Origin of the sequence: Micromonospora reichwaldensis (assembly GCF_031845925.1) — a bacterium.
GTDB classification, from domain to species: Bacteria; Actinomycetota; Actinomycetes; order Mycobacteriales; family Micromonosporaceae; genus Micromonospora; species Micromonospora reichwaldensis.
In genome coordinates, this window is record NZ_JAVRFL010000022.1 from 1 (window position 1) to 111,722 (window position 111,722).

General features: G+C 74.4%; 107 protein-coding genes, 2 tRNA genes and 1 pseudogene. 61 read left to right on the forward strand and 49 right to left on the reverse strand.

Translation table 11 applies throughout. From position 1 onward, the window contains the following. A partial coding sequence (locus tag RM555_RS18855) for a hypothetical protein (RefSeq protein WP_311413094.1) occupies nt 1-186 on the forward strand: 186 nt, incomplete at its 5' end. A 2-nt stretch (nt 187-188) separates the two neighbouring features. Then, a complete protein-coding gene (locus tag RM555_RS18860; protein WP_132231061.1) occupies nt 189-377 on the forward strand; it encodes a hypothetical protein in 189 nt (62 codons plus the stop codon). 46 nt (nt 378-423) lie between these two features. On the opposite strand, the gene RM555_RS18865 is transcribed toward RM555_RS18860, so the two are convergent. The 4 genes from RM555_RS18865 to RM555_RS18880 are packed head-to-tail and all read right to left on the reverse strand — an operon-like array spanning nt 424 to nt 3,589. Continuing rightward, entirely contained in the window at nt 424-873 is a 450-nt protein-coding gene (locus tag RM555_RS18865; RefSeq protein ID WP_311413000.1) for an RrF2 family transcriptional regulator, read from the reverse strand. A gap of 1 nt (nt 874) precedes the next feature. Further along, entirely contained in the window at nt 875-1,759 is an 885-nt protein-coding gene (locus RM555_RS18870; RefSeq protein WP_311413001.1) for an ABC transporter permease, read from the reverse strand. Continuing rightward, the gene (locus tag RM555_RS18875) at nt 1,749-2,528 is read right to left on the reverse strand and encodes an ABC transporter ATP-binding protein (RefSeq protein WP_311413002.1); all 780 of its coding nucleotides are present in this window, start codon (nt 2,526-2,528) and stop codon (nt 1,749-1,751) included. Before RM555_RS18875 ends, RM555_RS18870 begins: the two co-directional genes overlap by 11 nt. After that, nucleotides 2,525-3,589 carry an ABC transporter substrate-binding protein gene (locus RM555_RS18880; RefSeq protein ID WP_311413003.1) on the reverse strand — a complete coding sequence of 355 codons (1,065 nt, stop codon included), beginning with the start codon at nt 3,587-3,589 and terminating at the stop codon, nt 2,525-2,527. The genes RM555_RS18875 and RM555_RS18880 overlap by 4 nt, the downstream gene beginning before the upstream one ends. Nucleotides 3,590-3,852: 263 nt before the next feature. On the opposite strand from RM555_RS18880, the gene RM555_RS18885 reads away from it, so the two are divergent. The 3 genes from RM555_RS18885 to nudC are packed head-to-tail and all read left to right on the forward strand — an operon-like array spanning nt 3,853 to nt 7,438. Beyond that, entirely contained in the window at nt 3,853-5,163 is a 1,311-nt protein-coding gene (locus RM555_RS18885) for a M16 family metallopeptidase (RefSeq protein ID WP_311413004.1), read from the forward strand. Beyond that, on the forward strand, nt 5,160-6,503 hold the full coding sequence (locus RM555_RS18890) for a M16 family metallopeptidase (protein ID WP_311413005.1): 1,344 nt from the start codon (nt 5,160-5,162) through the stop codon (nt 6,501-6,503). Before RM555_RS18885 ends, RM555_RS18890 begins: the two co-directional genes overlap by 4 nt. Beyond that, nucleotides 6,500-7,438, forward strand: coding sequence for an NAD(+) diphosphatase (nudC, locus tag RM555_RS18895; protein WP_311413006.1), 939 nt, complete (start codon nt 6,500-6,502; stop codon nt 7,436-7,438). The genes RM555_RS18890 and nudC overlap by 4 nt, the downstream gene beginning before the upstream one ends. A 170-nt stretch (nt 7,439-7,608) precedes the next feature. Here the strand turns inward: nudC and RM555_RS18900 are convergent, their stop codons facing one another. The 3 genes from RM555_RS18900 to RM555_RS18910 all read right to left on the reverse strand — a co-directional run bounded on the left by RM555_RS18900 (nt 7,609) and on the right by RM555_RS18910 (nt 9,388). Continuing rightward, nucleotides 7,609-7,884, reverse strand: a complete 276-nt coding sequence (locus RM555_RS18900; RefSeq protein WP_311413007.1) for a hypothetical protein — start codon at nt 7,882-7,884, stop codon at nt 7,609-7,611. Nucleotides 7,885-8,098: 214 nt separating this feature from the next. Then, nucleotides 8,099-8,335, reverse strand: coding sequence for a DUF397 domain-containing protein (locus tag RM555_RS18905; RefSeq protein WP_132231069.1), 237 nt, complete (start codon nt 8,333-8,335; stop codon nt 8,099-8,101). Nucleotides 8,336-8,407: 72 nt separating this feature from the next. After that, nucleotides 8,408-9,388 (reverse strand): helix-turn-helix domain-containing protein, encoded by a 981-nt coding sequence (locus tag RM555_RS18910; RefSeq protein WP_311413008.1) that lies wholly within the window; start codon nt 9,386-9,388, stop codon nt 8,408-8,410. A gap of 226 nt (nt 9,389-9,614) precedes the next feature. On the opposite strand from RM555_RS18910, the gene RM555_RS18915 reads away from it, so the two are divergent. After that, complete coding sequence (locus RM555_RS18915) at nt 9,615-10,910, forward strand: MFS transporter (RefSeq protein WP_311413009.1); 1,296 nt, start codon at nt 9,615-9,617, stop codon at nt 10,908-10,910. A 136-nt stretch (nt 10,911-11,046) separates the two neighbouring features. Here the strand turns inward: RM555_RS18915 and RM555_RS18920 are convergent, their stop codons facing one another. Next, the gene (locus RM555_RS18920; RefSeq protein WP_311413010.1) at nt 11,047-11,289 is read right to left on the reverse strand and encodes a mycoredoxin; all 243 of its coding nucleotides are present in this window, start codon (nt 11,287-11,289) and stop codon (nt 11,047-11,049) included. Nucleotides 11,290-11,381: 92 nt separating this feature from the next. On the opposite strand from RM555_RS18920, the gene RM555_RS18925 reads away from it, so the two are divergent. The 3 genes from RM555_RS18925 (at nt 11,382) to RM555_RS18935 (ending at nt 14,423) form a co-directional block, all read left to right on the forward strand. Then, entirely contained in the window at nt 11,382-13,544 is a 2,163-nt protein-coding gene (locus tag RM555_RS18925) for an ATP-dependent DNA helicase UvrD2 (protein WP_311413011.1), read from the forward strand. A gap of 127 nt (nt 13,545-13,671) precedes the next feature. Next, nucleotides 13,672-13,929, forward strand: a complete 258-nt coding sequence (locus RM555_RS18930) for a hypothetical protein (protein ID WP_311413012.1) — start codon at nt 13,672-13,674, stop codon at nt 13,927-13,929. 128 nt (nt 13,930-14,057) lie between these two features. Beyond that, nucleotides 14,058-14,423: a WhiB family transcriptional regulator gene (locus RM555_RS18935; protein WP_088998544.1), complete on the forward strand. Its 366-nt coding sequence runs from the start codon at nt 14,058-14,060 to the stop codon at nt 14,421-14,423. A gap of 382 nt (nt 14,424-14,805) precedes the next feature. Here the strand turns inward: RM555_RS18935 and RM555_RS18940 are convergent, their stop codons facing one another. From RM555_RS18940 to RM555_RS18950, 3 genes are all read right to left on the reverse strand, one after another. After that, entirely contained in the window at nt 14,806-16,173 is a 1,368-nt protein-coding gene (locus tag RM555_RS18940; protein ID WP_311413013.1) for an ABC1 kinase family protein, read from the reverse strand. 78 nt (nt 16,174-16,251) lie between these two features. Continuing rightward, the gene (locus RM555_RS18945) at nt 16,252-17,304 is read right to left on the reverse strand and encodes a TOMM precursor leader peptide-binding protein (protein ID WP_311413014.1); all 1,053 of its coding nucleotides are present in this window, start codon (nt 17,302-17,304) and stop codon (nt 16,252-16,254) included. A 219-nt stretch (nt 17,305-17,523) separates the two neighbouring features. After that, nucleotides 17,524-17,691, reverse strand: a complete 168-nt coding sequence (locus RM555_RS18950) for a DUF5679 domain-containing protein (protein ID WP_012014940.1) — start codon at nt 17,689-17,691, stop codon at nt 17,524-17,526. Between the two features lie 546 nt (nt 17,692-18,237). Here RM555_RS18950 and RM555_RS18955 point away from each other — a divergent pair. Both RM555_RS18955 and RM555_RS18960 read left to right on the forward strand, forming a co-directional pair. Beyond that, nucleotides 18,238-18,768 carry a M48 metallopeptidase family protein gene (locus RM555_RS18955; protein ID WP_132231076.1) on the forward strand — a complete coding sequence of 177 codons (531 nt, stop codon included), beginning with the start codon at nt 18,238-18,240 and terminating at the stop codon, nt 18,766-18,768. A 309-nt stretch (nt 18,769-19,077) separates the two neighbouring features. Beyond that, nucleotides 19,078-19,692, forward strand: a complete 615-nt coding sequence (locus RM555_RS18960; protein ID WP_311413015.1) for a hypothetical protein — start codon at nt 19,078-19,080, stop codon at nt 19,690-19,692. Between the two features lie 229 nt (nt 19,693-19,921). Here the strand turns inward: RM555_RS18960 and RM555_RS18965 are convergent, their stop codons facing one another. Continuing rightward, on the reverse strand, nt 19,922-21,229 hold the full coding sequence (locus RM555_RS18965) for a zinc-dependent metalloprotease (RefSeq protein WP_165947701.1): 1,308 nt from the start codon (nt 21,227-21,229) through the stop codon (nt 19,922-19,924). Nucleotides 21,230-21,342: 113 nt separating this feature from the next. Here RM555_RS18965 and RM555_RS18970 point away from each other — a divergent pair, with 113 nt between their 5' ends. The 7 genes from RM555_RS18970 (at nt 21,343) to RM555_RS19000 (ending at nt 28,763) form a co-directional block, all read left to right on the forward strand. Then, entirely contained in the window at nt 21,343-22,356 is a 1,014-nt protein-coding gene (locus tag RM555_RS18970; protein WP_311413016.1) for a YlbL family protein, read from the forward strand. Between the two features lie 178 nt (nt 22,357-22,534). Beyond that, nucleotides 22,535-25,582 carry a UPF0182 family membrane protein gene (locus RM555_RS18975; protein ID WP_311413017.1) on the forward strand — a complete coding sequence of 1,016 codons (3,048 nt, stop codon included), beginning with the start codon at nt 22,535-22,537 and terminating at the stop codon, nt 25,580-25,582. A 164-nt stretch (nt 25,583-25,746) separates the two neighbouring features. Beyond that, nucleotides 25,747-26,256, forward strand: coding sequence for an RNA polymerase sigma factor (locus RM555_RS18980; RefSeq protein ID WP_311413018.1), 510 nt, complete (start codon nt 25,747-25,749; stop codon nt 26,254-26,256). Beyond that, on the forward strand, nt 26,246-27,211 hold the full coding sequence (locus tag RM555_RS18985) for a hypothetical protein (protein WP_311413019.1): 966 nt from the start codon (nt 26,246-26,248) through the stop codon (nt 27,209-27,211). The genes RM555_RS18980 and RM555_RS18985 overlap by 11 nt, the downstream gene beginning before the upstream one ends. 82 nt (nt 27,212-27,293) lie before the next feature. Continuing rightward, a tRNA-Met gene (locus RM555_RS18990) sits at nt 27,294-27,370 on the forward strand. Nucleotides 27,371-28,144: 774 nt separating this feature from the next. Continuing rightward, a tRNA-Met gene (locus RM555_RS18995) sits at nt 28,145-28,221 on the forward strand. A gap of 293 nt (nt 28,222-28,514) precedes the next feature. Continuing rightward, nucleotides 28,515-28,763 carry a hypothetical protein gene (locus tag RM555_RS19000; RefSeq protein ID WP_311413020.1) on the forward strand — a complete coding sequence of 83 codons (249 nt, stop codon included), beginning with the start codon at nt 28,515-28,517 and terminating at the stop codon, nt 28,761-28,763. 113 nt (nt 28,764-28,876) lie between these two features. Here the strand turns inward: RM555_RS19000 and RM555_RS19005 are convergent, their stop codons facing one another. Next, the gene (locus RM555_RS19005; protein WP_311413021.1) at nt 28,877-30,208 is read right to left on the reverse strand and encodes an ABC transporter substrate-binding protein; all 1,332 of its coding nucleotides are present in this window, start codon (nt 30,206-30,208) and stop codon (nt 28,877-28,879) included. Nucleotides 30,209-30,374: 166 nt separating this feature from the next. Here RM555_RS19005 and RM555_RS19010 point away from each other — a divergent pair, with 166 nt between their 5' ends. Further along, nucleotides 30,375-31,208 carry a phosphoribosylaminoimidazolesuccinocarboxamide synthase gene (locus RM555_RS19010; RefSeq protein ID WP_311413022.1) on the forward strand — a complete coding sequence of 278 codons (834 nt, stop codon included), beginning with the start codon at nt 30,375-30,377 and terminating at the stop codon, nt 31,206-31,208. 64 nt (nt 31,209-31,272) lie between these two features. On the opposite strand, the gene glpK is transcribed toward RM555_RS19010, so the two are convergent. Beyond that, nucleotides 31,273-32,757: a glycerol kinase GlpK gene (gene glpK / locus RM555_RS19015; RefSeq protein ID WP_311413023.1), complete on the reverse strand. Its 1,485-nt coding sequence runs from the start codon at nt 32,755-32,757 to the stop codon at nt 31,273-31,275. Between the two features lie 93 nt (nt 32,758-32,850). Between glpK and RM555_RS19020 the strand changes: the two genes are divergently transcribed. Then, a complete protein-coding gene (locus RM555_RS19020) occupies nt 32,851-33,789 on the forward strand; it encodes a ribose-phosphate diphosphokinase (protein ID WP_311413024.1) in 939 nt (312 codons plus the stop codon). Nucleotides 33,790-33,817: 28 nt separating this feature from the next. On the opposite strand, the gene RM555_RS19025 is transcribed toward RM555_RS19020, so the two are convergent. After that, nucleotides 33,818-34,285 carry an ATP-binding protein gene (locus RM555_RS19025; protein WP_311413025.1) on the reverse strand — a complete coding sequence of 156 codons (468 nt, stop codon included), beginning with the start codon at nt 34,283-34,285 and terminating at the stop codon, nt 33,818-33,820. A 120-nt stretch (nt 34,286-34,405) separates the two neighbouring features. Here RM555_RS19025 and macS point away from each other — a divergent pair, with 120 nt between their 5' ends. Both macS and RM555_RS19035 read left to right on the forward strand, forming a co-directional pair. Then, on the forward strand, nt 34,406-35,536 hold the full coding sequence (macS, locus tag RM555_RS19030) for a MacS family sensor histidine kinase (RefSeq protein WP_311413026.1): 1,131 nt from the start codon (nt 34,406-34,408) through the stop codon (nt 35,534-35,536). Nucleotides 35,537-35,550: 14 nt separating this feature from the next. Beyond that, nucleotides 35,551-36,213, forward strand: coding sequence for a response regulator transcription factor (locus tag RM555_RS19035; RefSeq protein ID WP_311413086.1), 663 nt, complete (start codon nt 35,551-35,553; stop codon nt 36,211-36,213). 51 nt (nt 36,214-36,264) lie between these two features. Here the strand turns inward: RM555_RS19035 and RM555_RS19040 are convergent, their stop codons facing one another. From RM555_RS19040 to RM555_RS19050, 3 genes are all read right to left on the reverse strand, one after another. Beyond that, nucleotides 36,265-36,837, reverse strand: coding sequence for a DUF5709 domain-containing protein (locus RM555_RS19040; protein ID WP_132231088.1), 573 nt, complete (start codon nt 36,835-36,837; stop codon nt 36,265-36,267). Nucleotides 36,838-36,943: 106 nt separating this feature from the next. Next, nucleotides 36,944-37,759 carry an ATP-binding protein gene (locus tag RM555_RS19045; protein ID WP_311413027.1) on the reverse strand — a complete coding sequence of 272 codons (816 nt, stop codon included), beginning with the start codon at nt 37,757-37,759 and terminating at the stop codon, nt 36,944-36,946. Continuing rightward, nucleotides 37,759-38,757, reverse strand: a complete 999-nt coding sequence (locus tag RM555_RS19050) for an SDR family oxidoreductase (protein WP_311413028.1) — start codon at nt 38,755-38,757, stop codon at nt 37,759-37,761. Before RM555_RS19050 ends, RM555_RS19045 begins: the two co-directional genes overlap by 1 nt. Before the next feature lie 216 nt (nt 38,758-38,973). Here RM555_RS19050 and RM555_RS19055 point away from each other — a divergent pair, with 216 nt between their 5' ends. Beyond that, a complete protein-coding gene (locus RM555_RS19055) occupies nt 38,974-40,176 on the forward strand; it encodes a glycosyltransferase (protein WP_311413029.1) in 1,203 nt (400 codons plus the stop codon). Here the strand turns inward: RM555_RS19055 and RM555_RS19060 are convergent. The 4 genes and pseudogenes from RM555_RS19060 to aroA all read right to left on the reverse strand — a co-directional run bounded on the left by RM555_RS19060 (nt 40,131) and on the right by aroA (nt 44,412). Next, nucleotides 40,131-41,095 (reverse strand): annotated as a pseudogene (locus RM555_RS19060) (hypothetical protein). The gene RM555_RS19055 and the pseudogene RM555_RS19060 overlap by 46 nt on opposite strands. Nucleotides 41,096-41,154: 59 nt before the next feature. After that, complete coding sequence (gene hisN / locus RM555_RS19065) at nt 41,155-41,973, reverse strand: histidinol-phosphatase (RefSeq protein WP_311413030.1); 819 nt, start codon at nt 41,971-41,973, stop codon at nt 41,155-41,157. A 24-nt stretch (nt 41,974-41,997) separates the two neighbouring features. Next, nucleotides 41,998-42,945 carry a ribosome small subunit-dependent GTPase A gene (gene rsgA / locus RM555_RS19070; protein WP_311413088.1) on the reverse strand — a complete coding sequence of 316 codons (948 nt, stop codon included), beginning with the start codon at nt 42,943-42,945 and terminating at the stop codon, nt 41,998-42,000. Nucleotides 42,946-43,110: 165 nt separating this feature from the next. Next, nucleotides 43,111-44,412, reverse strand: a complete 1,302-nt coding sequence (aroA, locus tag RM555_RS19075) for a 3-phosphoshikimate 1-carboxyvinyltransferase (protein WP_311413031.1) — start codon at nt 44,410-44,412, stop codon at nt 43,111-43,113. 102 nt (nt 44,413-44,514) lie between these two features. On the opposite strand from aroA, the gene RM555_RS19080 reads away from it, so the two are divergent. From RM555_RS19080 to rsrA, 5 genes are all read left to right on the forward strand, one after another. Continuing rightward, nucleotides 44,515-45,225: an SOS response-associated peptidase gene (locus RM555_RS19080; protein WP_311413032.1), complete on the forward strand. Its 711-nt coding sequence runs from the start codon at nt 44,515-44,517 to the stop codon at nt 45,223-45,225. A 194-nt stretch (nt 45,226-45,419) separates the two neighbouring features. Beyond that, the gene (locus tag RM555_RS19085) at nt 45,420-45,812 is read left to right on the forward strand and encodes a WhiB family transcriptional regulator (protein WP_121399693.1); all 393 of its coding nucleotides are present in this window, start codon (nt 45,420-45,422) and stop codon (nt 45,810-45,812) included. Between the two features lie 83 nt (nt 45,813-45,895). After that, nucleotides 45,896-46,510 carry an alpha/beta hydrolase family protein gene (locus tag RM555_RS19090; RefSeq protein ID WP_311413033.1) on the forward strand — a complete coding sequence of 205 codons (615 nt, stop codon included), beginning with the start codon at nt 45,896-45,898 and terminating at the stop codon, nt 46,508-46,510. Nucleotides 46,511-46,823: 313 nt separating this feature from the next. Further along, nucleotides 46,824-47,663, forward strand: coding sequence for a sigma-70 family RNA polymerase sigma factor (locus tag RM555_RS19095; RefSeq protein ID WP_311413034.1), 840 nt, complete (start codon nt 46,824-46,826; stop codon nt 47,661-47,663). Between the two features lies 1 nt (nt 47,664). Next, a complete protein-coding gene (gene rsrA / locus RM555_RS19100) occupies nt 47,665-47,952 on the forward strand; it encodes a mycothiol system anti-sigma-R factor (protein WP_311413035.1) in 288 nt (95 codons plus the stop codon). A gap of 136 nt (nt 47,953-48,088) precedes the next feature. On the opposite strand, the gene RM555_RS31050 is transcribed toward rsrA, so the two are convergent. Further along, the gene (locus tag RM555_RS31050; RefSeq protein WP_369700219.1) at nt 48,089-48,163 is read right to left on the reverse strand and encodes a 50S ribosomal protein bL37; all 75 of its coding nucleotides are present in this window, start codon (nt 48,161-48,163) and stop codon (nt 48,089-48,091) included. A 277-nt stretch (nt 48,164-48,440) separates the two neighbouring features. On the opposite strand from RM555_RS31050, the gene RM555_RS19110 reads away from it, so the two are divergent. Together RM555_RS19110 and RM555_RS19115 are read left to right on the forward strand one after the other, a co-directional pair. Further along, the gene (locus RM555_RS19110) at nt 48,441-48,656 is read left to right on the forward strand and encodes a biotin/lipoyl-binding carrier protein (RefSeq protein WP_088973021.1); all 216 of its coding nucleotides are present in this window, start codon (nt 48,441-48,443) and stop codon (nt 48,654-48,656) included. Continuing rightward, complete coding sequence (locus RM555_RS19115) at nt 48,653-49,162, forward strand: GNAT family N-acetyltransferase (RefSeq protein ID WP_311413036.1); 510 nt, start codon at nt 48,653-48,655, stop codon at nt 49,160-49,162. Before RM555_RS19110 ends, RM555_RS19115 begins: the two co-directional genes overlap by 4 nt. An 18-nt stretch (nt 49,163-49,180) precedes the next feature. Here RM555_RS19115 and RM555_RS19120 read toward each other — a convergent pair whose 3' ends face one another. After that, entirely contained in the window at nt 49,181-50,932 is a 1,752-nt protein-coding gene (locus RM555_RS19120; protein ID WP_396888810.1) for a tetratricopeptide repeat protein, read from the reverse strand. A gap of 245 nt (nt 50,933-51,177) precedes the next feature. Between RM555_RS19120 and RM555_RS19125 the strand changes: the two genes are divergently transcribed. Together RM555_RS19125 and RM555_RS19130 are read left to right on the forward strand one after the other, a co-directional pair. Beyond that, nucleotides 51,178-52,209 carry an SIS domain-containing protein gene (locus RM555_RS19125; protein WP_132231368.1) on the forward strand — a complete coding sequence of 344 codons (1,032 nt, stop codon included), beginning with the start codon at nt 51,178-51,180 and terminating at the stop codon, nt 52,207-52,209. Between the two features lie 25 nt (nt 52,210-52,234). Next, nucleotides 52,235-53,851, forward strand: a complete 1,617-nt coding sequence (locus RM555_RS19130; RefSeq protein WP_311413038.1) for a histidine kinase N-terminal domain-containing protein — start codon at nt 52,235-52,237, stop codon at nt 53,849-53,851. 44 nt (nt 53,852-53,895) lie between these two features. On the opposite strand, the gene RM555_RS19135 is transcribed toward RM555_RS19130, so the two are convergent. Then, nucleotides 53,896-55,293 (reverse strand): glycosyltransferase family 39 protein, encoded by a 1,398-nt coding sequence (locus tag RM555_RS19135; protein ID WP_396888811.1) that lies wholly within the window; start codon nt 55,291-55,293, stop codon nt 53,896-53,898. A 165-nt stretch (nt 55,294-55,458) separates the two neighbouring features. After that, on the reverse strand, nt 55,459-55,926 hold the full coding sequence (locus tag RM555_RS19140; RefSeq protein WP_311413039.1) for a hypothetical protein: 468 nt from the start codon (nt 55,924-55,926) through the stop codon (nt 55,459-55,461). A gap of 345 nt (nt 55,927-56,271) precedes the next feature. Here RM555_RS19140 and RM555_RS19145 point away from each other — a divergent pair, with 345 nt between their 5' ends. Genes RM555_RS19145 through RM555_RS19160 form a run of 4 tightly spaced genes read left to right on the forward strand, consistent with a single transcriptional unit; the run spans nt 56,272 to nt 59,727 of the window. After that, entirely contained in the window at nt 56,272-57,987 is a 1,716-nt protein-coding gene (locus RM555_RS19145; protein ID WP_311413040.1) for a nitrite/sulfite reductase, read from the forward strand. Then, nucleotides 57,984-58,142, forward strand: a complete 159-nt coding sequence (locus tag RM555_RS19150) for an IS1 family transposase (RefSeq protein WP_121399684.1) — start codon at nt 57,984-57,986, stop codon at nt 58,140-58,142. Before RM555_RS19145 ends, RM555_RS19150 begins: the two co-directional genes overlap by 4 nt. Then, nucleotides 58,139-58,924: a phosphoadenylyl-sulfate reductase gene (locus tag RM555_RS19155; RefSeq protein WP_311413041.1), complete on the forward strand. Its 786-nt coding sequence runs from the start codon at nt 58,139-58,141 to the stop codon at nt 58,922-58,924. Before RM555_RS19150 ends, RM555_RS19155 begins: the two co-directional genes overlap by 4 nt. Then, on the forward strand, nt 58,906-59,727 hold the full coding sequence (locus tag RM555_RS19160; RefSeq protein ID WP_396888808.1) for a sirohydrochlorin chelatase: 822 nt from the start codon (nt 58,906-58,908) through the stop codon (nt 59,725-59,727). The genes RM555_RS19155 and RM555_RS19160 overlap by 19 nt, the downstream gene beginning before the upstream one ends. 88 nt (nt 59,728-59,815) lie before the next feature. Here the strand turns inward: RM555_RS19160 and RM555_RS19165 are convergent, their stop codons facing one another. Together RM555_RS19165 and RM555_RS19170 are read right to left on the reverse strand one after the other, a co-directional pair. Beyond that, nucleotides 59,816-60,073: a WhiB family transcriptional regulator gene (locus RM555_RS19165; protein ID WP_007072794.1), complete on the reverse strand. Its 258-nt coding sequence runs from the start codon at nt 60,071-60,073 to the stop codon at nt 59,816-59,818. Between the two features lie 451 nt (nt 60,074-60,524). After that, nucleotides 60,525-61,478, reverse strand: coding sequence for a diacylglycerol/lipid kinase family protein (locus tag RM555_RS19170; RefSeq protein ID WP_311413042.1), 954 nt, complete (start codon nt 61,476-61,478; stop codon nt 60,525-60,527). A gap of 43 nt (nt 61,479-61,521) precedes the next feature. Between RM555_RS19170 and RM555_RS19175 the strand changes: the two genes are divergently transcribed. Beyond that, nucleotides 61,522-61,911 carry a hypothetical protein gene (locus tag RM555_RS19175; protein ID WP_311413043.1) on the forward strand — a complete coding sequence of 130 codons (390 nt, stop codon included), beginning with the start codon at nt 61,522-61,524 and terminating at the stop codon, nt 61,909-61,911. A gap of 31 nt (nt 61,912-61,942) precedes the next feature. On the opposite strand, the gene RM555_RS19180 is transcribed toward RM555_RS19175, so the two are convergent. After that, nucleotides 61,943-62,350: an ATP-binding protein gene (locus tag RM555_RS19180; protein ID WP_132231108.1), complete on the reverse strand. Its 408-nt coding sequence runs from the start codon at nt 62,348-62,350 to the stop codon at nt 61,943-61,945. Nucleotides 62,351-62,553: 203 nt separating this feature from the next. Continuing rightward, nucleotides 62,554-62,958, reverse strand: a complete 405-nt coding sequence (gene sodN / locus RM555_RS19185) for a superoxide dismutase, Ni (protein WP_088998581.1) — start codon at nt 62,956-62,958, stop codon at nt 62,554-62,556. A gap of 86 nt (nt 62,959-63,044) precedes the next feature. Here sodN and RM555_RS19190 point away from each other — a divergent pair, with 86 nt between their 5' ends. From RM555_RS19190 to RM555_RS19200, 3 genes are all read left to right on the forward strand, one after another. Then, nucleotides 63,045-63,395 (forward strand): S24 family peptidase, encoded by a 351-nt coding sequence (locus tag RM555_RS19190; RefSeq protein ID WP_311413044.1) that lies wholly within the window; start codon nt 63,045-63,047, stop codon nt 63,393-63,395. 140 nt (nt 63,396-63,535) lie between these two features. Then, on the forward strand, nt 63,536-64,711 hold the full coding sequence (locus RM555_RS19195; RefSeq protein WP_311413045.1) for an NAD(P)-dependent malic enzyme: 1,176 nt from the start codon (nt 63,536-63,538) through the stop codon (nt 64,709-64,711). Nucleotides 64,712-64,806: 95 nt separating this feature from the next. Next, nucleotides 64,807-65,769, forward strand: coding sequence for a zinc-binding dehydrogenase (locus tag RM555_RS19200; RefSeq protein WP_311413046.1), 963 nt, complete (start codon nt 64,807-64,809; stop codon nt 65,767-65,769). A gap of 47 nt (nt 65,770-65,816) precedes the next feature. Here the strand turns inward: RM555_RS19200 and RM555_RS19205 are convergent, their stop codons facing one another. Both RM555_RS19205 and RM555_RS19210 read right to left on the reverse strand, forming a co-directional pair. Beyond that, nucleotides 65,817-66,812 carry an alpha/beta hydrolase family protein gene (locus tag RM555_RS19205; RefSeq protein WP_311413047.1) on the reverse strand — a complete coding sequence of 332 codons (996 nt, stop codon included), beginning with the start codon at nt 66,810-66,812 and terminating at the stop codon, nt 65,817-65,819. Between the two features lie 222 nt (nt 66,813-67,034). Then, nucleotides 67,035-67,895 carry an alpha/beta hydrolase family protein gene (locus RM555_RS19210; RefSeq protein WP_449560148.1) on the reverse strand — a complete coding sequence of 287 codons (861 nt, stop codon included), beginning with the start codon at nt 67,893-67,895 and terminating at the stop codon, nt 67,035-67,037. A 188-nt stretch (nt 67,896-68,083) separates the two neighbouring features. On the opposite strand from RM555_RS19210, the gene RM555_RS19215 reads away from it, so the two are divergent. Next, nucleotides 68,084-68,254 carry a hypothetical protein gene (locus RM555_RS19215; protein WP_165947702.1) on the forward strand — a complete coding sequence of 57 codons (171 nt, stop codon included), beginning with the start codon at nt 68,084-68,086 and terminating at the stop codon, nt 68,252-68,254. A 194-nt stretch (nt 68,255-68,448) separates the two neighbouring features. Then, nucleotides 68,449-68,967 (forward strand): hypothetical protein, encoded by a 519-nt coding sequence (locus RM555_RS19220; protein ID WP_311413049.1) that lies wholly within the window; start codon nt 68,449-68,451, stop codon nt 68,965-68,967. Nucleotides 68,968-68,992: 25 nt separating this feature from the next. Here the strand turns inward: RM555_RS19220 and RM555_RS19225 are convergent, their stop codons facing one another. Both RM555_RS19225 and pta read right to left on the reverse strand, forming a co-directional pair. After that, nucleotides 68,993-70,144 (reverse strand): acetate/propionate family kinase, encoded by a 1,152-nt coding sequence (locus tag RM555_RS19225; protein WP_311413050.1) that lies wholly within the window; start codon nt 70,142-70,144, stop codon nt 68,993-68,995. Beyond that, complete coding sequence (gene pta, locus RM555_RS19230) at nt 70,141-72,213, reverse strand: phosphate acetyltransferase (protein ID WP_311413051.1); 2,073 nt, start codon at nt 72,211-72,213, stop codon at nt 70,141-70,143. Before pta ends, RM555_RS19225 begins: the two co-directional genes overlap by 4 nt. A 124-nt stretch (nt 72,214-72,337) precedes the next feature. On the opposite strand from pta, the gene RM555_RS19235 reads away from it, so the two are divergent. Further along, entirely contained in the window at nt 72,338-73,111 is a 774-nt protein-coding gene (locus tag RM555_RS19235) for a hypothetical protein (RefSeq protein ID WP_311413052.1), read from the forward strand. Further along, nucleotides 73,104-75,299, forward strand: coding sequence for a bifunctional polysaccharide deacetylase/glycosyltransferase family 2 protein (locus RM555_RS19240; protein ID WP_311413053.1), 2,196 nt, complete (start codon nt 73,104-73,106; stop codon nt 75,297-75,299). The genes RM555_RS19235 and RM555_RS19240 overlap by 8 nt, the downstream gene beginning before the upstream one ends. 22 nt (nt 75,300-75,321) lie before the next feature. Here RM555_RS19240 and RM555_RS19245 read toward each other — a convergent pair whose 3' ends face one another. The 7 genes from RM555_RS19245 to RM555_RS19275 form a co-directional block, all read right to left on the reverse strand. Then, complete coding sequence (locus RM555_RS19245; protein ID WP_311413091.1) at nt 75,322-76,146, reverse strand: glycoside hydrolase family 6 protein; 825 nt, start codon at nt 76,144-76,146, stop codon at nt 75,322-75,324. A 255-nt stretch (nt 76,147-76,401) separates the two neighbouring features. Further along, a complete protein-coding gene (locus tag RM555_RS19250) occupies nt 76,402-76,581 on the reverse strand; it encodes a DUF6104 family protein (RefSeq protein ID WP_151456601.1) in 180 nt (59 codons plus the stop codon). Nucleotides 76,582-76,715: 134 nt separating this feature from the next. Then, complete coding sequence (locus RM555_RS19255) at nt 76,716-80,465, reverse strand: multifunctional oxoglutarate decarboxylase/oxoglutarate dehydrogenase thiamine pyrophosphate-binding subunit/dihydrolipoyllysine-residue succinyltransferase subunit (protein ID WP_311413054.1); 3,750 nt, start codon at nt 80,463-80,465, stop codon at nt 76,716-76,718. A 279-nt stretch (nt 80,466-80,744) separates the two neighbouring features. Continuing rightward, on the reverse strand, nt 80,745-81,557 hold the full coding sequence (locus RM555_RS19260) for an ABC transporter permease (RefSeq protein ID WP_311413055.1): 813 nt from the start codon (nt 81,555-81,557) through the stop codon (nt 80,745-80,747). Beyond that, on the reverse strand, nt 81,554-82,489 hold the full coding sequence (locus tag RM555_RS19265) for an ABC transporter ATP-binding protein (protein ID WP_151456604.1): 936 nt from the start codon (nt 82,487-82,489) through the stop codon (nt 81,554-81,556). Before RM555_RS19265 ends, RM555_RS19260 begins: the two co-directional genes overlap by 4 nt. 131 nt (nt 82,490-82,620) lie before the next feature. Beyond that, nucleotides 82,621-83,280: a hypothetical protein gene (locus RM555_RS19270; RefSeq protein WP_311413056.1), complete on the reverse strand. Its 660-nt coding sequence runs from the start codon at nt 83,278-83,280 to the stop codon at nt 82,621-82,623. A 91-nt stretch (nt 83,281-83,371) separates the two neighbouring features. Continuing rightward, nucleotides 83,372-83,863, reverse strand: coding sequence for an SRPBCC family protein (locus RM555_RS19275; RefSeq protein WP_311413057.1), 492 nt, complete (start codon nt 83,861-83,863; stop codon nt 83,372-83,374). Nucleotides 83,864-83,914: 51 nt separating this feature from the next. On the opposite strand from RM555_RS19275, the gene RM555_RS19280 reads away from it, so the two are divergent. Beyond that, nucleotides 83,915-84,514: a TetR/AcrR family transcriptional regulator gene (locus tag RM555_RS19280; RefSeq protein WP_311413058.1), complete on the forward strand. Its 600-nt coding sequence runs from the start codon at nt 83,915-83,917 to the stop codon at nt 84,512-84,514. A gap of 110 nt (nt 84,515-84,624) precedes the next feature. Then, nucleotides 84,625-85,131: a hypothetical protein gene (locus RM555_RS19285; protein WP_311413059.1), complete on the forward strand. Its 507-nt coding sequence runs from the start codon at nt 84,625-84,627 to the stop codon at nt 85,129-85,131. Nucleotides 85,132-85,415: 284 nt separating this feature from the next. On the opposite strand, the gene RM555_RS19295 is transcribed toward RM555_RS19285, so the two are convergent. Further along, the gene (locus RM555_RS19295) at nt 85,416-85,616 is read right to left on the reverse strand and encodes a DUF397 domain-containing protein (protein WP_396888809.1); all 201 of its coding nucleotides are present in this window, start codon (nt 85,614-85,616) and stop codon (nt 85,416-85,418) included. Nucleotides 85,617-85,735: 119 nt separating this feature from the next. Here RM555_RS19295 and RM555_RS19305 point away from each other — a divergent pair, with 119 nt between their 5' ends. The 8 genes from RM555_RS19305 (at nt 85,736) to RM555_RS19340 (ending at nt 93,749) form a co-directional block, all read left to right on the forward strand. Continuing rightward, nucleotides 85,736-85,861 carry a hypothetical protein gene (locus RM555_RS19305; protein WP_311413095.1) on the forward strand — a complete coding sequence of 42 codons (126 nt, stop codon included), beginning with the start codon at nt 85,736-85,738 and terminating at the stop codon, nt 85,859-85,861. A gap of 96 nt (nt 85,862-85,957) precedes the next feature. Beyond that, the gene (locus RM555_RS19310) at nt 85,958-86,788 is read left to right on the forward strand and encodes a DUF4097 family beta strand repeat-containing protein (protein WP_311413060.1); all 831 of its coding nucleotides are present in this window, start codon (nt 85,958-85,960) and stop codon (nt 86,786-86,788) included. Further along, nucleotides 86,785-87,483 carry a PadR family transcriptional regulator gene (locus RM555_RS19315; RefSeq protein ID WP_311413061.1) on the forward strand — a complete coding sequence of 233 codons (699 nt, stop codon included), beginning with the start codon at nt 86,785-86,787 and terminating at the stop codon, nt 87,481-87,483. Before RM555_RS19310 ends, RM555_RS19315 begins: the two co-directional genes overlap by 4 nt. A 72-nt stretch (nt 87,484-87,555) precedes the next feature. Beyond that, the gene (locus RM555_RS19320) at nt 87,556-88,257 is read left to right on the forward strand and encodes a response regulator transcription factor (protein WP_089003225.1); all 702 of its coding nucleotides are present in this window, start codon (nt 87,556-87,558) and stop codon (nt 88,255-88,257) included. Further along, nucleotides 88,254-89,813, forward strand: a complete 1,560-nt coding sequence (locus RM555_RS19325; RefSeq protein ID WP_311413062.1) for a HAMP domain-containing sensor histidine kinase — start codon at nt 88,254-88,256, stop codon at nt 89,811-89,813. Before RM555_RS19320 ends, RM555_RS19325 begins: the two co-directional genes overlap by 4 nt. Before the next feature lie 62 nt (nt 89,814-89,875). Then, the gene (locus tag RM555_RS19330) at nt 89,876-91,654 is read left to right on the forward strand and encodes a trypsin-like peptidase domain-containing protein (protein ID WP_311413063.1); all 1,779 of its coding nucleotides are present in this window, start codon (nt 89,876-89,878) and stop codon (nt 91,652-91,654) included. Between the two features lie 175 nt (nt 91,655-91,829). Next, nucleotides 91,830-92,501, forward strand: a complete 672-nt coding sequence (locus tag RM555_RS19335) for a BON domain-containing protein (RefSeq protein WP_311413064.1) — start codon at nt 91,830-91,832, stop codon at nt 92,499-92,501. Between the two features lie 186 nt (nt 92,502-92,687). Next, nucleotides 92,688-93,749: a glycosyltransferase family 4 protein gene (locus RM555_RS19340; protein WP_311413065.1), complete on the forward strand. Its 1,062-nt coding sequence runs from the start codon at nt 92,688-92,690 to the stop codon at nt 93,747-93,749. 10 nt (nt 93,750-93,759) lie between these two features. Here RM555_RS19340 and RM555_RS19345 read toward each other — a convergent pair whose 3' ends face one another. Next, entirely contained in the window at nt 93,760-95,415 is a 1,656-nt protein-coding gene (locus RM555_RS19345; protein ID WP_311413066.1) for a serine/threonine-protein kinase, read from the reverse strand. Between the two features lie 181 nt (nt 95,416-95,596). On the opposite strand from RM555_RS19345, the gene RM555_RS19350 reads away from it, so the two are divergent. The 5 genes from RM555_RS19350 (at nt 95,597) to RM555_RS19370 (ending at nt 102,766) form a co-directional block, all read left to right on the forward strand. Next, the gene (locus tag RM555_RS19350) at nt 95,597-96,430 is read left to right on the forward strand and encodes a patatin-like phospholipase family protein (RefSeq protein ID WP_132231132.1); all 834 of its coding nucleotides are present in this window, start codon (nt 95,597-95,599) and stop codon (nt 96,428-96,430) included. Further along, nucleotides 96,430-97,446 carry a 1-acyl-sn-glycerol-3-phosphate acyltransferase gene (locus tag RM555_RS19355; protein WP_311413067.1) on the forward strand — a complete coding sequence of 339 codons (1,017 nt, stop codon included), beginning with the start codon at nt 96,430-96,432 and terminating at the stop codon, nt 97,444-97,446. Before RM555_RS19350 ends, RM555_RS19355 begins: the two co-directional genes overlap by 1 nt. Before the next feature lie 9 nt (nt 97,447-97,455). Further along, the gene (gene cutA / locus RM555_RS19360) at nt 97,456-97,776 is read left to right on the forward strand and encodes a divalent-cation tolerance protein CutA (protein ID WP_311413068.1); all 321 of its coding nucleotides are present in this window, start codon (nt 97,456-97,458) and stop codon (nt 97,774-97,776) included. Between the two features lie 47 nt (nt 97,777-97,823). Next, the gene (locus RM555_RS19365) at nt 97,824-101,564 is read left to right on the forward strand and encodes an SCO7613 C-terminal domain-containing membrane protein (RefSeq protein ID WP_311413069.1); all 3,741 of its coding nucleotides are present in this window, start codon (nt 97,824-97,826) and stop codon (nt 101,562-101,564) included. 152 nt (nt 101,565-101,716) lie between these two features. After that, nucleotides 101,717-102,766 carry a fatty acid desaturase family protein gene (locus tag RM555_RS19370; protein ID WP_311413070.1) on the forward strand — a complete coding sequence of 350 codons (1,050 nt, stop codon included), beginning with the start codon at nt 101,717-101,719 and terminating at the stop codon, nt 102,764-102,766. Between the two features lie 58 nt (nt 102,767-102,824). On the opposite strand, the gene RM555_RS19375 is transcribed toward RM555_RS19370, so the two are convergent. Continuing rightward, entirely contained in the window at nt 102,825-103,598 is a 774-nt protein-coding gene (locus RM555_RS19375; protein ID WP_311413071.1) for a hypothetical protein, read from the reverse strand. 199 nt (nt 103,599-103,797) lie between these two features. Here RM555_RS19375 and RM555_RS19380 point away from each other — a divergent pair, with 199 nt between their 5' ends. Continuing rightward, nucleotides 103,798-104,091: a 4a-hydroxytetrahydrobiopterin dehydratase gene (locus RM555_RS19380; RefSeq protein WP_121399652.1), complete on the forward strand. Its 294-nt coding sequence runs from the start codon at nt 103,798-103,800 to the stop codon at nt 104,089-104,091. Further along, the gene (locus RM555_RS19385) at nt 104,088-105,239 is read left to right on the forward strand and encodes an FHA domain-containing protein (RefSeq protein WP_311413072.1); all 1,152 of its coding nucleotides are present in this window, start codon (nt 104,088-104,090) and stop codon (nt 105,237-105,239) included. Before RM555_RS19380 ends, RM555_RS19385 begins: the two co-directional genes overlap by 4 nt. A 65-nt stretch (nt 105,240-105,304) precedes the next feature. On the opposite strand, the gene rocD is transcribed toward RM555_RS19385, so the two are convergent. The 5 genes from rocD to RM555_RS19410 form a co-directional block, all read right to left on the reverse strand. Continuing rightward, on the reverse strand, nt 105,305-106,519 hold the full coding sequence (rocD, locus tag RM555_RS19390) for an ornithine--oxo-acid transaminase (RefSeq protein ID WP_311413073.1): 1,215 nt from the start codon (nt 106,517-106,519) through the stop codon (nt 105,305-105,307). Next, on the reverse strand, nt 106,516-107,331 hold the full coding sequence (ddaH, locus tag RM555_RS19395) for a dimethylargininase (RefSeq protein ID WP_207913845.1): 816 nt from the start codon (nt 107,329-107,331) through the stop codon (nt 106,516-106,518). The genes rocD and ddaH overlap by 4 nt, the downstream gene beginning before the upstream one ends. A 341-nt stretch (nt 107,332-107,672) precedes the next feature. Beyond that, on the reverse strand, nt 107,673-108,512 hold the full coding sequence (locus RM555_RS19400; protein WP_311413074.1) for a UbiA family prenyltransferase: 840 nt from the start codon (nt 108,510-108,512) through the stop codon (nt 107,673-107,675). Nucleotides 108,513-108,702: 190 nt separating this feature from the next. Further along, nucleotides 108,703-109,266, reverse strand: coding sequence for a hypothetical protein (locus RM555_RS19405; protein WP_311413075.1), 564 nt, complete (start codon nt 109,264-109,266; stop codon nt 108,703-108,705). Between the two features lie 319 nt (nt 109,267-109,585). Then, nucleotides 109,586-111,505 carry a lectin gene (locus RM555_RS19410; RefSeq protein ID WP_311413076.1) on the reverse strand — a complete coding sequence of 640 codons (1,920 nt, stop codon included), beginning with the start codon at nt 111,503-111,505 and terminating at the stop codon, nt 109,586-109,588. Between the last annotated feature and the right edge of the window lie 217 nt (nt 111,506-111,722).

A 111,722-nucleotide genomic window follows, 5' to 3' on the forward strand; every position in this document is an offset into this window, starting at 1 on the left:
ATGTTGCCGTTCGCGTCGACCGAGCCCTCCTCCTGGAGCACCTTCTTCGGGTACGTCGAGAGGATCATGTTGGCGTCGGTGCGGAAGGTGTCCGTGCCGAAGCCGTCACGGAACCAGCCGCCGGGGGTGGTGAAAGCTGAGAGCGGGGGAAGATCCGGGCGGGACCGCCCGGCATGGGAGGGGTGACCATGGCGGGCGACGCCGGCTCGGGCGCGGCGCGGGAACTGTTGCTGGTGCTCGCGGTGGCGCTGGCCGGGCTGCTGCTCGCCGTGGTCGCGGTGTTCACGCCGTGGCACGCCACCCCGGACGGGGCCGCGCCGGCCGCTCCGGTCGAGCTTCGCAGCCCGACGGAGCGGCCGGTGCCCACCGTCGGCTGACCGTCGCTCAACCCGCCTGCCTGTCGCCGGAGGGGCCGGTGCGCGGTCAGCGGGTGCGGCTCTCCCCGGCGCCGGCCGCGGAGCGTTCCGCACCCAGCAGGTCGGCGAGGGTGGTCCGGTCGACCACCAGGGCGATCGCGCCGTGCACGGCCAGCCAGACGTCCCGCAGTCCGGTCGCCACACCCGCGTAGCCGGCCCGTTCGGCCGGCAGCCCGCGGACGGTCGTCAGGGACCCGCCGATCGCGCGGAGCACGTCGCCGACGCTGATCTCCACCGCCGGGCGGGCCAGGGCGTACCCGCCCTCGGTGCCCCGGTGGCTCACCAGCAGACCGGCCCGGCGCAGGTCGACCAGGATGCCCTGGAGAAAGCTCAGCGGGATGTCCTGGCTCTCGGCCAGCGTCCCCGCCTTGACCAGTTCGCCGCCGCCGACCGGAGCCGCTGCGGCGACGGCGAGCATGGCCCGGAGCGCGTAGTCACTGCGCGCGGAGACGTACACGTCACTGACCCGCCTGGTCCAACACGCCCCACCGACGCCGGATCGCCTTGTCCGCCGCCCCGAACGCGGCGTCCACCGCCAGGCCCAGCACCAGGATCACGATCATCGTGGAGATCAGCCAGGGCGAGTCGGAGAGTTCCCGCGAGTAGGTCAGCTGCGCGCCCAGGGAGGTCTGCGAGATGCCGACCACGATCAGCTCGCCGGCCATCAGGCTGCGCCAGGAGAACGCCCAGCCCTGCTTGAGACCGGCCACGATGGCCGGCAGCGCGGCGGGCGCGATGACGTACCGGTACAGGTTCAGCCCGCGTGCGCCGAGGTTGCGGCCGGCGCGCAGCAGCAGCGGCGGCACGTAGTCCACCCCGGCGATCACGCCGTTGGCGATGGACGGCGCGGCGCCGAGCACCACCACGAAGAAGATTGCCTTCTCGCTCAGCTCGAACAGCAGGATCGCCAGCGGGAACCAGGCGATCGACGGCATCGTCTGCAACGCGGTGATCATCGAGCCGATCGCGGCCCGCAGGATCCGCGACCGGGCCACCGCGAGGCCGAGCAGCAGGCCGACGGCGACCGAGAAGACGTAGCCGAGGGCCGCCCGGCGCAGGGTGGTGACCAGCCCCTCCCAGAGCTGGACGCCGCTGACCTGCCGGAGTAGCTCCTGACCCACGGCCACCGGGCCGGGCAACGAGTATTCGGGCTTCCAGCCGGTCCAGACCACGACCTGCCAGGCGCCGACGGCGAGCACGAGGGCGGCCAGCTTCGGCCAGGTCGCCGCCCAGAGCCGGCTGGCCCTCGTGCGGCTCTTCTCCCGACCGGCCAGTTCCAGGGCGTCCAGCCCGGAGATCTCCGCGTCGGTACGCGGGACGGCGGCGAGGGTGTCACCGGCCATGGCGGCCCACCTCCGTACGCAGACGGCCGGTGACCTCGGCGGCGATCGCGGCGACCTCGGGGGAGTCGATGCGGCGTGGCCGGGGCACGTCGACCGGGGTGGAACAGATGATCCGGCCGGGCCGGCTGGAGAGCAGGATGATCCGGTCGGCGAGCCGGGCCGCCTCGCGGACGTTGTGTGTCACGAAGAGCACGGTGAGCCGCCGCTCGGTCCAGATCCGTTCCAGCTCGTCGTGCAGGATGTCCCGGGTCATCGCGTCCAGCGCGCCGAACGGCTCGTCCATCAGCAGCACCGGCGTGTCCAGGGCGAGGGTGCGGGCCAGCGCCACCCGCTGGCGCATGCCTCCGGACAGCTCGTGCGGGCGCTTGCCGCCGAAGTCGGCCAGGTGGACCGTGCCGAGCAGTTCGGCGACCCGGTCCCGCCGCGCCGCCCGGGGCAGCCCGCGCAGTTTCAGCGGCACCTCGACGTTGCCCTCGACGGTGAGCCAGGGGAAGAGGGCGGGCTCCTGGAACATCAGTCCCGGGTCGACGCCCTCGTCGAGGGTGATCCGCCCGCCGCTGGGCCGGTCGAGGCCGGCGACCAGGTTGAGCAGGGTGCTCTTGCCGCAGCCGGAGGCCCCGACCAGGCAGACGAACTCGCCGGGCGCGACGTCGAGGGAGACCCCGTCCAGGGCTACGACGGCGTTCGCCCCGCGCCCGTACACCTTGGTGACGCCGTGCAGCGCGACCGAGCCGGTCGCGCTGCGTGGCGTCGTCGTGGTCGACGTCATGGTTGGACGACCTCGGGCTTGCCCTGGCCCTTGAGCACCTCGTTGAGGTGGGTCAGGTCGTAGAGGCCGTCGAGGCTGACCGGCTGGGTCAGGCCGACCGCGACGGCGTGGTCGAGCCCGGTCTTCAGCGACGTGGCGATCGGGTCGTTGGTGAACTCCAGCGTCGGCCAGGCCTGCTTGATCAGCTTGAGGTCGAGCGGCTTGCCGCTGATCTTTCCGATGTGGTCGGAGATGGCCTGGTGCGTCTCGTCGGGCTTGGTGTTGACGAACTCGTTGGCCGCCACCTGGCCCTCGACCAGCTTCTTGACCACGTCCGGGTGGGCCTTGAGGAACTTGGTGCTGACGATCAGGTTGGTGATGACGAACTTCCGGTCCGGCCAGAGGTCCCGCTCGTCGACGAGCACCTTGCCGCCCGCGTTGACCAGCCGGGACACGAACGGCTCGGGCACCCAGGCGCCGTCGACGGCCCCGCTGTTGAACGTCTCCACCGTCTGGGCGTTCTCCTGCGGAATGATCTTGACGTCGCCGCCGCCCTCCTTGGTCGTCGTGAGGCCCTTCTCCTTGAGCCAGTAGCGGATGGCCACGTCCTGGGTGTTGCCCAGCTGCGGGGTCGCGATCTTCTTGCCCCGGAGCTGCTCCACCGAGGTGATCTCGGGCTTGACCACGAGCGCGACGCCGCCGGAGGCCGCGCCGGAGATGACCCGGACCGCCTCGCCCTTCGACTTCGAGAAGGCGTTCACCGTCGGGTTCGGGCCGATGTACGTGGCGTCGAGCGCGCCGGAGAAGATCGCCTCGATGGCGGCGGGGCCGGCGTTGAAGGTCTTCGTCTCCAGCTTGACGTCGCCGCCGAGCTTCTCGGCGAAGATGCCCTTCTCCACGCCGACCACCGCCGGCGCGTGGGTGATGTTGGGGAAGTAGCCGAGCCGCAGCGTCGTCGGGCCGGAGCCGCCGCCCGCGCCCTCGCTGTCGTCGCCGCAGGCGGCGGCGGTGCCCAGGGTCGCCACGCCGACGACGGCGAGGGTGGCCAGGGAGACCCACCGACGCATGGGGAGCCGTCTCATCGTCCATCCAATCCGCAGTATTCCTACTTAGTTGGTAGGAAGACTGGGGCAGGCGGTGAACTGGCGTCAAGGGCCAACCACATGCCGGGATCGACGTCCCAGAAAAAGCGGCAATCTCTACTGGTTGGGTGTGCTTTGCGGCCGGTGTTCCCGGCGCCGCCGCCGGCCGGCCGGTCGGCTACGCGCGACGCCCCGGGCGCCGGTCGGGGCGGCAGGCGAGAGGTCGCCGGTGGCGGGGGTGCCGACGCGCTAGGGTCGATCCCGTGGCGGCGCGGAGATCGAGAATTCCAGCGACGAAGTACCCGGTAGAGCGGTTCACGCTCGACAACGGCCTGCGGGTGGTCCTGACCCCCGACCGCAGCGCCCCGGTGATCGGGGTGGCGGTCGTCTACGACGTCGGCATCCGCTCCGAACCCGAGGGGCGCACCGGCTTCGCCCACCTCTTCGAGCACCTCATGTTCCAGGGCTCCGAGAACCTGGAGAAGCTGGCACACTTCCGGCACGTGCAGGGGGCGGGCGGCACCTTCAACGGCTCCACCCACCTGGACTACACCGACTACTTCGAGACCCTGCCGAGCAACGCCCTGGAGCGGGCGCTGTTCCTGGAGGCCGACCGGATGCGCGGCCCCCGGCTGACCGAGGAGAACCTGCGCAACCAGGTCGACGTGGTCAAGGAGGAGATCCGGGTCAACGTCCTCAACCGCCCGTACGGCGGCTTCCCCTGGTTGACCCTGCCACCGGTCATGTTCGACACCTTCCCGAACGCCCACGACGGCTACGGCTCCTTCGTCGACCTGGAGTCGGCCACCGTCCCCGACGCCGCCGACTTCTTCCGCCGCTACTACGCGAGCGGCAACGCGGTGCTGGCGGTCAGCGGCGACATCGACGTCGCCGAGGCGACCACGCTGATCGAGCGGCACTTCGGCGACGTGCCGGCCCGGCCCGCGCCGGAGCGGCCCGACTTCGCCGAGCCCGACCTGACCGGGGAGCGGCGCACCTCGTACACCGACGAGTTGGCCCCGCTGCCGGCGGTGGCCGGCGCCTGGCGGGTGCCCGACCCGATCACCGACTTCGCCGCCTACCTGCCCTACGTCGTGCTGGCCGAGGTGCTCACCGACGGCGACGCGTCCCGGCTGGTCGAGCGGCTGGTCCAGCGGGACCGGACGGTGACCAGCCTCGGCGGCTACGTCGGCTTCATGGGCGACCCGTTCGACGTGCGGGACCCGACGGCGCTGCTGCTCCAGGCGCACCTGCCGCCCGGTGGGGACGTGGACAAGGTGCTGCGCACCGTCGACGAGGAGCTGGACCGGCTGGCCACCGACGGCGTGGCCGAGGGGGAACTGGCCCGCACCCAGGCCCGGATGGCGACCCACCTGCTGCGCGACACCGACGCGGTGCTCGGCCGGGCGTTGCAGATGGCCGTGCTGGAGCAGCAGCGCGGCGAACCGGGGCTGCTCAACGACCTGCCCCGGCTCGTCGGCGAGGTCACCGACGAGCAGGTCCGCGCCGCCGCGGCCACCCTGCGGCCCGAGCGCCGCGCGTCCATCGAGGTCATCCCCGGAGGTAACAGGTGACGGCAACCGCACCGGCCGCGCCCCGGGCGCTGCCGCCGCTCGGCCCGAACCGCAGGCTCAAGCTGCCGAAGCAGGCCGAGCGCACGCTGGGCAACGGGCTGACCGTGATCGCCGTACGCCGGCCGGCGGTGCCGCTGGTGGAGGTGCGGCTGTGGATGCCGTTCGGCCGCACCCACCTCGCCCGGGGCGCCGTGCTCGCGCAGACCCTGCTCTCCGGCACGGGGACGATGTCCAGCGTGCAGATCGCGGCCGAGTTGCAGAAGGTCGGCGGCGGGCTCTCCGCCGGGATCGACCCGGACCGGCTGATGCTCTCCGGCGCCGGGCTGGTCACCGGGCTGGACCGGATGCTGGAGATCCTCGCCGAGGTGCTGACCGACGCGGCCTACCCGAACGACGACGTCGCCACGGAGCGGGACCGGCTGGTGGACCGGATCCACGTGGCGCGGAGCCAGCCGGCGCACCTGGCCCGCACCGCCCTGCTCCGGCGGGTCTACGGCACCCACCCGTACGCGGTGCAGACGCCCGAACCGGAGGCGGTCCGGGCGGTCCGGCCGGGAGTGCTGCGGACCCTGCACGCCCAGCGGGTGCACCCCGCCGACGCCGTGCTGGTGCTGGTCGGTGACGTGCAGCCGGACCGGGCGCTCGACGCCGCCGAGAAGGCACTGTCCGGGTGGACCGGCGCCGGGCACACCGCCGACCTGCCGCCCGCCCCGCCGCTGGAGCCCGGGCCGCTGCTGCTGGTCGACCGCCCGGGGGCGGTGCAGTCCTCGCTGCGGATCGCGCTGCCGGCGGTGCCCCGCACCCATCCGGACCACGCCGCGCTGCAACTGGCCAACCTGATCTTCGGTGGCTACTTCTCCTCCCGCTGGGTGGAGAACATCCGCGAGGACAAGGGCTACACGTACGGGGGGCACTCCCTCATCGAGCACTCGGTGGCCGGGTCGGTGCTGGTCGCCGCCGTCGACGTGGCCACCGAGGTCACCGGGCCGGCGCTGCTGGAGACGACGTACGAACTCGGCCGGCTGGCCTCCCTCCCGCCCCGCGAGGACGAGCTGGAGCAGGCCCGCCAGTACGCCCTCGGCACCCTCCAGCTCGGGATGTCCACCCAGGCCGGGCTCGCCTCGCTGACCAGCGCGTACGCCGGCAGCGGGCTGCGCCTGGAGTTCCTGGCCGAGCACGCCGCCCGGCTGGCGAAGGCGACCGTGGCCGACGTGGCCGAGGCGGCGGCCCGCTACCTCGCCCCGGCGCAGGCGGTCACCGTGGTGCTGGGCGACGCCGAACGGATCGGGCCGCAGGTGGCGGCGCTGGCCCCGGTCACCACCGAGCCGGCACGACCGTGAGCGGTGAGCCCGCGCCGCCGCTGGCCCGTTCCACCCTGGACCGGGCGGCCCACCGGCGCACCGACCCCGGGTGGCTGGCGCAGGCGTGGAGCCGGGCCCGGGTGCTGGTGCTCGACTCCGCCGACGGCGGCCGGGCGCTGGTGCGTACCGACACGTCGCCGCCGAAGCTGGTGCTTGTCGACCCGGCCGGGCTGCCCGAGCCGACGTCGCCGATGTTCCTCGGCGTCGAGCCGGACGGGGTGCCGGTCTTCGCCGTGGACGCCCCGCTACCGACGGTGTCCGGGGCCCGGGCGGCGCACCTGCGCGAGGTCGGGCACCTGCTCGGCGACCGCGACGCCGGGCTGTTCACCACCGCGCTGGCGCTGGTCAACTGGCACCTGCGGCACCGCTACTCGTCGGCCACCGGGCACCCGACCGAGGTGGACGAGGCCGGCTGGTCCCGGGTCGACCCGGCCGGGGAGCGGATCTGGCCGCGTACCGATCCCGCGATGATCGTGCTGGTGCACGACGGCGTCCCGGGCCTCGACGGGCGGTGCCTGCTCGGCAACAACGCCACCTGGCCGCACACCGCCGGCGAGCGCCGGTTCTCCTGCCTCGCCGGCTACGTCGAGCCGGGGGAGTCGGCCGAGGCCGCGGTGCTGCGCGAGGTCCGCGAGGAGGTCGGCGTCCCGGTCGACGACATCGCGTACGCGGGCAGCCAGGCGTGGCCGTTTCCCGGCTCCCTGATGCTCGGCTTCCTCGCCACCGCGGATCCGGATCATCCCGTGCAGGTGGATCCGACGGAGATCGCGTTCGCCCGGTGGTTCTCCCGCAGGGAGATCGGCGCGGCCCTGGCGGGACGGCCGGTGGAGGTCGGCGGGGCCCGCCTGGTGCTGCCGCCGCCGTCGTCGATCGCGCTCTTCCTGATCCACCGCTGGCTCGACGGGCACTGCTGAGCCGGTCTCCGCCGCGCGCGAGCGCGCCGGTGGCCGGGTCGTGCGGTCCCGGCCCGTGGCCGTCGTTGCCGCGACGGTCACGGACCGGGAACACGGGCCGCCGTGGTCGGCTGGGGCAAAGGAGCGCGGCGGGGGAGCCGGTCCGACCACGACGGACGTCTGGGTGCGGGTCAGCTGCCTCGGTCGTCGGGTGCGGCCCGCCGCCTGCGGCCCGGCTCGTCGAGCGGGAGCACCTTGACCCGCTGCTTCCCGGAGCGGACCGCGCCGACCGTGGCGAGGGCCCGGGCCAGCAGCAGCGCGGCGTCGCGCTCCTCGGCGTGCACGATCTGGCGGCGCGGCTCGGGCGTGGTGGTCTCGTCGCGGAGTCGGTCACCGCACGCCCAGGCGGCGGCGATGTCCACGTCGGCGGCGGCGCGGATGTCGGTGCGAACGATCAGGAACCGCATGCGGGTCTCCGGATGAATCGCGAGGGTGGGGAACGGGTGGAAGTTCCACGTCACTCTGCCGTCATGTTACGCCGCGCGGTCGTCTCATCAAGTGAAACGCGACGATTGGTCCGGAGGCTCATCCGATCAGCGGATGCCTGGTCGGCGGGGTGGTGCGGCGCAGACGCGACGGGGCCGCCGGCACGCTGCCGGCGGCCCCGCGACGGTCGACGGATCAGTTCAGATCGAACTGTCCGTTCTTCGCGCCGGCGATGAAGCCCAGCCAGCCGGCCCGGTTGAACAGCAGCACCGGACCGCCCTGGTCCTTGCTGTCCCGCAGGGCCACCGCGACCGGTCCGGTCCTCAGTGGTGCGACCTCGACGCAGTTCGAGGTCTGGCTGCGCGTGCTCTTACGCCACGGGGCGTCCGCGAGCTGGGCGAGTACGGACGGCGTGTTGCGGATCTCGTTCATCGTGCCACTCCTGAGGTGAACTGCTCCGATGGAACGAGTGGCGCCGCACGACCCGACGGTGGGCCCCCGTGCTCACCGATCCGTCAGGCGCCCGGAATGCCGGCGGCGTTGGGTCGGCGCCGTTGCCGGCCCGTACGCCACCGTGGACGCGGTCGCCGTGCCGGGCAGCCGCCCCGTCGCCTCGATCAGCCAGGAGAGGGTGTCCGATTCGGAGAGCGCCGCCGTGCATAGCCACTCGAACACCACTTTATAGCGATTTAGGGCGTTTACCTCGGTCGACATGACGTCGGTGAACCCCCCTTCGATGGCCAGCGTCTCCGGATCGAGCGGATCCGCGAACCGGTAGACCGAGAACGCGGTCGGCGGGAGGTACCAGTCGCCGATCTGGGTGTCGCGCGGCAGGACGTGCAGCGTGACGTTCGGCAGCATCGCCAGTTCGCAGAGCTGCACCAGCTGCGCGCGCAGCACCTCCGGCGGCCCGGTCCGGCCGCCGAGCGCCGCCTCCTCCAGCACCGCCGTGTAGCGGGGCGCGTCGGTCGCGCGGGTGAGCAGCGACTGCCGGGCCAGCCGGGCCCGCACCTCGGTGTCGATGTCCTCGCCGGCCTCCGGGTCGCCGGCCTCCTCGTCGACCTGCCGGGCCGAGGCGATCCGCACCGACGCGTAGTCCGGCGTCTGGAGCAGGCCCGGCACCAGGACCGGGTTGTATTCCGAGATCTCCGCGCAGCCCGCCTCCAGCTCGGCGAAGCTGCGCTGCTGCTGGGTCATCACCGGGTAGTTGCGCAGCCAGCCGCGGATGTCGCCGGCCTCCTCGGTGATGCCGAGGAGTTCCCGGCGCAGCGCCTCGTCGGCGCCGTAGAGATCCAGCAGTACCCGGACGTCGTCCGGGTCCGGGCGGCTGCGGCCGTTCTCCAGCCGGGACAACTTGGACGCGGACGCCCAGCCGATCCGCTCGATGACCTGGTCTCCCGTGAGACCCGCGGCCTCGCGCAGCCGGCGCAGCTCGGTGCCCAACCTGCGGCGGCGCAGGATCGGGCTGGGTGAGGCAGGAGGCACGACGTCCTCTTTTCCCGTGGACCGCCGCAGACGCGACGGTAACTGTATGAAATTCGCCCCCCACGGTCAGTATGGACGGCGCGCCTCCCGCCGGAGGTCCCGGTGGGGGCGTGTCTCGCAGAAAAGAGGACTGTGGAAGGACGCGGCGTCCGGTACGACGCCGTCGGCCCGACCGCGCCACCCCAGACCGCGCCACGTCGCGCACCACCCCCGCCGGAGGGACCCCATGCGCACCGTCCTGCGCCGCCCGGATTTCCGCCTGCTCTTCGGCGGCCTGCTCGCCAGCATGGCCGCCGAGTCGATCCTGTTGCTGGCCCTCGCCATCTGGGTGAAGGACCTGACCGGGTCGGACGGGCTGGCCGGCGCCACCATCTTCGCGGTCATCGCCCCGATGACCCTGGCCCCGCTGGTGGGGTGGATCGTCGACCGCTACCCCCGGCGCCCGTTCTTCGTGGCGGCGAACCTGGTGACGGCCGTGCTGCTCACCCCGCTCCTCGTGGTGCGGGACCGGACCGACGTGTGGATCATCTACGTGGTGGCCGCCCTCTACGGCCTGTCGTACATCACCCTCAGCGCGGTGCTCAGCGGCCTGATCCGCCAGCTCGTGCCGGTGGAACTGCTGGCCGACGCCAACGGTGTGCTCCAGACCGTGCGCCAGGGGCTGCGGCTGATCGGTCCCCTGGCCGGCGCCGGGCTCTACGCCGCCGTCGGCGGCTGGATGCTGGCCGTGATCGGGATGGTCGGTTTCCTGTCGGCGGCCGTCGTGGTGGGCCTGATCCGCACGACGGAGACGCCGCCCACCCAGCCCGGGCTGCGCTGGCCGGCCGAGGTGAGCGCCGGGCTGCGACACCTGGCCGGGGAGCCGGCGCTGCGCCGGGCGCTGCTCGGCTACGGGCTGGGATCGCTGGCGATGGGCTTCAGCGAGTCGTTGATCTTCGCGTACGTCGATCAGGGGCTGCGCCGGGACGCCGCGTTCGTCGGCGTGCTGGTCACCGTGCAGGGCATCGGCGGGCTGGTCGGCGGGCTGCTCTCCCCGGCCGTGGTGCGCCGCGCCGGCGAGGTGGGCACGCTCGCCGCCGGGGTGGCGTTCTTCGGGCCGGCCTCGCTGGCGCTGGTGTACCCGAACCTCTGGCTCGGCTTCGTCGCGGTCCTGCTGGCCGGGGTGTCGCTGCCGCTGACGATGGTCGGGCTGCACACGCTGATCCAGCGGCGTACGCCACAGGGGCTGCTCGGCCGGGTCGCCGCGGCCTCGGAGGCCGTGGTCAGCGGCCCGCAGGCGCTCTCGATCGGCGCGGGGGCGCTGCTCGTCGGGGTGCTGGACTACCGCGTCCTGTTCGCCCTGATCGGGGTGGTCACCCTGCTCGCCGGCGGCTACCTCTGGCACGGCCGCACGCTCAGCCCACCGCTACCCGTCCGGATCCCCGCCCCCCGCCGGCCCGCCGAGGGGTCCACCGCCGGCGGCCCGGCCACCGCCGCGAGCCAGGAGGTGGTCGGCACGACCCCACCGGGCCCGGCGCGCTGAGGGCCCGGCCCGCCGGAGGCGCAGGCGCTGCGCCGGGCCGGACGCCTCACCCTGGCGCGGAGAACGGGGAGGCGGGCAGGACGCGACGAGCGGCCGGCCCGGGTGGGCGGCCGCTCGTCGGTGGTGCTGCGTCCGGTCAGGCGTCGATCGTGGCCAGGTGCTGCTTGACCTGGGTGATCGAGGGGTTGGTCAGGGCGCTGCCGTCGGCGAAACGCAGCGTCGGGACGGTCTGGTTGCCGCCGTTGACGCTCATCACGAACTCCGCGGCCTTCGCGTCCTGCTCGATGTCGACCACCTCGTAGCCGATGCCCTCCCGGTCGAGCTGCGACTTCAGCCGGTGGCAGTAGCCGCACCAGGGGGTCGAGTACATCGTCAGCATGGTCAGATCCTCCAACGGTCCGCGTGGCGGCTTGCCGATCAAGCCCAGGCTAACCGCTGCAACGTCGGGCGGAGCTGAGACAATTCCTCGCTGTGGTGGTTCACTCAGCATCCGAACGCGTGCTCGCCGGGCTCGACCCCGAGCAGCGCTCGGCGGTGACCGCCCCCGCCGGCCCGGTCTGCATCCTGGCCGGCGCCGGCACCGGCAAGACCCGCGCGGTCACCTCCCGGATCGCCCACCGGGCGCTCTCCGGGGAGATCTCCGCCCGGCACGTGCTCGCGGTGACCTTCACGGCCCGCGCCGCCGCCGAGATGCGCGCCCGGCTCACCGCGCTCGGGGTGGGTGGCGTCCAGGCCCGCACCTTCCACGCGGCGGCGCTGCGCCAGGTGCGCTACTTCGCGCCCCGGCTGCTCCAGGGGCGGGCCATGCCCGAGCTGCTGGACAGCAAGGTCCGGCTGGTCACCCTCGCCGCGGCCAAGGCTGGCCTGCGCACCGACCGGGCGGCCGCCCGGGACCTCGCCGGCGAGATCGAGTGGGCGAAGTCGTCGCTGGTGGAACCGGGGGAGTACGTCGTCGCGGCGGCGAAGGCGATGCGGGACACCCCGCACGAGCCGGGCCGCGTCGCCGAGGTCTTCGCGGCGTACGAGCGGCTCAAGCGGTCCAACGGGGTGATCGACTTCGAGGACATGCTGCGCGCCGCGGTCTGGGGCATCGAGGAGCACCGGGACGTCGCCGAGCAGGTCCGCGCCCAGTACCGGCACTTCGTCGTCGACGAGTACCAGGACGTCAACCCCCTCCAGCAGCGGCTGCTCCAGGCCTGGCTGGGCGGGCGGGACGACCTGACCGTGGTCGGCGACGCCAGCCAGACGATCTACTCGTTCACCGGTGCCACCTCGTCCTACCTGGTCGACTTCCCGCGCCGGTACCGGGGCGCGACGGTGGTCCGGCTGGTCCGCGACTACCGCTCCACCCCGCAGGTCGTCGGGCTGGCCAACGCGGTGATCTCCCAGGCGCGGGGCGCCGAGGCCCGGCTGCGCCTGGAACTGGTCGGCCAGCGCCCGCCCGGCCCCGAACCGGAGCTGCGGATCTTCACCGACGAGCCGGCCGAGGCCAACGCGGTGGCCGCCCGCTGCCGCGCCCTGGTCGACGCCGGCACCCCGGCGAAGGAGATCGCCGTGCTGTTCCGGACCAACGCGCAGTCCGAGGCGTACGAGAAGGCGCTGACCGAGGCGCAGGTGCCGTACGTGGTGCAGGGGGCCGAGCGGTTCTTCGAGCGCGCCGAGGTGCGGCAGGCGATGGTCGCCCTGCGGGCCGCCACCCGGTCGATCCCCGGGGAGACCCCGCTGCCCGCCGCCGTGGTGGAGGCGCTCACCGCGGTCGGCTGGGCCCCCGACGCCGCCCCGGCCGGTGGCGCCGCCCGCGAGCGGTGGGAAGCGCTCGCCGCGCTGGTGCAACTCGCCGAGGAGTACGCGGCCACCCCGCAGGTGCTGCCGATCGGGCCCGCCGCCTCGGTCGAGCGCCCCGTCACCCTGGCCGACTTCAACGACGAGTTGGCCCGCCGCGCCGCCGCCCAGCACGTGCCGACGGTCGACGGGGTGACCCTGGCCTCGCTGCACTCCGCCAAGGGCCTGGAGTGGGACGCGGTCTTCCTGGTCGGCCTCTCCGAGGGCACCCTGCCCACCACGTACGCCAAGACCGTCGAACAGGTCGAGGAGGAGCGCCGGCTGCTCTACGTCGGCGTCACCCGGGCGAGGGAGTGGCTCTGGCTGTCGTACGCCTCGGCCCGCTCTCCGGGCGGGCGGGCCCGGCGGCCCTCGCGGTTCCTGCCGCAGCTCGACCGCTCCGGCGGAGCGGAGCGGGCCGGGGCCGCACCGGCGGCGCGCCGGCCGGAGCGCCGCCGGACCCAGATCGTCTCCTGCCGGATCTGCGGCGCCACCCTGCTCGCGGGGCCGGACCGCAAGCTCGGCCGCTGCCCCACCTGCCCCTCGGACATCGACGAGGAGCTGCACGAACGGCTGCACGAGTGGCGCCAGCGGGTGGCCGGTGGGCAGCGGGTACCGGCCTATGTGGTCTTCACCGACGCCACTCTGGTCGCGCTCGCGGAGCGGCGCCCCGGCCGGGCGGAGGAACTGATCGCCATCGCCGGCATCGGGCCCCGGAAACTCGGCCTCTACGGGGAGGCGGTGCTGGCGCTGGTGGCGGGCGCGGCGGTCGACGACGTCTGCCCGGAGAAAACTTTCGAAATCTCGCCGTAAATTCGTTTGCCCTCGCCCCGTGGCGAGGAATAGCCTCATGACACACCTCGCGAGCGGCGCCATTCGGGCTGCTCACGAGGGGTAGAGACCGTATCGGCACGAGTGAACGTCAGAGGAGGTGGTCCCGATGGACATCGTCTACATCAACGAGCGTCCGGCGGCGCTGCCCGCTGTCGTCGCTCCGCTGTCGGCTGTCCGGGTGGCCCTCGCCGCTGCGCGACCGTCGGTTTCCCAGGTGCACCGTGTCGAGGCTCAGGCCGAGCTGATTCTCGCCACCGCGCCAAACGGAAACCAGGGGACCAGTGGCTTCACGGGCAAGGGCGTCGATGCTGTCAAGCGTCACATGGACGTCCGCGGAGTTCCACCTCGAGGTAGACCGGTCTGATCTTCAGACACCGGCTCACCTCGAGGCCGCGGAACCCGCTACCGGGATCCGCGGCCTCAGTTTTTTGCCCGCCAAGTACGTCGGAAATGCGATCCACGAGATCGAAGTGAGAGAGAGGTGACCGGGCGATGAGTCTGGCGTTGGCCCCACTCGACGTGAGCGTCGAGGTGGAGGCGAACCTGCCCTGCCGGAAGTTCGACCCCGACCTGTGGTTCTCCGACTCGCCCGCCGAGCTCGAGCTGGCCAAGTCGCTCTGCGGGGACTGCCCGCTGCGCGTCGAGTGCCTGGCCGGGGCGGTGGAGCGGGCCGAGCCCTGGGGCGTCTGGGGCGGCGAGATCTTCGAGCGTGGCGCGGTCGTCCCGCGCAAGCGGCCCCGTGGCCGTCCGCGCAAGGAGGACCTCGCCCGCGACGCGGCGCTCCGGGTCGAGGCCGAGGCACGACTGGCGGCCAGTGGGCTGTCCGAGTCGCGCACCACGGTCCGGCTGGCGGCCTGACATGCACCCGATCCAACCCACCCACGCCGGTGTCACGCCGGCGACGAGAGAGCTGACCACCATGCTGAACGTTCTTGACGGAGTCGCCGAGATGCAACTACTTCACGAAGCGTTGTCCCGGGCTCGAATGCGCCGGCCTCAGGCCGGTCGTACCACCACGAGCACTGAGGCAACCCTTTCCGCCCGTACCGTCGCCATGAACAGCCGCAACCGAGCGGCGCGCGACCTGGGCGTTCTCTAGTACCCCACCGATAGTCGAGGGGCGGTGGCCGGATTCCGGCCACCGCCCCTCGACGCGTTCCGCGCCCGGTGCCCTCTGTCGCGCCGCGCGCCGTGGCGTCTGCTTTGCGCCGTGCGCCGCGTCCGGTTGCGCGGCCGTCGCTCAGCCGCCCGCCGAGGGCTGGCCGGCCGACGGGGCGAAGCCGGGCAGCCAGCGCTCCAGGATGCCCCGGTAGGGCGCCTTCGCCTCCAGTTGGCAGAGCACGCCGATCGAGCCGAGCGTCACCCGGTGGATGAGCAGGTACGACGGCGGCAGGTTGAGCTGCCGGCTCAACTGGTACGCGGGGGAGCGGGGGCTGGCCAGCCGGGTCGCCTCCGTGCGCAGCCAGGCCCGGGTGAACCGGAACTCGTCGGCGGCGATGGGCTCCAGCATCGGACGGAGGAAGTCGAGCACCGCCTCGGCGTCGATCTCCTCGGTGGAACCGATGAAGCCCTCCGAGCGCAGGCCCGCCACCACCTCGTCGGCGTCGCCCCGCAGCGCCAGCGCGGCGATGCGGCCGATCGGCTCGGGCGTGCCCTCCGGCATCCGGGCCACCGCGCCGAAGTCGATCACGCCGAGCCGGCCGTCCGCCAGCAGCCGGAAGTTGCCCGGGTGCGGATCGGCGTGCAACAGCCCGGCCCGCTGCGGCGCGGAGAGGTGCAGGATGGCCATCAGCCGGCCGGCCTCGTCGCGCTGCTCCTCCGTGCCCTCGCGGATGATCTCCGCCAGCGGGGTGCCCTCGACCCACTCGGTGACCAGGACCCGGGGCGACGCCGAGACCACCGCCGGGATGTGGATCTCCGGGTCGTCCGCGTACGCGGCGGCGAAGGCGCGCTGCGACTCGGCCTCCAGCTCGTAGTCGAGTTCCTCGGTGATCCGTTCCCGCAGTTCCGCCAGGAGCGGCTTGACGTCCAGCCCGGGCTGGATCGCCCGGAACATCCCACCGAGGCGGGAGAGCTGCTTGAGGTCGGCGAGCAGGGCGTCGCCGGCGCCCGGATACTGGATCTTGACAGCCACGTCGCGGGTCTGCGGCGCGCCGGACGGCCCGTAGCCCGGCTCCCGCCACACCGCCCGGTGCACCTGGCCGATGCTGGCCGCGGCGGCGGGGGTGTCGTCGAACTCCACGAACCGGTCCCGCCAGTCCGGGCCGAGCTGCTCGGCGAGCACCTTGTGCACGCTGGCCGCCGGCAGTGGCGGCGCCGCCTCCTGGAGCTTGGTCAGCGCCTGCCGGTAGGGGGCGGCGATCTCCTCGGGCAGGGCGGCCTCGAAGACCGACAGCGCCTGCCCGAACTTCATCGCACCGCCCTTGAGCTGCCCCAACACGCTGAAGAGCTGCTCGGCGGTGCGCTGCTGGATCTCCGCGGAGATCACGTCGGAGGCGAGCCCCGTGACGCGCTTACCCATGCCGAGGACGGTCCGACCGGCGAAGCCGAGCGGCAGAGCGGCGAGCTTGGCGGTCCGGGACACGGCCCGGCGCGGGATGTCGGTCACCCGGCCATTGTTACCGACTCCGGGGGCCCGCGGCTGCTCTGCCGCCGGGCTGGGTGCCCGTCCCCGCCTCCGAGGGCGTCACCGGCGCCGTCGCGAACATCCGCAGGAGGGGTGCGGCGGCCACATCCGGCGGCGGAACCGCCCCGCCCCGGTGATCTCCACCGCGCAGCCCAGGGTCTCCGGGGTGCCCCCGTCGAGCTGCGCCAGCGCCTCGGCCGCCGCGTACGCCCCGGCCGCCAGGAGGGTCGCGGTGGCACACGCCTGCTCGCCCGCGCCCGTGGCGAGCTGGGCGGCCAGCGCCGGCCAGTCCGGGTCCCGGTCGGCCCGGTGCAGGTCGAGGCAGTTCAGGCAGGGACCGGCGGGCGGGCGGACGAGCGGGCCGACCACGGGCACGCCCTCCCGGAGGCCGAGCAGCAGGTGCGGCTGGCGGCGCTGGGCGTGACCGGCCGCGAGCAGGGCGGCCGGTCGGTCCGTACCGAGCTGGACGACCAGGTCGACGCGGCCCCGCCGGAGCGGGCCCGTGCCCGTGCCGGGGGCGGCCCGCTCGACGGCGTCGCGTACCGCCCGGGCGAGCGGACGGCCGAGCGCGGCGGCCGGGATGCCCGTGCCGACCAGGTCCGCCGGCCGCACCGGGCCGCTGAGGTCCGGGTGCACGTGCCCGACCCCTGCCTGCGCCAGCGCGAGGGCGACGGGGGCGCCGAGGCGGCCGGTGCCGCTGACCACCACGCGGGCGGCCAGCCGCCGGCGCAGCACCTGGGCGGGCGTGCCGGGCAGCCGCGCGGCGGCCAGGGCGAGCGCCCCGGCCTCGGCGGTGAGCCGGGCCCGGGACGGGCCGGCGAGGTCCTTCGGCAGCAGGGTGTGCGCGGGTACGACCAGGCCCGCGGCCCGCAGTGCGTCGAGCAGGGTGCGGGCCTCGTCGGGGGCCACCTCGGCGGCGACGGCGTGCGCCAGGACCAGCCGTTCGCTACGGGTGCCGTCGAGCAGGTCGAGCAGGCGGGCGGCCCGGGGGTCGGCGATCTCCAGCAGTACGGCGCGGCCCGGCTCGACGCCGAGTTGGAGGGTGTGGCGGTCCCGCCAGAGTCTGGTGAGGCCCGGCAGCAGGACGGGACGGGGCAGCGTGGCACGGCGCATGACACCGATCGTGACCGTTTCCGTGCTCACCGTCGATCGTTGTCCACAGGTGCGCGGTGCCCTGTCCAGGGCTGTCCACAGGAAATCCCGGGATATCCACAACCCGCCGGTAACCATGTCGGCGAGCCGACAGTGCGCGACCGGGTGCGCCGGCGGACGAGGTGCGGTCATGCCGGAGGGGGCGGCCGACGGCCGCCCCCTCCGGTGCATCCGTACGGGTCAGACCTTCGCCTTGCCCAGGATGCGGTTCACTGTTGTGCCGCAGACCGGACACTTGCCCTTGGCCATGTTCATTCCGGTCTTCGAGACCTCGACGCGGCCCTCGAAGTCCCGCTTCTCCTTGCACTTGACGCAGTAACCGTTGTAGGTCTGGGCCTGGTCGGCCACGGTGCCCTCCTCGTCTCGTCCGCCGGCCGATACCGTCCCGGCGGGGGTTCCCGGCGGCGGGCCACTCGGGCACCGGCGCTGGGTCGTTCTCCCACGGCCACGCTCGTGACCGCTGGTCCGCGGACCCTACCCAGGTGTGGGCGGTTCCATGTCAGCTGTGCTTCGTCACTGTGAGCAAGTCGACGTCGAGAGTGTGCATGGCGAATTACGTCGGATAAGTCAGTTTGGCGGGGACACGCCGACCGAACCCGGCCGAATGCCCCTGCGGGCACCCCGAGCTGCGCCCGCCACGGAGATCACCTAACGTGGGGGGTGCGCCCCGCCGCACCGGCGGAGGCCAGCGGCGCGACGCCTCCGCACCCGCGGACGGCCGCCACGAAGGGTGACGGCGACGATTCGTCGTGGCCCGGCAAAAGATTTTTTGGGACTCCTGCCGACCAATCACCATTTTCCGGGCGGGTGTCGGGGTGTTGACCCTTGCGGACCCCTGGTCAGTACGCATTAGCTTTCCTTCGTGACAGGAATCCGAGGCTGCGCGGCCCGCTGATGGCAGGGGCGCGGAAGCCGGTCGTCGAAGTGCGGCGCAGCCAGCGTCGGCGACGCACGGTGTCCGCGTACCGCGACGGTGAACGGGTCGTCGTCCTCATCCCGGACCAGTTCTCCCGGGCCGAGGAGAGCGAGTGGGTCGACCGGATGCTCGCCCGGCTCGCCGCCCGGGAGGGGCGCCTCGCCCGGTCCGACGCCGAGCTGCTCGCCCGGGCCACCCGCCTGATCAAGCTCTACCTCGCCGAACACGGCGCGCAGGCCGTACCGACGAGCGTCCGCTGGGTCACCAACCAGAACGGCCGGTGGGGGTCCTGCACCCCGGACGACGGCACGATCCGCATCTCGCACCGCGTCCAGGGACTGCCCGACTGGGTGATCGACTACGTGCTCCTGCACGAGCTCGCGCACCTCATCGTGCCCAGTCACAACGCGCGGTTCTGGGCGCTCGTCGCGCGCTACCCGAAGTCCGAGCGGGCGCGCGGCTACCTGGAGGGCGTCGCGGCGGCCTCGGGCACCCCGCTGACCGACTGACCACCCTCGGCACCACCGCCACCCACCGCCGTCCCGACCCCGCGCGCCTGCTGCTCGCGCTGCCCGCGCCGGCCGCGCTGCCCGCGCCGGCTTCGTCCGCGCTGCCTGCGCCGGCTTCGCCTGCGCTGCCGGGCGGACGGAGCCGGCTAGATCTTGGTACGCGACGGCCCCTCCAGGGGCACATTCTTGCCAAGATCTCGACGCGACTCCGGCAGCCGGCTGCTCATGTCGCAGGTCGCCGAGCGGGTGGACGCCGCCTCCGCGCGCCCGTCGGTCGTGGCTCCTGGCGCATCCGGCTAGGGTCGTGGGGTGGCCCGACGTGTGGTGGTGGCGTTACTCGGACCGGTGACCTGGGCACCGCCCGGCACCGATCCGGTGGACTGGCGGGCCGCGCTCGCCGAGGACGTGGTCGACCTGCTCGCCACGCTCAACGAGGTGGAGACGGCCGTTGCCGTCACCCCGGCGGACCGGGAGCTGGCCGACGCGGTGGTCTGGCCGGACACGGCCGTGTACGAGGTCCCCGAGGCGACCCCGAACGCCGTCTTCGCCGCTCTCACCGACACCGGCTACGACCAGGTGGCCGTGATCGCCGGCGACGCGCCCGACGTGCCGGGCCTGACCATCGGCAAGCTGCTGCGCCCACTCACCACCCGGCCGGTCGCGGTCGCCCCGGTCGAGGGCGGTGGACCCGGGCTGCTCGGCGTGGCCACCAGGCTGCCCGTACCGGCGTGGCTGCCGGCGCTGGACCTGGACACCGCGCGACCCGCGGCCGTGCGCGCGGCGGCGCCGCGACCCGGCGACCTGGCGGTGACGCCGGCCTGGCGGCGCCTGCGTGGGCCGGGCGACCTGGCGTTCCTCGACCCGGCCGTGGAGGGCTGGGAGACCACCCGTGCCCTGCTCTCGGGCACCGCGCAGCCCCGCTGAGCCGACCGCGGGGCGGAAGCAACCCGCGCTGACCCGCTCCGGACCACGGCCGGTCCGGCCAACTGCGCGACGTGGCCCGACCGCGCGACGAGGGCCGACCGCGCGACGAGGGCCGACCGCGCGACGAGGGCCGACCGCGCGACGAGGGCCGACCGCGCGACGAGGGCCGACCGCGCGACGAGGGCCGTCCGGACCCCGGTGGGTCGGGCGGCCCTCGTCGTCGACGCGGTCAGGGGCGGCTGGCGTCGCCGCCCTCGGGGTCGTCGTCCGGGCGCCGCTGCTCCGGCTCGCCCGGGGCCTTCTCCTCCGGGCCGCCCGGCGCGCTGAAGTCGAAGCTCTCCAACTCACCGAGGTCCCACTCGGACATCGCGAAGGCCACCGGGTCGGCGAAGTCGTCGTCGGAGGGGAGCAGGTCGGGGTGGCCCCACAGGGCGTCCCGGCCGGCGATGCCCCGGTGCTCGGTCAGTGCCGCCCAGAGCGCCGCCGCCTCGCGCAGCCGGCGCGGACGCAGCTCCAGGCCGACCAGCGCCGCGAAGGTCTGCTCGGCCGGGCCACCGGCGGCCCGGCGGCGGCGGAACGCCTCGCCGAGGCTCACCACGTTGGGCAGCCGGCCGCTCGCCGCGCTGTCGACCACGTGGCACACCCAGCCCTCGACCAGGGCGAGGGCGGTCTCGAGCCGGGCCAGGGAGGCCTTCTGTGCCGGGCTGTCCTCCGGCGTGAAGATGCCCTCCAGCGCGATCGCCTGCATCGACTCCGGGTCGGTCGGGTCGACCCGGCCCATCGCCTCCTCGATCGCCTCCCGGTTGACCCGGATGCCGGCCGCGTACATCTCGACGGCGTTGAGCACGTGCCCGCGCAGCCACGGCACGTGCTGGAAGAGCCGCTGGTGGGCGGCCTCGCGCAGGGCGACGTAGAGGCGTACCTCGTCCTCGGGCAGCTCCAGGCCCTCGCCGTACGCCCGGATGTTGGCCGGGATTAGCGCGGCCGTGCCGGCCGGGCCGAGCGGCAGCCCGATGTCGCCGGCGGAGAGCACCTCCGCGGCGAGCGAGCCGAGCGCCTGGCCGAGCTGGCCGCCGAAGAGCGCGCCACCGAGGGTGGCGACCATCGACTGCATCGGGCCGAGCTGGGCGCGCGCCTCCGGCGGCACCAGGTCGCCCATCGCGCCGACCATCCGGCTGGCGACCGGGTCGCAGAGCTTGCGCCAGACGTCGAGCGTCTTGTAGATCCACTCGTTGCGGTTCCAGGCCAGCGAGGTCTGGATGCCCGAGGGTAGGGCGGAGGCCGGCTCCAGCCACAGGTCGGCGAGCCGCAACGCCTCCTCCACCGCGTTGCGCTCGAAGGGCGACACCGCCGGGTCGCCCGCGGCGGCGAGTTGGCTGGCGGCCACCTGCCGGGCCAGGTCCCAGTTGACCGGCCCGCTGCCCGACGCGGAGAGCAGGTGCTGCAACTGCGACATGAACTGCTGCATCTGCGCGGGATCGTTGGGGTCTGGTGGTTGCCCACCCGGGAGCGCGAAACCGAACGGAATATCAGGCACGACGTCTACGGTACGCGCGCCGCGCCCCAGGTAGCTGCCGCTGGCGTTGCGCTGAGGGCGAAGTCGCGATTCACCCACCGGAGGCCCCGATCCCGGTCGGTACGCTCTGCCGCATGAGACGTCGCGGCGTGACCGTCCTGCTCGGTGCTCTGCTCACCGCTCTGCTCAGCATCGGCGTGCTCGGCGCGCCCATCCCGTACGTGGTGCTCGGCCCGGGACCGACCGTCAACACGCTCGGCAAGGAGAACGGCAAGGAGGTCATCCAGGTCACCGGCCGGGAGACGTCCACCTCCGCCGGCCAGCTCCGGCTGACCACGGTCGGGGTGCAGCCCTCGGTCAAGCTGCGCTCGGCGATCCAGGGCTGGTTCTCCGACGACGAGGCGGTGGTGCCCCGCGAGCTGGTGTACCCGCCGGGGGAGAGCCGCAAGCAGGTCGAGGAGCGCAACGCGGAGGACTTCCGGGCCTCGCAGACCAGCGCGGAGACCGCGGCGCTGCGGGAGCTGGGCTTCCCGGTGCAGGTGGTGGTCAAGACCGTCGCCGCCGACGGTCCGGCGGCCGGCGTACTCAAGCCCGGCGACGTGCTGACCTCGGTGGACGGGGAGCCGGTCCCGCTGGCCACGCGCCTCACGGACCTCATCAGGGCGAAGCCGGCCGGGTCCGCGCTGAGGATCGGCTACACCCGCGACGGCGCCGCCGCGACGGCGGCGGTCACCAGCCGGGAGCAGGACGGGCGACCCCGCATCGGGGTGGAGATCGAGCAGCAGCAGCCGCATCCGTTCACCCTGAACATCGACCTGGAGGACATCGGCGGGCCGAGCGCCGGCCTGATGTTCGCCCTCGGCATCGTGGACAAGCTGACCCCGGAGGACCTGACCGGCGGGAAGGTCATCGCCGGCACCGGCACGATCGACGACGCCGGCCGGGTCGGGCCGATCGGCGGCATCGCCCAGAAGCTGGTGGGCGCTAAGGAGGCCGGCGCGGTGGCGTTCCTGGTGCCGGCGGCGAACTGCGCCGAGGCCGTACGTAACCCGCAGCCCGGGCTGCCCCTGCTGAAGGTTGGCTCGCTGGATGAGGCACTGACCGCGCTGGAGGCACTGCGCGCCGGTGGTCAGCCGACCCGCTGCTGACCACGGCGCCGGGCGGCCACCGCGTGCGAGGCGGGCCCGCACCGGCCGCCCCTCCACCGACGCTCCCGCCGCGCGGCGGGACGCCGTGTGACCTTGGACCGACACGTTCAGGAACACCCCGTACTCTGGGTGCCTGGTCGGAGCCGATCACATCGAGCGTGCGGAGCCAACAGTGGTCATGAAGAGCAGCAGCCCCCTGCCGAGGATGAGCCGACGCGGACGCGTCACGATCGGTGTCCTGGTCGGGGTGTTCGTGCTCTTCACCCTGCTCGGCTGGGGTGTCCAGGCGTGGACGGACTGGCTGTGGTTCGACGAGGTCCGCTACACCGGGGTCTTCACGGGGGTGCTGACGACCCGGCTGCTGCTCTTCTTCGCCGTCGGCCTGGGCATGGCGTTGTTCGTCGGCGGCAACCTCTGGCTGGCCCAGCGGCTGCGGCCCCGGATGCGCCCGCACTCGCCGGAGCAGGCCACCCTGGAGCGTTACCGGATGCTGCTGAGCCCCCGGCTCGGCCTGTGGATCACGCTGGTCGCCGCCGTGGTCGGCCTCTTCGCCGGGCTGTCGGCGCAGAGCCGGTGGAACCAGTGGCTGCTCTTCCGCAACGGCGGGGACTTCGGCGTGAAGGACCCGGAGTTCGGCATCGACATCGGCTTCTACGTCTTCCAGTTGCCGTTCCTGCGCTACCTGCTCGGCGTGGGCTTCACCGCGGTGGTGCTCTCCGTGATCGGCGCGCTCGCCGTGCACTACGTCTTCGGCGGCGTCCGGCTCCAGGGCGTCGGCGACCGGATGACCAACGCCGCCCGGGCCCACCTGAGCACGCTCGTCGCGGTCTTCGTCCTGCTCAAGGCGCTCGCGTACGTGCTGGACCGGCGCGCGATGCTGCTGGAGTACGGCAACGGCCCCGTCTACGGCGCCGGCTACGCCGACGTCAACGCGCTGCTGCCCGCCAAGGAGATCCTCGCCTACATCTCCATCGTCGTGGCGATCGCGATCATCGTCTTCTCCAACGCCTGGATGCGGAACCTGGTCTGGCCGGGCATCTCGCTGGCCCTGCTGGGCGTCTCCGCCGTCGCGATCGGCGGCGTCTACCCCTGGGCGGTGCAGACCTTCGAGGTCAAGCCCAGCGCGAAGGAGAAGGAGGCGCCGTACATCGAGCGGAGCATCAAGGCCACCCGCTCGGCGTTCGGCCTGGAGGCGGCCACCACCACGCCGTACGCGGCGAGCAATCTGAGGCCGCCGGCGACCCTCGCCACGGACACCTCCGTGGTGCCGAACATCCGGCTGCTCGACCCGCAACTGGTCTCGGAGACGTACACCCAGCGCCAGCAGGTCCGGCAGTTCTACGACTTCGGCGAGAAGCTGGACGTCGACCGCTACGGGGTCAACGGTAAGGTGCAGGACTACGTGGTGGGCCTGCGCGAGGTCAACTACCGGCAGTTGACCCCCCAGCAGAACACCTGGATCAACCGGCACACCGTCTACACCCACGGCTACGGGCTGGTGGCGGCGCCCGGCAACCGGGTGGTCTGCGGCGGCCAGCCCTTCTTCGTCTCCGGCTTCCTCGGCGACCCGCAGGAGCAGCAGAAGGAGCAGGGCCAGCAGACGGGCGAGCAGTGTGCCTCGCAGACCGAGCAGATCGCGGCCAAGCAGCCCCGCGTCTACTACGGCGAGCGGATGGACGCCAGCGACTACGCGATCGTCGGCCAGAGCGACCCGGCGCGGAAGGCGGAGTTCGACCGCCCGGTCGGCGAGGGCGGCGAGTCCTACACCTACACCGGTGAGGGCGGCGTCGAGATCGGCTCGTTCACCCGGCGGCTGCTCTACGCGATCAAGGAGCAGGAGTCGAACTTCCTGCTCTCCGACGCGGTCAACGACAACTCGAAGCTGCTCTACGTGCGTAACCCCCGCGACCGGGTGGAGAAGGTCGCCCCGTTCCTCACCCTCGACGGCGACCCGTACCCGGCGGTGGTGGACGGCCGGATCCAGTGGATCATCGACGGCTACACCACGGCGGCGACCTACCCGTACGCCGAGCGCGTCAACCTCCAGGAGCAGACGGCCGACGAGTTGACCGGGCGGGGCACCTTCCAGCTCGCCCGGGAGAACGTCAACTACATCCGCAACTCCGTGAAGGCCACCGTCGACGCGTACGACGGCACGGTGCGGCTCTACGAGTTCGACGAGACCGACCCGGTGCTCAAGGCGTGGAACAAGGCGTTCGGCGGTGACCTGGTGCTGCCGAAGTCGGAGATCCCGGCCGAGCTGGCCGAGCACTTCCGCTACCCGGCCGACCTGTTCAAGGTGCAGCGCAACCTGCTGACCCGGTTCCACGTGACCGATCCCGGCGCCTTCTACTCGGAGACGGACTTCTGGCAGGTGCCGAACGTGCCGGACGCCCCCGACACCGGCCAGAAGCAGCCGCCCTACTACCTTTACACGCAGTTCCCCGGCCAGGAGTCGGCGCGCTTCCAGCTCACCTCGGCGGTCACCCCGAACGGCCGGGAGAACCTCGCCGCGCTGATCTCCGGGTCGTACGTGGACGGGCAGCCGCGGCTGGAGGTGCTCGACCTGCCCGACCAGACCCGGGTCTCCGGCCCGGTGCAGGTGCACCAGTCGATGACCAACAACGCGAACATCCGGCAGCAGCTCAACCTGCTCCAGTCCCAGCAGGCCCAGGTGCAGTACGGCAACCTGCTCTCCCTGCCGTTCGGCGACGGCATGCTCTACATCGAGCCGGTCTACGTGAAGACCGCCGCGCAGAACGCGCCGCCGCTGTTGCAGCGGGTGCTGATGTCCTACGGCGACGGCGGCTCCTACGTGGTGCTGGCCAACAACGTGACCGACGGCATCAAGCAGCTCGTCGAGCAGGGCAAGCAGGCCGCCGCCCCGGGCACCCCGCCGCCCGCCGGCGGCACCCCGCCCCCGGCGGGGGGCACGCCGCCGGGTGGGACCGCACCCCCGCTGACCGGCGAGCTGGCTGAGGCGGCGAACCGCGTCCAGGCCGCCATCGCGGAGGTCCGGGCCGCGCAGACCTCGGGCGACTTCGAGCGGTACGGGCGCGCGTTGAAGGCGCTGGACGAGGCGCTCACCGCCTTCCAGCAGGCCCAGCAGACCGCCAGCACCCCGGCGTCCCCGGCGCCCGGCGCCAGCGCTCCGGCGTCCCCGACGCCCAGCGCACCGGCGTCCCCGGCACCGGGCGGCAGCGCCTCACCCACCCCGGGCGGCTGACCCGCACCGCCCGCACAGCGCCCCCGGCCGACGGACCGATCCGGTCCCGACGCCGGGGGCGCTGTCGCGTTCGCGACCACCGGCCCGGCAGCGCAACCCGCCGTTCCCCGACGCCGTCTCTCCTGCAAGAGGCGGGAACGACCGGGGGAGCGTGGGTCGGAGACATGAGAGACGCGACAAGCTTCGACGAGTTCTACCGGAGTACCGCCCGGCGGATGCTCCGCTACGGCTACGCCGTGGCCGGTGATCACACCGAGGCGCAGGACCTGGTGCAGGAGGCGTACGCCCGGGCCTGGCGGCAGTGGGCCGGACTGGCCGCCCACCCGGCGCCGGAGGCGTGGCTGCGGCTGGTGGTCGCCCGGCTGGCCAAGGACCGGTGGCGCCGGTTGCACCATTGGCGCGTGGCGCTGAGCCGCACCGGGCCACCCGAGCCCGCGCCGCCGCCGAACGAGGACGCCGTGCTGCTGGCGGGCGCCCTGCGCCGGCTGCCGGACGCCCAACGGCAGGCGCTCGCCCTGCACTACCTCCTCGACATGTCGGTGGAGGACATCGCCCGGGAGACGCAGGTGCCCGCAGGCACCGTCAAGTCGTGGTTGTCGCGGGGGCGGGCGCGGCTGGCCACGCTGCTGCCCGGCCTGCCCGCCGAGGGATTGGCGGCGAACGATGTCGCGTGAGCTGTCCGACCTCTACCGTGCGCTCGCCGAGGACGCCGACGGGCGTACCCTGGCCGTCCCCGAGAATCTGCGCAGGCGCGCCGACCGGCGGGCCCGGCTCCGGATCACCGGCGCCGCGCTCGGGACGGCGCTGCTGGTTGGTGGGCTGGCCGCCGGTGCCGCGCTGGTGTTCGCGGGCGAGCGTGGCCACCTGCCACCGACCGGCGCCGTCCCACCGCCAGCGACCGCGCCGGCGTCGCCGACGATGCCGGCCCCGCCGGCCGCTACGCCGCCGCCGACCGCCACGCCGCCGCCGAGCGCCTCGCGCACCGCGCCGCCGAGGGCGACGGGCACGCCGGCGGCCACGCCGGGACGCACCGACGCCGCGCCGCCCCGGGCGCCCGGCAACGTCCCGGACCGGGCGTTCTTCGTCCAGGCGGCCGCGAACCGGACGGGCATCGAACCGGCCTTCCGGGACACCGCCGCGCTGCCGACGCTCTGCGACGCCCGCTACCGCAGCGATGCCGAGATCGTGCAGCGCCGTACCCGCCACCTGGCCTACAAGCTGCCGCCGACCCCTCGGGGGTACGTCCCGGACGGCAGCTACGCGCACACCGTCACCCTCTACCGGCCGGGTCGGGCCGACGACTTCCTCCGCGAACTGCGGGCGGCGGTGCGGGACTGCCCCGCGCAAGCCGGAGTGGGCGGCGGCAACGCGTCGACCTCCCGACTGCGGCTGCTGGCCGACGACGGCTTCGGCGACGGGTCCGTGTTGTTCGAGATCCGGACGCCGGCCCGGGACGTCGACGGCAACCCCACGGGCGGCGCCGAGGTCCGGCTCGTCCGGGCGATCAGGGTCGGCGACGTGGTGACCGTGCTCTGGGAACAGGGCTGGGAGGGCACCTCCTCGACGCGGTCGCAGGTCGACGCCGACAGCCGGCGGGCGGTGGACGCGATCGAGAGCTGGCTGCGCTGAGGCGTACGCCCCCGGCCCTGGGCGGCCGTCCCCGGGTCGTTTTGCGGCGACGGGGGTCGGTGGGATACGGTATACGAACCGACGCGGGGTGGAGCAGCTCGGTAGCTCGCTGGGCTCATAACCCAGAGGTCGCAGGTTCAAATCCTGTCCCCGCTACCACATCGGAACGGCCCCGGACTTCAATCCGGGGCCGTTCCGCATTTCCCGGGCCACCACCCGCCGCCCGACGATCACCCGGTTCCGGTTCCGGTTCCGGTTCCGGCTCGGGTTCCGGTTCCGGTTCCTCGCCGCTCGCCGCCATCGCTCGCTGCCACCGCTTGCTGCTGCACGCCTGCCGCTGCAACGCCTGCCCCCCGCTTTCCGCCGCGCGTCTGCCCCCGCTGCCGCCGCCGCCTGCCGCCGCCTGCTGCCGCCGCCCGTTGGCGGGACCGGCAATCGTGGACGGGCCAGTGACGAGCGGAGTGACTGACGTCACGTGATCCGTCGGGCCGGCATTGGGCGGGGCGGCACCACGGCGGCGAAATCCGCGACCGGTCGCACAGGAACGCGAACGCCGCCACTGCCGACGGACGCGCGGCCGAACGACCGGCCGGCGGGCGTGCAGCGGCGTGATCAGGACGCCATGGACCTCAAAAAGCCCGGTTAACGTCCATGGCGTCCTGATCACCGGGCACTCGCGCGAGAGAAGGCAGCGCGCCCGCACAAAGGAGTTAGCCCGGAGACGGGCCGCCGGAGCTCGGAAGCGGACCGAGATGTGCCATTGCGGCCGCTGCGGTCGGCCGCTGCGGTCGGGCGCGGCGTGAGACGGGCAGGGGCGACGGGCGCCTCGCGCCGACCTGCGACGTCGGTTTGCGCTGGTCAGGGCGGGGTCCGCCGTAGGATCGGGGGTCCGCTGATCATCGCGCGCCGGGTGCGCTAGAGTTAACGAGCCGACGCGGGGTGGAGCAGCTCGGTAGCTCGCTGGGCTCATAACCCAGAGGTCGCAGGTTCAAATCCTGTCCCCGCTACCATGTCGGAGAAGCCCCGGAGATTCATCTCCGGGGCTTCTCCGCATCTTGCCTCGGCGTCGACCTGTCGCATCGGTCGACGACGGTCCGTCTTCGTCACTCCGGCGTGCAGCGCACCCGCCGACACGCGGGCCGGCCGGCGCGAGCGGCAGGCCGGGATACCCACGCCTCCGTGCTCCAGGTGCTCGCGGTGCTGAGCGCGGCCGACCAACGGCGGCGCCAGGCGTGCCTGGGCGTGGCGCGCGTTCCTCGTCGACCGACGTGCCGAGGTTGCGGTTGTCGGCGAAGATGTGGGCATGTCTTCTTTCGGTAAGTGGTGGGGCCGGTTGACCGCCGTTTTCGGTGTGGTCGTGTTGTCGGTGTTCGTGCCCGTCGCGGCCTGGGCGTCCACCGGCACGGGTGAGCTCGTGGTGGAGGCCGCGCGGCGGCGGCGCGGTGGTGGCTTCGGCTTCGTCGGCCTGCTCTGCTGCCTGGTCGTGGTGGCCGGCGTCGTCTTCCTCCTGATGCGCATGATGCGCAACCGCCGAGGCGGCCCGCCGCGCTGAGGCGGCCCGCCGGTGCGCCCGTGTTCCGCCGGCGCCGGTGCCCTGCCCTGCCTCGGTCGAGGCAGGACACCCGGCCCGGCATCCCCACCTGGGGCAGCTTCCCGGTGACCGGTCTATCCGGCCAGCGCCGCGTCCGCCTGCGCCATGAAGCGGGCCGTCGCCGCCCGGGGGCCGGTCCTGCCGCCGCGGATGCTCTCGGCGGCTTCCAGTAGCAGCGCCCGCACCCGGGGGTGACCCTGCGGTGGTGGGCTGGGCGCCGGTCCAAGCCGGGCGGCCAGTGCGGTGCCGAGGGCCGCCGCGCGCCGCTGCGCCGGCTCGGTGATGCTGCCCTCGACGTAGCTGCGTACGGCGAGGCTGGGGCTGAGCCCGCGCTCGTGACCGAGCACGCTCCCCGCCTCGCCGTTGCCGGTCAGGAAGTTGATCACGTCCGCGACCAGGTCGGGGTGCCGGGTGCCGCGGAAGGCCGTCCAGTACATCGACGCCCGGTGCCACTGCGCCTCCGGGGGACCCGGCATGGCGGCCAGGCCCAGCTCGGCGTCGGTGAGGCGCTGGAGTTCCGGCAGCTGGTGCGACCAGGCGAACGAGGCGGCCGTCGCGCCGGTGACCACGAGCTGCTGAATCGGTTCGCCGCCGTCGGCCTGCTCCACGAGGGCGGCGCTCGGGGTGGCCCGGCTGGAGCGGGCACGCCGCCACAGGTCGAACCATTCGATCAGGGCGTCGGCGTCGAAGCCGAGCTGTCGACCGCGGTAGAACTCGCCGCCCTGGCCGCGGAGCCAGAGCCAGAGCGCCCGGTAGTCGCCGGACGGGTCCATCGTGCCGGCCACCCGGCCCTCGCTCGCCCGGGTGACCCGTCGGGCCCAGGCGACGTACTCCGCCCAGGACATGCCCGTGTTCGGCTCGGGCAGCCGCAGCCGGCGCAGCAGCGTGCGGTCGTAGACCACGGCGGCGGCGGTCTGTGCCGCGGCGACGCCGACCGTACGGCCGTCGACCTGCCCGTACCGGACCAGGCCCGGGGGCAGGGTGCGTAGGTCCAGGCGGTGGTCGGCGACGTACCCGCTGAGGTCCAGGACGATCTCGCGGCGGGCGTACTCGGTGAGCATGCTGTCGTCGAGCTGGATCAGGTCGGGCACGTTGCCGCCCGCGGCCTGGGTGGCCAGCCGGTCGTAGTAGCCGCCGGCGCCCTGCCAGGTGATCCGGAAACCGACGCGGGGATTGCGGTCGGTGTAGAGCCGCAGCACCCGCTCGGTGAGTTCGGCCCGCTTCGCCCCGCCGTACCAGAAGACCGACAGCTCGACCGGCCCGGTCTCCACCGGGGCCGCCTGGCCCTCGGTGCACCCGGTGAGCCCGCCGGTCGCGAGCACCGGCGCACCCAGCATCGCGGCGAGCACCCGACGCCGGCCCGGATCCGCTTCGGCGCGGGGCAGCGGGGATCGGGCAACGGGCACGAAGAACTCCTGGCGGACCGGTGGGGCGGGCGGCCGGATCATTCACGCAGGCGCGCGCGAGGGTGTCAACGTACGTCCGGCCACACCACCACATCCCAGGCGTACGCATCGATGCCCGCAGCCACCGGCGGAGGCCGTGGCCGGCCCGCATGGTGTACTAGGGCGCGTGGAACTTCTGCACTCGGGCAAGGTGAGGGATGTCTACGCCGACGGCGAGGACCTGATCCTGGTCGCCTCCGACCGCATCTCGATCTACGACGTGGTGCTGCCGACGCCGATCCCCGACAAGGGCAAGCTGCTCACCGCGCTCTCGCTGTGGTGGTTCGAGCAGCTCGCCGACCTGGTGCCGAACCACGTCATCTCCGCCACCGACGTGCCGGCGGAGTTCGCCGGTCGGGCGATCCGCTGCCGGCGGCTGGAGATGGTCGCGGTGGAGTGCGTCGCCCGGGGCTACCTGACCGGCGGCGGCCTGAAGGAGTACCAGCGCACCGGCGCGGTCTCCGGCGTCGAGCTGCCGCGCGGGCTGGTCGAGGCGTCCATCCTGCCCGAGCCGATCTTCACCCCGTCGACCAAGGCGCCGGTGGGCGAGCACGACGAGCCGATCACCTTCGCCGAGGTGGTGGACAAGGTGGGGGCCGAGATCGCCGAGCGGCTGCGCCGGATCACGCTCGACGTCTACCGCCGGGGCGCCGAGCTGGCCGCCGACCGGGGCATCCTGGTCGCCGACACCAAGATCGAACTGGGCTGGGCGCCGGACGGCACGCTGACCGTCGGCGACGAGCTGCTCACCTCCGACTCGTCCCGGTTCTGGCCGGCGGAGTCGTACCAGCCGGGCCGGGCGCAGTTCTCCTACGACAAGCAGTACGTGCGGGACTGGGCGGTGGAGAGCGGCTGGGACAGGCAGGGCCCGGCGCCCGAGGTACCGGCCGAGGTGGTCGAGGCGACCCGGGCCCGCTATGTCGACGTCTACGAGAAGCTCACCGGCAACCGCTGGGACTGAGCCGGAGGGCCGCCGGTGCCCGATGAACCGGGCTGCCTCGACGAGGTTCCACGCGGCGCGGCGGTCAGTCCACCCAGTCGAGGGTGCGCTCCACCGCCTTGCGCCAGTTGCGCAGCTCCCGCTCCCGGTGCGCCGGTTCCATCGTCGACTCCCACTGCGCGTCGGAGCGCCACTGGCCGCGCAGCGTCGCCAGGTCCGGCCAGAAGCCGACCGCCAGGCCGGCCGCGTACGCCGCGCCGAGGCAGGTGGTCTCGGTGATCCGGGACCGGACCACCGGCACGTCGAGTACGTCGGCGAGGAACTGCATCAGCAGCCCGTTGGCGGTCATCCCGCCGTCGACCCGGAGCCGGCGCAGCGCCACGTCGGAGTCGGCGTTCATCGCGTCGACCACCTCGCGGGTCTGCCAGGCGGACGCCTCCAGCGCGGCCCGGGCCAGGTGGCCCTTGGTGATGTAGCCGGTCAGCCCGGCGATGACCCCCCGCGCGTCGCTGCGCCAGTGCGGGGCGAACAGCCCGGAGAAGGCCGGTACGACGTAGCAGCCGCCGTTGTCGTCGACGGTGCGGGCCAGCTCCTCCACCTCGGGCGCGGTGGAGATCAGTCCGAGGTTGTCGCGCAGCCACTGCACCAGCGAGCCGGTGACCGCGATCGCCCCCTCCAGCGCGTACGCGGCGGGCTGGCCCTGGATGCGGTAGGCGACCGTGGTGAGCAGGCCGTGGGTGGAGGGGACCGGGCTGGCGCCGGTGTTGAGCAGCAGGAAGCTGCCGGTGCCGTAGGTGCACTTGGCCTCGCCCGGCTGGAAGCAGGTCTGCCCGAACAGGGCGGCCTGCTGGTCGCCGAGCGCGCTGGCGACCGGCACCCCGGCCAGGACGCCGGTGGCCTCCCCGTAGACCTCGGCGGAGCTGCGGATCTCCGGCAGCATGGCGGCCGGCACCCCCATCGCGTCGAGCAGCTCCGGGTCCCAGTCGAGGGTGCTCAGGTCCATCAGCAGGGTGCGGCTGGCGTTGGTCACGTCGGTGACGTGCCGGCCGGTCAGCTTCCAGATCAGCCAGCTGTCCATCGTGCCGAAGAGCACCTCGCCGGCCTCGGCGCGCCCGCGCAGCCCGTCGACGTGATCCAGCAGCCACCGCAGCTTCGGCCCGGCGAAGTAGGTGGCCAGCGGCAGGCCGGTGCGGGAGCGGAACCGCTCCTCGCCGTACGCCTGGTCGAGCTCACGCAGCAGCGGCGTGGTGCGGGTGTCCTGCCAGACGACGGCGTTGGCCACCGGCCGCCCGGTGGCCCGGTCCCAGACGAGCGTGGTCTCCCGCTGGTTGGTGATGCCCACGGCGGCGAGCCCGGCGGCGTCGGTGCCGGCGGCGTGCAGCGCCTCCCGGACCACCCGCTGGACGTTGTCCCAGATCTCCTCGGCGTCGTGCTCCACCCATCCCGGCCGGGGGAAGATCTGCCGGTGCTCCCGCTGGGCGACGGAGACGATCTCCCCGGCCCGGTCGAAGACGATGCACCGCGAGGAGGTGGTGCCCTGGTCGATGGCGGCGACGTACTGGGGGGTCACGGCAGCACCGTACCCGGCCCGACCGATCTTCGCCGGCCGGCGACGGGCCCCGGCGGGGAACGGGTCCCGCTCACGTCCGTACGATGTGCGGACGTGCGTGACATCGCCGTCTTCAGTGGTACCGCCCATCCCGAACTCGCCGCCGAGATCTGCGCCCACCTCGACGTGCCGCTGCACCCGGTGCGGGTCTCCCGGTTCGCCAACGACTGCCTGGAAGTGCAGTTGCAGGCCAACTGCCGGGAGCGGGACGTCTTCCTGATCCAGCCGTTGGTGCCGCCCGTGCAGGAGAACCTGGTCGAGCTGCTGCTCATGATCGACGCGGCCCGGGGCGCCTCGGCCGGCCGGATCACCGTGGTGCTGCCGCACTACGCGTACGCGCGGTCCGACAAGAAGGACGCGCCGCGCATCTCGATCGGCGGGCGGCTCGTCGCCGACCTGCTCACCTCGGCGGGCGCGGACCGGGTGCTGGCGATGACCCTGCACTCGCCCCAGGTGCACGGCTTCTTCAGCGTGCCGGTCGACCACCTGCACGCGCTGCGCGAGCTGGCCGAGCACTTCACCCGCTACGACCTGAGCAACACGGTGGTGGTCTCGCCGGACCTCGGCAACGCCAAGGAGGCGGCGGCGTTCGCGCGGCGGCTCGGCACCCCGGTGGCCGCCGGGGCGAAGCAGCGGTTCAGCGACGACCGGGTCAAGATCAGCGCGGTGATCGGCGATGTGACCGACCGGGACGTGATCGTGCTGGACGACGAGATCGCCAAGGGCAGCACGGTGATCGAGCTGATGGAGCACCTGCGCGAGCTCCGGGTCCGCTCGATCCGGCTGGCCTGCACCCACGGCCTCTTCTCCAGCGGCGCGTTGCGGCGGCTGAGCGAGCAGGAGGGCGTGCTGGAGATCGTCTGCACCAACACGGTGCCGATCCCCGCCGACAAGCGGGTGCCGAAGCTGGAGATCCTGTCCGTGGCGCCGGCGCTGGCCGAGGCGATGCGCCGGATCCACAACGGCGAATCGGTGAGCGCCCTCTTCGCCTGACCCGCCCGGAACGCAGGCCCCGCCGGGGTCAGTCGCGGCGGTGGTGGCCGGTGTGCTGGGGGGCCGCGACGGCGGTGCTGATGCGGACCGTCGTGCCGCGCGCGCCGGTCTCCACGTCCATGCTGTCGCTCAGTTCCCGGGCCAGCCAGAGCCCCCATCCGCCGGCGGTGTCGGCGGCGGGGCGGCTCCGGTCGCCCAGCCGCTGCGTGCTGATTCCCTGCCCGTGGTCGGAGACCTCGCAGAACAGCTGGCCCGACTGCCGCCACAGCCGTAGCCAGCCCTGGCCGCCGCCGTGCCGGACCGCGTTGGTGATCAACTCGTTGACCGCCAGCACGAAGTCGTCCAGCCGCTGCCCGCCGAGCCCTGCCGCGTGCGCGCAGGAGGTGACCGAGTGGCGCAGCTCGGTCACCTGGGCCTGGTCGAAGGCCTCGGCGATGAGAAGGGAAGGTTCGATGGGCACAACCGTACGCTGTGCTCCGGGTTCCGCATTCGTCATGGCCCCGTCCCGACAGCGGATCGTGGATGTTTCGCGGCATTTCCACCGTACGTCAGGGTTGCTCCGGGCGCACCCGACGGCCCACGGGACCGTCCTGACGGCTGTGGCATCGTGACGGGCGTGTCGACGCCGCCCGGTGGTTTCGAGGTCCCGCTCTGGCGGGCCATCGCCGTGTTCCGGGTGGCCTCCCTGGCGTACGTCTGCGTGGTGGCGCTCCGGGACGCCGACCGGTACGCCCACCCGTTCGCGGCCGGCGGCCTGGTCCTGCTGATGGCGGCCTGGACCGGCGTGACCGCCGTCAGCTACGCCCACCCGGCCCGCCGAGGCTGGCCGCTGCTCCTGGCGGACCTGGGGGTCGTCGTCGGCATCATGCTGGCCACCCCGTGGGTGATCGGGCGGACGGCGCTCGCCGCCGGCGTGCCCAGCCTCACCGTGGCCTGGCTGGCCGGACCGGTGCTGGCCTGGGCGGTCTCCGGCGGTCGGCGCCGGGGCACGGTCGCCGCGCTGGCGCTCGGCGCGGTGGACCTCGCCACCCGCGAACGGATCGGCCAGTCGTCGCTCACCGGGACGATCCTGCTGCTGCTCGCCGGCGTGGTGGTCGGACACGTCGCCCGGCTGGCGGTGACCGCCGAGGAGCGGCTGCACCGGGCGGTGGAGCTGGAGGCCGCCACCCGGGAGCGGGAGCGGCTGGCCCGGGACATCCACGACGGCGTGCTCCAGGTGCTGGCGCTGGTGCAGCGGCGCGGCGCCCACCTGGACGGCGAGGCAGGGGAGCTGGCCCGGCTCGCCGGGGAACAGGAGGCCGCGCTGCGCGCCCTGATCGGCGGCGCCACGCCGGTCGCGCCCACCGCCCACGGCGGGCCGGTGGACCTGCGTGGGCTGCTCGGCCGGTACGCCTCGGCGACCGTCTCGCTGTCCGCGCCGGCCACCCCGGTGCCCCTGCCCGGGCGGGCCGCCCACGAACTGGCCGCCGCGACCGCCGCCGCCCTCGACAACGTGGCCCGGCACACCGACGGGCGGGCCTGGGTGCTCGTCGAGGACGAGGGGGCGACGGTGACCGTGTCGATCCGCGACGAGGGGCCGGGGTTTCCGGACGGCCGGCTGGAGGAGGCCGCCGCCGAGGGCCGGCTCGGCGTCGCCCGGTCGATCCGGGGCCGCCTCGCCGACCTCGGCGGCACGGTGCGGATCACCTCCGCGCCGGGCGCCGGCACCGAGCTGGAACTGACCGTTCCGAGGGAGGGACAACCGTGACAGGCGTACGGGTGATGGTGGTCGACGACCACCCGATGTGGCGGGAGGGGGTGGCCCGGGACCTCACCGAGGCCGGCCACGTCGTGGTCGCCACCAGCGGGGAGGGTCGGCAGGCGCTGCGGGTGGCCGCCGCCGCCCGGCCGGACGTGGTGATCCTCGACCTGCAACTGCCGGACGTCTCGGGGGTGGAGGTGGTTCGCGGGCTGCGCGCCGTGCTGCCGGAGGTGCGGGTGCTGATGCTCTCGGCCAGCGGCGAGCAGCAGAGCGTGCTCGACGCGGTGAAGGCGGGGGCCACCGGCTACCTGGTCAAGTCGGCCGCCCCGGCGGAGTTCCTGGAGGCGGTGCGCCGGACGGCGGCGGGGGAGCCGGTCTTCACGCCCGGCCTGGCCGGGCTGGTCCTCGGCGAGTACCGCCGGCTCGCGGCCGACCCGGACGGCGCCGGACAGGCCGCCGGCCGCGACGCCCGGGGCGCCGGCCCAGCGCCCCGGCTCACCGACCGGGAGACCGAGGTGCTGCGCCTGGTCGCCAAGGGGATGTCCTACAAGCAGATCGCCGAGCGGCTCGGGCTGGCCCACCGCACCGTGCAGAACCACGTGCAGAACACGCTCGGCAAGCTCCAACTGCACAACCGGGTCGAGCTGACCCGCTACGCGATCGAACGGGGCCTCGACGACTGAGGGCCGCCGGGGAACCGCCCCCGAAGGGTTCCCCGACGGCCCCCGGCCGGTTCAGACCGAGTGCGGCGGACGCGTCTCGTGGATGGCCAGCTCCTCGGCGCTCGCGCCGCCGCCGGCCGAACCGGCGTCGTACGCCACCGAGTCGGTCTCCTGGTCGGTGTGCGCCCCCTCGTCCGGTTCGACGAGCCGGCCGACCTGGCCGTCGCTGACACTGCCCAGCTTGCCGTGGTCGTAGAGCGACACCGGCGAGTCCGGGTCGGAGGTGGGGCCGGGATCGATGACGTCCGCGTCGAGCTGGGCCTGCGCCGCCGCCTCCTCGCTGTCGGCCTCGGCGGCGATGTCCGGGTCGACGGGGCCGGCGAGCGGGTCGTCGGCCGGGCGTTCGTGCTGCTCCCGGTCGAGCTTGTAGTCCAGCGACTCGCCGTCGAGCTGCTCCTCGGCGGTGTTCCCGTACCGGTCCACCGCGACCGGCGTCCGGTCGCCCGGCAGCTGGGCGGGCTCCGGACCGTCCGCCTCGCGCCCGGTCAGGACGTCGTCGTTGGCGGTCGAGTCGTCGTCGGCGGTGTCGGGCAGGCCCTCCGCCTCGGGGTCGGACACGGGGGTCGGGTACTCGTCGTCGCGCATGGCTGATCACTACCCACTGCCCTCCCGGCATAACCGGTGCCGCCCGTGGCCATCCGGGCGGAAGGGGCACGTCGGGGGACGGCGGGGCAGGAATCGGGGGCGGCGGTCAGCCGAGGTGGGCGGTGGTCTCGTCGTCGGCGTGCAGCACGCACCAGACGACCTTGCCGTCCGGCACCCGGCTGCTGCCCCAGCTGCGGGTGACGGTGTCGATCAGCAGCAGGCCGCGCCCGCCCGCGGTGTCCAGCGGCGCCTGCCCGGTGAACGCCGGCTGACGCGGCGAGTGGTCGCGTACCGCCAGGTGCAGCGCGCTGCCCCGGGGTGCCAGGCGGACCGTCATCGGAGTGTGCGCGTGGGCGACCACGTTGTTCACCATCTCGGTGACCGCGATGCCGGCCGGCTCGATCAGCTCGGGCAGGTCCCAGCGCCCGCAGCCCTCCGTCACGAGCTGCCGGGCCTGCCGGGCCGCCCCGACGGCGGGGGGAAGGTCGGTCTCGGCCACCGCGACCAGCGGCGCGGCGGCCAGCCCGGCCAGCGCCCCGGCCAGGGTCGGCCAGGCGGGCACCCCCTCGACGGCGCCGGTCGGATCGCAGAGCAGCAGATCGGCGGCGGGCCAGTCGCGTACCTCCCGGCACACCTCGGCGAAGACGTCCCGGGCGGCCGGGTCGGCCACCCGCAGGGCGGTGAGGTCGGCGAGGACCGGGCCGGGTCGGCAACAGAACTGGGCGAGCAGGCCGTCGCGCACCACGTCGACGCCGGACCGGTCGAGTGTCCCGGTCAGCCGGAGCACGCCGGACGCCTCGTCCGCCTCCACCCGGCAGCCCGCGTCGGTGGACACGATCGCCTCCGTCCCGCCCTGCGGGCCGGGCAGCGCACCGTGCACCGTCCGCCCGGACCGCGCACCCGACCGCTCGGCCCCCGGCATCAGCGTTTCGTTCCCGCGCGGCGCGTCATCGCGGCCACCGTCCCGACGGCCGTCCCCGCAGCGGCCAGCCCGAAGGCGGCGGTCATCCGCACCAGGTGCCGCCGCCGGCCGTGCCAGCCGCCCTCGCGCCGCGCCGCCGCGTCGGCGTGGAAGACGTTGCCGGTGCTCTCCGGCCGTGGGGCGGGCCCGAACTGGGTGCGGTGCGCGTACCAGCCGAGGACCCGCTCGGCGAACGCCGGGGCGAGCCGCCACTGGAGGCCGATCAGCCGGGCGGCGCCGCCGGCGTACGCCTCGCGCCTCGGGCGGCGCAGCAGCCGGACGATCGTCTCGGCCACCACCTCGGGCGGGTAGACCGGGGGCGGCGGCACCAGCTCCCGGCCGCTGTGGTTGGCGGCGTGCCGGAAGAACGGGGTGTCGATGGTGGCCGGCAGCACCGTGCAGATGGAGATGTTGCCCCGCCCGGTGACCCGCATCTCCTGGCGGACCGTGTCGGCCAGCCCGCGGATGCCGTGCTTCGTGGCGTTGTACGCCGACTGGTAGGGCATCGCCACCTCGGCCAGCACGGAGGCGTTGTTGACCAGCACCCCGCCACCCGCCGCGCTCAGGTGGGGCAGGGCGGCCCGGGTGCCGTACGCGGCGCCCAGCAGGTTGACCTCCAGCACCCGGCGGAACTCCGCCACGGGGATCTCGTCGAAGAGCCCGACCGCGCCGACCGCGGCGTTGTTGATCCAGCCGTCGATCCGGCCGAACTCGGCGACCGCGCGGGCGGCGAGCCGTTCGACGGCGGCCGGGTCGGTCACGTCGGTCGGCACCGCCAGCGCCCGCCCGCCCAGCTCCCGGCACCGCACGGCGACCTCCTCCAGCGCCGCTTCGCTGCGGGCGGCCAGCACCACGGCGGCGCCGCGCCGGGCGAGGGCGTACGCGGTGGCCGTACCGATGCCGCTGGAGGCGCCGGTGAGCACGACGGTGGCGTCGGCGAGGCTGCGGGTGAGAGGCATTCCTCGCCCGTACCCCCGTCGGCAGGGGTCATGCGGCCGGCGCCGGTCGGATCCTCGCGGCTCCGGGTCGGGGTGTCGCCCGTCCCGCAACAGTTGCCGTCGCGCAAGCACCCGCCGGGCTCTTCCCGATCTGCCAGGTTTCGGCTCCCGGGGGTTCGGTTAATGGGACCCTCTGACCGAGGACCACCGCTTGAGAAGATCGCATGGAGGTGACCCATGCGCGTCGGCCTCGTCTGCGCGCACGCCGGCCCGTCCAGGGGCACCGACGGCCTGACCGTCGGCACCCACCAGCACATCGCCCGGGTCGCCGCCGAACTCGCCGTGCGGGGCCACGACGTCCGGGTGTACGAACGCCGCGACGACCCGGCCCTGCCGGAGACGGCGACGGTCGACGGCTACCGGGTGGAGCGGGTGCCGATCGGCCCGGCCGCCCCGCTGCCCACCGCCGAACTGGTGCCGCACGTGTCCGCGTTCGGCGCCTGGCTGGCCGAGAGGTGGACGGGCGACTGGCGTCCCGAGGTGGTGCACGGGCACTACTGGGTCGGCGGGCTGGCCGCCGCGCACGCGGTACGCGAGACGGACGTCCCGGTGGTGCAGACGTTCCACTCCCTCGGCGTCGAGCAGCTGCGCCACCTCGGCCGGCAGTACGACGGGCCGGGGGAGCGGATCCCGTTGGAGCGGGCGCTGACCCGGGCGGTGGACATCGCGGTCGCCCAGTGCAACGACGAGGTCGACGAGCTGACCCGGATGGGGCTGCAACGCGCCTCCGTGGCGATGGTGCCGGCGGGCGTCGACACCGCGCAGTTCCACCCCGACGGCGAGGCCGCCCCCCGCGACCAGCGGGCCCGGATCCTCTCCGTCGGCGGGCTCTCGGCCGGGCACGGCCAGGAGGACCTGATCCGGGCCATGCGACTCGTCGGCGACGCCGAGCTGGTGATCGCCGGCGGCCCGCCCGTCGGGCAGCTCGCCAACCACGCCGAGGCCCGGCGGCTGCGCGAGCTGGCCGAGCGGAGCGGAGTGGCCGACCAGGTGAAGCTGGTGGGCGCGGTGCCGCACGAACAGATGGCCACCTGGTACCGCTCGGCGGACGTGGTCGCCTGCACCCCGCACTACTCGTCCGCCGGCCGGGTGTCGCTGGAGGCGATGGCCTGCGGGGTGCCGGTGGTCGGCTACTCCATGGGCGGGATCGCCGACGCCGTGGTCGACGAGGTCACCGGCCGGTTGGTGCCGCCGGGCGACGTCCGCGCGCTGGGCGTGACGCTGCGCCGGCTGCTCGCCGACAACGCCGGGCGGTTCGCGTACGGGCACGCCGCCGTCGACCGGGTGCGGTGCAGCTACACCTGGGAGCGGACGGCGGGCGCGCTGGAGCGCCTCTACGAGCGGGTGGTGAGCCGCCGCAAGCCGGTCGAGGCGGCCTGACCGGGGTCGGCGGTCCGAGGCGGCCTGACCCGGGTGGGTCGCCCCCGGGCCCGGTTCAGAGCGGGCGACCGGGCGCCCCGACGCCCACCATGCTCCGGTCCCGTTCCCCGGCGACCGCGTGGTGGTGCTGGGGCTCGGCGTACCGGGTGAGACCGATGACCGCCGCGAGGGTGACCAGGAACCCGACCGCGGCGAGCCACTCCCGCCCGGGCCAGATCTTGTCGTTGAGCAGGAGCAGGCCGACGATCGCGGCGGGCACCGCCCCCGCGGCGTCCATCGCCGCCACGGCGGCCGTGGTCGAGCCGCGTTGCATGGCCAGGCCGAGCAGCAGCTGGCCGACGACCGAGTGGACGATCAGCAGGTAGAGCAGCGGATCCTGGACGAACGCCTCCGGCGTCGGGGCGGAGGCGAGGGGCCGGGCGGCCACCGCGGCGGCGGAGAACGCCAGCCCGGCCAGCGCGCCGAGCGCCACCGAGCCGGGCGCCCCGTGCAGGCGTACGGCGAAGAAGCCGATCACGGCGATCACGCCGAGCGCCACCGCCAGGGCGATCAGGCCGGCGGTGCCGAGCGGCTTGGCCGGCGCGGGCTCGGCGGAGAGCACCAACGCGGTGATCCCGGCGAACAGCAGCACCAGCAGGGCCACCTCGGCGGCCGGCAGCCGCCACTTCAGCACCAGGACGCCGAGCAGGGCGGTGACCCCGAGCCCGGCGGCGACGCTGGACTGGACCAGGAACAGCGGCAGGTCCCGGCGGGCGAGCAGGGCCAGCACGAACCCGGCGACCTGGCAGCCGAGCCCGACCAGGTAGGTGCGGTGCACCGCCAGCCGCAGCAGCAGTCCCGGGTCGAAGGTGTGGTGGACGGTGGTGCGGGCGGCGGCCACCGACTGGAGCAGGTTGGCGACGCCGTACGCGACGATCATGGCCGCGAGGAAGCACCAACCGGAGGAAACCACTTGGCGAGGATAGAGGCTGCCGGGGGTCAGTGCTCGGTTGGCCGAGCCAGCCGGGCGAGGATGTCGGCGTGCAGCGCGCCGTTGCTGGCAACGGCGCTGCTCCCGGTGCCGGCGTCGCCGGCGGGGGCGGGCCGGCCGGCCAGGTCGGTGAACGTCCCGCCCGCCTCGGTGACGATCGGCACCAGCGCGGCGACGTCCCACAGCGACAGCTCCGGCTCCACCATCACGTCCAGCGCGCCCTCGGCCAGCAGCATGTAGCCGTAGAAGTCGCCGTACGCCCGGCTGCGCCAGGTGTCCCGCATCAGCTGGAGCATCGCGTCCAGCCGCCCGGCGGACTCCCACCCCGTCAGCGACGAGTAGCAGAAGCTCGCGTCCGCGAGGTCCCCTACCGCGGAGACCCGGATCGGCGTGCCACCGGCGGCGTCCGGCCCCGCGTACGCGCCCTCGCCCAGCGCGCCCCACCAGCGGCGGCCGAGCGCCGGCGCGGAGACCAGCCCGGCGACCGGGCGGTCCCCCTCCAGCAACGCGATCAGGGTGGCCCACACGGGCACGCCCCGGATGAAGTTCTTCGTGCCGTCGATCGGGTCGACCACCCAGCGGCGACCGTCCGGGCCCGTGGCGGGCTCCTCGCCGTACTCCTCGCCCAGCAGACCGTCGGCCGGCCGGTGCACGGCCAGCAGCGCCCGGATCTCCCGCTCCACCGCGGTGTCCGCGTCGGAGACCGGGGTCAGGTCGGGTTTCGCCTCGACCCGCAGGTCGAGCGCGCGGAACCGGGCCGTGGAGACGGCGTCGGCGGCGTCGGCGAGCAGGTGGGCGAGGGCGATGTCGTCGGCGTACCCGGGCATGCCTAGACGGTAGCGACGCCCGGGTCAGGACCCCGCGAGCGGGTCGCCCGGGTTCCGCTGGTCGGGCTCCGCCCGCGCGTCGCCCTCACCCGACCGGGAGGCCAGCAGCCGGCGGTACGAGGCCAGCCGCCGCGCGTCGGCCTTGCCGGCGGCGACCCAGGCGTCCAGCCCGCAGGCGGTCTCGTCCGGCGTGTGCGGGCAGTTGGCGGGGCAGTCGACCGTCCCCTCGACCAGGTCGGGGAAGCCGTGCAGCAGGCTGTCGGCGGAGACGTGCGCGAGCCCGAAGCTGCGTACCCCCGGGGTGTCGACGATCCAGCCGGCCGGGGCGTTCCCGCCGTGCGTCGGGTCCCGGGGCAGTCGCAGCGCCACCGCGCTCGTGGAGGTGTGCCGGCCCCGGCCGATCGCGCTGACGGTGCCGACCGCCCGGGCGGCGTCCGGCACGAGGCGGTTGACCAGCGTCGACTTGCCCACCCCGGAGTGCCCAACCATGACCGAGATCCGCCCGGCGAGCAGGTCGCGCAGCGCGTCGAGGTCGGATTCCGGGCGGATCAGCACGTACGGCAGTTCCAGCTCGGCGTAGTAGTCGAGCACCGCCTCGGGGCCGGCCAGGTCGGCCTTGGTGAGGCAGAGCAGCGGCTCGATGCCGGCGTCGTACGCGGCCACCAGGCACCGGTCGATGAAGCCGGTGCGCGGCGGCGGGTCGGCCAGCGCGCTCACGATGACCAACTGGTCGGCGTTGGCGACGACCACCCGTTCCAGCCGTCCCTCGGCGGTGGTCTCGTCGTCGTCGGCGGTGCGCCGCAGCACCGACGTCCGCTCGGCGATCCGGACGATCCGGGCCAGCGCCCCGGCCGCGCCGGAGGTGTCCCCGACCAGGCCGACGCGGTCGCCGACCACCACCGACTTGCGCCCCAGCTCCCGGGCCCGCATCGCGGTGACCAGGGGCGCGTCCGGCTCGGCGTCGGGCGGCACGCACGTGTAGCGGCCCCGGTCGACGGCGATCACGAAGCCGTCCACCGCGTCGGAGTGCCGGGGTCGGGTGCGGGTACGCGGGCGCGACGACCTGCCGGGCCGCACCCGGACGTCGTCCTCGTCGTACTCCCGCCGTCTGGTCGCCAGGACCCGCCCCCCTTCGTGTCAGCTCTTGCCGGTCACCAACGCCGACCATAGTGCCGGAAACTCGGGCATGGTCTTCGAGGTGCACCCCACGTCGCTCAACTCGATGCCGGGGACGGCCAGGCCGGCCACGGCGGCGGCGTGCGCCATCCGGTGGTCGTGGTAGGTCTCGAACACCCCGCCGTGCAGCGGCCGGGGCCGGATCTCGAGCCCGTCGGGGGACTCGGTGATGTCGGCGCCGAGCGCGGCGAACTCCCGCGCCAGCGCGGTCAGCCGGTCGGTCTCGTGGCCGCGGATGTGGCCGACGCCGGTGAACACCGACGGCGAGTCGGCGAGCATGGCCAGCGCGGTGAGCGCCGGGGTCAGCTCGCTGACGTCGGAGAGGTCGGCCTCGATGCCGTGCACCGCGCCGGTGCCCCGGACCGTCAGCCCGTCGGTGGAGAGGGTCACCTCGCCGCCCATCCGCTGGAGCAGCGAGCGGAGCTGCTCGACGGGCTGGGCGCTGCTGCGCGGCCAGCCCTGGAGGGTCACCTCCCCGCCGGTGACCAGGGCGGCGGCGAAGAACGGCACGGCGCCCGACAGGTCGGGCTCGATCTGCCAGCCGCGCCCCGTCAGCGGGCCCGGCTCGACCACCCACACGTCGGGGGTGCCGTCGTCGACCGCCGCGCCGGCGGCCCGGAGCATCTGCACCGTCATCCGCAGGTGCGGCGCGGAGGGCACCGGCGGGCCCACGTGCCGGACCACCACGCCCCGGTCGAAGCGCGGCGCGGCCAGCAGCAGGCCGGAGACGAGTTGGCTGGAAGCGGAGGCGTCGATCACCACCTCGCCGCCGGCCACCCGCCCGGTGCCGAGCACGGTCAGCGGCAGGCTGCCGGTGGCGGGGGCGTCCACGCGCGCGCCGAGGGAGCGCAGCGCCCCGATCAGCGGGCCGAGGGGCCGGGTGCGGGCCTGCGGGTCGCCGTCGAAGGTGATCCGCCCGTCGGCCAGGCCCGCCACGGGCGGGACGAAGCGCATCACGGTGCCGGCCAGGCCGACGTCGACGTGTGCGGGGCCGACCAGCGGGTGGGGGCGGACCAGCCAGCGCTCGTCGTCGCTGATCGACATGTGCGCGCCCATCGCGCGCAGCCCGGCGGCCATCAGCTCGGTGTCCCGTGCGCGCAGCGGCCCGGCCAGGGTCGACGGGCCGCCGGCCAGCGCGCTCAGCACCAGGGCGCGCGCGGTCATCGACTTGGACCCGGGCAGGCGCAGCGTCGCCGCGACCGGGTCGGAGGCGGTCGGAGCGGTCCACGGCTGCGGCGGCCGGGTCGCGATCAGGTTCCCCACGGTTACATTCTGCCGCGTCCGACGGCGGGTGGCGCCGGCCGGCACGCGTCCTCCCGGTCAGCGGGACAGCCGGGCGCCGCGCGGCGGGTTAGCGTGTGCGGCATGTGCGGGAGGTACGCGACGACCCGGAGCGCGGGCGACCTGAGCGCGCTGTTCGAGTCCCAGGACGAGACCGGCGGCGGGGTCGGCCCCGACCACAACGTCGCGCCCACCGACCCGGTGCCGCTGGTGCGGGTCAGCCCGGAGGGCCACCGCGCGTTGTCGGTCGGCCGCTGGGGCCTGGTCCCGTCCTGGTCGAGGTCGCCCGCGGGTGCCGCCCGCATGATCAACGCCCGCGCCGAGACGGTCGCCACCAGCCGGGCGTACGCCGGGGCCTTCGCCCGCCGCCGCTGCCTCGTCCCCGCCGACGGCTGGTACGAGTGGGTCCGCGCGGCCGACGGGCGCAAGCAGCCCTACTACATGACCCCGTCGAACGGCTCGGTGCTCGCCTTCGCCGGCATCTGGTCGGTCTGGGACGGCTCCGGCGGTCCACTGCTGACCTTCAGCGTGCTCACCACCGCCGCGCTGGGCGAGTTGGCCGAGGTGCACGACCGGATGCCGCTGCTGCTGCCCCGCGACCGATGGGGGGCGTGGCTGGCGTCGACCGACGAGCCGGCGGGCCTGCTCGCGCCGCCCCCGCCCGACTGGCTCGCGACGCTGGAGATCCGCCCGGTGGGCACGGCGGTGGGCGACGTGCGTAACGACGGGCCGCAGTTGACCGAGAGGGTGCCGCTCGCCCGGGCCGCCGCGCCGGAGGAAATGACGCTCTTCTGACAGTCCGACACATTGTCGGGCGTGATTTGCCAGAGTTGCGGGCGAAACGTCGCCCCGACGTTCACCCATATTCGCCGTGAAGTCTTGTCCCGGTGTCCGGAAGTGCGATACAACACAGCGCCGGTAGTGGGCGCGACTCGCACGGGGCGGACGACGCACACCGATCTTGCCGGTCCCACGGGGGAGGTGGGTGGATGACACGGGCACGTATGCCCCGGCCGCACGAGGTGGCCACCGCACGACGTGATCCGCGGCTGTTGCGGGCGTTGCGGGAGCGGCGACAGGACGAGGCGTGGCGCACCAGGGGAACCTGCCAGAACGTCGACCCGGAAACGTTCTTTCCGGCGCCGAACGAGCCAGCCGACGCGGCCGTCGCACTCTGCCGGAGCTGTGACGTGCAGGGATCCTGCCTGGCCTGGGCGCTTGACGTGGGTGACTGCCACGGCGTCTGGGGCGGCACCACCCCGCGCGAACGGCGGGCGATGCTGGTCGCCTGGCGCGACGAGGTGCAACCGGATCCGGACGCCGCCCGCGAGGCGGGTCCTCCGGTCCGGGACCGGCTGCTCACCCTGGTGCCGCTGAGCTGACCGTCGACTGAACCGGTCGCAGCCGGCCCGCCATCTCGGCGGGCCGGCTGCCCGTCGTGCCCCGGACACCGCAGAATGGGCCGATGCCCGAGGACGACGACGTACCCACCCCGCGCGGGCCCGCCCGGGTCGACACCGACCTGCCGGCGGGGGCGCCGAGCGCCCTGCTGGTGCTCGGGCACGGCGCGGGCGGCGACGTCGACGCCCCCGACCTGCGTGCGCTCCGGGACGCGGCGGTCGACGCCGGGCTGGTGGTGGCCCGGGTGACCCAGCCGTACCGCGTCGCCGGACGGCGTGCGCCGGCACCGGCGGGGCACCTCGACGAGGCGTGGACCGCCGTGCTCGCCGTGCTGCGGCAGCGGCATCCCGGCGTACCGCTGCTGGTGGGCGGCCGGTCCAGTGGCGCGCGGGTGGCGTGCCGCACCGCGCCCGCGGTGGGCGCCGCCGGGGTCGTCGCGCTCGCGTTCCCGCTGCACCCGCCCGGCCGCCCGGAGCGGTCGCGGGCGGCGGAGTTGGCGACCGGCCTGCCGACCCTCGTGGTCAACGGCGACCGTGACCCGTTCGGGGTGCCGGAGCCGGGGCCGGGGGTGCACGTGGTGACCCGCCCGGGGGAGCGGCACGACCTGCGGGGGGACCCGGCCGGCACGGCCGCCGTGGTGCGCGACTGGCTGCGCGGGCGGGGCTGGGCGCGGGGCTGACCGCCACCCCCGCCGTCCTCGCCGCCCACGCGACCGGGACCGGCGCCCGCCGTGACCGGGGTGCGGGCGCGCTCCGGCGGCGGACGCCCGGCGCTCCGGCGGGCCGTGTCCGCCTGCCGCGGCGGTTCGTTGCATCGGATGGCGCCGGACGCCCGGTTCGGGCGGGCGGCGCCGGTCCTCCCAGGCCCTTCCTGGTCCCAGCGTCGGCCTCCGCCGGCGCCGGGACCAGGAACGGGGGAGGCGAGCGGAATGCCCCGCCCCGTCGGGGGCGTTGCACCCCCCGGGACGACATTTCTGGCGAGGGGGGAGACCGGTGCCGACCGAGACGCGGGTCCGGGAACGGGACGAGCGGGGAGCGCGGCAGTGGCGACGGCTGCTGGGCGGCCCGGACTGGCCCGCGGTGGTGCCGCCGGTCGGCCCGGCCGCGGCGAGCACGCACACGGTGAGTACGAGCACACCCGCCGGAAGTGAATCTGCGGGCACGTCCGTACGCGTATCCTCGGCGGGACAGCATCCGACGCGAGGGGATGTGCGGTTGACCACCGAGAAGACGGACGAGCGCAGGGCCCGCTTCGAGCGGGACGCGATGCCCTTCGTCGATCAGCTCTACGCTGCCGGGCTGCGGATGACCCGCAACCCGGCGGATGCCGAGGACCTGGTCCAGGAGACCTACCTGAAGGCGTACGCCGCCTTCCACCAGTTCGAGCAGGGCACGAACCTGAAGGCCTGGCTCTACCGGATCCTGACCAACACCTACATCAACTCCTACCGCAAGCGGCAGCGCCAGCCCATCCAGGCGCCGACCGACGAGATCACCGACTGGCAGCTCGCCGAGGCCGAGTCGCACACCTCCAGCGGGCTGCGCTCGGCCGAGACCGAGGCGCTGGACCGGCTGCCGGACAGCGACGTCAAGGAGGCCCTCCAGCAGCTGCCGGAGGAGTTCCGCCTGGCCGTCTACCTCACCGACGTCGAGGGCTTCTCCTACAAGGAGGTCGCCGACATCATGGGCACGCCGATCGGCACGGTCATGTCGCGTCTGCACCGGGGCCGGCGTAATCTGCGCAAGCTGCTCGAACAGTACGCCGCCGAGCGGGGCTTCAGCGCCGCGGCGTCGAAGAAGGGCTCGACCGCTTCCGCCGGCCGGGAGGTCTGACATGAGCTGTGGAGATCCGCACGAGACGGATTGCCGCGAGGTCATCGCGGAGGTCTACCTCTACCTGGATCTGGAGTGCGCCGACGAGCGGCGCACGCTGATCCGGCACCACCTCGACGAGTGCGGCCCGTGCCTGCGCGAGTACGGCATCGAGCAGGAGGTGCGGGCGCTGGTGGCCCGCTGCTGCGGCAACGAGACCGCGCCCGACCAGCTGCGGGAGCGGCTGCGGCTGCGCCTCACCGAGCTGGTCGTCTTCGAGGGCACCGAGTCGAAGGAGCTTGCCGACTGAGGTCGGGCCGGGTGCGGCAGCCGACCGAGGTCGGTGCCCCCGGAGACAGCAACGCCGGTGGCCCGGGTCGTGACGACCCGGGCCACCGGCGTCTGCGCCGACTGGTCGACGCCGGGCCGTGGGGCCCGGCCGCCGGTCAGGAGTTGGGGCGCTTGCCGTGGTTCGCGCCGCTCTTCTTGCGGGCCTTCTTCTTGCGGGCCTTCTTCGCCATGGTGACCTCCTCGTGATGGTCGGATCCCGCCTGCGCACGATCTCGGCGCCGGTGCACGCACCGGTCCTCCCGGCGCCGGGTCCGACCCGCTGATGCTAGTGCGGCCGGCACCCGCCGTCGTCCGCCGGGGCCGCCGACGCCGCGCCACGCCGCACGACCCGCCGGGGGACCGCCCCTGAGTCGATCATCGACCCGGCCCGCGCCGCTCCACGCCCGCCGGAGGTCGCCCGCATGATTGGATACGTCGGCAGGCAACCGCGAGAGGGAGGGCCCGAAGATGGCCGAGGAGATCCGCGCCGAGATGGTGGCGAACGTCTGGAAGGTCGTCGCGTCGGCCGGGGACACCGTGTCCGAGGGGGACACCCTGGTGATCCTGGAGTCGATGAAGATGGAGATCCCGGTCGTCGCCGAGTCCGACGGCGTCGTCAAGCAGCTCGCGGTCAACGAGGGCGACGTCGTGCAGGACGGTGACCTGATCGCGGTGATCGATTGACCGGCCTCTCGGTACGCCGGGCCGGGCCGGCCGACTTCGCGGCGGTGGCCCGGCTGACGGTGGCCGCGTACGAGGCGGACGGCCAGCTGAAGAACGAGCACGGCTACGCCGCCGTACTCGCCGACGTGGCGTCCCGGGCCCGGGACGGCGAGGTGCTCGTCGCCGTCGACGACGCCACCGGCGAGCTGCTCGGCTCGGTGACCCTCGTCCTGCCCGGCACCCGCTACGCCGAGCTGTCCCGGGCGGGTGAGGCGGAGTTCCGGATGCTGGCGGTGGACCCGGCCGCGCAGGGGCGGGGCGTCGGCGCGGCGCTGGTCGAGGCCTGCGTGTCGCGGGCGACCGAGCTGGGCTGCTCCGCAGTCGTCATCTGCGTCCGCGAGGGCTTCGCCGCCTCCGCCCAGCGGCTCTACCGGCGTCGTGGCTTCGTGCGGGTGCCAGAGCTGGACTGGGCGCCCGTGGACGGGGTGCACCTGCTCGGCCTGCGGCTGGAGCTGTCCGGCGCGTGAGGCCCCGGCGACGACGGCTCACCGGCGCCTGAGGAGCCCCCAGAGGCGGCGCAGGCGGGAACGCGGCCGGGGGACCTGGCCGGTGACCGTCAGCGCGGTGGCCAGGGCCGCCGTCTCCGGGTCCAGGGCCGGGCTGGCCAGGGCCAGGTGCGCCAGCGACGGCGCGATCGGCGCCGGGCGGCTCCGGGCGACCGCTGCCACGTCGGCCAGCCGCTCGGTCACCACCCGGGCCACGTCGGCGCGCACGTCCGGGTCGACCCAGGCGGCGGTGACCAGGGCGAACAGGGCCGCCTCGGTGACCCAGTCCTCGACGCCCCAGACCAGGTCCAGCAGCACCCGGCGCCGGGTCGACTCCGCCCACGGCTCGTCGGTGCGGTGGTGCAGCAGGCCCAGGCACGCCCACACCTGGACGCAGCGCACCCAGAGCGAGGGGTCCTGCCCGAGTACCCGGCCCAGCGCGGTCGGCGGCGCCTCCGGCGGGTGCGCCAGCAGGCCGAGCAGGTCGTCCAGCTCCAGGGTGGCCAGGCCGACCGCCGCGTCGTACGCCGCCGGCGGGTGCGGCCACGCCGGGTGGGCGAGCTGCCGCAGCCGCGCCGCCGCCTCCGGCGAGGGCGCCGGCACGGCGGGCACGACCGTCGTCCCGTCGTGCTCCCAGAGCCGCCGGGCGGTCGCCCGCCGGGGCTCGCGCGGGTCCGGGTCGGGCACGCCGGCCACCTCGATCCGCAGCCCGGGCGCGGCCGTCGCGGCGGCACGCAGCGCGCTGGGCGGCGGGGGCTGCTCCAGCCGTACGGCGCCGAGGCCGACGCGCTCGTCGGTGACGGCCTGACGCAGCGCGTCCACCACCGGCCCGGTCGCCGGGGTGACCTGCCCGAGCCAGGGGCGGCTCCGGCAGCTCTCGGCCAGGTCGCCGTGCTCGTGCGTGTCGTCGGGATGGTCCCGGACGAAGTCGGCGAGCGCGACCAGGTGCGCCACGTCGCCGTCGCGCTGGTGCCGCAGCCGGTGCGCGGTGTGCACGGCGCACTCGAAGGAGGGGTCCCGGGCCAGCGCCCGGTCTATCCAGTCGAGCGCCTCGTCGAGCCGCCCGTTGTCGGCGAGCGTGCCGGCGATGTCGGCGTAGACGGTGAGGTCGTCGGGGTCGTGCGCGACGGCGCGGCCGAGTGCCGCCAGCGCCTCCCGGGTGCGCCCGGCGCTGCGGTACGCGTACCCGAGCCACACCTCGCCGATCTTCGACGGCTCCGCGCGTACGCCCCGGGCGGCCCAGCGGATCGCCAGGTCGACCTCGCCGACGCGCCTGGCCAGCGCGGACGCCGCGCCCAGCAGCAGGCCGTGCTCGGGGTGGACGGTGACCGCGTTGCGGGCCAGTGCCAGGTAGGGGGCCAGGGCGGCCCGGCCGGCCCGGGGCACCGGGTCGGGCGCGGCGGCGCAGACCTGCATGAGGATCCGGGCGGCCCGGTCCGGTTCGAGGCGTTCGGCGAGTTCCGGGGTGGTCACCCACGGCACCCCGGCCCAGTCCGTCCCCGGCGCGTGGCCGGTCGCCGCGACCAGCAGGTCCAGCCCCTCGGCGGGCCGGCCGGCGGCGGCGAGCAGGTGCGCGCGGGCCACGACGGTGCCGACGAACGCGTGGCCCTGGAGCGGGAAGAGGTCGACGCCGCCCGCGCCGTCGGTGGCGGCGAGCCGGGCGAGGGTCTCGTGCACCTCGGGCAGGGTCGGGGCCTGGGCCAGCGCGGCGGCGACGTGACCGGCCGCGTGTGCCAGGTCGTTGTCGTCCATGGCGAGGCGGGCCAGGGCAAGTTCCTCCGCCGCGGACAGCGACCGGTCGTCCTCGGGCACGTCGTCCTCTCGCTCGTCGGTCGGTGGGGCCGGGCAAGCCTAGGTGATGTTGCGCCGGGATGGTGATCATCTGCGCACTACTGCTCGTTCGATTGCTCAGGCCAGCGCAAACGTGCAAGACTGAGCAGGAAACGCGCGGCAACCGCGCAGTGGGAGGAGTTTCCGTGACGCGTGCAGGGGCCGGCATGGCGGCCGACATCGACGAGCAGCCGGCGGGCTACGAGCGGCTGCTCTCCGCCGAGCACGCCGGGGCGATCGCCCGGGTGGCGGCGGTCATCGCGGAACGCCGCCCGCGGCACGTGGTCTTCACCGCCCGGGGCACCTCCGACCACGCGGCCCTCTACGGGGCGTACCTGACCGAGATCCGGCTCGGCCTGCCCGCCGGCCTCGCCTCGCCCAGCGTCGTCACCCTCTACGGCGCGAAGCCGGACCTCTCCGACGCGCTGGTCGTCGGCGTCAGCCAGAGCGGCGGCTCGCCCGACCTCGCCGAGGTGCTGCGGACCGCCCGCGCCTCCGGCGCGCTGACCCTCGCGGTCACCAACGCGCCCGACTCCCGGCTGGCCGGCGTCGCCGAGCTGAGCGTCGACATCGCCGCCGGGCACGAGCGCGCGGTGGCCGCCACCAAGACCTACACCGCCGAGCTGCTCGCCCTGCTGATGCTCGTCGAGGGCGTCCGGGCCGGCGACGGCGCGCTGCCCGCCGACGAACGCGAGGCGCTCGCCGCCCTGCCCGAGCTGGCCGCGCGCACCCTGGAGGACACCACCCCCACCCAGCTCGCGCCCCGCTACCGGTTCGCCGGCCAGCTCGTCACCACCGGTCGTGGGTACGCGTACCCGACCGCCCGCGAGGCCGCGCTGAAGCTGATGGAGACCTCCTACCTGCCGGCGCTCGCGTTCTCCGGCGCCGACCTGCTGCACGGCCCGCTCGCCATGACCGACCCGGACGTGCCGGTGCTCGCCGTGGTCGGCTCCGGGCCGGGCGGCCGGTCGATGGGCGAGGTGCTGCCCCGCCTCGGCGAGCGCCGCGCCGACGTGGTGGTGGTCGGCTCCGCCGACGTCGAGGGCGCCACCCGGATGGCCGTCCCCGAGGTCGACGAGCGCTACGCGCCGCTGCTGGACATCCTGCCGTTGCAGCGCCTGGCGCTGGCGCTGGCGCTCGCCCGGGGCGAGGACCCGGACGCGCCGCGCGGGCTGAAGAAGGTCACCGCGACGATGTGACGCCCGTCGTGGCACGCTGGGCAACGTGTCCACGCTGCGCAACCTCGCCGAGGAGCACACCCGCCTCCGCCCGGCCGACATCGACCACCTGCACCGGATCGCCGGCGACTGGCAGTTGCTCTCCGATCTGTCCTTCGCCGACCTGCTGCTCTGGGTGCCCGTGGACGGTGACGGCGCGTTCCTCTGCGTCGCCCAGGTCCGGCCGACGACCGCGCCCACCGCGTACCTGGACGACCAGGTGGGGCGGATCGTCGGCGGACCCGAGGTGGCCCACCTGGAGGTGGCCCACCGGCAGGGCCGGATCTGGCGGGAGGGCGACCCGGTCTGGTACGGCGACGTACCGGCCCGGCACGAGGCGATCCCGGTCCGGTTGCGCACCACCGACGGGGAGGCCGGCGAGGTGATCGCCGTGGTGGGGCGGGACACCAACCTCTCCACCGCGCGCACCCCGAGCCAGCTGGAGCTGAACTACCTCACCACCGCCGACGACCTGGCCCAGATGATCGCCGACGGGACCTTCCCGCCGCCGCGCCATCCCGGGGAGACCACGTCGGCCCCGCGCGTCGGCGACGGGCTGGTCCGGCTCGACGCCGGCGGCAAGGTCACCTACGCGAGCCCGAACGCGCAGTCGGCGTACCGGCGGCTGGGCTACGCCTCCCACTTGGTGGGCGAGGACCTGGCGGCGCTGCACCGCCGGCTGGCGAGCGACCCGCTGGAGGGCACGGACGCGGCGAACGGCATCCTCGCGGCGCTGCGCGGCGAGGCGCCGCCCCGCCGGGAGATCGACGCGCGGGGCGCGACGATGCTCACCCGGGCGCTGCCGCTGATGCCCGCCGGGGTGCCGATCGGCGCGCTGGTGCTGGTCCGCGACATCACCGAGGTACGCCGCCGGGACCGTGCCCTGATCACCAAGGACGCCACCATCCGGGAGATCCACCACCGGGTGAAGAACAACCTCCAGACCGTCGCCGCCCTGCTGCGGCTCCAGGCCCGCCGGGTGTCCATGCCCGAGGCCCGGGTGGCCCTGGAGGAGTCGGTACGCCGGGTCGCCTCCATCGCGCTGGTGCACGAGACCCTCTCCATGTCCAGCGACGAGGCGGTCGAGTTCGACGGCATCGTCGACCGGGTGGCCAGCGCCGCCACGGAGGTGGCCGCGACGGAGGCCACGGTCGGCATGCGCCGCGAGGGCAGCTTCGGCGTGCTGCCCGCCGAGGTCGCCACGTCGCTGGTGATGGTGCTCAACGAGTTGCTGCTCAACGCCGTCGAGCACGGCTTCCCGCCGGCCGCCGAAACGCCCGGCGGCCCGACCGGCCCCGGAACCCCCGCCCCGGCCGAGGCCCGGCCGCCCGCCCCGGGAGCGGCCGTGGCGGAGGCGGCCGGTCCGGTCGAGCCGGAGGTGGTGCTGTCGGCGCACCGGTTCCGCAAGATGCTGCACGTCTCCGTCACCGACAACGGGCGCGGGCTGCCGCCCGACTTCGACGCCGAGCGGAGCGGCAACCTCGGCTTGCAGATCGTCCGCGCGCTGGTCACCGGCGAGCTGCGCGGCACCATCGAGCTGCGCGACGGCGCGAAGGGCGGCACCGAGGCGACGCTCGTCGTCCCGCTGGTGCGCAACGCCCCCGAGGGCCGTTCCGCCGGCTGACCCGGACGCGTCGGCGCGAGCGCCGGGGGTGCGGGGGCGGTGGGTCAGCGGGTGAGCAGGGCGACGGTGAGTCCCGGGCGCGGCCAGACCCGTTCGACGGTGTAGTCGGCGCGCAGCGCGTCGCCCTTGGCGCCGGCGACGGCGGCCAGGGGATCGTCGCGGCGGCCGGCCACGACCAGCCAGACCCGATCCGCGCCGGCCAGGCACTCTGCGGGGCGGGCGCACTCGGCGGCCCACAGGTCGCCCCGGCGGGCCTGGTCCTGTGTCACCAGCACGTCGCGGGGCCGACGGTCGCCCAGGTGGTACGCGAGGCCAAGGTCGAGGAAGAGCCAGCTCTCCCGGGGGGAGTAGACGACCGCGTCGCCCGGCCGCTGACCGTCGGCGACGATCCGGGCCGCGCCCCGGTAGTCCACCGTCGCGCTGCGCGGCCACTCGTGGGTACGCCGCAGCGCCGCCTGGTCGGGCAGCCCGAGCAGCCCGGCCAGGGCGACGACGGCCAGCGCGGGCGGCAGCGGCACGGTCGCCAGCGCCGCGCCGGCGAGCAGGCAGGCGAAGGGCACCACGAAGACGAGGTACCGGGGCACCCAGAGCGGTACGACCAGCCCCGCGGCGAAGAGCAGCAGCACGGGCAGCAGCACGGCGAGCCCGGGCAGGAGTGCGCGCCGGCCCAGCCGGGCCGCACCGAGCGCCGCGAGGCCGAGCAGCAGACCCCCCACCACCCCGCTCTGCGCCACCCCGGTCGGCAGCGTCGTCAGGTCGGTCAGCCGGGCGGTGTCCACCCAGCCGAGCTGCCGGGACCGCTGCCCTCTGGCCAGCAACACCAGCGGTGCCAGCAGCAGCGCCGCCGGCACCAGGGCGAGCACCCAGCGCAGCGGGCGGTTCGGCGGCCGGTCGCGGGGAGCGGCGAACACCGCCACCGCGTGGGCGGCGAGCAGGGTGAGCGCGACCAGGTGGACGAGGCCGAGTGCGGCCACGGCGACGGCGTACCCGGCCCAGCGGGCCCAACCTGGCCGGGTCAGCGCCGCGACCAGCAGCAGGGTCGCCAGCACGGCGAAGAACGTGGCCAGCGCGTACGGGCGGGCCTCCTGGCCGTACCGCGAGGTGCCCGGCAGCACCGCGAGGAGCAGCCCGGCGAGCAGCCCGGCCCGGGCACCGAGCAGCCGCTGCCCGAGGACCGCCGTCAGCCCCGCCGTGGCGGCCATGGCCAGTGCGGCGGGCAGCCGCAGCGCGGGGACCGAATCGCCGAAGACCGCCAACCAGGCGTGCATGAACAGGTAGTAGGGACTGGTGGCGGCGTCGATGGTGCCGGCGAGCCGGACCAGGTCTACGGGCGACCGACTCGCCGCACTCCAGGTGGCCAACTCGTCGCGCCACGGCTGCGCCCGGCCGATCCCGGTCAGCACGACAGCCAGGGTGAGCAGCGTCGGCGCGATCCAGACCACCCGATCCGTGCGGCCCGGCCCGCCTGTCGCCTCGTTCGTAGGCCCGCCCGTCACCTCGCCCGGCGGCGAGACGGGCTCGCCGGGCAGATCAGCGGAACCGGTCACACACCGCAGCGTCACACAGTCCAGCCGCCCGGTACGCCGATCCGCCGATCAGGGCCGGCGTCACGCCTCGACCGTGACCCCGTGCTTCCCACAGGTGGCGACGAGATGGGGCAGCGCCTGGCGCAGCGAGTGCAGGTAGAAGTCCGCCCCCGGGCCGGGCTCGCCGCGCCTGAGCTGGACGCGTTCCACCAGCCCGACGCTGGTGACCCCGACGCGGACCAGGTCGGGGTGTCCGGACGTCCCGAAGAGACGGTTCAACTCGACCAGGTCCTCGTGGGGCACGGTGTCCCCACGCTCGCCGCGGAGCAGAACTCCGGCCGAGCGGCAGGCGCGTACGCCGCTGTCCTCGTCATCCGGCGGTGCGAAGCTCCGGTACGCCACCACGGCGCCGGCCCCCACCAGAAGCAGACCGAGCAGGGCGGCGGCGACCACCACGACGCGGCGTCGACGCCGGGAATCCGGGCCGGCGGCCGGGGCGGTCGCCGTCCCGGTGCCCGCCGTGGCGGAGTCGACGTGCGGGTCGGTCATGGGGGTTTCCTCCGTTGGGGTGGCGGCGGAGCCTAGCATCGGCGGTGGTCGGGGTGTGGCCCGTGATGTGGGATCCCGCACGCACTCGTTGGCCGGCCCCCGTCGGGTGTGGCAGCATGACTTCCATGACCGCCGCTGTCGTCCGCCGCTTCGTGGCTCGTCGCCACGTCGACTACGGCCGCGTGCGCAGCGCGATCTGTCCGGCCCACTGACGACGCCCGATCACTCTGTCTCGGGCGCGCCTCGCGCCGGCTGTTCCGACACCGTTGTCGCCAGCCCGTTCCGACGGGTCGGCCGCGCGCCTTGCGTGTTCCCGAGGCACCGCAGACAACGGAGGACGCCGCCATGGCGGTCAGCAGCATCCCGGCCCGGGCCGGGGACCCGACGTCCCCCCGACCGGCCCGGACTCCCCGCCGGCCCCGAGGTGAAGGTCAGTGGGCGCTCGGTCACCGCGAGCCGCTCAACCCCAACGAGCGGATCAAGAAGGACGACGACCCGCTGAACGTACGGGCCCGGATCGAGAACATCTACGCCCACCACGGGTTCGCCTCGATCGATCCGCAGGACCTCCGTGGCCGCTTCCGCTGGTGGGGCCTCTACACCCAGCGCAAGGCGGGCATCGACGGCGGCCGTACGGCCGTGCTGGAGCCGCACGAGCTGGAGGACGAGTTCTTCATGCTCCGGGTCCGGGTGGACGGGGGCGAGCTGAGCCTGGCGCAGCTGCGGGTGGTCGCGGACATCTCCCGCGAGTTCGCCCGGGACACCGCCGACATCACCGACCGGCAGAACATCCAGTACCACTGGATCCGGGTCGAGGACATGCCGGAGATCTGGCGCCGCCTGGAGTCCGTCGGCCTGCAGACCACCGAGGCGTGCGGTGACTGCCCCCGGGTGGTGCTGGGCAGCCCGGTCGCCGGGGTGGCCCGCGACGAACTGCTCGACCCGACGCCGGCGGTCGACGAGATCGTCCGCCGCTACGTGGGCGACAAGGCGTACTCCAACCTGCCGCGCAAGTTCAAGACCTCCATCTCCTGGCTGGTCGACACCCCGTACGAGGCGAACGACATCTCCTTCCTCGGGGTGGACCACCCGGACCACGGACCGGGCTTCGACGTCTGGGTCGGCGGCGGCCTGTCCACGAACCCGATGCTGGCCAAGCGGCTCGGCGTCTGGGTGTCGCTGGATGAGGTGCCGGACGTCTGGGCGGGCGTGGTCGGCATCTTCCGCGACTACGGCTACCGCCGGCTGCGCAACCGGGCCCGGCTGAAGTTCCTGGTCGCCGACTGGGGCGTGGAGAAGTTCCGCGAGGTGCTGGAGAAGGAGTACCTGGGCCGGGCGCTGCTCGACGGCCCGGCTCCGCAGCTGCCCGACCGGCCGGTGGACCACATCGGGGTGCACCCGCAGCGCGACGGGCGCAACTACGTCGGGGCTGCCCCGGTGGTGGGCCGGGTATCCGGCGGGCAGCTCGCCCGCCTGGCCGACGTGGTCGAGGCGCACGGCAGCGGGCGGGTGCGGCTCACCCCGTACCAGAAGCTGCTGGTGCTGGACGTGGCGCCGGAGCGGACCGACTCGCTGGTGCGCGAGCTGCGCGGGATCGGCCTGGAGGCGCAGCCGTCGGCCTGGCGGCGCGGCACGATGGCCTGTACCGGCATCGAGTACTGCAAGCTGGCCATCGTCGAGACCAAGGCGCGCGGCGAGGAACTGGTGGCCCGGCTGGAGGAGCGGCTGCGCGACTTCGACGCCGACATCTCCATCCACCTCAACGGCTGCCCCAACGCCTGCGCCCGCACCCAGGTCGCCGACATCGGCCTCAAGGGCCAGCTCGTCGTCGGCCCGGACGGCCGCCAGGTGGAGGGCTTCCAGGTCCACCTCGGCGGCGGGCTCGGCATGGCCGAGGGCCAGACGGCCGGGTTCGGCCGCAAGCTGCGCGGCCTGAAGACCACCGCCGAGGAGCTTCCGGCGTACGTGGAGCGGCTGGCCCGGCGCTACCTGGCGGGCCGGGAGACGGGCGAGACGTTCGCCAACTGGGTGATCAGGGTCGACGAGGAGGAACTCCGATGAGCGAGACCCGTTCCGCGCCGTTGTACTGCCCGTACTGCGGCGAGGAGGACCTGCGGCCGAGTGAGGCCGGCCACGGCGCCTGGGAGTGCCACGCGTGCGCCCGGGTGTTCACGGTGAAGTTCACCGGCCTGCTCGGCCGGGCGGTGGCCCGGTGAGCGGGGGCACGGGCGACCGGCCCGGTCTCGTCTCGGCGGCGGGCCTGGGCCTGGTCGGCCTGGGCGCTCCGGATCCGGCTGACACGGCCCGGCGCGACCCCGACGAGCTGCGCGCGCTGGCCGAGGCGGCCGGCCGGGAACTGGAGGGCGCGCCGGCGCTGGAGATCGCGCGCTGGGCGGCCGAGACCTTCGGCGCCCGGTTCTGCGTCACCAGCTCGATGGCCGATGCCGTGCTGGCCCACCTGGTCTCCCGGGTCGCCCCGGGGGTGGACGTGGTCTTCCTCGACACCGGACTGCACTTCCCGGAGACGCTCCGGGTCCGCGACGAGGTGGCCCGGACGCTGCCGGTGAACGTGCGGTCGATCCGGCCGCGCCTGACCGTGGGCCAGCAGGACGGCCAGTACGGCCCGCGCCTGTTCAACAAGGCTCCGGACGACTGCTGCCAACTGCGCAAGGTGGAGCCGCTGGAGCGGGCGCTCGCCGGCTACGACGCGTGGGCCGCCGGGCTCCGCCGGGACGAGTCGCCGACCAGGGCGAACACGCCGGTGGTGACCTTCGACGCGCGCCGGGGCAAGGTCAAGGTCAACCCGATCGCGGCCTGGCGGCAGGCCGACGTGGACGCCTACGTCGCCCGCTGGAACGTGCCGGTCAACGAGCTGTTCAAGCAGGGCTACGGCTCGATCGGCTGCTGGCCCTGCACCCGCCGCACGAAGGCGGGGGAGGATCCCCGGGCCGGCCGCTGGGCGATGTTCGAGAAGACCGAGTGCGGCCTGCACGTCTGACCGGGCCGGTCCCGGGCTCTCCCGCGTCGGGGGCGCCCGGCCCGTCGGAGGTGGCCGACCCGGTGGTCCTGGTCGCCCACGGCAGCCGGGACCCGAGGGCCGCCGAGGCGACCCGGGCGCTGGCCCGGGCCGTGTCGGCCGCCCGGCCGGGCACGCCGGTGCTGGCGAGCTGGTTGGACCACACCGAGCCGGAACCGGCGACCGTGCTGCGGAACCTGGCCGCCGCCGGGCACCCCCGGGCCGTGCTGGTGCCGCTGCTGCTCACGGCGGCGTACCACCGGCGGGTGGACGTCCCGGCGGCGGTCGCGGCCGCCAGGGGGTCGGGGGCGCCGATCGCGGTACGGGTGACCGACGTGCTCGGCCCGGCCGACGGGGCGGTGGACGCCGGTCTGCTGGCGGGCCTGCACCGGCGGTTGGGCGAGGCGGGTGCGGGGCGCTTCGACGGGCTGGTGCTGGCCGCGGCCGGCACCAGGGACGCGCGGGCGCGCGGGTCGGTGGGCCGGGTGGCCGCCGCGCTGCGCGCCGGTCTCGGCGTGCCCACCCGCGTGTCGTACGCCTCGGCGGCCCCGCCGGCCGTCGCGGCGGCGGTGGCGCGGCTGCGGGCCCGGGGCGCCGGGCGGGTGGCGGTGTCGGCGTACTTCCTGGCTCCCGGCCTGTTCCACGACGCCGTCGCCACGGCGGCGCGGGGCGCCGGTGCGGTGGCGGTGTCCGCCCCGCTGACCGACGCGCCGGAGCTGGTCGAGCTGGTCCTGCGGCGCGTGGACGCGGCGAGCCGGTTGGCCGGGCTAACCGCCGCGCCATGATCGGACGTCGGATCACCAATACGGCGACGGACAGCAGTACGCCCCGGCGGGCGTACCCGGCCGGGGCGTACTGACTGGTGCGTGGGGATCAGGCGGAGTGAGCGCGCAGCACCCGGAGGCCACCGCGGCGCTTGACAGCCCGCCGCTCCTCCTCGCTCATCCCGCCCCAGACGCCAGCGTCCTGACCGGACTCCAGCGCCCACTGCAGGCACTGGTCGGTCACGGAGCAGCGCCGGCAGACGGCCTTGGCCTGCTCGACCTGCAGGAGAGCCGGCCCGGACGTCCCGATCGGGAAGAACAGCTCCGGGTCCTCGTCGCGGCAGACAGCATGGTGACGCCAGTCCATGGCGGCAACACTCCTCATTCTGGGTGGGGTGGCAGAGATTGCTTCTGTTGCTTTTCCTATATGCATCCGCAGCGCCGAATGGTGACGGTTCGCGTACGCCTATTCGGCAGTGCGTGAGCAGGCTGTGTCGGCCCCGCGGACCTGCTGGAACAGCTCAACCTGACGAGCCTATCCAAACAATGTCCCGGTAACTCAAGTTCGCTTGTGAATACTTTCACGAACGCCCGGGATGTCAAGGGTGACGCTCGGAAAAACTCCGGGCGGTGAGCAAGCCCACAACCCCTTTGTCCGGATTCCAGCGCCTTCCTGGTTACCCGGCGTACCACTGTCGAGGATCAATATAGTACAGTCCGCGTGACATTGCTGACATTTCCGGCACAGCCCCTCGGTGTGGCGGCCGTCGCATCGGTCCGGTGTCGCGGCCGCGTCGACCTAGGGCAGTACCCGAGACCTAGCAGATTACTCTCAGTGCGGCGGGAATGGATGTGAATCTGACTTTTTCCCGCTCGCCAAGGTAGTCGCCGTCGAGCTGGAACGCCTGCGGACGGGCCGAGACCAGGGTGAACTCCGCGACATCGTGCAGCCGCAACACCTGGCGGCCGTGCGGATCCGGGGTCCGGGAGAAGAACTGCGTCACTGTGCGTGTCGTGCTGGCCACCCGGAGCTGCCGCAGGGCGAGCACATCCAGGCCCAGATCGAACGACGCCTCCGGGTTCGGATTGACCTCGCGGTCGCCCAGGTACGTCCACGGCGCGGTGTTCTGGATGATGACCGTCGCCAGCTCGCCCTCCGGCAACTCGTCCGGGCGTTCCAGGCTGATCGCCGGATGGCGGCGGTCGGAGTTGAGGAAGTACTGCGCCGCGGTGGACCGGAAGTAGAGCGCGGGCGTCGAGACCCGGCCCCGCCGGCGGGCCTGCTCCACCCGGTGGATGACGGCCGCGTCGAGGCCGAAGCCCGCGCAGAAGGTGAAGTAGCGGTCGTCGGCCCGGCCGAGCCCGATCGTCCGGTACCGGCCCAGCCGCAGGCCCTCCAGGATCATGCTGGTGCCGTCCGGCCAGTCCCGGGGCAGGCCCAGCGCCCGCGCGAAGACGTTGGTCGAGCCCCCCGGCACGGTCGCCAGGGCGGGCAGCCGCTCGGCCGGCGTGGTGCTGGCGGCGGGTATGGTCGGCGGCTGCGCCGCCATCAGGCCGTTGACGACCTCGTTGACCGTGCCGTCGCCACCGAGCGTGACGACGACGTCGACGCCCTCCTCGGCCGCCTCGCGCGCCAGGTCGGTCGCGTGCCCCCGTCGCCGGGTGTAGCGCACGGAGAGGTCGACTTCGCTGCGCAGTGCCCGGACCAGGACGTCCCGGCTGCGCTCGCTGGTGGTGGTGGCCTTCGGATTGACCACCAGGACGGCCCGCATGGGCGGCACTGTACCGCGCGCCACCACGGGTATCGTGGCGCGCGTGACCATCGACTCCGACCCGATCCCCGCCACCCTCAGCTGGGCGGTCCGGCTGCTGCGGGCCGAGGCGGTCGCCGTGGGACTGGTCGCCGCGTGGCTGCTCTGGGCCGACCTCACCGCCACGACCACCGACCTCACGTCGGCGTTGCTCGTGACCGCGTTCGCCATCGGTGCGGCGGCGGCCCTCTGGGCGCTGGGCGGCGCGCTGGCACGCCGGAAGGCGGGAGCCCGGGCCCCGGCGATCGTGCTCCAGCTGATGCTGCTGCCCATCGGCTGGTTCATGGTCCAGGGCGGGATGGGGTGGCTCGGCGTACCGCTGATGGCGCTCGGCCTCGGGATGACCGCCCTGCTGGTGAGCACCCCCACCACCCGGGCCCTCGGCTTCGAGTGACCCCGTCGGGCCCGCGAGGCTGGGCGGCCGGTCAGTAGCCGGAGGCGCGGCGGGTGAGCAGCGAGATGGTGGCCCGGCCGTCGGAGGCCGTCGCGGCCGCCGCCGTGGTCAGCGCCGTGAGCACCTTCCAGGCGAAGGACGACTCGGCGGGGAGCGTGGCGCCACGCACCGTCGGCACGGTCACCTCCACGGTGAGCGCGTCGTCCGTGACCGCGAAGCGGCAGTCGAGCTCCGCGTCGCGGGTGGCGATGGCGAGCAGCATCGCGCACGCCTCGTCGACGGCGATGCGCAGGTCCTCGATCTCGTCGAGGGCGAACTGCAGCCGCGCCGCGAGCCCCGCGGTGGCGGTACGTAGCACCCCGAGGTAGCCCCCGTCCGCGGGCACGGTGAGGTGCACGACGTCGTCGTCGGTCGTCGGCTGCCCGGTCAGTTGAGTCACCACTCATCCCCCCGGTCGGGGACTCTACCCGCTCGGTCGCCCGAACGTGTGGGGACCGCCACGTTCCCGCCCGCGGGACCCGTCAGCGCGCCCCGCCCGGCTGGTGGGAGCGGGTCCGGGCCCGGCCGGAACGTGCGCCATGACGACGACGGCCGGCACGCCCTCGGGACGTGCCGGCCGGATCGTCGGCGGACCGGTGAGGGTCACGCCTGCTTGGTCTCCCAGAAGATCTTGGAGATCTCGTCGATCTTCTGGAGCAGCTCGTCGGCCTTGGACGGGTCGGTGCCGCCCTTCGCGCCGGCGGCGCCGGCCAGCTTGGTGGCCTCGTTGAACAGCTGGTGCAGGTGCGGGTACTTCTCGAAGTGGGCCGGCTTGAAGTAGTCGGTCCACAGCACCCAGAGGTGGTGCTTCACCAGGTCGGCGCGCTGCTCCTTGATCAGGATGGCGCGGGTGCGGAACTCGGGGTCGGTGTTGGCCTGGTACTTCTCGCAGATCGCCTTCACCGACTCGGCCTCGATCCGGGCCTGGGCCGGGTCGTAGACGCCGCAGGGCAGGTCGCAGTGGGCGCTGGCGGTCACGCGGGGCGTAAGGATGCGCGGAAGTCGCATCAGGATCCTCCATGGGAAGTTTGCGATGATCCAAGACGACATTACTCCTGGACGCGCTCCGGGGAGGCCGGGTGGAGGGGAAACCAATGGGGACCGATCACCCGACGGTGGCCCCCCGGCTGCGGTGGCCGCTGACCGCCGTACTGGTGACCGGTCCGTCCATGTCGCCCACGCTGCGGCACGGCGACGCGGTGCTGGTCCGCCCCGGCGGCCGGTCGGTCCGCCCCGGTGACGTCGTGGTCGCGGTCTTCCGCAGCCGCCCCGACCTGCTCGTGGTCAAGCGCGCGATCCGTGCCCAGGACGGCGGGTGGTGGCTGCGCGGCGACAACGACCTGGTCACCGACGACTCCCGGGCGTACGGGGTGGCCGACGTGCGGGGCCGCGTGGTGGCCCGCTACTGGCCCCGGCCCGCGAGGGTGCGCCCCCAACGGATATGACCCCGCTCACACCGGTGTGACGGTGGCGACACTATGCTCCAGACGTGCCCGGGTGACCCCCGCACCGCGTGCCGCCGCTCGGCGCCTCACCTCGCGTCCGCGCCGGCCGCCCCGTCTGCTCGACAGATCCTGGAGTCACCATGTCATCGTCCACCGTGGACCCCGCTGATCCCGTCTTCCGACTGCACCGGGGCGGCAAGATGGCCGTCGCCTCGACCGTTCCGCTGACCAGCCGCGAGGACCTCTCCCTCGCGTACACCCCGGGTGTGGCCCGGGTCTGCGAGGCGATCGCCGCCGACCCGACGCTCGCCGACGACTACACCTGGGCGGCGCACACCGTCGCGGTCGTCACCGACGGCTCGGCCGTACTCGGGCTCGGCAACATCGGCCCGCGCGCGGCGCTGCCGGTGATGGAGGGCAAGGCGGTGCTGTTCAAGCAGTTCGGCGGCGTCGACGCCGTGCCGGTCTGCCTGGACACCCAGGACGTGGACGAGATCGTGGCGGTGGTGCGGGCGCTGGCCCCGTCGTTCGGCGGGATCAACCTGGAGGACATCAGCGCCCCACGCTGCTTCGAGGTGGAGCGCCGGCTGGACGAGGCCCTGGACATCCCGGTCTTCCACGACGACCAGCACGGCACCGCGATCGTCGTGCTGGCCGCCCTGCGCAACGCCGCCAGGCTGCTCGACCGCAAGCTCGGCGACCTGCGGGTGACGGTCAGCGGCGCCGGCGCGGCGGGGGTCGCGGTGACGAAGATGCTGATCGCCGGCGGCGTGAACCCCGACCAGGTGGTCGTCTGTGACTCCAAGGGGATCATCGGCCGGCACCGGCCCGAACTGACCGGCACCAAGGCCGAGCTGGCGGCGGCCACCAACGCCGGCGGTCGCGAGGGCGACGTCACCGAGGCGCTGCGCGACGCGGACGTGCTGATCGGCGTCTCGGGCGGGCAGATCCCCGAGGCGGCGGTCGCCGGCATGGCCCCCGGCGGCATCGTCTTCGCCCTGGCGAACCCGACGCCCGAGGTGCACCCCGAGGTGGCCGCCCGGCACGTGGCGGTCGTCGCCACCGGCCGCAGCGACTACCCCAACCAGATCAACAACGTGCTGGCCTTCCCGGGTGTGTTCCGGGGCGCGCTGGACGCCCGCGCCACCCGGATCACCGAGGGCATGAAGGTCGCCGCCGCCGACGCGATCGCGGGCGTGGTGGCCGAGTCGCTCACCGCCGAGGCGATCGTCCCGTCCCCGCTCGATCCCCGGGTCGCCCCCGCGGTGGCCGAGGCGGTCGCCGAGGCCGCCCGCCGCGACGGCGTCACCCGCTGACGGTGTGAGGAAGGGCCCCTTCCTATCGCCCAGGCGATAGGAAGGGGCCCTTCCTTGCGTCGGTGCCCTTCTTGCCGGGGGCTCGGCTTGTTACCGTGCCGATCATGCGTGCCGCCTTCGTCTCCCGCTTCGACGACGCCAACCCGCTCGCCGCGCTCACCGTCGGCGAGCAGCCCGAGCCGACCCACCCGGCCGACGACTGGGTGACCGTGCAGGTGCGGGCCACCTCCCTCAACCACCACGACCTCTGGTCCCTGCGGGGGGTGGGGCTGCGCGCCGAGCAGCTGCCCATGATCCTCGGCTGCGACGCCGTCGGGGTGGACCCGGACGGCAACGAGGTCGTCGTCTACCCGGTGATCCCCACCCCGGGCGACCCGCGCGGCGTCTCCATCCTCTCGGAGCACTTCCCCGGCACGCTGGCCGAGCGGGTGGCCGTACCCCGGTCGAACCTGCTGGCCCTGCCGGCGGGCCTGGCGGCGGCGGACGCGGCCTGCCTGCCGACGGCCTGGCTGACCGCGTGGCGGATGCTGACCACCGTGGGCCGGGTCGACGACGCCGACGCCGTGCTGGTCCAGGGTGCCGGCGGGGGCGTGGCCACCGCGGCCGTCGCGCTCGCCGCCGCGATGGGCAAGCGGGTGTACGCGACCAGCCGCGACGCCGCCAAGCGGGAGCGTATCGCCGAGCTGGGCGCCACCGCCGTCGAGCCCGGCGCCCGGCTGCCGGAGCGGGTCGACGTGGTGATCGAGACGGTCGGGGCGGCCACCTTCGACCACTCGATGAAGTCCGCCGCGCCGATGGCCCGGATCGTGGTCTCCGGCGCCACCGCCGGGCACGAGCCGAAGGTCAACCTGCGCCGGGTCTTCGCCATGCAACTGGAGATCCTGGGCACCTCGATGGGCACCCCCGACGAGCTGGCCGCCCTGCTCGCGTTCTGCGCCGAGCGCGGCGTGCGCCCGGTGGTGGACTCCGTGCTCCCGTTCAGCGAGGTCGCCGACGCCTTCGCCCGCCTGCACTCCGGCGACGTCTTCGGCAAGGTCGTCGTCGACCACACCGCCTGAGGCCCGCCGTCGCCGTGGGCCTCCCCGGTCAGGGAGGCCACCGTCGGTCAGAGGCGGTTGTCGAGGGTGGCGACGTCGTCGCGGGCGGCGTCGGTGGGGATGCGGCCCTTGGCGGCCTGGTCGCCGTAGAGCGACCAGCGCAGGAACTCGACCGTGGTGTCCGAGACCACCCGCAGCGTGGCGCCGTCGCTGAGCAGCGCCCGACCGTGGTCGCCCTTCGGCAGGCTCAGCATCGCCTTCGGCCAGGGCACCCGGTCGTAGGCGGCCTTGCCGGCGGCGTACTCGACCACCTCGTCGGCCTCGCCGTGCACGAAGAGCTGCGGGGCGGCGACGCCCGCGAAGGCGGTGCCGACGCCGAGCGCCGTGCCGGCGAAGACGACCCCGGCGTCCAGCCGTTCGTCCCGGCCGGTGGTGAACAGGCCGATGGTGGTCACCCCGCCGGCCGAGTGCCCGGCCGCCGCCACCCGGTCCGTGGCCAGCCGGCCGCGCAGCGGGTCGCCGTCCTTGCCGTCGAGGGCGAGCACCTGGGTCAGCACGTACGACACGTCGGCCGGCTGGTTGAGCACGTCGAGCACGTTGCCGTCGCCACCCCGGGCGGTGTGCGGAAAGGTCGGCGCGGCCACCACGAACCCGGCCGCCGTCCAGCGGGTGAGCAGCGTCTCGTAGTCGGCCGGCCGGGCGCTCAACCCGTGGCTGAACATCACCACGGGGAACTTCCCCGTGGCGGCGTCCGCCGACCGCCCCGGCTGCCCGCCGGGCTTTCCGGCCGCCGGGTACCAGACGGTCACCGGCAGCGGGCGCTTCCCGTCGCGGTTCAGCTTCAGCTGCCGTACGCCGACGGCGAAGGCCTTGTCGGGTGCGGTGCCGACGGGGACCTGCGGGGTGGGGCCGGCCGCCTGTACGGGCGGTGCCGAGGCCGTCACCTGCGGAGTCGCCTGGGAGCCTGCCGCCTGCGGGGCCGGCCCGGCGTCGTCGGAGCAGCCGACCAGACCGGCGGTGAGCAGTGCGGAGGCGAGCAGGGCGGGGGTGACACGACGCGGCATGGGAACGATTGTGCCTCGCGGCGCGCCCCGCTCCGCCGCAGACCGCCGCAGTACGCCCCCATGCCCGGCGCTGCCCGCGCCCGCTGCCACCCCTGAGCACTCCTGCGGCGCCCGGGCTGCTGCCGGCGCGGGGGCTGCTAGCGGTGCCCTGGGTCGTGCTCGACTGGGAGATGGCCACGCGCCGGGTCGGGACTCCTGGCTCCGGGCGTCCGTGCGGGAGGGTCAGGGGGCGGGGCGGGTCTCGTAGAGCGTCACGCCGGGGCGGCGGGCGTCGCCGGGCAGGCGGCGGCCGGCGGCCGGGTCGCCGTAGAGCGTCCAGCGGAGGAAGTCCGTCGTGGTGGCCAGGACCTGGTCGAAGCCGGGCAGCCCCGGGGTGAGGTACTCGCCGTGGCCCTGCCCGAGCAGGCTCAGGAAGGCGGTCGGGCCGGTCGTGCGCTGGTATGCGGCGCGGCCGACCGTCACCGGCACGATCTTGTCCGCCGTACCGTGCACGAAGAGCAGCGGGGCCGCCGGACCGGCGAAGCTGCCGGCCGTTCCGCCGCCGGCGATCACGATGCCGGCGCGCAGCCGCCCCGAGCGTCCGGAGGTGAACATGCCGGCCGTGGTGAAGCCGCCCGCCGAGTGGCCGGCGGCGGCGACCCGGGTGACGTCGAGGTGCCCGGCGAGCGGGTCTGCGGCCCGGGCGTCGAGCCGCGTCAGGTGCCGGATCAGTCGCCAGCCGTCGGCCGGCTGGTGGCGTACGTCGGCACGGCTGAAGCGGGCCGCGCCGCGCCGGGTGTGCGGGTAGGCCGGGGCGGCGACCACGAACCCGGCGGCGGCCCAGCGCGCGGTCAGCCCGGCGTGCAGCTCGGGCAGGCTGTGCAGCCCGTGGCTGTAGACCACCACGGGGAAGCGCCCGGCGGCCACCGCGTCGCCCTCCGCCGGGTACCAGACGGTCACCGGCAGGGGGCGCGCCGAGGTCGGATCGACGGTGAACGTGCGTACGCCGACGGTGTAGGCGGCCGCGGGCGCCGGCCGGGCCGGCGGCGGTGTGCCGGGCGCGGCGGCTCCCGCCGGGGCGCAACCGGCCAGCAGCGTCGTCATCAGTACGGCGACCAGCCGCTTGATCCCCACCGCCTCACGGTAGGTTCCCGGCGGCCCCGACCGGCCCCGCCGTCCGGACCGGACGCCCTCACCACCCGGGCGGATCGTCTCCACCGGCCGGCTGGACCTGACCCCGGGACGCGCGCCGGGGACGGCGGCGCGCAACCGGCTTGGCTAGGGTCACCGCCATGCCTGAGAACCGCACAGACCCGAGCGGCAACACCGAGGCGTTCCGCGCCTACGCCCACACCGCCGAACCCGAGGCCCCGGCCGGCGCGTCCCGGACGCCGCTGCTCGTCGGCGCGGCGGCGGTCGCGGTCGTGCTGGTCGCCCTCCTCGCCTGGCTCGCGCTGGGCTGAGCGGCGTGGAGCCGCCAGAAGGCCCGGAGCCGGGCGCGGGGGAGCTGCCGACGGGAAGCTCTGAGCCGGGCGCGGGGGAGCCGCCGCCGGGAAGCCCGGGGCCGGCGGCGGGCCCGGGGCGCGTTCCGGGGCGGTGGCGGAGGCTCCGCTCCGGTCTTCGCGGCGTCCACCGGGGCAGTGCCGCCCTCGGCCTGGTGCTGCTGCTCGCGGGCCTGACGTACGCGGTGGCCATCGGGGCGTACAAGTGGCACCTGCACGCCAAGGCGGAGCGGCTACGGGCGGACGGCGTCCCGGTACAGGCGACCGTGAGCGACCGCCGCGACACCGTCGGACGCGGCGGCGGCACCGACACTGTCCAGGTCTGGTACGAGTACGGCGGTGTCCAGCACAACGAGCGCATCCTCTGCGGCTCGGCCGGCGGCTGTGCCGAGGAGCCTCCGGAGGAGATGATGCTCTGGGTCGATCCGGAGCGGCCGGCGGAGTTCGTGGCCGCCAACGGCAACACCGACGACTCGGTCTTCTTCCTCAACTCCTGGGGCGGCATCCCGTTCGGGCTGCTGGGTGCGGCGTTGGGCGGGGGTTTCCTCTTCGCGGCCCTCGTTCCGACGGGGATGTTCGACCGGCCGGCCCCCGCACCACCCCGGCGGGGCCGGGGGCGCGACCGCGTCCGGCGCACCCGGGCCGCCAGGCGACGCGGAAAGGCCCGCCGCTGAGCCGGCGTGGTGCCGGCCCGGGCGGTCAGCCGGCGGCCTCGATGACGGCGCGGGTCTGGAGGGCGATCTCGCGTTCCTCGTCGGTGCCGACGACGCAGACGGTCACCTCGGCGCCCTCCGGCGAGACGACCCGGTCGCCGGAGCCGGCGTTGCGCTCGGGGTCCACCGCGATGCCGAGCCGGTCCAGGCCGGCCAGGGCGGCGGCGCGGACCGGCGCGGCGTGCTCGCCGACGCCGGCGGTGAAGGTGACGGCGTCCACGCGGCCGAGCAGCGCGTAGTACGCCCCCACGTAGCCGGTGATCCGCCGGCAGTAGACGTCGAAGGCGAGCGCCGCGGCCGGGTCGCCGTCCGCCCGGCGGGCGAGCACCTCGCGCATGTCGTTGGCGCCGGTCAGGCCGAGCAGGCCGCTGCGGTGGTTGAGCAGGTCGTCGATCTCGTCGACGGAGAGCCCGCCCTCTCGGCGCAGGTGGAAGACCACGGTCGGGTCCAGGTCGCCGCTGCGGGTGCCCATCACCAGGCCCTCCAGCGGGGACATCCCCATCGAGGTCGCCACGCTCCGGCCGCCGGCCACCGCGCAGGCGCTCGCGCCGTTGCCGAGGTGCAGGGTGATCGTGTTCACCTCGGCGTACGGGCGGCCGAGCAGCTCGGCGGTGCGCCGCGACACGTACGCGTGCGAGGTGCCGTGGAACCCGTAGCGCCGGATGCCGTACCGCTCGGCGGTGTCCCGCTCGATCGCGTAGGTCGCGGCGGCCTCGGGCAGGGTGGTGTGGAACGCGGTGTCGAAGACGGCGACCTGCGGCACGTCCGGCAGCGCCGCCCGGGCGACCTCGATGCCGGCCAGGTTGGCGGGGTTGTGCAGCGGCGCGAGCGGCACCAGGTCGCGGATCGCGGCCAGCACCGCGTCGTCGATCAGCACCGGCTCGCCGAACCGCCTCCCGCCGTGCACCACCCGGTGCCCGACGGCGGCCAGCCCGGTCAGGTCCAGCCCGTCGAGGATGCCCCGGACGGCCGTCTCGTGGTCGGCCGGACCGCCGCCGGCCTCGCCGACCCGCTCCACGGTGCCCTTGTCGACCACCCGGTCGCCGTCGAAGAGCCGGTACTTCACCGACGACGACCCGCAGTTGAGGACGAGGACGCGACCCGCCGGGCGCTCCTGCGGGGCGGCGGTACCGCTCATGACGACTCCTCGGTGGCCGCGGCCTGGATGGCGGTGATCGCCACGGTGTTGACGATGTCCGGCACGGTGGCGCCCCGGGACAGGTCGTTGACCGGCCGGCGCAGGCCCTGCATCACCGGCCCGACGGCCACCGCCCCGGCGGAGCGCTGCACCGCCTTGTACGTGTTGTTGCCGGTGTTGAGGTCCGGGAAGATGAAGACCGTGGCCCGGCCGGCGACGTCGCTGCCGGGCAGCTTCGTCGCCGCCACGGCCGGGTCGATGGCCGCGTCGTACTGGATGGGCCCCTCGACGAGCAGGTCGGGCCGGCGCTCGCGGACCAGCTTGGTGGCCGCCGCGACCTTCTCCACGTCGGCGCCCGCCCCCGAGCTGCCGGTGGAGTAGGAGAGCATCGCGACCCGGGGCTCGATGCCGAACCGGGCGGCGGTGTCGGCCGAGGAGATGGCGATGTCGGCGAGCTGGGCGGCGTCCGGGTCGGGGTTGACGGCGCAGTCGCCGTAGACCAGCACCCGGTCGGCGAGCAGCATGAAGAAGACGCTGGAGGCCACCGAGACGCCCGGCACGTTCCGGATGATCTCGAACGCGGGACGGATGGTGGCGGCGGTGGTGTGCGTCGCGCCGGAGACCATCCCGTCGGCGTGCCCCGTCTGGACCATCAGCGTGCCGAAGTAGTTCGGCTGGGCGACGACGTCGTGGGCCAGTTCGGGGGTCATGCCGCGGTGCGCGCGAAGCTCGGCGTACGTGGTGGCGAACTCGTCGCGCCACTCGCTGGTGACGGGGTCGACCACCTGGGCGCCGGTGATGTCGATGCCCAGCTCGCGGGTGCGCCGGGCGACGTCGTCGGGGCGGCCGAGCAGGGTGATGTCGGCGACGCCCCGGCGCAGCAGGATCTCCGTGGCCCGCAGGATCCGTTCCTCCGCCCCCTCGGGCAGCACGAGGTGCCGGCGCCGGGCCCGGGCGCGGTCGATCAGGTCGTACTCGAACATCAGCGGGGTGACCCGCTCGGAGCGGCTGACCCGCAGCCGGCGGGCCAGGTCGTCGGTGTCCACGCAGCGCTCGAACGCGCCGAGCGCTGCCTCCACCTTGCGCGGGTTGGCCGCGCTGGGGCGCCCCTCGATCCGGCTGGAGGCGGCCACGGTGTCGTAGCTGTCGCTGGGCACGGAGAGCACCGCGAGCCCGGTGTTGAGGCCCTCGACCAGCCGCATCGCGCGCGGGTCGGGCTGCTCGCCGAGGGTCAGCACCAGCCCCGAGACGGAGACCTGCCCGGCCACGTGCGCGGCGCTCGCCGCCACCAGCAGGTCGGCCCGGTCGCCGGGGGTGATCACCAGAGCGCCGTCGGTCAGGTGGTCCAGCAGCGTCGGCACGTGCGCCGCGCCGACCACGTAGTCGAGCACGTCGCGGCTGAGCGCGTCGTCGTCCCCGGCGAGCAGGGTGGCGCCGAGCGCCGCCGCCACCTCGGCCACCGTCGGCGCCGACACGGTCGGCACCTCCGGGATGGCGTACGTGGGCACGGGCAGCTCGGGCAGCGTCATCGGGCCGGGGACCCGGTTGGCGATCACCGCCAGCACCGTCGCCCCCAGGTCCTCCAGATCGTGGTACGCCCCGCGCGCGGCGGCCGCGATCGCCGCCGGCTCCTGCCCGAAGCCGTCGACGACGGGCACCACCACGCTGCCGAACTCGGTGGCCAGCCGGGCGTTGAAGGCCAGCTCGCGGGGGCCGGCCCCGTCGCCGCCGTCGGCGAAGTCGCTGCCGACCACGACCACCGCGGGGCAGCGCCGCTCGACCTCCCGGTAGCGCTCGACGATGCCGGCGATGAGCTGCTCCCGCCGCCCGTCGGCGACCAGCGCGGTCGCCTCGGCGTAGCTGGTGCCGCTCAGGTCGGCCAGCGGAAGCTCGATCCGGTAGCGGTCACTGAGCAGGGCGAGGATCGGGTCGGGGCCGTGCCCCCGGACCAGCGGCCGGAACGCGCCGATCCGCTCGACCTGCCGGGACAACAACTCGGCCAGGCCGAGGGCGATGGTCGACTTCCCGCCGCCCGAACCCACGCTGGTCACGTACACGCTCCGGGCCACGCCCCCACGCTACAAGATCGTGCAGGTGCCCGCCGAGATCCAAACCCTGAGCAGGCAGGATCCTCGTCTCACTCCGTCGGCGGGGTGGCCGGTACCGGCGCCGACGTTCCTAGACTCGCTACCCATGCCCGACCGTTCCGCCGCAGCTCAGGCGGCCATTGACAGCCCGACCGTCGTCGAGGCGACGGCTGTCGGGCCAGCCGTCGCGCCGGCCGGTACCGACGCCCAAACGGTCGCCCAGGCACCGGTCGAAGCGCCGACGGCGCCGCTGCCGACGGTGGACGCTCCAACGGTCGGGTCGGCGGTGGACGCTCCGGCGGTCGGGTCGGTGGCGGACGCTCCGGCGGCGGACGCCCGGGTGGCGGCCGACGCCCCGACCGCCGTCCACGCCGTCGCGCCCCCGCTCGCGCCGGTCTTCGTCGACCCGAGCGGGCGACGCCGGCGGCGCTGGCGGCGGCTCGCGTACGCCCTCGGGTCGGTCGGCGTGGCGTACACCGTCCTGGTCGGGGCGAGCTTCGCCGGGGGACCGGTGAGCCCGGAGAACGTCCTGCCCTTCGTCGAGTCCACCCGCCGACCCTGGAGCCCGCCGCCGGCGCCCGCCAGCACGCCCGCCACCCCTGAGCCGACCGTCGCCCGGCCCGCGCCGGTCGTGCCCGGTGACCGGCCGACCCCGGGCCCGGTCACCCCGTCGGCGCCCCGGTCGTCCCCGCCCCCGCCGCAGGCACCCGCCAGCACGCCACCCGCCCCCGGCCGCACCACCCCGCCGCCGGTCACACGGCCACCCGCGACCACCACCCCACCCGCCCCGCCGGCCTCCGAGCCGCCACCCGTGGAACCATCCCCGGACGTCGACCTGCCGCTGCCGCCCGCTCCCGTGGAACCGGACGACGATGCCTGACCGCTTCCGTCCGCGCCGGCCCCGGACGACCGCCCGCCGCCACGGCCGGGTCCGGCGGGTCGCGCCGCCGCCCAGCTGGACCGTGCTCGGCATGCTGCTCGTCGTCCTGGCCGGCGTGCTCTTCGTCGGGGCGTACGCGGACGCCGCCTTCGTGCCCGAGCGCCAGCCGACCGGCGCCGGCCAGGACGGGGTGCCCGACGAGGTGGTGAACGGCGGACCGATCATCAGCGCCGGGGACGAGCGGACCCGTTCCTACCGGCTGCCGCCCCGCACCCTCTCGCTGACCTTCGACGACGGCCCGGATCCGAACTGGACCCGCGAGGTGCTCCGGGTGCTGGACGCCCACCAGGTCAGCGCCACCTTCTTCGTGCTGGGGGCGCAGGTCGCCCGGCATCCCGAGCTGGTGCGGGAGATGTCGGCGGCCGGGCACGAGATCGGGGTGCACACCTTCACCCATCCCGACCTGACCACCATGCCGGGCTGGCGGCGCCGCATGGAGTACGCCCAGACCCAGCTCGCGGTCGCCGGCGCGGCGGGGATCCGGAGTTCGCTGGTGCGGTTCCCGTACTCGTCGCACGCCGACGCGCTGAACGACCGGGACTGGCCGCTGGTCACCGAGGCCGGCGACCTGGGCTACCTGACGGTGCTCAACGACACCGACAGCCGGGACTGGGCGCTGCCGGGCGTCGAGCGGATCGTCGAGAACGTCACGCCGTCCGGGTACGCGGGCGCGATCACGCTGTGGCACGACGCCGGCGGCGACCGCTCGCAGACCGTCGAGGCGCTGGACCGGTTCATCCCGCTGATGAAGGCGCGCGGGTACCAGTTCGCCACCGTCACCGGCGGGCTGAACCAGGCGTTGGCCGACGCGGGGGTGCGGCACGAGGTGACCGGCAATCCCACCGCCTCCGCAGGGGAGCGGTGGCGGGGGCGGGTGCTGGTCTGGGCGGTGCGGGGCGCGGACCGGACGATGAGCGGCTTCGGGCTGATCTTCGTCGCCGTCGGGGTGCTCACGGTCGGGCGTACCGCGCTGCTCTTCCTGCTCGCCGGGCGGCACGCCCGGCGGCGACGGGCCCGCGACTGGACCTGGGGGCCGCCGGTCACCGACCCGGTGTCGGTGATCGTCCCGGCGTACAACGAGAAGGAGGGGATCGCGGCGGCGGTCCGGTCGCTGGCCACCGGCGACCATCCCGGGGGGATCGAGGTCGTCGTCGTCGACGACGGCTCCACCGACGGCACCGCCGACATCGCCGAGGGGCTCGGCCTGCCGAACGTCCGGGTGGTCCGCAAGCCCAACGGCGGCAAGCCGAGCGCGTTGAACACCGGCGTCGCGCTGGCCCGGCACGACCTGATCGTGATGGTCGACGGCGACACCGTCCTCGAACCGGACGCCGTCCGACGGCTGGTGCAGCCCTTCGCCGACCCGCAGGTCGGCGCGGTGGCCGGCAACGTCAAGGTGGGCAACCGCGACAGCCTGATCGCCAAGTGGCAGCACATCGAGTACGTGATCGGCTTCAACCTCGACCGTCGCCTCTACGAGTCGATGCGCTGCATGTCGACGGTGCCGGGGGCGATCGGCGGCTTCCGGCGGCAGGCCCTGGTGTACGCCGGCGGGATGACCGACGACACCCTGGCCGAGGACACCGACATCACCATGGCGCTGGGCCGGGCCGGCTGGAAGGTGGTGTACGAGGAGACGGCGCGCGCCTGGACCGAGGCGCCGGCGACGATGGGGCAGCTGTGGAAGCAGCGCTACCGGTGGAGCTACGGCACCATGCAGGCGATGTGGAAGCACCGGCGGTCCCTGCTCGACCGGGGCGCGTCCGGCCGGTTCACCCGCCGCTGCCTGGCCTTCCTCAGCCTCTTCGGGGTGCTGCTGCCCCTGCTGGCGCCGGTGATCGACCTGCTGGCCCTGTACGGGTTGTTCTTCCTGGACCGTACCGCCACGGCCGTGGCCTGGCTGGCCATGCTCGGGTTGCAGACGCTGACCGCCGTCGTGGCGTTCCGGCTGGACCGGGAGAAGCTGGGCGTGCTGTGGGTGCTGCCGCTCCAGCAGTTCGTCTACCGGCAACTGATGTACCTGGTGATGCTCCAGTCGGTGGTCACCGCGTTGACCGGCGGCCGGCTGGGCTGGCAGAAGCTGCGGCGCACCGGCCTGGCGCCGGCCGAACGCGGCGGCACGGCCTGACCGGACCGCCGGCCGGGTCGGGTCAGCCGGCGCGCCGGGCCAGGCCGAGGGCGTACTCGGGCCACCAGACGCCGCTGTCCGGCTCCCCGGGGCGGCAGGCGCCGTCGGACTCGCCCGGGTACTTGACCCAGAGCAGCGCGTCCACCCGGGGCAGGCCGGGGTCGGCCGTCGGCTCCTGGCCGAGCGCCCGCCCCGGCGGATTGCACCAGCTGGGCGCGCCGTCCACCGTGGCACCCGCGTGGGGGCCGTTGCCGTTGCGGCTGGTGTCGACGACGAAGCGGGTGTCGCCGCCGAGGGCGTCGGAGATGCGGTGGCCGTAGCGGACGTTCTGCGCGGTGCCGAAGAAGTTGGCCACGTTGAGCGCGAAGCCGTCGGCCTCGCCGACACCCGCCCGGTCGAGCGCGGCCGTGAGCGCGGCGACATCGGAGATCCAGCCGGGGTGCCCCGCGTCCACGTAGACCCGGGCGCTGCCGGTGCTGCGGAGCACGGTGACGGCGTCCCGCAGCAGCGTGAGCCGCCCGTCGGGGTCGCGGACGCAGCCCCGTACGGCGTCCGGCACCGCCCCGGGTTCGAGGACCACGGTGACCGGCCGGCCCCCGACGCCCGCCGCGAGGTCGCGGATCCAGCGCTGGTACTCCGCCGGGCCGCTGGCCCCGCCGGTGCCCTGGCGGGCGCAGTCGCGGTCCGGGATGTTGTGCACGACCAGCACCGGCGTCTGGCCGGCGAGCGCCGCCTGCCCCAGGTACGCGTCGACCTCGTCGCGGACCGCCGGCCCGCCGGTCAGCCACTTCGCGCTGGGCCGCGCGCCGATCTGGCGCAGCGCCGCCGCGTCGGCGGTCCGGCCCAGCGCCTCCCGCCGGTCCGCCTCCGCCGCCGCCGGGTTCCCCGGGGCGACGTAGAAGACCGGGGGCGGGGCCGCCGCCGGGGACCCGGCGGCGCTCCCCCGGCACCGGCCCGGGGCGGCGTCGGGGTTCCGCGCCGCAGCCCGAGAGCAGCAGCGCCACGGCGGCGCCCGCCGCCAGGGCCGACCGGCGTACGGGTGAGTGGCGGGAGCGGTTCGGTGGCGGCACCGGGGACGTCCGTTCCTCCGGGGTGGTCCGGCTCAGTCCTCGTCCTCGTCGTCCAGGCGGGCGAGCCAGGTGGCGAAGCGCTCGATCGGGGTCTCGAACTCGGGGTTCAGGTCCACGAAGTCGCGTAGGCGCTCACCGAGCCACTCCATGCTGACCTGTTCGCCGCCCCGGCGCTCGACGAGCTCCTCGATTCCACGGTCGGTGAAGTACATGCTGTCGGTTCCCTCTTCGTCGCTGTGCTGGGTGCGTGGTGCCGCCGGGGCCTGCCGGCGGCGGGAGCCGGGACGCCGACCGGGGCAGAGCCGTCGTCGTGACGGTCCCTGCCCCGGTCGGCGGTGCTGTCAGGTCACGGGCGGGGCAGGGCCGCCTCGATCAGCGCCTGCTGCTCCACCTCGTGCATCTTCGCGGAGCCGACGGCGGGCGCGGCGGCGGCCGGGCGGGAGATCCGGCGCAGCCGTACGTCCGACAGGTGCTCCAGCAGGTTGAGCGCGACGAACGACCAGGCGCCCTGGTTGGCCGGCTCCTCCTGCACCCAGGCGAAGTCCTCCGCGTTCGGGTACGCCGCGAGGGCGGCCCGGATCTCCTCGACCGGCATCGGGTAGAGCTGCTCTATCCGGATGATCGCGGTGTCGGTTACGCCCCGCTCGGCGCGGGCCTGGAACAGGTCGTAGTAGACCTTGCCCGAGCAGAGCAGCACCCGCTTCACCTGCTCCGGCGCCGGCGAGCCCGAGTCGGGCAGCACCGGCTGGAAGGTGCCGGTGGTGAAGTCCTCGACCGGGGAGACGCAGAGCTTGTGCCGCAGCAGCGACTTCGGCGTGAACACCACCAGCGGCTTGCGCTTCGGCGACAGCGCCTGGCGGCGCAGCAGGTGGAAGTAGTTCGCCGGGGTGGTCGGGATCGACACCCGCATGTTGTCCTCGGCGCACATCTGGAGGAACCGCTCCGGGCGGCCGGAGGTGTGGTCCGGGCCCTGGCCCTCGTGGCCGTGCGGCAGCAGCAGCGTGACGGCGGAGCGCTGGCCCCACTTCACCTCGCCGGAGGAGATGAACTCGTCGATCACCGACTGGGCGCCGTTGACGAAGTCGCCGAACTGCGCTTCCCAGGCCACCAGCGCGTTGATGTTCTCGACCGAGTAGCCGTACTCGAAGCCCATCGCCGCGTACTCGCTGAGCAGGGAGTCGTGCACGAAGAACCGGGACCGCTCGCCGTCGCCGGTCAGCGACTGCAACGGCAGGTAGTCGTTGCCGGTCTGGGCGTCGACCACGGAGGCGTGCCGCTGCACGAAGGTGCCCCGGCGGGAGTCCTGCCCGGCGAGCCGGACGGTGACCCCGTCGTGCAGCAGCGCGCCGAACGCGATGATCTCGCCGAAGCCCCAGTCGATGTTGCCCTCGACGGACATCTTGGCCCGCCGGTCGAGCAGCTGCTGGATCCGCTTGTGCGGGGTGAAGCCCTCCGGCAGGTTGACGTGCGCCTCGCCGACGGCCTTGACGACGGCCGCGTCGGTGGCGGTCTCCACCTGCGGCTCCGGCTCGTCCTCCCGCTTGGGACGGCTGAGCTGCCGCGGCGTGGTGGCCGCGTCGCGGGTGGCCTTGAAGACCCGCTCCAGCTGCGACTGGTAGTCGCGCAGCAGCTCCTCCGCGTCCTCCACGGTGATGTCGCCGCGCCCGATCAGCTCCTCGGTGTAGAGCTTCCGGACGGACCGCTTCGAGTCGATGATCTTGTACATCTGCGGGTTGGACATCGACGGGTCGTCGCCCTCGTTGTGCCCGCGCCGCCGGTAGCAGACCATGTCGATGACGACGTCCTTGTTGAACTCCTGCCGGTACTCGAAGGCCAGCCGGGCGACCCGGACCACGGCCTCGGGGTCGTCACCGTTGACGTGGAAGATCGGCGCCTGGATCATCCGGGCGACGTCGGTGCTGTAGAGGCTGGAGCGGCTGTACTCCGGGGCGGTGGTGAAGCCGACCTGGTTGTTGACCACCACGTGGACGGTGCCGCCCGTGCGGTAGCCGCGCAGCTGCGAGAGGTTGAGGGTCTCGGCGACCACGCCCTGGCCGGCGAAGGCGGCGTCACCGTGCACCGCCAGCGGCAGCACGGTGTAGCCCTCCAGCTTGAGGTCTATCCGGTCCTGCTTGGCCCGGACGATGCCCTCCAGCACCGGGTCGACGGCCTCCAGGTGCGACGGGTTCGCCACCACCGAGACCTTGACCGCGTGGTCGCCGTCGGGCGTGGTGAACTTGCCGTTCTGGCCCAGGTGGTACTTCACGTCGCCGGAGCCCTGGGTGGAGCGCGGGTCCAGGTGCCCCTCGAACTCCGAGAAGATCTTCTCGTACGGCTTGCCGACGATGTTGGCCAGCACGTTCAGCCGGCCACGGTGGGCCATGCCGATGACGACCTCGTCCAGCCCGCCCTCGGCGGAGGCCTCCAGCACCTCGCCGAGCAGCGGGATCAGCGACTCGCCGCCCTCCAGCGAGAAGCGCTTCTGCCCGACGTACTTGGTCTGGAGGAAGGTCTCGAACGCCTCGGCGGCGTTGAGCCGGTTGAGCACGTGCTTCTGCTCGTCGGCCGACGGCTTCTCGTACTTGCGCTCGATCCGTTCCTGGATCCAGCGCCGCTCCTCCGGGTCCTGGATGTGCATGTACTCGATGCCGACGCGCCGGCAGTACGAGTCGCGCAGCACGCCGAGGATGTCGCGCAGCTTCATCCGCTGCTTGCCGGCGAAGCCGTTGACCGGGAACTCGCGGTCGAGGTCCCAGAGCGTCAGCCCGTGCTGGAGCACGTCCAGGTCGGGGTGCTTGCGGATCTTGAACTCGAGCGGGTCGGTGTCGGCCATCAGGTGGCCGCGCACGCGGTACGCGTGGATCAGCTCGTGCACCCGGGCGGTCTTGTTGATCTGGCCCTCGTTGTTGACCGCGACGTCGCGCATCCAGCGCACCGGCTCGTACGGGATGCGCAGCGAGGTGAAGATCTGGTCGTAGAAGTTGTGCTCGCCGAGCAGCAGCTCGTGCATCACCTTCAGAAACTCGCCGGACTGCGCGCCCTGGATGATCCGGTGGTCGTACGTGCTGGTGAGGGTGATGACCTTGCTGACGGCCAGCTCGGCCAGGGTGGCCTCGGACATGCCCTGGTAGGGGGCCGGGTACTCCATCGCGCCGACGCCGATGATGGCGCTCTGCCCCTGCATGAGCCGCGGCATCGAGTGCACGGTGCCGATGCCGCCGGGGTTGGTCAGCGAGATCGTGGTGCCGGAGTAGTCGTCCATGGTCAGCTCGTTGCGGCGGGCGCGCCGGACCACGTCCTCGTACGCCTGCCAGAACTGCCGGAAGTCCATCTGCTCGCAGGCCTTGATGGAGGGGACCACCAGGTTGCGGCTGCCGTCCGGCTTGGCCAGGTCGATCGCGATGCCCAGGTTGACGTGTTCCGGCCGGACCATGACCGGCTTGCCGTCGACCTCGGCGAAGGAGTTGTTCATCTCCGGGTGGGCGACCAGGGCCCGGACCATCGCGTAGCCGATGAGGTGGGTGAAGCTGACCTTGCCACCGCGCCCACGGGTGAGGTGGTTGTTGATCACGATGCGGTTGTCGACCAGCAGCTTGGCCGGGACGGCGCGCACGCTGGTGGCGGTCGGCACGGCCAGCGAGGCGTCCATGTTCTGGACGATCTTCGCGGCCACGCCGCGCAGCGGGGTGGTCTGCGGGCCGGTGGCGGTCGGCTTGGTGGCCGCGGGCTTGGCGGGGGCCGCCTTCGCGGGCGCCGGCTTGGCCGGGGCGGCCTTGGCGGCGGGCTTCTCCGGCTTGGTCTCCGGCTTGGCCTCGGGCTTCTTCTCCGCCGGCTTCTTCTCCGCCGGCTGCGCGACCGCGGTGGCCGCCTCCTGCTGGCCGGCGGGCTCCGGCTTGGCGGCCGGCTTCGGGGCCTGCTCAGTTCCGCGCGGCTTCCCGGCGCCGGGCGCCGGGCGGTAGTCCGCGAAGAAGTCGTGCCAGGCCGAATCGACGCTGGTGGGGTCGGCGAGGTAGCGCTGGTACATCTCCTCGACGATCCACTCGTTCGGACCGAAACCCGCCAGTGGGTTCTCCTGCGAAGTCTGCTGGGTCGACACGGCCGGTAATCGCCTCTTTCACGCGGGTTTGTGTGTCACGCGGTGTCCGGTGTCGCCCTGCCTTCGAGCGCGCACGAGACGGCTCCCAGGCTACGCCGTACGGATGCCACAGGCATTTCCGCCTCCGACCCGTGGCCCGTTTCACAGAAGATGCCAGAAGTTCGCCAAACGCTGCGTGTGCGGCCGGCTGCTGGTAAGGCCCGATGTGGTGGTCGGCCCCATGTCGAACGGCGGCGGGGGTGGTGCTCGGCACCACCCCCGCCGCCTGCGCCCGGACCGTCAGGAGATGTCGCGCCGCCGGGTGATGAGCACGCCGACGACCCCGCTCACCGCCGCGTAGCCGATCAGCACGAGCGCGCCGACCCACCAGGCGGGGGTGAAGTCGGTCTGGCCCTCGCTGACCATGACGGTCGAGGCGATGGCGGGCCAGATCACCTGCCACTTGACCACGGCCTCGCTGTTGAGCAGGTTCGACAGCAGCATGAACAGCAGCCCCACCACCTGCGTGCCGACGAGGTAGAGCACCGCGGCGGTGATCACCGCGCCGAGCTGGTTGGTGATCAGCGTGCCGATGCCGATGCCGAGGACCGTCCAGATCGCGTACGCCAGCAGGTTGAGCAGCAGCGCCCGCTGCACGGCCCACTCGCCGAGCAGGGTGCCGTGGCCGTTGGCCGACAGGAACACCGCCCCGGCGGCCAGGTCGATCAGCGTGGTCACCAGCCAGAAGCCGATGCCCAGCAGGCTGGCCGCGACCAGCTTGCTGAGGATCACCGACGTGCGCCGCGGCGTGGCCAGGAACGTGGTGGTCGCCGTCTGGTGGAAGAACTCGTTGGTGACCATCAGGATGCCGATCAGCATCACGAACATCAGGCCCAGGTACTGCCCGGAGGTGTAGAGGTTCGCGGCCTGCGCCCCCGCGGAGGCCTGGTCGCCGGTGACACCCAGGTTGTCGCCCTTGCCGCTCAACGTCTCGTTGGCGACCCAGGCGTTGAAGGCGAAGGCCAGCACGATCGACAGGAACGCGGCGATGGCCAGCCACCACCAGGTGCTGGTGGTGCGGATCTTGAGAAGCTCGGACCGGACGAGGTTCATCGGATGCCCGCCTTTCCGGCCGTCAGCTCCAGGAAGACCCGTTCGAGGTCGGGCCGTTCCGTGGTCAGTTCGTGCAGTTCGACGCCGGCCGTCAGGGCGACCCGGCCCACGGTCGGGGCGTCGACCCCGCCCACCAGCAGGACGCCGTGCTCGTCGACGTCGACCGTCGCCGGACCCTCCTTGAGGGCGGCGGTCAGCGCGTCGGCCTGCGGGGTGCGGACGCGGACCCGTACGCCCTGCGCCATCGAGCCCATGACCTGCTCGACCGTGCCCTGGCGGACCAGCTGCCCGGCGGCGATGATCACCACGTCGTCGGCGAGCAGCTGCATCTCCGACAGCAGGTGGCTGGAGACCAGCACCGTGCGGCCCTCGTGCGCGAGGTTCTTCAGGAACCCGCGCATCCACCGGATGCCCTCCGGGTCGAGCCCGTTGGCGGGCTCGTCGAGGATCAGCACGCGGGGGTCGCCGAGCATCCCGGCGGCGATGCCGAGCCGCTGCTTCATGCCGAGCGAGTAGCCCTTGAACTTGCGCTTCGCCGCCGGAGTGAGCCCGACCTGCGCCAGCGCCTCGTCGGCCCGGTGCTTCGGCAGGCCGGCCGCTGCGGCGATCACCCGCAGGTGGTTGATGCCGGTGCGGCCCTTGTGCGCGCTGGACGCCTCCAGCACGGCGCCGACGTGCCGCAGCGGGTCGGTCAGGTCGGCGTAGCGCCGCCCGCTGATGGTCGCCGTCCCGCTGGTCGGCGTGACCAGGTTCAGCAGCATCCGCAGCGTGGTCGTCTTGCCGGCGCCGTTGGGGCCGAGGAAGCCTGTCACCCGCCCCGGTTCGACGGTGAACGACAGGTCGTTGACGGCCCGGACGTTCTTGTACTGCTTCGTCAGGCCGGACACCACGATCTGACCGTCACCGGTGGGGCTTCTCTGCCCGTCAGTCATTGCTCTCCTTCGTGCGGTGGCGTCGGGGTACGCCGTGACACAGCGTGGCGGGCGGGCGCAACCAGGTCAATCAGGCGCACTTCCGAGATCCACCTCCGCCTCAGGCAGGAGGCCCTCATCCCCAGGAACGATTATCCGATGTCGTCGGCCACGGCGATCCAGGTTGCCCGGGCCCAGGCCAACAGGGCGCCGTCGGGGGCGTACAGGCTGGTGTGCACGAGCGCCTTGCGGCCCTCGCCGCCGACCATGACACCGGTCACCACGCACTCGTCGCCCGGCTCCGGCAGCGCCGCGACCACCGCCGCGATCCGGCCCAGGACGTACGGCCGGCCGGGGGCGATCACGGCCCAGCCGCCGGGGCAGTCCAGCGCGGCCCAGACGGTGGCGGTCGTGACCGAACCGGGCACCCGGAACGGCGCGGCGGTGCGGCCGTCCGGCAGCCGCCCCGGAAAGATCCGCAGCCCGTCGGCGCGGTCCGGGCCGCAGACGTAGCAGCCCGGGAAGGGGTGGTCGACCAGCCCGGGGTACGCCGCCGAGGCGGCCCGCGCGGCCGGCAGGTCCACCGCCGGCACCACCGCCCGGGGGTCCTCCGTGGGGCGGACCTGGGCGACGAGGTGGCCCTGTGGGTCGCGGACCTCGCCGTCGACGAGAGTGAGCGGGGTCTCCAGCGGGGGCGGGCGACGCAGCGTCACCTCGACCGGCCCGGAGCCGGCGGCACCGGCGATGACCCCGGCGCTCCAGCCGCCGTTGCCCGAGCCGGGCGGCCCGTTGAAACGCGACTCGATGATCATGAGACACCTCCGACCACGACGCCCGGCCCCGTCGCCGGTGCGCCCCCGGCAGCCTCGCACGTCGCGGTCCGGCGCCGGCACGGGCCGGGCCTCAGGGCTGTCGTCGGCGGACCAGCGAGCGGAGGCCCCGGACCCGCCGGGTCCAGCGGTGCGGCGGGGCCGATGCCAGCCCCAGGTGGTGAGCAGCCGTGTCCAGGCTGTCCTCGATGAGGGCGTCGTGCAGCGGGCGGTAGACCATCGGCCAGCTCACCCACGCCGGCCACCGCGTGGTCATGACGAGGGAGTGACGCAGCAGGCAGCGTTGGTCGGTGACCCGTAGGACCTCGTACCCGTGATGGCCACGGAAGCCGGCCGGCGCGGAGAACTCGAACCGGATCCGCGCCCCGGGCTCGTACGCGACGACGGTGTAGCGGATCGGTCCGTGCCCGCCCCGGGCGCCGACGCCGAGCGGGCGGTCGAACCGCATGGCCGGCCACTGCCCGCGCGGCCACAACCGGTCATCCGCGGTGGCGAGGGAGTCGATCAACGTGCCCACTGCCGCGGGAGGCGCCGCGAGTTGCCGCTCGTGGATGTTGCGGACCATGACTCTCCTAGAGAACATTCGCTAGTTCAAGTAGAGGGTAGTCTCTACCTCATGCCGCAGCCGGTCAAGCACTCGGCCGACGTGATGCTCGACGCCGTCCGCGCCCTGGTGCTCTCAGGCGGGCCTGCCGCCGCCTCCGCCCGTGCCGTCTGCCTGGCCACCGGCGCCTCCAGCGGTTCGGTCTACCACCGCTTCCCCCGCCGCGACGACCTCGTCGCCGCCGCCTGGCTGCGCGCGCAGGACCGCTTCCTCCGCGTCTACCTGGAGGCACTCGCGCCCGCCGACGCGCAGGCCGGCGTCCGGGCCGCGGTCGCCGTCCTGACCTGGTGTCGGTCCCATCCCGAGGACGCCGCCCTCCTGATGCGCCACGCCCTGCGCGACCTGCTGCGCGGCGACACCTCTCCCGCGCTCGCCCAGCAGGCGCAGGCCCACCACCGCGCCCTCGGCGATGCCCTCGCCGAGGTGGCCCGCGCCACCGGGCACCCCCTGGCCGACGTCGTGTTGGCCGTGGTCGACCTGCCCTACGCGGTCGCCCGCCGCGCCATGCGCGACGACGGCACTCCCGGCGAGGACGACGTCGAGGCCGTACGGCGAGCGGTCGCCCTGCTGCTGTCCGGCCCTTCGGACTCCCCGCAGGCGTCGCCGCCGTGACCGGGCGCTGAGGAGCGATGTCGAATCGCCCGGGACCGGCCCGCACGAGCGTCCTCCCGGGAAGCCGGTGCACACCGGCGGCCGTCCGGTGCTGTGCCACTGTTGGGGCCGTGCCCAGGACCCACCTGCCGGCCGGTCGGACCCGCGAGGCGGCCCGGCGTCGGCTCCGCTCCCTCGCCGGCTGGGAGCTACTGAACATCCCCCTACAGGCGTGGGTGTGGTTCCAGTTGGTCGGCCTGCCGCCGACGGCGGCGAATCTCGCCGGCTTCGGGGCGTTCGCGGCCCTGCTCGTGGTGGGCGCGGCCTACTGGGCGCTCAAGCTCCGGCAGTTGCGCCGTGGGGAGCCGCGCCTGCCCGGTCGGCGCCACTTCGTCACCGCGCGCGCCGCCCTGCCGATCCTCCTGGCCGTCGTGATCGCCGCCTGCGCGGTGGCCGCCGCGCAGGCGCCCGGCGCGCGGTCGTACCCGGGGCTGGCATTCGGCCTCTTCGCCGTACTGGAGTACGTCAACTACTTCCACGTGCAGCTCATGCACGACAACCGGGCCGACCTGCGGCGGCTGGTCACGGTCGGGTTCCGGCGCTCGCATCTCGCCCGGGACCTGCGCGCCACCCGCTGAGACGAGCGCCGGCTCGGCCGCCCGGGGCCTGGAGGTGCGGGTGAGCGTCTCCGCCGCGCTGCATCCCGCCCGGGACGCCGACCGGCGGCTGCTCGCCCGGGCGGCCGAGTCGGCAGCGCACGTCCCTGCCGCAGCCGTCGGGAGGACGCCGGCGGGGGGTCGACGGGATCACGCGAGCATGGCCCGGGGAACCGTGCCGGGGAAGCCCACTTCGCGCCGGGCGGAACGCGAAGGGGCCCCCGGCGCGGGGGCCCCTTCGGTGTCTGGGTGGAGAGAGAAGCGGGTCAGCCGACCGGGCCGACGTGCTTGGCCAGGCCGACGAACGACTGCCACGCCCGGGCGCTGAAGTGGAGGGTGCCGCCCTCCCGGTCCTTGGTGTCGCGCACCAGCACGACGCCCGGCAGGTTGTCGGCGACCTCGACGCAGGAACCGCCGTTGCCGCCGGATCTCGTCGACTTACGCCACTGCGGGGTCGTCACGTCCATGACTTCGCCACCTCCTTGATCAGCACGGTCGACTGCCGGCGGGGGAGGGCCTCGTTCCGCACGATCTCCCACGTCCTGGCCAGCCTGGCAATGTCGGTGGATGCGTCCTGGCGAGCCTGATGTACGAGGCGATGCGCGACCTCTACCACCTCGATCCCCACGGTGGCCCCAGCCCTCGGGCCATGTTCGACCGCTTCGTGGCCTGGGGCCCGTACCGCCGGCCGCTCGTGGAGCCGGTGCCGTGAGGCCGTCACGCCGGCGCTTGTCATATCGCGATGTATCGCGTTAGTGTCCTGCCATCCGACGTGCCGGCGACACGGCACGCCGTGGAGGGAGGACCGATGACCGACTGGACCGTGCACGCCCCGCAGCGGATCACCCTGGACGGGCCCGTCGACCGACTCGACGTCCACCTGCTCAGCGGTCGCCTCAACGTGGTGGCCACCGACGGGCCGCCCCGGGTCGACATCACCCGGGTCGGCCGCCGGCCGGTCCTGGTGGAGCACCGCGACGGCCGGCTCTCCGTACGCCAGCAGCGACGCTGGCGGCTCTCGGACCACATCTTCTGGCTGGGCCCGCTGTCCCGGCTGCCCCGGGTCGACGTCTCCGTCGCGGTCCCGCCCGACGTGCTGGCCGACCTGGAACTGGTGGAGGGTCCGTTGGTCGCGTCGGGCCTGCGCGGCGAGACCCGGGTGGAGGTGACCTCCGGCCGGATCGCCCTGATGGGCCTCCGTGGCCGGACGTCGGCGAAGACCATGGCGGGCCCGGTCGAGGCGCTGGGGGTGGCCGGCGACCTGGACCTGGAGACCGTCTCGGGAGAGGTGATCCTCGCCGACAGCGCGGCCGGACGGGTCCGCGCGCAGACCGTCTCCGGGGCCATCACCTGCGACCTGGACAACCCCCGACGCAGCGACATCCGGCTCAGCACGATCTCCGGCAGCATCACCGTCCGGGTCCGGGCGGACAGCGACCTGGCCGTCCGGCTGCACACCACGTCGGGCCGGATCACCAGCGGCTTCCCCGAGGTGCGGGGCAGCGCCGTCCCGGGGTCCGTGGTGGACAGTGAGGGCGTGCTCGGCGCGGGTGAGGGTAGGCTCTCCGCGTCCGCCACGTCGGGCAGCATCGCGCTGCTCGCCCGCCCGGTGGACGACGACGAGGAGGAGCTGCCGTGACCGCCGTGTTCAGTCACGGGCGGCTCCGGCTCTACCTGCTCAAACTCCTCGACGACGGCCCGAAGCACGGCTACGAGCTGATCCGCCTGCTGGAGGAGCGCTTCCTCGGCCTCTACGCCCCCAGCGCCGGCACCATCTATCCCCGGTTGCAGCGGCTGGAGGCCGACGGGCTGGTCACCCACACCGCCGCCGGTGGCCGCAAGGTCTACGAGATCACCGAGGCGGGTCGGGCCGAGCTGCGGCAGCGGGCCGGCGAGCTGACCGCCCTGGAGTCGGACATCGCCGCCTCGGTGGAGGACCTGTCCGCCCTGGCCGGAGAGATCCAGAACGAGGTACGCGGCTCCGTCCGCGACCTCAAGCGGGAGCTGCGCGAGGCGGCCCGGCAGACCCGTCGTCCCCGCTGGGCGTCCCCCGGCTCCGGTCCGACGCCCGCCCCCGCCCCCGGCCCGTCGCCCGTACCCCCCGCCGGCCCGTCGCCCGCGCCCGGCCCGACTTCCGCGTTCGGCGCGTCGTCGGACGCTGGGCCGGCGTCCGCGTCCACCGCCACGCTGGCCGAGTTCGACCAGCGGCTGGCGACCTTCGCCGTCGAGGTGGGCGCCCTGGTCCGGGCCCGCCGGCTCAGCGACTCGCAGTTGCGTACGGCCATCCGGCTGCTCGACGGCGCGCTGGACGGGCTGCGCCGGCTGCTGCGCTGAGCACGCCGCCTCACAGGTTCTTTCCAGCGAGTGCCCAGCGCGGACGCAGCGAGAGCGCGGATGATGGGCGGCATGGCCGCTACCCAGACCGAGGCGCGACTGCTCGTCGTCGAGGACGATCCCAACATCCTCGAACTGCTCTCCGCGAGTCTGCGCTTCGCGGGCTTCGACGTGGCCACCGCGACGAGCGGCAGCGCCGCCCTCAACGCCGCCAAGGACCACCGGCCCGACCTGGTGGTGCTCGACGTGATGCTGCCCGACCTGGACGGCTTCGAGGTCATCCGGATGCTGCGCGAGGGCGGCACCCGTACGCCGGTGGTCTTCCTCACCGCCCGTGACGCGACCGACGACAAGATCCGGGGGCTGACCCTGGGCGGGGACGACTACGTCACCAAGCCGTTCAGCCTGGAGGAGCTGACCGCCCGGATCCGGGCGGTGCTGCGGCGGACCAGCAGCGGCGAGCAGGCGCCCTCCCGGCTCACCTTCGCCGACCTGGAGCTGGACGAGGAGACCCACGAGGTGCACCGGGCCGGCCAGCGGGTGCAGCTCTCACCGACCGAGTTCAAGCTGCTGCGCTACCTGATGCTGAACGCCAACCGGGTGCTGTCCAAGGCGCAGATCCTCGACCACGTGTGGAACTACGACTTCCGGGGCGACGACAACATCGTCGAGTCCTACATCTCCTACCTGCGCCGCAAGGTGGACAACACCCAGCCCCGGCTGATCCACACCCTCCGGGGCGTCGGCTACGTCCTGCGCAAGCCGGCGGCGTGAAACCCCTCGACCAGGGCAAGGCGCGGCTGCGCAGCGTCCCGCTGCGGGTCAAGCTGGTCGCCGCGGTGCTGGCCCTGGTCGCCGCCGCGCTCCTGGTGATCAGCTCGCTGACCACCGTCTTCCTCCGCGGCTACCTCATCGAGCAGGTGGACGGGGAACTGCGCGGCACCACCCGCTCGGTCGACGCGGTGCTCAACCTCTACAAGGAGGGCAGGGCGGGCGGCACCGTGCTGCCCAGCGACTTCGTCGTGGCCCTGGCCGAGCCGGGCGGGGTGATGTCGCCCGTGTACGACACCCGCAACTTCCGGTCCGACCAGCTGCCGCGACTCCCCGACACCGTCGCGGGTTTCGCCGAGGAGACCGGCGAACCGCGCACGGTCACCTCCCAGGACCACAGGTCCCGCTGGCGGATGCTCTACACCCAGCTGCCCGACGGGGAGGTCCTGGCCGTCGGGCAGCACCTCACCGACGTCGACCGCGCCGTCAAGCGACTGGTCTGGATAGACCTCCTGGTCGGCGGCGCGGTGCTGGTCCTGCTCGCCTCCATCGGCGCGGCGATCGTCCGGACCAGCCTGAAGCCGCTGGTGGAGATAGAACGTACGGCCGCCGCCATCGCCGGTGGCGACCTGACCCGGCGGGTGCCCGACCCGGAGCAGGGGCAGCCCGTCCCCACGTCCGAGCTGGGGCGGCTCTCCCGGGCGTTGAACGCCATGCTGAACCAGATCGAGGTCGCCTTCACCGCGCGGGCCGCCTCGGAGCTGGCCGCCCGGTCCGCCGAGGCCGCCGCCCGGGAGGCGGCCGGCTCGGCGCGGGCCTCCGAGGCGCGGGCCCGCCGCTCCGAGGAGCGGATGCGGCAGTTCGTCGCGGACGCCTCGCACGAGCTGCGGACGCCGCTGACCACCATCCGGGGCTTCTCCGAGCTGTACCGGCAGGGCGCGGCGAGCGCGCCGGAGCAGACCGCCGACCTGCTGCGCCGCATCGAGCAGGAGGCGGCCCGGATGGGCCTGCTGGTGGAGGACCTGCTGCTGCTCGCCCGGCTGGACCGGGAGCGACCGCTCGCCCTCGCCCCGGTGGAGCTGCCCGTGCTGGCCAGCGAGGCGGTCGAGGCCGCCCGGGCGGTGGCGCCGGAGCGCCGGATCGAGCTGGAGGTCACCCCCGGCTCCGGTCCGCTGGTGGTCTACGGCGACGACGCCCGGCTGCGCCAGATCATCGGCAACCTGATGACCAACTCGCTCACGCACACCCCGCCGGAGGCCTCGGTGACCCTGCGGCTGCGCGCCGAGCCCGGGAACCTGGCCGTGGTCGAGGTGGCGGACACCGGTCCCGGGCTCACCCCGGAGCAGGCGGAGCGGGTCTTCGAGCGCTTCTACCGGGTGGACGCGGCGCGTACCCGGCGGGCCGGCGGCAACACCGGCACCGGCCTCGGCCTGGCCATCGTCGCGGCGCTGGTGCGCGCCCACCACGGCACCGTCGAGGTGGCCGAGACCCCCGGCGGGGGAGCGACCTTCCGGGTCCGGCTCCCGCTCGTGCCGGACGACGAGGGCGATGGCGAGTGACTTTCAGCCAACATTCAGGTGCGTTCCAGGCGGATCGCAGTGGTGCGCGTCAAGGTGGAGACATGACCGAGCACGAGTCCGACCCGCAGCGCCGGCCGGCCCACCCCGACGCCGAGCCGTCGCACCCCACCGCCGAGCTGCCGCGCGCCGAGCGCGCGCAGTCCGACTCCGCCCCCGCCGGTGACTCCGCCCCGACCGTCGGCCTGACCACTCTGCCCGGCGGCGACTCCGCCCCGGTCGCCGGTGACTCCGCCCCGACCGTCAGGTTCGGCACTGCGCCCGGCGGTGACTCCGCCCCGGCCGCCGGTGGCTTCGCCCCACTGGGCGGCGAGGCGCCGCGTACCGCCGGGTCGGGCCCGGCCGCCGACGGCCCGCCGGCCGGCGACGGCGGCCCGCGCTCCGCCGACCCGGCCCGCGCCGCCGAGGGTGTCGGTCCGCTCGACCGACCCGCCCCGCCCGGCCCCTTCGCGCCCGCCCCGGCCGTTCCGCAGCACCCGGCCGCCGGCCAGTTCCCGCCGGCTCATCCGCAGGCCGCCGGCCAGCCCGGTCACCCGCACGCGGCGGGCCAGGCCGGTTACCCGCAGGCCGCGGGTCAGCCCGGCTACCCCCAGGCCGCCGGGCAGCCAGGTCACCCGCAGTCCGGCTACCCGCAGGCCCCCGGCGCGCCGTGGTACGGCCAGCAGTCCGGCTGGAGCGGCGGGGGACAGCCGGGACAGCCGTACGGTCACCAGCCGCACCCCTCCGGCCAGCCCGTCCCGCCCTGGGCGGCCCCGCAGACGGCGGGCCCCCGGCCCAGCCGGATCGCCAAGTTCGCCGGCGCCGGGGTGGCGGTCTTCGCGCTGATGCTCGGCTCGGGCGTCGCCGGCGGGGCGCTCGCGCTCGCCGTCGACGGCGACTCGGGCATCACCCGCACCTACTCCGCCGCGCCGATCATCAACGGCGCTGACCTGCCCCGGATCGCCGCGGCCGTGCAGCCCAGCGTGGTCTCGATCGGCACGGACAACGGCGAGGGCTCCGGCGTGATCCTCACCGCCGACGGCTTCGTGCTCACCAACAACCACGTGGTCGCCTCCGCCACCGACGGCAAGGCCGTGGTGACCTTCGCCGACGGCAAGACCGCCGAGGCCAAGATCGTCGGCACCGACCCGAAGACCGACCTCGCGGTGGTCAAGGCCAACGGCGTCAGCGGACTCAAGGCGGCCACCTTCGGCGACAGCGACGCGATGCAGGTCGGCGACCAGGTGCTCGCCCTCGGCAGCCCGCTGGGCCTCCAGGGCTCGGTCACCGCCGGCATCCTCAGCGCCCGGGACCGCACCATCCAGGCGGGCAGTGGGCAGCAGCGGCAGGACCCGGCGCAGGGGGCCAGCTCGATCGCGGGGCTGCTCCAGACCGACGCGCCGATCAACCCGGGCAACTCCGGCGGCGCACTGGTCAACACCAGGGGCGAGGTGATCGGCATCAACACCGCGATCGCCACCGCCGGGCAGGGCAGCAGCGGCAACATCGGCGTCGGCTTCGCCATCCCCAGCAACAAGGCCAAGGACGTGGCCGGCAAGCTCCAGCGGGGCGAGAAGGTCAGCCACCCGTCGCTCGGGGTCAGCGTGACCCCCGCCGAGGGCGGCGGGGCCCTGGTCGCCGCCGTCACGCCGGGCAGCCCCGCCGAGAAGGCCGGCCTGCAGCGCGGCGACGTGGTCACCCGGTTCGGCGACAAGGCGGTCAACGACTCCGACGACCTGGTCGGTGCCGTGCAGGCCGGCAAGGTCGGCGACCGGGTCGAGGTGACCTACAAGCGCAACGGCACCGAAGCCAGGGCGACCGTGACGCTCGCCGAGACGTCGTAACCGGCAACCGAAGACATTCCTCCTCCCTCCGGGCGGCGGGTGGCGGGGCCAAGGGGGTTGGCTCCGTCACCCGTCGCTCCCTCTGACGGCGGTTCACCCGGTGCGGGTGAGCCGCCGTCACCCGTCGGGCCGGGATCGTCGGCAGTCAGGACCGGCGAGGCGTACGGAGGGTGCGATGACCACGGCAGCGGCCGTTCGGACCGACGAGCGGATCCAGCGGGACGTGCTCGACGAACTGGCCTGGGACGCCCAGGCGCAGCCGAACGAGATCGGGGTGACCGTCCACGACGGCGTGGTCGCCCTGACCGGCTGGGTCGACGGGTACGCGCGGAAGTGGGCGGCGCGGCGCTGCGCGCAGCGCGTACGGGGGGTGCGGGCGGTCGCCGACGACGTCGAGGTACGCCTGCCCGGCGAGCCGGGGCGTACGGACGCCGAGATCGCCATCGCGGCGGGCCGGGCGCTGGAGTGGGACAGCTTCGTCCCCGCCGAGCGGCTGGACGTCACCGTGGCCAACGGCTGGGTGATGCTCCGTGGCGAGGTGGAGTTCGGCTGGCAGCGGCGCACCGCCGAGCGGGAGTTGCGCCGGCTGCGGGGCGTACGCGGGGTGACCAACCTGGTCGAGGTGCGCCCCGTCGCCCGTACCGACAGCGAGCGGCTCCGGCGCGACCTCCAGCGGGCGCTGGGGCGCGGCATCGGCACGGAGCGGGTGACCGTCGAGGTGGACGGCGACACGGTCGTGCTCACCGGGGTCGTGCGCTCCTGGTGGGAACGGGACGAGGCGGAGCGGGTGGCCTGGTCCGGCGAGGGGGTACGGGCGGTGCGGGAGCAGCTCCTCGTGGGCGGGTGACCGCCCGGGTCGTCCCGTTTAGTGGCGCCGCCGCCGGGAACCCGTCGTCGATCCCGCCCGCCCAGCGGGCACCGGTCGCGGCGGGGCCGGTCCGGTGATGCCACAGCAGTGACCGAGGGGGAGGAATCCGTGGCCGTGAACCATCCGTCGCCCGACCGATCGGCACCGCGGCCGTTGCGGATCGCGATGGTCGTGCCGCCGTGGCTGTCGGTGCCGCCGCCCGGCTACGGCGGGCTGGAACAGGTGGTGACCGGCCTGGTGGAGACGCTTGTCGACCGGGGCCACGCGGTCACCGTGTTCGGGGCGGGCCGGGAGCACGGGACCGCGGCGGAGTTCGTCTCGACGGTGCCCGAACTCCAGTTCGACCGGCTCGGCGAGGCGCTGCCCGAGCTGGCCCACCTGGCCCGGGTCAACCACCGGGTCCACGCCGGCGACTTCGACATCGTCCACGACCACACCACCATCGGCCCGCTGATCGCCGGCCACCGGGCCGTGCCCACCGTGGCCACCGTGCACGGCAACCCCGTGGGCGAGTACGGCGACGTGCTCAGCGAGACCGACAGGGGGGTCGGGCTGGTGGCCATCTCCCATGCCCAGCGCCGGCTCAACCCGCCGCTGCACTGGGTCGGCACGGTGCACAACGCGATGGACGTCCGGGGCGTCCCGCACAAGACCGCCCCCGGGCGGGGGCCGGTGCTCTGGCTGGCCCGGTTCAGCCCCGACAAGGGCCCGGACGTCGCCATCCGGGCCTGCCGGGCCGCCGGCCTGCCGCTGGTGCTGGCCGGCAAGTGCAACGAGCCGGCCGAGCGCCGCTACTACGACCAGGTGGTCCGGCCCCTGCTCGGCGAGGACGTCCGGGTGGTGCTCGACGCCGACCGGGCCGAGGCGCTGCGGCTGCTGGTCGAGGCCCGCTGCCTGATCATGCCGATCCGGTGGGACGAGCCGTTCGGCATGGTGATGGTGGAGGCGATGGCGACCGGGACGCCGGTGGTGGCGCTGGACCGGGGAGCGGTGCCGGAACTCGTCCGACCGGGCAGGACCGGCCTGATCTGCGAGCACGTGGACGAGCTGCCCGGCGCACTGCGCGCGGCGACGGGCCTCGACCCGGCGGCCTGCGTCGCGCACGTGGCGGAGAACTTCTCCACCGGGCGGATGGCCACCGGCTACGAGGAGGTGTACCGCCGTTTCATCGCGGCGGCGGCTCCGCCCGAGGCGGCCCGGGAGCCGGTCCGGGCCCGGGCCCGCTGACCGCCGGCGATCAGACCCGCGCCGCCCCGAGCGCGGTGATCGCGTTGTCCAGCCGGCGGGCGTACGCGTCGGTGAGGGCGCCCTCGCCGCGCCGGATCGCGACCTTCTCGCGGAGCCGGGCGATCCGCTCGCCCAGGTCGCCCGAGCGGGCGCGGGCCGCGTCGGTCAGGTTACGCAGCTCGTTGCGGAAGTCGAGGCCGACGTCGGGGCGGATCCCTCCGTCATTCAGACCGGCGCCGATCAGCCCGTCGATCCGGTTGGCCGCCTCGATGAGGTCGCCGCGTTCCGGGGGCGTCGGGGTCGGCCGGGGCGCTACCGGCGGGGCGGACGTCGGGGTCGGGGAGGCCGCCGGGGGCGGTGCGGCGTCGGCCGTGGGCGTGGGAGAGGACGGTGGGTCGGACGGGCCGGTGGTGGGCAGCGCCCGGGGCGGGCTCGACTCCTCCTGACGGATCGCGGGCACGGCCAGGGCCACCCCCACGAGCAGTACGACCGGCACGATCAGCACCGGGCGCGGCAGGCGGCGGCGGCGCTCCCGGGCGTGGCGGGCGCTGCGCGGCCCTGTCACGCCTGGCCCCGCCGCGCCTGGCTCTGTCACGCCTGGCTCTGCCACGGCCGGCCTTGCCACGCCTGGCCCTGCCGCCCCGCTGCCCGCCTCCCCGGCGGCCGGTTCCCCCGTGCCGCCCGGTCCTCCCGTGCCCGGCACCGTCCCCTCCGCCGGCGCCGCTCCGTCACCCGGCACCGTCCCGCCCGCCGGGGTCGGGGTGGCCGGCTGTGCGGGCAGGGTCGGGAGGGTGACCGTCGGCGCGAGCATGGTGGCGGCCTGCGGATCGGCGGGGAGCAACTGGTCGCGCAGGAGGGTGGCGACCTGGCGGGCGGTGGGCCGCGCCAGCGGGTCCCGCTCCAGGCAGCGCAGGCAGGTGCGGGCGACCTCCGGCGGCAGGCCCGGCAGGTCGGCCAGCGAGGGCGGGCCCTCCCCGGCGAGCGCCTCGCTGAGCTGCTCCCAGGTGTCCGCCGGGTACGGCACCCGACCGGTCAGCGCCTCGTAGAGCAGCACGCCGAGGGAGTACACGTCGGTGGCCGGCTGGGCGGGTGCCCCGTCGAGCCGCTCCGGTGCCACGTACGCGGGCGTGCCGAAGGTGCCCCCGTCCTCGTCGTCGTCCGGCGCACCGATCCGGGTGGCGATGCCGAAGTCGAGCACCTTGACCCCCGCCCGGGTCATCATCACGTTGGCCGGGGTGATGTCCCGGTGCACGATGCCGAGCCGGTGCGCGGCGGCGAGCGCGTCCGCCACCTGGGCGGCGACCTCGACCGCCTCGGTCCACGGCAGCGGCCCCTCGGTGAGTCGGACCTCCAGCTCCTCGCCGGCCAGCAGCTCCATCACCACGAACGAGGTGATCGACCCGTCGGGCGCGACGGTCTCGCCGTAGTCGTGCACCGAGGTGACGTGCGGGTGGACGAGCTGGGCGGCGGCGCGGGCCTCCTCGCGCACCATGTCGCGGAATCGGGCGTCGGCGGCGAGCGACGGGGCGAGCACCTTCAGCGCCACGATGCGGTCGAGCACCTCGTCGCGCGCCCGCCAGATCACCGACATGCCGCCGGCGCCGATCTGGTCGACGAGCCGGTACCGGCGGGCCAGCAACCGGCCGGGGTGCAGTGCTGGCTTCACGGAACGCACCTGCCTCGCTGTGGGAGCGCTATCAGGTTGCGCGAATGTGTCGGGCCTGTCAACGGTCGACTACCTTCCGGGACCCCGGGCCGCCTCGGCCGTGCCCGTGTCGGACCGGCACCGGCCCACCGCCGGGCCGGCACCGGGCGGCCACTTTTCCGCCCGTGCCAGGATGGAACGCATGTCGCAGGGACCGGTGGCGTTCGTGCTCGGGGGCGGGGGAGTCCTCGGGGCGGTCGAGGTGGGCATGCTGCGGGCGCTGTTCCGGGCCGGCATCCGGCCCGACGTGGTGCTCGGCACCTCGATCGGGGCGGTCAACGGCGCGCTGGTCGCCGCCGAACCGTCCGAGGCGGTCACCGACCGGCTGGTCCGGCTCTGGGCCTCCCCCGAGGCGAGCGAGGTGTACGGCGACTCGGTGGCCCGTCAACTGCGCCGGTTCGCCGCCCGTACCCACCTGCACTCGCCCCGCCCGCTGCGCAAGCTGCTGGAGGCCGAGCTGGGTGCGGAGACCACCTTCGCCGACCTCAAGGTGCCCTTCCGCTGCTGCGCGGCCAACATCGAGCGGGCCGCCGAGCACTGGTTCGACAGCGGGCCGCTGGTGCCGGCCGTGCTCGCCTCCGCCTCGGTGCCGGGGCTCCTGCCGCCGGCCCGGATCGACGACCAGCACTACATCGACGGCGGGATCGTGAACTCCATCCCGATCGGCGAGGCGGTCGCTGTGGGCGCCACGCGGATCTTCGTACTCCAGGTGGGCCGGATCGAGCGGGCGCTGACCCCGCCCCGGCGACCCTGGGAGATCGCCCAGGTCGCGTTCGAGATCGCCCGGCGGCACCGGTTCGCCCGGGAGATGGCGGCCCTGCCCGACGGGGTGGAGGTGCACGTGCTGCCCACCGGCGGGCTGGAGCCGCGCGACGACACGCCGTGGGCGTACCGGGACATGGCGGCGGTGGGGCGGCGGATCAGCCGCGCCTACACGGCCTCCCGGCGCTACCTGGCGACGCAGTTGGAGCACTGATGCCCCTACCGCCACGGTGGGTGCGCCGGCTGCTCCTGGCCCCCGGCGTGGTGCTGCTGGCCTTCCTGGTCGTGACGACCCTGCCGGTCTGGGCGCTGCTCGCGGCGGCCGCCTCGCCGTTGGTCCCGGGCCGGCTGCGGCCGCTGCGCCTGCTCTGGCTCGGCTGCGTCTACCTGGTCTGGGACGCGACGGCGCTGCTCGCGCTCTTCGTGCTCTGGGTCGCCTCCGGCTTCGGCTGGCGGGTCCGCTCGCCCGGCTTCCAGCGGGCGCACTACGTGCTCGCGGGCTGGTTCCTGCGGGCGCTCTTCTGGCACGCCCGCTGGGCGCTGCACCTGAGCATCGACGTGGTGGGCACCGACCCGGACACGGCCCTGCCCGGCCGGCCCGAGCTGGTGCTCTGCCGGCACGCCGGCCCGGGCGACTCGTTCATTCTGATCCACGCCCTGGTCAACTGGTTCAACCGCGAGCCGCGGATCGTGCTAAAGGACAGCCTCCAGTGGGACCCGGCGGTCGACGTGCTGCTCAACCGGCTGCCGAACCGTTTCCTCGCGCCGGGGCCGGATCGCCGGGGGTCGGTGACCGAGCAGATCGGGCACCTGGCCCACGGCCTGGACGACGACGACGCGTTCGTGATCTTCCCGGAGGGCGGCAACTTCACCCCGGGCCGCCGGCTGCGGGCCATCGAGAAGCTGCGCGGCCTCGGCCTCGAACGGATGGCGCGGCGCGCGGAGCGGATGCGGCACGTGCTCGCCCCGCAGCCGGGCGGGCTGCTCGCGGCGCTGGACGCCGCGCCCGACGCCGGGGTGATCTTCGTGGCGCACACCGGCCTGGACCGGATGCTGAGCGTCGGCGACGTGTGGCGGGAGCTGCCGATGGACAAGCGGATCATCATGCGGTTCTGGCCGGTGCCGCCTGAGGAGGTGCCGACCGGCCGCCAGGAGCGGATCGACTGGCTTTTCGACTGGTGGGCGCGGATCGACGAGTGGATCGCGGCCAATCGGGACGGTGCCGCGTAGGGTGCGCTGGTGGACCAGATCTGCGTGGTGACGACGGTGGTGGACGCCCGCTCGGTCGCGGACGTGATGGCGGCGGCGGCCGTCGCCGGTCGGCTCGCGGCCTGCGCCCAGGTGGGCGGCCAGGTGGACAGCACCTACTGGTGGCGTTCCGGGGTGGACACGAGCACCGAGTGGTCGGTGCAGTTCAAGACCGCGCCGGACCGGGCCGCCGCGCTGGTGGAGCAGATCCGGGCCAGCCACCCGTACGAGGTGCCGGAGATCCTGGTCACCCGGGTGGAGAGCGGCGACCCCGCCTACGCCGCCTGGGTGCACGAGCACACCCGGCCCTGAGTACCCGCACTCTGGTCAGGTGATCTCCCGGCCACCATGATGGCCGGGTGCAGAACACCGGTTATCCCTGCCCCGCCTGCGGCGCGCCGGCCGACCTCGGCTCCGGCTGCTCCGGTTGCGGCCGACCGCCGTACCCGGCCGCCGCCGAGGTGGTCCGGCTCGACCGGGAGATCGTCGCGCTCGGCGGCGAGGTCGAGCGGGCCCGCGCGGCGTACCAGGGGCTCACCGGCCGGCTGAACGCGGCCCGGCAACGTCGGGCGGCGCTGGCCGCCGCGGTCCGGGCGGAGTTCCCGGTGTCGCGCCCGGCGGCGCCCGCGACTGCGGGGCCGGTGCGCCCCGCGTTCGTCGCGGCCCCGGTGCCGGCCCGCCCGGCGCCGGGCGTGACCCCGCCGCCGGCCGCGACCCCGGTGCCGGCGTGGCCGGGCCGGGGTCCGGTCCCCGCGCCGGTGGGTGCGGGCGTCGGCGGGGCGGAGACCTCCACCCGTACGGTGCAGGGCCTGCTCTTCGTCCTCGGTGGGCTGCTGCTGGGCACCGCCGCGGTGGTCTTCACGGCGGTCGCCTGGGCGTCGGTGGGGGTCGCCGGCCGGGCCCTGATCCTGTTCGCGTTCACCGCCCTCGCCCTGGCCGCGCCGCTGGTGGCAGTGCGGCGCGGGCTGCGCGGCACCGCGGAGACCTTCGCCGCCGTCGGGCTGCTGCTGGTGCTCCTCGACGGCTACGCCGCCTGGTCGGTGGACCTGGTCGGGGTGGCGGACTGGCCCGCCCCCCGGTACGCCGCGCTGGTCGGGGGGGCCGGCGCGGCGGTCGCCGCCGGGTACGCCCGGCTCAGCGGACTGACCGTGCCGTGGTTCGCGGCCCTGGTGACCGCGCAGCCGGTGCTGCCCCTGCTCGTCGTCGACGCCCGGCCGGACGCCGCCGGCTGGGCCATGACCTTCCTGGGGGTGGCGCTGCTCGACCTAGCGGTGCTGGTCGCGCTGCGCCGCCGAAACGCCCCGGCGGCCGGTGCCGGTGCCGGTGTCGGCAAGCCGCCGGCGGCCGGGGCCGTCGGGACGCCGGCGGCCGGTGCCCCGACCGTTGGCGGCCTGGTCGCCGGTGCCGTGGCCCCGGCCGGTGCCGTGGCCCCGGCCGGTGCGGCGCCCGCGCCGTCCGGTGAGCGTCCGGCGGTCCTCGCCGGGCGCGTCCTCGCCTGGGTGGGGCACGCGGGCGCGCTGTTCGTGGCCGCCTGCTGCGCGCTCGTACCGCTGGCCCTCGGCCGGGCCGCCGGCGTTCCGCTGCTGGCCGGTGCGCCGCTGCTGCTGGTGGCGCTGACCCTGCTCGGCACCGCGCTGCTCACCGGCGGGGCGGTGTTCCGCGCCGTGGCCGCCGCGCTGCTGGTGCCGGTGCTGGCCGGCGCGGTGATCCGCCCGATCGCCGAGCTGGACCTGTCGCTGCTGCTCGCGGCGCTGGTCGTGGTGGCGGTGGCCGGCGCGGTACGGCTGCTGCCCGCCGGGTGGCGGACCGGTCCCCGGGCCGGTGCGCTGCTGGTGGCCGGCGGGATGGCGCAGTTCGTCGTGCTGCTGGCCGTCGCGCTCGCCGGCGCCACCGCCGGCCGGTCGCTGCCGCCATGGCAGGGGGCCGCGGCCGGGCCCGACGCCGACGGGGGGTGGCAGCTTCCGGTGGCGATCGCGCTGACCGTGGCCGCCTTCGGGCTGTTGCTGCCGAGGGCCGCCCGGCCGGCGCTGGCCGCGATCGGTGCGGCGGTCGTCGTGCTGGCGGTGCCGGCCGGCTGGCCGTCGCCCTGGCCCGCGGTGGTGGCGCTGGACCTGGTGGCGGCGGTGGGCCTGCTGGCCGTCGCCGTGGGGCGTCCGGGCGTCCGCTCCTGGACGGTCCTGGCCGCAGGGGTGGCCGGGACCCTCCTGCTCGGGCACGGACTGGTCGTCGGGTTCGCCGCGACGGCGGGTGCGGGTGCGGCGCTCGCGGTGGTGCTGGTCGCCGGGACCGCCGTGGCGGCGGCCGGCCGGCGCGGCACGGCCGTGCAGCGCCGGGTGGCGGGGGCGGCGTCGGCCGTCGTGCCGGTCGCGGTGCCGGCCGGCGCGGTCGTCGCCCTCCTCGCCGTTGGCGCGCCGGCCTGGTGGCAGGCGCGGGCGGCGCTCGCCGCCGTCGCGCTGCTGCCCGTCGCGCTGCTCGCGGTCCGCCGGCACTGGCCCGACCTGCGGGCGTACGCCTCCGGCGGGGTCGCCGTGGCGGTCACGGCGGTCGGGTTGGCGCCGCTGGTCGTACCGGCCGACGAACCGGTGACGCTCTACGCCGCCGTGGCGGTCCTGCTGGCGACGCTGGGCGGTGCGGTGCGCTCCGACGTCGTCCTGCGGGTGGCCGGCGTCGGGCTGCTCGTGGTCTCGGCCGCCGCGGCCCTGCCGGTGGCGTTGACGGCGCTCGTCGCCCCGTACGGCGAGGTGTCGCCCTGGTCCGGGGCGCCCACGGTCCGGGCCGACCCTGGGGCGCTCCCGGTGGGCCTGGCGTTGGCCGTGCTGGCGGTGGCCGGGGTGCTGGCCGGCCGGCGGGACCGGGCTGCCGTGCGGACCGGCCCCACCGGCGCGGACGCCGTTCCGTCGGCGGGCGCGGTCGCGTCGGCGGGCGCCGTTCCGTCGGCGGCCGCCGGTTGGTGGCGGGCCGCGCTGGTCGCGGTGCCGTTCGCCGCGGCCGCGCTGCCCGTGCTGCTGGTGGCCGCTGGGGTGCCGTGGCCGGTGCTGCCGGTCGGCACGCTGCTCGGCGGGGTGGCCCTGGTGCTGCTCGCCGCCCTGGCCGCACCGCGTCCGCTGCTCGCCCCGGTCGGGTTGCCGGTGGGTCTGGTGCTGGCGGCGTCCGGCCTGCTCGGGCTGCTGGCCACCCGGACGGGCACGATCGTCGGCCTCGGCGTGCTCGTCGTCGCGGCGGCGGTGGTCGGGGTGGCGGCCCGCCGGGACGACGCCCGGCTGGGCGGCGCCCTGGTCGCGGTGGCCGCCGCGACCAGCCTCGCGGTCGTCGCGCCGCTGGCCGGCGGGCTGCCGGTACGGGCGGCCACGTTCAGCGTGCTCGCCGTCGCGGCACTCACCCTGGCCGCCGCGGCGGTGCTCGGTCAGGTCGCGGCCGGTCCGACCCGCCGGGGACGGGTCACGGCGGCGGCGTTGGACGCGGCGGCCCAGGCGGTGGCGCTGGTCGCGCTGCTGCTCGCGGTGGGTTCGCTCCGCCACGCCGCGGCGGTCTGCGTGCTGTGGGGCGCCGCCGTCGCGCTGCGGGTGCTGCCCCGGGGCGAGTCGGCGGGCCGGCGGTGGGCCTTCGCGGGCATCGCCGGCGGCAGTGAGCTGCTCGGCGGCTGGCTGCTGCTGGCCGCCGGGGACGTGGCGGTGCTGGAGGCGTACACGGTGCCGGCGGCGGCGCTGGCTCTCGTGGCGGGCGCGGTGGCGCTGCGTACCCGGCCCGGGTTGAACAGCTGGCTGGCGCTCGGCCCGGGGCTCGCGGCCGGGCTGCTGCCGAGCCTGGTGTCGGTGCTGGTGGCTGCGGACCCCCAGCCGTGGCGGCGACTGCTGCTGGGCGTCGCCGCGCTCGCCGCGGTGCTCGCCGGGGCGACCCGCCGCTGGCAGGCGCCGGTGCTGCTGGGCGGGGTGACCCTGGCACTGCTCGCGCTGCACGAGCTGGTCCGTGGCTGGGACCTGCTGCCCCGGTGGATCTTCCTGGCCATCGGCGGGTTCGCGCTGATCGGGCTCGCCACGACCTACGAGCGGCGCCGCCGGGACCTGGCCCGGCTCCGGGCCGCCGTCGGCCGGATGGGCTGACCGGGCCCGGTCGCGGGCGTCGGGGGTAGGGCTCGCCCTACCCCCGACCCGGGGGTGGGCAGGGTTACTCAGCGCAACCGTTCGTCGGAGACTGGGAGCGGGACGCGCCGGCCGGCGCGCCCCGGGATCGAGGAACGGGAACGGGAGCCGCGATGGTGCTCGGAGCGGTGGCGGACCCGCCGGTACGGCGGGGCAGTGACTACGCGCAGTTGTCCCGGCGGATCAGCGGGGCGGGCCTGCTGGAGCGACGCCCGGGCCGGTACGTGACCCGGATCGTGCTCACGCTGGGCGTCTTCGCGGCGGGCTGGGCGGCCGTCGGCCTGGTCGGCGACTCGTGGGCGCAGCTCCTGGTCGCCGTCTTCCTCGCCGTCGCCACCACGCAGGTCGCGTTCCTCGGCCACGACGCCGGCCACCGGCAGATGTTCCGGCGGCGCGGGCCGAGCGAGGCCATCGGCCTGCTCACCGGCAACCTGGCGGTCGGGCTCAGCTACGGCTGGTGGGTCGACAAGCACAACCGGCACCACGCCAACCCCAACCACGAGGACGAGGACCCCGACGTCGGGGCCGGCGCGCTGGTCTGGACGTACGAGCAGGCCGCCGCGACGCGCGGGTTCGGCCGCCGGCTGGCCCGCCGGCAGGCGTGGCTGTTCTTCCCGATGTTGCTGCTGGAGGGGCTCGCCCTGCACGTGGCGAGCGTGCAGGCGATCGTGGGGCGGGACTCCGACGGCGGGTTCCGCACCCCGATGCGGCACCGCCGCGTCGAGGCGCTGCTGCTGGTCCTGCACGCCGTGGGCTACCTCGGTGCGCTGCTGCTGGTGATGTCGCCGGTGAAGGCATTGCTCTTCGTCGCCGTCCACCAGGGGCTGTGGGGCTTCTACATGGGCTGCTCGTTCGCCCCCAACCACAAGGGCATGCCGATGCCCACCGCCGACGACGACCTGGACTTCCTGCGTAAGCAGGTGCTCACCTCCCGCAACGTGCGGGGCGGCCGGCTCGTCGACGTCGCCCTGGGCGGGCTCAATTACCAGATCGAGCACCACCTGTTCCCGAACATGCCCCGGGCCAACCTGCGCCGGGCCCGGCCGATCGTCCGCGCCTTCTGCGCCGAGCAGGGCATCCCGTACGCCGAGACGGGGCTGGTCGAGTCGTACCGTCAGGCGCTCGCGCACCTGCACGAGGTGGGCCGGCCGCTGCGCGGCTGAGACGCGCGAACGGGGGCGGCGCCGACCGGCGCCGCCCCCGTTCCGTGTGCGGTAGGGCTCAGGAGCCCATGGACTCGATCAGCTCCTGCGGGGCCTCCTGCGTGTCGCCCGCGGCGGGCTTCTTGACCGTGACGGGGGCGCCGAAGTCCGAGTAGTTGGTGATCATGGTGCCCAGCGACTCGTGCAGCACCTGGGTGTCGATGGCGAACTCGACGAGCCGGCCCTGGTCGTCCACCCTGGCGGTGAACGGGACGGCCTTGGCCTTGTCACCGAGGGCCTGGATGGCCTTGTCGTCGGGCTTGGTGCGGGTGTAGTCGAGGGTGCCGGAGTAGCTGCCCGGGGCGGTCCTCTCGACGTCCACCACGCTGTCGACCATCTGCTTCGCGCCGCCCGGGTCGCCGTCGGGCATCAGGTTGAGCTGGCCGCTCTTGCCGAGCTTGGTGGCGTCCATGTGCATCCACTTCTTCGGCATCCCCTGCATGCCGGTGACCTTCAGGTAGACGTCGTTGCCGAGCATCAGGATCCGGAAGGTGCCCTCCGCGCCCATCTTCAGCGTCATGTCGCCGGTCTTGGTGGCCGGGTCCATCACGCCGCCGCCGTTGATGACCGGCGACGTGAGCCGCATCTTGACGGTCTGCTGGTTCAGCTTCTGCGCGGCGGCGGCCAGCTCGGCGCGGGCGTCGGAGGGGGCGCTGCTGGCCGGTGCCGCGCCGGTGGTGCCACCGTCGCCGGCCGGAGCGGCCGTGTCCGTCCCCGTACCGCACCCGGTGAGACCGAGGGCGAGCGCGGCGACGAGCGCGACCCCCGTGGTCGCCAGCCGTCGAGTGTTCATCGTGGAAATCTCCTCACGCAGGGTGGGCCGGGGGCGACGCCGGTCGCGGGCCCGGCCGGGCCGCCGGTCAGCCTAACCCCGCCGGTCCACAGCCGCTCATCTATGCCGTGGCGGCCCCCGGGCCGCCGTGCCGCCGGGGTGGGCCACACCTCCCGCCGCTGGTCGGCGTCGTCGCGACCGGTCCCGGTAGGGTCTCCCCATGGCAGACGTGCTCACCGCCGAGGCGGTGCGAGACGAGCTGGGTGGGCTGGCGGGCTGGTCGGGAGACCCCGCCGGGATCACCCGCACCGTGGAGCTGGCCAGCTTCCCGGAGGCCATCGCGGTGGTCGACCGGGTCGCCGTGACGGCGGAGGAACTGGACCACCACCCCGACATCGACATCCGCTGGCGGGCCCTGACCTTCCGGTGCGTCACGCACTCGGCGGGCGGGGTCACGCGGCGTGACCTGGAACTGGCTCGGCGGATCGACGAGATCGTGGGGAGCGTCGGATGAGATTCGAGATCAGCAAGGTGCTGGACGCCATCGAGGGCCGGGTCAGCACCGACCCGTCGCTGGCCCGGGCCGTCGTCGACCTGGCCGAGGTGATCCGCTACCAGGACCTCGACGGCGGTCGGCCGGCGAGCCTGCTCCGCCTCGGCATGGTGATCGACGCCCTCGCCCGGGAGATGGAGGAGGACAGCGTCCCGGTCTACGCGGTGGTCCACCGGGCCCTGCTCTCCGACGCCGACCTCACCTCCAACGAGCGCATGGTGGTCCGCCGGTGGGCCGACGACGGGCTGGTCGAGGTGCTCGACAACCCGGGCGACCGGATGCTGGAGGTGGCGGACCTGCTCGGGCTGCCCGTGCTCACCCGGGTGCGGGCCGACGGCCTGCGCGGGCGCTACCCGTGGCTGGTCGAGCAGGCCGGCCGGGTGCTCGCCCCGGTGCCCGGCGCCGGCGGGCCGGCCTTCATCGCCCACGTCGGCGGCGGGCACACGCCCGTCGCCGGTGACCGGTCACCGGCCGGCGTGAAGCTGCTCGCCCGGCGCTGGCGCTGCGCGGAGCCCGGCTGCGCGCTCTTCGGCGGTGGTGGGGGCGGCGGGGCCTTCGCCGACCTGTCCCGGGTGGTGGAGCGCAGCCCGGCCGGCCAGCCGCCGCCCACGCTGCGCGGCGGCGTGCCGACCTGCCCCCGGCACGGCACCCGGCTCGGCGACGCCGGCCCGCGACCGCGGAGCGCCGTCCTGGCCGTGCGGGTGGGCGGGCTGATCCGCCGACGCTTCGTGCTCACCGAGGACGAGCCGGCGGTGGTCGGCCGCGCCCCCGACCAGGCCGGCGGGATCACGCTCGGGCAGTGGCTCAACGACGAGGCGCGCCGCTGGATCAGCCGCAGCCACGTCCGGTTCGAGCTGCGGGTCGGCGAGGTGATCGTGACCGACGTGAGCACCAACGGCTCGGGCATCCGCCCGGGCGGGTCGATGGCGGAGCCCGACCGGGTCCCGCTGGCGCCGCAGCAGTCCCGGGTGCTGGCCGAGGGCGACATGGTGGAGCTCTACCCCGGGGTGCAGATCGGCCGGCCCGACGAGCTTCCCACCGGCGCCCCCTACACGCCCACGTCGGTCATGGCCGAGGCACCCACGATGGCGATGCGCCTGCCCCGCTGAGCCGCCGGGAGACGACGGCGGGCGCCGGGACCGTGGTCCCGACGCCCGCCCGTGTCGTACGGGGCTCAGCCGGCCAGCACCGCGGCGAGCTGGGCGACCGCGTGGTCGATCTCCTCCTCGGTGATCACCAGCGGCGGGGCGAGCCGGATGGTGGCGCCGTGGGTGTCCTTGGCGAGCACCCCGCGCTCGGCGAGCCGCTCGCACGCCTCCCGGCCGCTCATCAGCGCCGGGTCGATGTCGAGGCCGGCCCACAGGCCCCGGCCCCGTACCGCGACGAGGCCCCTGCCGACCAGCGACCGGAGGCCGGCGTGCAGCCGGGCGCCCAGCTCGGTCGAGCGGCGCTGGAACTCGCCGGTGGCCAGCAGCCGGACGACCTCGGTCGCGACGGCGCAGGCCAGCGGGTTGCCGCCGAACGTGGAGCCGTGCTGGCCCGGCCTGAGCACGCCGAGCACGTCGGCGTTCGCGGCCACCGCGGAGACCGGAACGATGCCGCCGCCCAGCGCCTTGCCCAGTAGGTACATGTCGGGCGTGACGCCCTCGTGGTCGCAGGCGAAGGTGTCCCCGGTCCGGCCGAGCCCGGACTGGATCTCGTCGGCGATGAAGAGCACGTTCTGCTCGGTGCAGACCCGGCGTACGCCCGGCAGGTAGCCCTCCGGCGGCACGACGACGCCCTGCTCGCCCTGGATCGGCTCGATCAGCACCGCGACGGTGTTCTCGTCGATGGCGGCGGTCAGCGCCGCCAGGTCGCCGTAGGGGACGACCGTGAACCCCGGGGTGTACGGCCCGAAGTCGGCCCGCGCGTCCTCGTCGGTGGAGAAGCTGACGATGGTGGTCGTCCGGCCGTGGAAGTTCCCCTCGGCCACCACGATGTTGGCCTGCCCCGGCGTGACGCCCTTGACCTGGTAGCCCCACTTGCGGGCGACCTTGATGCCGGTCTCCACGGCTTCGGCGCCGGTGTTCATCGGCAGCACGAGGTCCTTGCGGCACAGCTCGGCCAGCTCGCGGCAGAAGTCGGCGAACTGGTCGTGGACGAACGCCCGGCTGGTGAGCGTCAGCCGGTCGAGCTGCGCGTGCGCGGCGGCGATCAGCGTCGGGTGGCGGTGGCCGAAGTTCAGCGCCGAGTAGCCGGCCAGGCAGTCGAGGTAGCGGCGGCCGTCCACGTCGGTCAGCCAGGAGCCCTCGGCGGAGGAGATGACCACCGGCAGCGGGTGGTAGTTGTGCGCGGTCCACCGCTCCGCGTCGCGGATCGCCTCCGGCGTCCGCAGCATGTCGTCGATCACTGGCTCGCCTTTCCCTGACGGAGTCGCAACGTGCAGCACTTCGGTCCGCCACCGGCCTTGCGCAGCTCGGAGAGGTCGACACCGATCGTCTCGTAGCCCCGGTCGCGCAGCTTCGCGGCCAGGCCGGTGGCCTGCTCCGGCAGCACCACGTGCCGGCCGTCGCTGACCGCGTTCAGCCCGAAGACCTCGGCGTCGGCGAGGGTGGCGTGCACCGCGTCGGGGAAGAGCCGGCGCAGCACCGCCCGGCTGCCCGGCGAGAACGCCTCCGGCAGGTACGCCACCGTCCGCTCGTCGAGCACGGTGAGCGCGGTGTCCAGGTGGTAGAAGCGCGGGTCGACCAGCTGCATGGTCACCACCGGGTAGCCGAAGACCTCCTGGAGTTGCGCGTGCGAGGCGTGCGCGGTGCGGAAGCCGGTGCCGGCCAGCAGGAAGTCGCCGGCCAGCAGGATGTCGCCCTCGCCCTCGTTGACGTGCTTCGGGTCGTGCATCTCGAAGCCGGCGGCCTCGAACCAGGCGCGGTAGGCGGGGGCCTCGTCGGCGCGCTGCGGGTCGCGGAACTGCACGGCCATCGCCTTGCCGTCGATCACCGTGCCGCCGTTGGCGGCAAACACCATGTCGGGCAGGCCGGGCACCGGAGCGATCTCCTCGACGGTGTGGCCCAGGTCCCGGTAGATCTGGCGCAGCTGCTCCCACTGCCGGACGGCGAGGTCGGCGTCGACCGGCGCGGTCGGGTCCATCCACGGGTTGATGGCGTAGTCGACGGCGAAGTACGTCGGCCGGCACATCAGGAAGCGCTGGCTGGTGGCGTCCATCGTCATTGTCCTGCTCCCAGGGGTCGGGCGCGCCCGGCCACCTTCGGCCCACGGGCTGGCGCCGTTGCTCAACGTTATGCGGCGCCGATGGTGGAATCCACCGCTGGAAGTTGCGCAGGCCGACGGAACGTTGCGTCTGGGAAGTGCTGGACGATGGTTCGTTGCGTATCGGGCCCTGTCGGTGTGCCCGGCCGGAAGGTGGGCCCGGAAAACACTTCGGGGGCGGCGAACCGCCGCCCCCGAAAAAGGGTTGCCCGGCTGGTGAACCACCAGGCTGGTCGGGCGTCGCCGGTGAACCACCGGCGCTGCCGGCGCATCGCCGGCGAGCCGAACAGTGCCCGCTAGAAGCGGTCGACAAACTGTGAGTCGAGCCACTCGCGGAACCGCTGCACCCAGTCCCCGTCGGTGGTCGGCCAGTCGAACTGGCCGGTCATCGCCAGCACGCCGAGCACCACCGCGCCGAGGCCCAGCGCGACGCCGAGCAGCGCGTCGGTCTTGCCGGCGATGTGCCGGCGGCGGGTGGCCATCAGGCCCAGCACCGCGAGGACCGCGCCGAGGGCGCCGAGCCCGATGCCGTACCCGGCGAGGGTGCCGGTGAGCACGAAGAGCGCCCCGGCGACGCCGACGATCAGACCCAGCGTGGCGAGGATGCTGGCCCGGGGCTTCGGGCCGGCCACCACCGGCCGCTCCGGCTCGCGGTCGGGGACGCCGTCGCCGTCGCGGTCGACGGGCCGCTCCACGGTGTCCCCGTCGAGCGCGCGGTCCCGGTCCGTCCGGGCGCCCAGCGCCGCGTTCCGGTCCAGATCGGTCGTCCGACCGTCGAGGGTCCGTTCGAGGGCCGGGTCGGGCTCGGTGCTCCGGGGTACGCGTCGGTGGTCGTCGTCGGTGGGCCGGGCCGTGGCTGCCCGGGCGACTGCCGCCCGCTCGGCCGCCCGCCGCTCGGCGGCGGCGTCCCGCCCGGCGCCGTCGGGCGCGGCGCTGCTGCGGTAGGTCGTCTGCTCGCCGTCCCGGTCGGTCACCACCGGACGGCTGGGCCCGCTGCCGCCGTCCACGCCGGCCCGCGGCGCGCCGTCCCGGCCGGCGCCGGCGGAAGCGTCACGGTCGTCGACGCGGCCGTCGAGGTTCTCGTCCCGTGTCGGCGCCTCTTCCGACCTGCGGGACAGCGAGGGAATCTTCACCACACACACCTCCTCGTGAATGCGTGGTGGCCGATGCAACGACTGCCGCCCACGCGGTACGCCTCTGCAATACCCAGGCGGTCGTTCCGCGACACCGGGCGCGCGCGGCGGCGGGCCGGGTCGGTCCGGAGGACGTTCCGGCCTACGCGTGCAGCCAGCGTGCCGGTCTACGCGTGCAGCCGGGCGCGGCGTCCTACCGCTGCCACGTGTCGAGGGCGCGGACGGCGGTGCGGGCGAAGTCGTCCATGAGGTCCGGGCTGCCGCTGGTGCCCTCCCAGCCCTGGTCGTGGAGTACCGTCGTGACGTCGTCGACACGGATCACGGCGATCTGGCTGACCGCGTCGCCGCCGGTGCGGTTGCCCTGCAGGTCCGTCTGCGGCCAGGTCTGGGTCACGAGCAGGGCCTCGTCGCCGACGCCGGGCAGCGGGCGGGTCCGGACCTCGACGGTGGCCCCCGACCGGCGGAAGGACCGGCACGAGTCGAGCGAGCCGCGCAGCCGCCGCAGGTAGTCCGAGGCGCCCTCGCCCTCGAAGGTGAAGATGGTCTGCGTGACCGTGCCGTACGGCACGTTCTCGGGCGGGTCCTCGATCTGCTTGTAGACGTTCATCATCGAGGCGCTCGCGGTCACCGCCCGACCGCCGGTGCCGAACTCCTCGCCGCACAGCTTGGGTAGGGCGTTCGCGACGGGCGTCGTCGTCCGGGGCGACTTCCGATGCTCCGGCGGCAGTTCGAGGAAGGCCGAGGTGGGAATGGTCACCGGAGCCTTCCCGCTGGGCGAGGGCGGCGGAGCCGTCGCGGTGGGCGTCGACACGGTCGCCGAAGGGGTGGGTGCCGTGGTCTGACCCTGATCGTCGGCCGGGGCGGTGCAGCCACCGCCGAGGCCGATGGCACCGAGCAACGACACACCGAGGGCGGTGGATCGCCGCAGTCTGGTGGCGGGGCGCCGGGGGGTGCGGTGATCCATCGTGGTGCCTCCCTGTGTCTGCCTGTCCCGACCTCTTCCCGGCAGCGGGTCGACCGAAACGAGGGGGTGCCGCCCGGCAGCCGGGCGGCACCCCACGCCGGGTCGAGCCGTGTCAGGCGGGCACCGTCCACTTCTGGTTCGCGCCGCCGGTGCACGTCCAGACCTGGGTCGGTGTCGCGTTGGCCGAGCTGTTGTCCACCACGTCCAGGCACTTGTTCGCGCTGGCGCTGACCAGGTCGCGGGCCGCCGTCGCGGTCCACCGCTGGTTCGCCGCGCCGGTGCAGGTCCACAGTTGGGTACGGGCACCGTCGGCGGTGGAGTTGTCCCGCACGTCCAGGCACTTGCCCAGGGCCCGTACGGTGCCGTCGCCGCCGAGCGTCCACTGCTGCGCGGTGCTGCCGTTGCAGTCGTACAACTGGACGGCGGTGCCGTCGGCGTTGTTCGCGCCGGCGACGTCGAGGCACTTGCCGGCCAGGCCGACGATCGGGCCGGTCCGCCCGCCGCCGCCGGACTGGCTGCCCGACCAGGTGAAGGTGGCCGTCGTCCGGGCCGGCAGCGAGTACGTGAAGGACTGCCCGCCCCACACCACCCTGACCGACTGGGCGCCGGTGCCGCCGTTGTGCGCGATGAGCGCCTTGGACCCGTCCGGGTTCGCGTACGCCACGTTCTGCACCGTGCCGTTGGCGGTCGAGTCGATCCGGTACGCGCCGGGCTTGACGAACTTCGTCAGGTGCCCGGTGGTGTAGTACTCGACGGTGTAGTCGACCTGGCCGGCCCGGGGGCCGCCCTCCTGCACGGTGACCAGGCCGGTGCAGACGTCGCAGCCGCCGTTGTGCGGGCCCATGTTCTGGTTGAGCGCGATGCTCCACTTGACCAGGCTGCTGCTGTAGTTGCGGGCGTAGGTGACGATGTCGGCCAGGTCCTCGTTGTGCTGGTTGCCGATCCAGGTGCCGCCCGAGTGCTCGGTGCTGAACTGGCGCACCGACGGGTACTGGTTGCGCACCTGGGTGCCCACGGACGGCTCACCGAAGTAGCCGTGCCAGGCGATCCCGCCGAACAGCGGATCGTTGCGGATGCCCGGGTCGGCCAGCAGCACCGCCCCGAAGTTGGGGTGGTCGCCGTAGTTCCAGTCGTGCACGAGGACCTTGGTGCTGAGGCCGGCGGCGCGCAGCGCGGGGTAGAGGTGGTTCTTGGTGAACTCGACCAGCCCCGACCCGTTCCAGCTCATGCCCGGGTAGTTCATCTCGGTCGGCGCGGCGGGCTTGCAGCAGTTCGGCTCGTTCTGCACCGACAGGTAGTTCACCGGGATCCCGGCGGCCTGGTAGGTCTGCACGTACCTCACCAGGTACTGGGCGTACATCGGGTAGTACTCCCACTTGAGCCAGCCCATCTGGTCCATCCGGCCGTTGTCCTTCATCCAGCCGGGGGCGCTCCACGGCACCCCCTTCACCCGCAGCGCCGGGTTGAGCGACCGGGCCTGGGCGGTGAGCAGCCGCACGTTGGTGTCGTAGCCGTTGGCGTAGAAGTCGTTGAGGTCGCAGCAGGTGTCGTCGAGGGAGACGTTGCCGGGGCGCGAGAGGTCCGAGGCGCCGATGGGGTTGCGTACGAAGGAGAGCCCGATGCCGTCGGTCGGGGAGAAGAGCTTGCGCATGACAGCGTCGCGGGTGGCCGCGCTGATCGGCCCGCCCCGGAACAGGTACGCCGTGGTGTCCGTGATGGACGCGCCACCGCCCTCGAACTGCTGGTAGCGGGTGTTCTCGTTGACGGTGACGGTGTGCGTCGCGCCGCCGCTGGAGGAGGCGAAGGCGATGGGGGCCTGCTGCTGGAGGCCCCGGCTCACCTGGCGGCCACCCGGGTCCGTGGTGGTGGTCAGCCAGACGTTCACCGGCTCGTTGGCGGCGGACGCCGGCGCCGGCAGCGTGACCGTGGCGGCGGCCACGGCGGTGACGAGCGCGAGCAGGCCAGCGGACGCGACTCGGCGCCAGGGCCGGCGGCGGGGACCCGGGGGCGCGGGTACGGGGGTGATGGGCATCGGCGTGTCATCCTCTCGCGCGGCGGATGTGACGACGGGCGTCCGGCACGAACCAGCCGAGAACGGGCGCGACTTTGTCACGGATTGCCCCGACCTGTCCCGACACCCGTGGAGACAGTCAATATTCCTTCGTAATAGAAGTCAATGAATTCCTCGGCGCTCCCGTCCGACCCGCCGGCCTGGCCGGGCGGGGGCGCGAGCACCCGCAGCCCGGCCC

Coding starts and splice junctions, on each gene's coding strand:
- RM555_RS19165 (WP_007072794.1), bottom strand. CDS start 60,073: ATGGACTGGCGTCACCATGCTGTCTGCCGCGACGAGGACCCGGAGCTG.
- RM555_RS19000 (WP_311413020.1), top strand. CDS start 28,515: ATGTCTTCTTTCGGTAAGTGGTGGGGCCGGTTGACCGCCGTTTTCGGT.
- RM555_RS19385 (WP_311413072.1), top strand. CDS start 104,088: ATGAGATTCGAGATCAGCAAGGTGCTGGACGCCATCGAGGGCCGGGTC.
- RM555_RS19265 (WP_151456604.1), bottom strand. CDS start 82,489: ATGACTGACGGGCAGAGAAGCCCCACCGGTGACGGTCAGATCGTGGTG.
- RM555_RS19045 (WP_311413027.1), bottom strand. CDS start 37,759: ATGCCGGGGGCCGAGCGGTCGGGTGCGCGGTCCGGGCGGACGGTGCAC.
- RM555_RS19340 (WP_311413065.1), top strand. CDS start 92,688: ATGGTCGTGCCGCCGTGGCTGTCGGTGCCGCCGCCCGGCTACGGCGGG.
- RM555_RS18955 (WP_132231076.1), top strand. CDS start 18,238: ATGGCAGGGGCGCGGAAGCCGGTCGTCGAAGTGCGGCGCAGCCAGCGT.
- RM555_RS19035 (WP_311413086.1), top strand. CDS start 35,551: ATGGTGGTCGACGACCACCCGATGTGGCGGGAGGGGGTGGCCCGGGAC.
- RM555_RS19140 (WP_311413039.1), bottom strand. CDS start 55,926: ATGACCGACCCGCACGTCGACTCCGCCACGGCGGGCACCGGGACGGCG.
- RM555_RS18985 (WP_311413019.1), top strand. CDS start 26,246: ATGTCGCGTGAGCTGTCCGACCTCTACCGTGCGCTCGCCGAGGACGCC.
- RM555_RS19310 (WP_311413060.1), top strand. CDS start 85,958: ATGACCGACTGGACCGTGCACGCCCCGCAGCGGATCACCCTGGACGGG.
- RM555_RS19215 (WP_165947702.1), top strand. CDS start 68,084: ATGCCTGAGAACCGCACAGACCCGAGCGGCAACACCGAGGCGTTCCGC.
- sodN (WP_088998581.1), bottom strand. CDS start 62,958: ATGCGACTTCCGCGCATCCTTACGCCCCGCGTGACCGCCAGCGCCCAC.
- RM555_RS19090 (WP_311413033.1), top strand. CDS start 45,896: ATGCCCGAGGACGACGACGTACCCACCCCGCGCGGGCCCGCCCGGGTC.
- RM555_RS19225 (WP_311413050.1), bottom strand. CDS start 70,144: ATGAGCGGTACCGCCGCCCCGCAGGAGCGCCCGGCGGGTCGCGTCCTC.
- RM555_RS19250 (WP_151456601.1), bottom strand. CDS start 76,581: ATGTACTTCACCGACCGTGGAATCGAGGAGCTCGTCGAGCGCCGGGGC.
- RM555_RS18875 (WP_311413002.1), bottom strand. CDS start 2,528: ATGACGTCGACCACGACGACGCCACGCAGCGCGACCGGCTCGGTCGCG.
- RM555_RS19145 (WP_311413040.1), top strand. CDS start 56,272: ATGGCGGTCAGCAGCATCCCGGCCCGGGCCGGGGACCCGACGTCCCCC.
- RM555_RS19380 (WP_121399652.1), top strand. CDS start 103,798: ATGGCAGACGTGCTCACCGCCGAGGCGGTGCGAGACGAGCTGGGTGGG.
- RM555_RS18870 (WP_311413001.1), bottom strand. CDS start 1,759: ATGGCCGGTGACACCCTCGCCGCCGTCCCGCGTACCGACGCGGAGATC.
- RM555_RS18880 (WP_311413003.1), bottom strand. CDS start 3,589: ATGAGACGGCTCCCCATGCGTCGGTGGGTCTCCCTGGCCACCCTCGCC.
- RM555_RS19120 (WP_396888810.1), bottom strand. CDS start 50,932: ATGGACGACAACGACCTGGCACACGCGGCCGGTCACGTCGCCGCCGCG.
- RM555_RS18945 (WP_311413014.1), bottom strand. CDS start 17,304: ATGCGCCGTGCCACGCTGCCCCGTCCCGTCCTGCTGCCGGGCCTCACC.
- RM555_RS19080 (WP_311413032.1), top strand. CDS start 44,515: ATGTGCGGGAGGTACGCGACGACCCGGAGCGCGGGCGACCTGAGCGCG.
- RM555_RS19025 (WP_311413025.1), bottom strand. CDS start 34,285: ATGACGAATGCGGAACCCGGAGCACAGCGTACGGTTGTGCCCATCGAA.
- RM555_RS19305 (WP_311413095.1), top strand. CDS start 85,736: ATGTACGAGGCGATGCGCGACCTCTACCACCTCGATCCCCACGGTGGC.
- RM555_RS19275 (WP_311413057.1), bottom strand. CDS start 83,863: ATGGTCCGCAACATCCACGAGCGGCAACTCGCGGCGCCTCCCGCGGCA.
- RM555_RS19355 (WP_311413067.1), top strand. CDS start 96,430: ATGCCCCTACCGCCACGGTGGGTGCGCCGGCTGCTCCTGGCCCCCGGC.
- RM555_RS19410 (WP_311413076.1), bottom strand. CDS start 111,505: ATGCCCATCACCCCCGTACCCGCGCCCCCGGGTCCCCGCCGCCGGCCC.
- RM555_RS19050 (WP_311413028.1), bottom strand. CDS start 38,757: ATGCCTCTCACCCGCAGCCTCGCCGACGCCACCGTCGTGCTCACCGGC.
- RM555_RS18935 (WP_088998544.1), top strand. CDS start 14,058: ATGAGTCTGGCGTTGGCCCCACTCGACGTGAGCGTCGAGGTGGAGGCG.
- RM555_RS19270 (WP_311413056.1), bottom strand. CDS start 83,280: ATGATCATCGAGTCGCGTTTCAACGGGCCGCCCGGCTCGGGCAACGGC.
- RM555_RS19195 (WP_311413045.1), top strand. CDS start 63,536: ATGTCATCGTCCACCGTGGACCCCGCTGATCCCGTCTTCCGACTGCAC.
- RM555_RS19125 (WP_132231368.1), top strand. CDS start 51,178: ATGGCGGCCGACATCGACGAGCAGCCGGCGGGCTACGAGCGGCTGCTC.
- RM555_RS19190 (WP_311413044.1), top strand. CDS start 63,045: ATGGGGACCGATCACCCGACGGTGGCCCCCCGGCTGCGGTGGCCGCTG.
- RM555_RS19335 (WP_311413064.1), top strand. CDS start 91,830: ATGACCACGGCAGCGGCCGTTCGGACCGACGAGCGGATCCAGCGGGAC.
- RM555_RS18980 (WP_311413018.1), top strand. CDS start 25,747: ATGAGAGACGCGACAAGCTTCGACGAGTTCTACCGGAGTACCGCCCGG.
- RM555_RS19205 (WP_311413047.1), bottom strand. CDS start 66,812: ATGCCGCGTCGTGTCACCCCCGCCCTGCTCGCCTCCGCACTGCTCACC.
- RM555_RS19370 (WP_311413070.1), top strand. CDS start 101,717: ATGGTGCTCGGAGCGGTGGCGGACCCGCCGGTACGGCGGGGCAGTGAC.
- RM555_RS19330 (WP_311413063.1), top strand. CDS start 89,876: ATGACCGAGCACGAGTCCGACCCGCAGCGCCGGCCGGCCCACCCCGAC.
- RM555_RS19235 (WP_311413052.1), top strand. CDS start 72,338: ATGCCCGACCGTTCCGCCGCAGCTCAGGCGGCCATTGACAGCCCGACC.
- RM555_RS19350 (WP_132231132.1), top strand. CDS start 95,597: ATGTCGCAGGGACCGGTGGCGTTCGTGCTCGGGGGCGGGGGAGTCCTC.
- hisN (WP_311413030.1), bottom strand. CDS start 41,973: ATGCCCGGGTACGCCGACGACATCGCCCTCGCCCACCTGCTCGCCGAC.
- RM555_RS19210 (WP_449560148.1), bottom strand. CDS start 67,895: ATGACGACGCTGCTGGCCGGTTGCGCCCCGGCGGGAGCCGCCGCGCCC.
- RM555_RS18970 (WP_311413016.1), top strand. CDS start 21,343: ATGAGACGTCGCGGCGTGACCGTCCTGCTCGGTGCTCTGCTCACCGCT.
- RM555_RS18900 (WP_311413007.1), bottom strand. CDS start 7,884: ATGCGGTTCCTGATCGTTCGCACCGACATCCGCGCCGCCGCCGACGTG.
- RM555_RS19375 (WP_311413071.1), bottom strand. CDS start 103,598: ATGAACACTCGACGGCTGGCGACCACGGGGGTCGCGCTCGTCGCCGCG.
- RM555_RS19295 (WP_396888809.1), bottom strand. CDS start 85,616: ATGGACGTGACGACCCCGCAGTGGCGTAAGTCGACGAGATCCGGCGGC.
- RM555_RS19085 (WP_121399693.1), top strand. CDS start 45,420: ATGACACGGGCACGTATGCCCCGGCCGCACGAGGTGGCCACCGCACGA.
- RM555_RS19055 (WP_311413029.1), top strand. CDS start 38,974: ATGCGCGTCGGCCTCGTCTGCGCGCACGCCGGCCCGTCCAGGGGCACC.
- RM555_RS18930 (WP_311413012.1), top strand. CDS start 13,672: ATGGACATCGTCTACATCAACGAGCGTCCGGCGGCGCTGCCCGCTGTC.
- RM555_RS19110 (WP_088973021.1), top strand. CDS start 48,441: ATGGCCGAGGAGATCCGCGCCGAGATGGTGGCGAACGTCTGGAAGGTC.
- RM555_RS19040 (WP_132231088.1), bottom strand. CDS start 36,837: ATGCGCGACGACGAGTACCCGACCCCCGTGTCCGACCCCGAGGCGGAG.
- RM555_RS18975 (WP_311413017.1), top strand. CDS start 22,535: ATGAAGAGCAGCAGCCCCCTGCCGAGGATGAGCCGACGCGGACGCGTC.
- RM555_RS19260 (WP_311413055.1), bottom strand. CDS start 81,557: ATGAACCTCGTCCGGTCCGAGCTTCTCAAGATCCGCACCACCAGCACC.
- RM555_RS19150 (WP_121399684.1), top strand. CDS start 57,984: ATGAGCGAGACCCGTTCCGCGCCGTTGTACTGCCCGTACTGCGGCGAG.
- RM555_RS19170 (WP_311413042.1), bottom strand. CDS start 61,478: ATGCGGGCCGTCCTGGTGGTCAATCCGAAGGCCACCACCACCAGCGAG.
- RM555_RS18905 (WP_132231069.1), bottom strand. CDS start 8,335: ATGAACGAGATCCGCAACACGCCGTCCGTACTCGCCCAGCTCGCGGAC.
- RM555_RS18915 (WP_311413009.1), top strand. CDS start 9,615: ATGCGCACCGTCCTGCGCCGCCCGGATTTCCGCCTGCTCTTCGGCGGC.
- ddaH (WP_207913845.1), bottom strand. CDS start 107,331: ATGGACGCCACCAGCCAGCGCTTCCTGATGTGCCGGCCGACGTACTTC.
- RM555_RS19280 (WP_311413058.1), top strand. CDS start 83,915: ATGCCGCAGCCGGTCAAGCACTCGGCCGACGTGATGCTCGACGCCGTC.
- RM555_RS19240 (WP_311413053.1), top strand. CDS start 73,104: ATGCCTGACCGCTTCCGTCCGCGCCGGCCCCGGACGACCGCCCGCCGC.
- RM555_RS19320 (WP_089003225.1), top strand. CDS start 87,556: ATGGCCGCTACCCAGACCGAGGCGCGACTGCTCGTCGTCGAGGACGAT.
- RM555_RS18860 (WP_132231061.1), top strand. CDS start 189: ATGGCGGGCGACGCCGGCTCGGGCGCGGCGCGGGAACTGTTGCTGGTG.
- RM555_RS18920 (WP_311413010.1), bottom strand. CDS start 11,289: ATGCTGACGATGTACTCGACCCCCTGGTGCGGCTACTGCCACCGGCTG.
- rsrA (WP_311413035.1), top strand. CDS start 47,665: ATGAGCTGTGGAGATCCGCACGAGACGGATTGCCGCGAGGTCATCGCG.